The sequence below is a fragment of the Pseudoalteromonas sp. MMG005 genome, assembly GCF_018101015.1.
Lineage (GTDB): Bacteria > Pseudomonadota > Gammaproteobacteria > Enterobacterales > Alteromonadaceae > Pseudoalteromonas > Pseudoalteromonas aurantia.
The window spans coordinates 1-115,343 of the sequence record NZ_JAGJEK010000020.1 but is presented as its reverse complement, the minus strand read 5'-3'; the positions used below and the strand labels follow the sequence as shown (position 1 = coordinate 115,343).

The 115,343-nt window shown below is 41.1% G+C and carries 105 protein-coding genes and 1 other RNA gene (1 of these 106 running past the window's edge); 56 read left to right on the top strand and 50 right to left on the bottom strand.

The window, feature by feature from the left end:
• Positions 1 to 1,522, bottom strand: partial view of an excinuclease ABC subunit UvrA gene (uvrA, locus tag J8M01_RS16540; RefSeq protein ID WP_192506285.1) — the 5' portion only. 1,298 nt of this gene lie to the left of the window's left edge; the window shows 1,522 of its 2,820 coding nt (coding positions 1-1,522); the start codon lies at positions 1,520 to 1,522; its stop codon lies beyond the left edge, outside the window.
• 164 nt (positions 1,523 to 1,686) lie between these two features.
• Between uvrA and J8M01_RS16535 the strand changes: the two genes are divergently transcribed.
• The 3 genes from J8M01_RS16535 to ssb are packed head-to-tail and all read left to right on the top strand — an operon-like array spanning position 1,687 to position 4,542.
• A complete protein-coding gene (locus J8M01_RS16535; RefSeq protein ID WP_192506286.1) occupies positions 1,687 to 2,409 on the top strand; it encodes a transporter substrate-binding domain-containing protein in 723 nt (240 codons plus the stop codon).
• Between the two features lie 52 nt (positions 2,410 to 2,461).
• Positions 2,462 to 3,829, top strand: a complete 1,368-nt coding sequence (locus J8M01_RS16530; RefSeq protein ID WP_210995821.1) for an MFS transporter — start codon at positions 2,462 to 2,464, stop codon at positions 3,827 to 3,829.
• Between the two features lie 17 nt (positions 3,830 to 3,846).
• A complete protein-coding gene (ssb, locus tag J8M01_RS16525; RefSeq protein WP_210995822.1) occupies positions 3,847 to 4,542 on the top strand; it encodes a single-stranded DNA-binding protein in 696 nt (231 codons plus the stop codon).
• 229 nt (positions 4,543 to 4,771) lie between these two features.
• On the opposite strand, the gene J8M01_RS16520 is transcribed toward ssb, so the two are convergent.
• From J8M01_RS16520 to J8M01_RS16485, 8 genes are all read right to left on the bottom strand, one after another.
• On the bottom strand, positions 4,772 to 5,731 hold the full coding sequence (locus J8M01_RS16520; protein ID WP_192506289.1) for an FHA domain-containing protein: 960 nt from the start codon (positions 5,729 to 5,731) through the stop codon (positions 4,772 to 4,774).
• Between the two features lie 285 nt (positions 5,732 to 6,016).
• Positions 6,017 to 8,188: a YcaO-like family protein gene (locus J8M01_RS16515; protein ID WP_211058696.1), complete on the bottom strand. Its 2,172-nt coding sequence runs from the start codon at positions 8,186 to 8,188 to the stop codon at positions 6,017 to 6,019.
• Complete coding sequence (locus tag J8M01_RS16510; RefSeq protein WP_211058695.1) at positions 8,188 to 8,943, bottom strand: phytanoyl-CoA dioxygenase family protein; 756 nt, start codon at positions 8,941 to 8,943, stop codon at positions 8,188 to 8,190. The genes J8M01_RS16515 and J8M01_RS16510 overlap by 1 nt, the downstream gene beginning before the upstream one ends.
• 55 nt (positions 8,944 to 8,998) lie before the next feature.
• Complete coding sequence (locus J8M01_RS16505; RefSeq protein ID WP_211058694.1) at positions 8,999 to 11,182, bottom strand: TOMM precursor leader peptide-binding protein; 2,184 nt, start codon at positions 11,180 to 11,182, stop codon at positions 8,999 to 9,001.
• A 3-nt stretch (positions 11,183 to 11,185) separates the two neighbouring features.
• Complete coding sequence (locus J8M01_RS16500) at positions 11,186 to 12,412, bottom strand: amidohydrolase family protein (RefSeq protein WP_211058693.1); 1,227 nt, start codon at positions 12,410 to 12,412, stop codon at positions 11,186 to 11,188.
• A 63-nt stretch (positions 12,413 to 12,475) separates the two neighbouring features.
• Positions 12,476 to 13,255, bottom strand: coding sequence for a phytanoyl-CoA dioxygenase family protein (locus J8M01_RS16495; RefSeq protein ID WP_211058692.1), 780 nt, complete (start codon positions 13,253 to 13,255; stop codon positions 12,476 to 12,478).
• Between the two features lie 95 nt (positions 13,256 to 13,350).
• Positions 13,351 to 14,718 carry a hypothetical protein gene (locus tag J8M01_RS16490; protein WP_211058691.1) on the bottom strand — a complete coding sequence of 456 codons (1,368 nt, stop codon included), beginning with the start codon at positions 14,716 to 14,718 and terminating at the stop codon, positions 13,351 to 13,353.
• A 59-nt stretch (positions 14,719 to 14,777) separates the two neighbouring features.
• Positions 14,778 to 18,917, bottom strand: coding sequence for a TOMM system kinase/cyclase fusion protein (locus J8M01_RS16485; RefSeq protein WP_211058690.1), 4,140 nt, complete (start codon positions 18,915 to 18,917; stop codon positions 14,778 to 14,780).
• Between the two features lie 362 nt (positions 18,918 to 19,279).
• Between J8M01_RS16485 and J8M01_RS16480 the strand changes: the two genes are divergently transcribed.
• Entirely contained in the window at positions 19,280 to 20,920 is a 1,641-nt protein-coding gene (locus J8M01_RS16480) for an EAL domain-containing protein (protein ID WP_211058689.1), read from the top strand.
• Positions 20,921 to 20,973: 53 nt separating this feature from the next.
• Here J8M01_RS16480 and J8M01_RS16475 read toward each other — a convergent pair whose 3' ends face one another.
• The gene (locus J8M01_RS16475; RefSeq protein WP_211058688.1) at positions 20,974 to 21,882 is read right to left on the bottom strand and encodes a pyridoxal-phosphate dependent enzyme; all 909 of its coding nucleotides are present in this window, start codon (positions 21,880 to 21,882) and stop codon (positions 20,974 to 20,976) included.
• Between the two features lie 214 nt (positions 21,883 to 22,096).
• Between J8M01_RS16475 and J8M01_RS16470 the strand changes: the two genes are divergently transcribed.
• The 9 genes from J8M01_RS16470 (at position 22,097) to tldD (ending at position 34,770) form a co-directional block, all read left to right on the top strand.
• On the top strand, positions 22,097 to 24,124 hold the full coding sequence (locus J8M01_RS16470; protein WP_211058687.1) for a formylglycine-generating enzyme family protein: 2,028 nt from the start codon (positions 22,097 to 22,099) through the stop codon (positions 24,122 to 24,124).
• 73 nt (positions 24,125 to 24,197) lie between these two features.
• A complete protein-coding gene (locus tag J8M01_RS16465) occupies positions 24,198 to 25,241 on the top strand; it encodes a rod shape-determining protein (RefSeq protein WP_192506299.1) in 1,044 nt (347 codons plus the stop codon).
• Entirely contained in the window at positions 25,241 to 26,083 is an 843-nt protein-coding gene (gene mreC, locus J8M01_RS16460) for a rod shape-determining protein MreC (protein ID WP_192506300.1), read from the top strand. Before J8M01_RS16465 ends, mreC begins: the two co-directional genes overlap by 1 nt.
• The gene (gene mreD, locus J8M01_RS16455; RefSeq protein ID WP_192506301.1) at positions 26,076 to 26,555 is read left to right on the top strand and encodes a rod shape-determining protein MreD; all 480 of its coding nucleotides are present in this window, start codon (positions 26,076 to 26,078) and stop codon (positions 26,553 to 26,555) included. Before mreC ends, mreD begins: the two co-directional genes overlap by 8 nt.
• Positions 26,555 to 27,127 carry a nucleoside triphosphate pyrophosphatase gene (locus tag J8M01_RS16450; RefSeq protein ID WP_192506302.1) on the top strand — a complete coding sequence of 191 codons (573 nt, stop codon included), beginning with the start codon at positions 26,555 to 26,557 and terminating at the stop codon, positions 27,125 to 27,127. The genes mreD and J8M01_RS16450 overlap by 1 nt, the downstream gene beginning before the upstream one ends.
• Positions 27,124 to 28,596, top strand: coding sequence for a ribonuclease G (rng, locus tag J8M01_RS16445; RefSeq protein ID WP_192506303.1), 1,473 nt, complete (start codon positions 27,124 to 27,126; stop codon positions 28,594 to 28,596). The genes J8M01_RS16450 and rng overlap by 4 nt, the downstream gene beginning before the upstream one ends.
• Before the next feature lie 16 nt (positions 28,597 to 28,612).
• Positions 28,613 to 32,509 carry a YhdP family protein gene (locus J8M01_RS16440; RefSeq protein WP_211058686.1) on the top strand — a complete coding sequence of 1,299 codons (3,897 nt, stop codon included), beginning with the start codon at positions 28,613 to 28,615 and terminating at the stop codon, positions 32,507 to 32,509.
• Between the two features lies 1 nt (position 32,510).
• Entirely contained in the window at positions 32,511 to 33,338 is an 828-nt protein-coding gene (locus J8M01_RS16435) for a carbon-nitrogen hydrolase family protein (RefSeq protein ID WP_211058685.1), read from the top strand.
• A complete protein-coding gene (tldD, locus tag J8M01_RS16430) occupies positions 33,331 to 34,770 on the top strand; it encodes a metalloprotease TldD (protein WP_192506306.1) in 1,440 nt (479 codons plus the stop codon). The genes J8M01_RS16435 and tldD overlap by 8 nt, the downstream gene beginning before the upstream one ends.
• A 65-nt stretch (positions 34,771 to 34,835) precedes the next feature.
• Here the strand turns inward: tldD and yjgA are convergent, their stop codons facing one another.
• Positions 34,836 to 35,357, bottom strand: coding sequence for a ribosome biogenesis factor YjgA (gene yjgA, locus J8M01_RS16425; RefSeq protein ID WP_192506307.1), 522 nt, complete (start codon positions 35,355 to 35,357; stop codon positions 34,836 to 34,838).
• A gap of 133 nt (positions 35,358 to 35,490) precedes the next feature.
• Between yjgA and pmbA the strand changes: the two genes are divergently transcribed.
• Positions 35,491 to 36,840, top strand: a complete 1,350-nt coding sequence (pmbA, locus tag J8M01_RS16420; protein WP_211058684.1) for a metalloprotease PmbA — start codon at positions 35,491 to 35,493, stop codon at positions 36,838 to 36,840.
• 51 nt (positions 36,841 to 36,891) lie between these two features.
• Here the strand turns inward: pmbA and mgtE are convergent, their stop codons facing one another.
• The 12 genes from mgtE to J8M01_RS16360 form a co-directional block, all read right to left on the bottom strand.
• Positions 36,892 to 38,250 (bottom strand): magnesium transporter, encoded by a 1,359-nt coding sequence (gene mgtE / locus J8M01_RS16415; RefSeq protein WP_192506309.1) that lies wholly within the window; start codon positions 38,248 to 38,250, stop codon positions 36,892 to 36,894.
• A gap of 181 nt (positions 38,251 to 38,431) precedes the next feature.
• Positions 38,432 to 38,704, bottom strand: a complete 273-nt coding sequence (locus J8M01_RS16410) for an HPr family phosphocarrier protein (protein ID WP_192506543.1) — start codon at positions 38,702 to 38,704, stop codon at positions 38,432 to 38,434.
• 4 nt (positions 38,705 to 38,708) lie between these two features.
• Positions 38,709 to 39,554 (bottom strand): RNase adapter RapZ, encoded by an 846-nt coding sequence (gene rapZ, locus J8M01_RS16405; RefSeq protein ID WP_192506310.1) that lies wholly within the window; start codon positions 39,552 to 39,554, stop codon positions 38,709 to 38,711.
• Positions 39,555 to 39,570: 16 nt separating this feature from the next.
• Positions 39,571 to 40,023 carry a PTS sugar transporter subunit IIA gene (locus tag J8M01_RS16400; RefSeq protein WP_192506311.1) on the bottom strand — a complete coding sequence of 151 codons (453 nt, stop codon included), beginning with the start codon at positions 40,021 to 40,023 and terminating at the stop codon, positions 39,571 to 39,573.
• A 2-nt stretch (positions 40,024 to 40,025) separates the two neighbouring features.
• A complete protein-coding gene (hpf, locus tag J8M01_RS16395; RefSeq protein WP_010361359.1) occupies positions 40,026 to 40,313 on the bottom strand; it encodes a ribosome hibernation promoting factor in 288 nt (95 codons plus the stop codon).
• A 28-nt stretch (positions 40,314 to 40,341) separates the two neighbouring features.
• Positions 40,342 to 41,844, bottom strand: coding sequence for an RNA polymerase factor sigma-54 (locus tag J8M01_RS16390; protein ID WP_192506312.1), 1,503 nt, complete (start codon positions 41,842 to 41,844; stop codon positions 40,342 to 40,344).
• 56 nt (positions 41,845 to 41,900) lie between these two features.
• Positions 41,901 to 42,626: an LPS export ABC transporter ATP-binding protein gene (lptB, locus tag J8M01_RS16385; protein WP_192506313.1), complete on the bottom strand. Its 726-nt coding sequence runs from the start codon at positions 42,624 to 42,626 to the stop codon at positions 41,901 to 41,903.
• A gap of 3 nt (positions 42,627 to 42,629) precedes the next feature.
• Entirely contained in the window at positions 42,630 to 43,154 is a 525-nt protein-coding gene (gene lptA, locus J8M01_RS16380) for a lipopolysaccharide transport periplasmic protein LptA (protein ID WP_210995838.1), read from the bottom strand.
• Positions 43,144 to 43,698 (bottom strand): LPS export ABC transporter periplasmic protein LptC, encoded by a 555-nt coding sequence (gene lptC, locus J8M01_RS16375; RefSeq protein ID WP_192506315.1) that lies wholly within the window; start codon positions 43,696 to 43,698, stop codon positions 43,144 to 43,146. The genes lptA and lptC overlap by 11 nt, the downstream gene beginning before the upstream one ends.
• Entirely contained in the window at positions 43,695 to 44,246 is a 552-nt protein-coding gene (gene kdsC, locus J8M01_RS16370; RefSeq protein ID WP_211058683.1) for a 3-deoxy-manno-octulosonate-8-phosphatase KdsC, read from the bottom strand. Before kdsC ends, lptC begins: the two co-directional genes overlap by 4 nt.
• On the bottom strand, positions 44,246 to 45,217 hold the full coding sequence (locus tag J8M01_RS16365; protein ID WP_211058682.1) for a KpsF/GutQ family sugar-phosphate isomerase: 972 nt from the start codon (positions 45,215 to 45,217) through the stop codon (positions 44,246 to 44,248). The genes kdsC and J8M01_RS16365 overlap by 1 nt, the downstream gene beginning before the upstream one ends.
• A 10-nt stretch (positions 45,218 to 45,227) precedes the next feature.
• The gene (locus J8M01_RS16360) at positions 45,228 to 46,190 is read right to left on the bottom strand and encodes a calcium/sodium antiporter (RefSeq protein WP_192506318.1); all 963 of its coding nucleotides are present in this window, start codon (positions 46,188 to 46,190) and stop codon (positions 45,228 to 45,230) included.
• 218 nt (positions 46,191 to 46,408) lie between these two features.
• Between J8M01_RS16360 and J8M01_RS16355 the strand changes: the two genes are divergently transcribed.
• From J8M01_RS16355 to murA, 7 genes are read left to right on the top strand one after another with little or no spacing between them, the layout of a single operon-like run.
• A complete protein-coding gene (locus J8M01_RS16355) occupies positions 46,409 to 47,215 on the top strand; it encodes an ATP-binding cassette domain-containing protein (RefSeq protein WP_210995842.1) in 807 nt (268 codons plus the stop codon).
• Positions 47,212 to 47,991: a lipid asymmetry maintenance ABC transporter permease subunit MlaE gene (gene mlaE, locus J8M01_RS16350; protein WP_192506320.1), complete on the top strand. Its 780-nt coding sequence runs from the start codon at positions 47,212 to 47,214 to the stop codon at positions 47,989 to 47,991. Before J8M01_RS16355 ends, mlaE begins: the two co-directional genes overlap by 4 nt.
• 16 nt (positions 47,992 to 48,007) lie before the next feature.
• Positions 48,008 to 48,556 (top strand): outer membrane lipid asymmetry maintenance protein MlaD, encoded by a 549-nt coding sequence (gene mlaD / locus J8M01_RS16345; RefSeq protein WP_192506321.1) that lies wholly within the window; start codon positions 48,008 to 48,010, stop codon positions 48,554 to 48,556.
• A gap of 5 nt (positions 48,557 to 48,561) precedes the next feature.
• Complete coding sequence (locus J8M01_RS16340; protein ID WP_210995988.1) at positions 48,562 to 49,239, top strand: ABC transporter substrate-binding protein; 678 nt, start codon at positions 48,562 to 48,564, stop codon at positions 49,237 to 49,239.
• A complete protein-coding gene (locus tag J8M01_RS16335; protein ID WP_192506322.1) occupies positions 49,226 to 49,525 on the top strand; it encodes an STAS domain-containing protein in 300 nt (99 codons plus the stop codon). Before J8M01_RS16340 ends, J8M01_RS16335 begins: the two co-directional genes overlap by 14 nt.
• Positions 49,526 to 49,530: 5 nt before the next feature.
• A complete protein-coding gene (gene ibaG, locus J8M01_RS16330) occupies positions 49,531 to 49,788 on the top strand; it encodes a BolA family iron metabolism protein IbaG (protein ID WP_192506323.1) in 258 nt (85 codons plus the stop codon).
• Positions 49,789 to 49,797: 9 nt separating this feature from the next.
• Positions 49,798 to 51,057 carry a UDP-N-acetylglucosamine 1-carboxyvinyltransferase gene (gene murA, locus J8M01_RS16325; RefSeq protein ID WP_192506324.1) on the top strand — a complete coding sequence of 420 codons (1,260 nt, stop codon included), beginning with the start codon at positions 49,798 to 49,800 and terminating at the stop codon, positions 51,055 to 51,057.
• Positions 51,058 to 51,127: 70 nt separating this feature from the next.
• Here murA and J8M01_RS16320 read toward each other — a convergent pair whose 3' ends face one another.
• The 3 genes from J8M01_RS16320 to J8M01_RS16310 all read right to left on the bottom strand — a co-directional run bounded on the left by J8M01_RS16320 (position 51,128) and on the right by J8M01_RS16310 (position 54,255).
• Positions 51,128 to 52,213 (bottom strand): trypsin-like peptidase domain-containing protein, encoded by a 1,086-nt coding sequence (locus J8M01_RS16320; RefSeq protein ID WP_192506325.1) that lies wholly within the window; start codon positions 52,211 to 52,213, stop codon positions 51,128 to 51,130.
• A 93-nt stretch (positions 52,214 to 52,306) separates the two neighbouring features.
• Positions 52,307 to 53,659 (bottom strand): DegQ family serine endoprotease, encoded by a 1,353-nt coding sequence (locus J8M01_RS16315; RefSeq protein ID WP_192506326.1) that lies wholly within the window; start codon positions 53,657 to 53,659, stop codon positions 52,307 to 52,309.
• 137 nt (positions 53,660 to 53,796) lie between these two features.
• Positions 53,797 to 54,255 (bottom strand): YhcB family protein, encoded by a 459-nt coding sequence (locus J8M01_RS16310; RefSeq protein ID WP_192506327.1) that lies wholly within the window; start codon positions 54,253 to 54,255, stop codon positions 53,797 to 53,799.
• 154 nt (positions 54,256 to 54,409) lie between these two features.
• Between J8M01_RS16310 and zapE the strand changes: the two genes are divergently transcribed.
• The 8 genes from zapE to J8M01_RS16270 all read left to right on the top strand — a co-directional run bounded on the left by zapE (position 54,410) and on the right by J8M01_RS16270 (position 60,880).
• Positions 54,410 to 55,504 (top strand): cell division protein ZapE, encoded by a 1,095-nt coding sequence (zapE, locus tag J8M01_RS16305; RefSeq protein WP_192506545.1) that lies wholly within the window; start codon positions 54,410 to 54,412, stop codon positions 55,502 to 55,504.
• A gap of 259 nt (positions 55,505 to 55,763) precedes the next feature.
• A complete protein-coding gene (rplM, locus tag J8M01_RS16300; protein WP_010361380.1) occupies positions 55,764 to 56,192 on the top strand; it encodes a 50S ribosomal protein L13 in 429 nt (142 codons plus the stop codon).
• A gap of 7 nt (positions 56,193 to 56,199) precedes the next feature.
• Entirely contained in the window at positions 56,200 to 56,592 is a 393-nt protein-coding gene (gene rpsI / locus J8M01_RS16295) for a 30S ribosomal protein S9 (RefSeq protein WP_171041054.1), read from the top strand.
• A gap of 517 nt (positions 56,593 to 57,109) precedes the next feature.
• A complete protein-coding gene (petA, locus tag J8M01_RS16290) occupies positions 57,110 to 57,700 on the top strand; it encodes a ubiquinol-cytochrome c reductase iron-sulfur subunit (RefSeq protein ID WP_119860956.1) in 591 nt (196 codons plus the stop codon).
• The gene (locus J8M01_RS16285) at positions 57,700 to 58,995 is read left to right on the top strand and encodes a cytochrome b N-terminal domain-containing protein (RefSeq protein ID WP_192506328.1); all 1,296 of its coding nucleotides are present in this window, start codon (positions 57,700 to 57,702) and stop codon (positions 58,993 to 58,995) included. The genes petA and J8M01_RS16285 overlap by 1 nt, the downstream gene beginning before the upstream one ends.
• Complete coding sequence (locus J8M01_RS16280) at positions 58,992 to 59,729, top strand: cytochrome c1 (protein WP_192506329.1); 738 nt, start codon at positions 58,992 to 58,994, stop codon at positions 59,727 to 59,729. Before J8M01_RS16285 ends, J8M01_RS16280 begins: the two co-directional genes overlap by 4 nt.
• Positions 59,730 to 59,825: 96 nt before the next feature.
• Positions 59,826 to 60,452, top strand: coding sequence for a stringent starvation protein SspA (gene sspA, locus J8M01_RS16275; RefSeq protein WP_192506330.1), 627 nt, complete (start codon positions 59,826 to 59,828; stop codon positions 60,450 to 60,452).
• Positions 60,452 to 60,880, top strand: coding sequence for a ClpXP protease specificity-enhancing factor (locus J8M01_RS16270; protein WP_211058681.1), 429 nt, complete (start codon positions 60,452 to 60,454; stop codon positions 60,878 to 60,880). Before sspA ends, J8M01_RS16270 begins: the two co-directional genes overlap by 1 nt.
• An 89-nt stretch (positions 60,881 to 60,969) precedes the next feature.
• On the opposite strand, the gene dolP is transcribed toward J8M01_RS16270, so the two are convergent.
• From dolP to J8M01_RS16250, 4 genes are read right to left on the bottom strand one after another with little or no spacing between them, the layout of a single operon-like run.
• Complete coding sequence (gene dolP / locus J8M01_RS16265) at positions 60,970 to 61,536, bottom strand: division/outer membrane stress-associated lipid-binding lipoprotein (protein WP_192506332.1); 567 nt, start codon at positions 61,534 to 61,536, stop codon at positions 60,970 to 60,972.
• Positions 61,537 to 62,124, bottom strand: coding sequence for an SIS domain-containing protein (locus J8M01_RS16260; protein ID WP_211048171.1), 588 nt, complete (start codon positions 62,122 to 62,124; stop codon positions 61,537 to 61,539).
• A gap of 1 nt (position 62,125) precedes the next feature.
• Positions 62,126 to 62,491: a YraN family protein gene (locus J8M01_RS16255; protein ID WP_211058680.1), complete on the bottom strand. Its 366-nt coding sequence runs from the start codon at positions 62,489 to 62,491 to the stop codon at positions 62,126 to 62,128.
• Positions 62,492 to 62,512: 21 nt separating this feature from the next.
• A complete protein-coding gene (locus J8M01_RS16250; RefSeq protein ID WP_211058679.1) occupies positions 62,513 to 64,402 on the bottom strand; it encodes a penicillin-binding protein activator in 1,890 nt (629 codons plus the stop codon).
• 62 nt (positions 64,403 to 64,464) lie between these two features.
• Here J8M01_RS16250 and rsmI point away from each other — a divergent pair, with 62 nt between their 5' ends.
• A complete protein-coding gene (rsmI, locus tag J8M01_RS16245; protein ID WP_192506336.1) occupies positions 64,465 to 65,325 on the top strand; it encodes a 16S rRNA (cytidine(1402)-2'-O)-methyltransferase in 861 nt (286 codons plus the stop codon).
• A gap of 39 nt (positions 65,326 to 65,364) precedes the next feature.
• Positions 65,365 to 65,717, top strand: an RNA gene (rnpB, locus tag J8M01_RS16240) — RNase P RNA component class A.
• A 146-nt stretch (positions 65,718 to 65,863) separates the two neighbouring features.
• On the opposite strand, the gene J8M01_RS16235 is transcribed toward rnpB, so the two are convergent.
• From J8M01_RS16235 to J8M01_RS16205, 7 genes are all read right to left on the bottom strand, one after another.
• A complete protein-coding gene (locus J8M01_RS16235) occupies positions 65,864 to 67,690 on the bottom strand; it encodes a DUF885 domain-containing protein (RefSeq protein WP_192506546.1) in 1,827 nt (608 codons plus the stop codon).
• Positions 67,691 to 67,771: 81 nt separating this feature from the next.
• Positions 67,772 to 68,908, bottom strand: a complete 1,137-nt coding sequence (gene hemW / locus J8M01_RS16230) for a radical SAM family heme chaperone HemW (RefSeq protein ID WP_211058678.1) — start codon at positions 68,906 to 68,908, stop codon at positions 67,772 to 67,774.
• Positions 68,905 to 69,498, bottom strand: coding sequence for an XTP/dITP diphosphatase (locus J8M01_RS16225; protein ID WP_211058677.1), 594 nt, complete (start codon positions 69,496 to 69,498; stop codon positions 68,905 to 68,907). The genes hemW and J8M01_RS16225 overlap by 4 nt, the downstream gene beginning before the upstream one ends.
• A gap of 6 nt (positions 69,499 to 69,504) precedes the next feature.
• Positions 69,505 to 69,942: a DUF4426 domain-containing protein gene (locus J8M01_RS16220; protein ID WP_192506339.1), complete on the bottom strand. Its 438-nt coding sequence runs from the start codon at positions 69,940 to 69,942 to the stop codon at positions 69,505 to 69,507.
• Positions 69,943 to 69,981: 39 nt separating this feature from the next.
• Positions 69,982 to 70,515 (bottom strand): YggT family protein, encoded by a 534-nt coding sequence (locus tag J8M01_RS16215; protein ID WP_192506340.1) that lies wholly within the window; start codon positions 70,513 to 70,515, stop codon positions 69,982 to 69,984.
• Positions 70,516 to 70,524: 9 nt separating this feature from the next.
• The gene (proC, locus tag J8M01_RS16210; protein ID WP_211058676.1) at positions 70,525 to 71,346 is read right to left on the bottom strand and encodes a pyrroline-5-carboxylate reductase; all 822 of its coding nucleotides are present in this window, start codon (positions 71,344 to 71,346) and stop codon (positions 70,525 to 70,527) included.
• Positions 71,347 to 71,359: 13 nt separating this feature from the next.
• On the bottom strand, positions 71,360 to 72,043 hold the full coding sequence (locus tag J8M01_RS16205; RefSeq protein WP_192506342.1) for a YggS family pyridoxal phosphate-dependent enzyme: 684 nt from the start codon (positions 72,041 to 72,043) through the stop codon (positions 71,360 to 71,362).
• A gap of 30 nt (positions 72,044 to 72,073) precedes the next feature.
• Here J8M01_RS16205 and J8M01_RS16200 point away from each other — a divergent pair, with 30 nt between their 5' ends.
• Genes J8M01_RS16200 through J8M01_RS16190 form a run of 3 tightly spaced genes read left to right on the top strand, consistent with a single transcriptional unit; the run spans position 72,074 to position 75,115 of the window.
• Positions 72,074 to 73,120 (top strand): type IV pilus twitching motility protein PilT, encoded by a 1,047-nt coding sequence (locus J8M01_RS16200; protein ID WP_010362491.1) that lies wholly within the window; start codon positions 72,074 to 72,076, stop codon positions 73,118 to 73,120.
• Positions 73,121 to 73,134: 14 nt separating this feature from the next.
• Positions 73,135 to 74,253 (top strand): PilT/PilU family type 4a pilus ATPase, encoded by a 1,119-nt coding sequence (locus tag J8M01_RS16195; protein ID WP_192506343.1) that lies wholly within the window; start codon positions 73,135 to 73,137, stop codon positions 74,251 to 74,253.
• Positions 74,231 to 75,115 carry a hypothetical protein gene (locus J8M01_RS16190; RefSeq protein WP_211058675.1) on the top strand — a complete coding sequence of 295 codons (885 nt, stop codon included), beginning with the start codon at positions 74,231 to 74,233 and terminating at the stop codon, positions 75,113 to 75,115. The genes J8M01_RS16195 and J8M01_RS16190 overlap by 23 nt, the downstream gene beginning before the upstream one ends.
• Positions 75,116 to 75,144: 29 nt before the next feature.
• Here J8M01_RS16190 and ruvX read toward each other — a convergent pair whose 3' ends face one another.
• The 6 genes from ruvX to J8M01_RS16160 all read right to left on the bottom strand — a co-directional run bounded on the left by ruvX (position 75,145) and on the right by J8M01_RS16160 (position 79,376).
• Complete coding sequence (ruvX, locus tag J8M01_RS16185; RefSeq protein ID WP_211058674.1) at positions 75,145 to 75,591, bottom strand: Holliday junction resolvase RuvX; 447 nt, start codon at positions 75,589 to 75,591, stop codon at positions 75,145 to 75,147.
• A gap of 5 nt (positions 75,592 to 75,596) precedes the next feature.
• Positions 75,597 to 76,154, bottom strand: a complete 558-nt coding sequence (locus J8M01_RS16180) for a YqgE/AlgH family protein (protein ID WP_192506346.1) — start codon at positions 76,152 to 76,154, stop codon at positions 75,597 to 75,599.
• 20 nt (positions 76,155 to 76,174) lie between these two features.
• A complete protein-coding gene (gene gshB / locus J8M01_RS16175) occupies positions 76,175 to 77,131 on the bottom strand; it encodes a glutathione synthase (protein ID WP_192506347.1) in 957 nt (318 codons plus the stop codon).
• Between the two features lie 59 nt (positions 77,132 to 77,190).
• Positions 77,191 to 77,925 (bottom strand): 16S rRNA (uracil(1498)-N(3))-methyltransferase, encoded by a 735-nt coding sequence (gene rsmE / locus J8M01_RS16170; RefSeq protein ID WP_192506348.1) that lies wholly within the window; start codon positions 77,923 to 77,925, stop codon positions 77,191 to 77,193.
• Positions 77,926 to 78,016: 91 nt separating this feature from the next.
• A complete protein-coding gene (locus tag J8M01_RS16165; RefSeq protein ID WP_192506349.1) occupies positions 78,017 to 78,448 on the bottom strand; it encodes a hypothetical protein in 432 nt (143 codons plus the stop codon).
• 34 nt (positions 78,449 to 78,482) lie between these two features.
• Positions 78,483 to 79,376: a hypothetical protein gene (locus J8M01_RS16160; RefSeq protein ID WP_192506350.1), complete on the bottom strand. Its 894-nt coding sequence runs from the start codon at positions 79,374 to 79,376 to the stop codon at positions 78,483 to 78,485.
• A gap of 80 nt (positions 79,377 to 79,456) precedes the next feature.
• Between J8M01_RS16160 and glnE the strand changes: the two genes are divergently transcribed.
• Together glnE and J8M01_RS16150 are read left to right on the top strand one after the other, a co-directional pair.
• Complete coding sequence (glnE, locus tag J8M01_RS16155) at positions 79,457 to 82,255, top strand: bifunctional [glutamate--ammonia ligase]-adenylyl-L-tyrosine phosphorylase/[glutamate--ammonia-ligase] adenylyltransferase (RefSeq protein ID WP_211058673.1); 2,799 nt, start codon at positions 79,457 to 79,459, stop codon at positions 82,253 to 82,255.
• A gap of 784 nt (positions 82,256 to 83,039) precedes the next feature.
• Entirely contained in the window at positions 83,040 to 83,492 is a 453-nt protein-coding gene (locus J8M01_RS16150) for a hypothetical protein (RefSeq protein ID WP_192506352.1), read from the top strand.
• A gap of 53 nt (positions 83,493 to 83,545) precedes the next feature.
• Here the strand turns inward: J8M01_RS16150 and J8M01_RS16145 are convergent, their stop codons facing one another.
• The 3 genes from J8M01_RS16145 to tolC all read right to left on the bottom strand — a co-directional run bounded on the left by J8M01_RS16145 (position 83,546) and on the right by tolC (position 86,555).
• Positions 83,546 to 84,151 (bottom strand): TcpQ domain-containing protein, encoded by a 606-nt coding sequence (locus J8M01_RS16145; protein WP_192506353.1) that lies wholly within the window; start codon positions 84,149 to 84,151, stop codon positions 83,546 to 83,548.
• 19 nt (positions 84,152 to 84,170) lie between these two features.
• Positions 84,171 to 85,094: an LpxL/LpxP family Kdo(2)-lipid IV(A) lauroyl/palmitoleoyl acyltransferase gene (gene lpxL / locus J8M01_RS16140; protein ID WP_211058672.1), complete on the bottom strand. Its 924-nt coding sequence runs from the start codon at positions 85,092 to 85,094 to the stop codon at positions 84,171 to 84,173.
• 117 nt (positions 85,095 to 85,211) lie between these two features.
• Positions 85,212 to 86,555 carry an outer membrane channel protein TolC gene (gene tolC / locus J8M01_RS16135; protein WP_210995861.1) on the bottom strand — a complete coding sequence of 448 codons (1,344 nt, stop codon included), beginning with the start codon at positions 86,553 to 86,555 and terminating at the stop codon, positions 85,212 to 85,214.
• A 211-nt stretch (positions 86,556 to 86,766) separates the two neighbouring features.
• Between tolC and J8M01_RS16130 the strand changes: the two genes are divergently transcribed.
• From J8M01_RS16130 to J8M01_RS16090, 9 genes are all read left to right on the top strand, one after another.
• On the top strand, positions 86,767 to 87,393 hold the full coding sequence (locus J8M01_RS16130; protein WP_192506356.1) for an NUDIX domain-containing protein: 627 nt from the start codon (positions 86,767 to 86,769) through the stop codon (positions 87,391 to 87,393).
• Positions 87,394 to 87,402: 9 nt separating this feature from the next.
• On the top strand, positions 87,403 to 87,858 hold the full coding sequence (locus J8M01_RS16125; protein ID WP_192506357.1) for a DUF1249 domain-containing protein: 456 nt from the start codon (positions 87,403 to 87,405) through the stop codon (positions 87,856 to 87,858).
• The gene (locus J8M01_RS16120) at positions 87,845 to 88,618 is read left to right on the top strand and encodes a metallophosphoesterase (RefSeq protein WP_192506358.1); all 774 of its coding nucleotides are present in this window, start codon (positions 87,845 to 87,847) and stop codon (positions 88,616 to 88,618) included. The genes J8M01_RS16125 and J8M01_RS16120 overlap by 14 nt, the downstream gene beginning before the upstream one ends.
• Positions 88,603 to 89,169, top strand: coding sequence for a YqiA/YcfP family alpha/beta fold hydrolase (locus tag J8M01_RS16115; protein ID WP_192506359.1), 567 nt, complete (start codon positions 88,603 to 88,605; stop codon positions 89,167 to 89,169). Before J8M01_RS16120 ends, J8M01_RS16115 begins: the two co-directional genes overlap by 16 nt.
• 32 nt (positions 89,170 to 89,201) lie before the next feature.
• On the top strand, positions 89,202 to 91,097 hold the full coding sequence (parE, locus tag J8M01_RS16110; RefSeq protein ID WP_192506360.1) for a DNA topoisomerase IV subunit B: 1,896 nt from the start codon (positions 89,202 to 89,204) through the stop codon (positions 91,095 to 91,097).
• Between the two features lie 9 nt (positions 91,098 to 91,106).
• Positions 91,107 to 92,213 carry a PQQ-dependent sugar dehydrogenase gene (locus J8M01_RS16105; RefSeq protein ID WP_211058671.1) on the top strand — a complete coding sequence of 369 codons (1,107 nt, stop codon included), beginning with the start codon at positions 91,107 to 91,109 and terminating at the stop codon, positions 92,211 to 92,213.
• Between the two features lie 8 nt (positions 92,214 to 92,221).
• Positions 92,222 to 94,528, top strand: a complete 2,307-nt coding sequence (gene parC, locus J8M01_RS16100) for a DNA topoisomerase IV subunit A (RefSeq protein WP_211058670.1) — start codon at positions 92,222 to 92,224, stop codon at positions 94,526 to 94,528.
• Between the two features lie 304 nt (positions 94,529 to 94,832).
• Positions 94,833 to 96,740 carry an FAD-dependent oxidoreductase gene (locus J8M01_RS16095; RefSeq protein ID WP_192506363.1) on the top strand — a complete coding sequence of 636 codons (1,908 nt, stop codon included), beginning with the start codon at positions 94,833 to 94,835 and terminating at the stop codon, positions 96,738 to 96,740.
• A 248-nt stretch (positions 96,741 to 96,988) separates the two neighbouring features.
• Positions 96,989 to 97,549 carry a phosphoribosyltransferase family protein gene (locus J8M01_RS16090; protein ID WP_192506364.1) on the top strand — a complete coding sequence of 187 codons (561 nt, stop codon included), beginning with the start codon at positions 96,989 to 96,991 and terminating at the stop codon, positions 97,547 to 97,549.
• A 44-nt stretch (positions 97,550 to 97,593) separates the two neighbouring features.
• Here J8M01_RS16090 and J8M01_RS16085 read toward each other — a convergent pair whose 3' ends face one another.
• Positions 97,594 to 98,250, bottom strand: a complete 657-nt coding sequence (locus J8M01_RS16085) for a cyclic nucleotide-binding domain-containing protein (protein ID WP_192506365.1) — start codon at positions 98,248 to 98,250, stop codon at positions 97,594 to 97,596.
• Between the two features lie 247 nt (positions 98,251 to 98,497).
• On the opposite strand from J8M01_RS16085, the gene J8M01_RS16080 reads away from it, so the two are divergent.
• A complete protein-coding gene (locus tag J8M01_RS16080) occupies positions 98,498 to 98,713 on the top strand; it encodes a YgjV family protein (RefSeq protein ID WP_192506366.1) in 216 nt (71 codons plus the stop codon).
• A 290-nt stretch (positions 98,714 to 99,003) separates the two neighbouring features.
• Here the strand turns inward: J8M01_RS16080 and J8M01_RS16075 are convergent, their stop codons facing one another.
• Positions 99,004 to 100,650: an amidohydrolase gene (locus J8M01_RS16075; RefSeq protein WP_211058669.1), complete on the bottom strand. Its 1,647-nt coding sequence runs from the start codon at positions 100,648 to 100,650 to the stop codon at positions 99,004 to 99,006.
• A 168-nt stretch (positions 100,651 to 100,818) separates the two neighbouring features.
• Here J8M01_RS16075 and J8M01_RS16070 point away from each other — a divergent pair, with 168 nt between their 5' ends.
• Both J8M01_RS16070 and J8M01_RS16065 read left to right on the top strand, forming a co-directional pair.
• Positions 100,819 to 102,591 (top strand): hypothetical protein, encoded by a 1,773-nt coding sequence (locus tag J8M01_RS16070; RefSeq protein WP_211058668.1) that lies wholly within the window; start codon positions 100,819 to 100,821, stop codon positions 102,589 to 102,591.
• A 64-nt stretch (positions 102,592 to 102,655) separates the two neighbouring features.
• Complete coding sequence (locus tag J8M01_RS16065; protein ID WP_211058667.1) at positions 102,656 to 103,156, top strand: DUF1543 domain-containing protein; 501 nt, start codon at positions 102,656 to 102,658, stop codon at positions 103,154 to 103,156.
• A 1-nt stretch (position 103,157) separates the two neighbouring features.
• Here the strand turns inward: J8M01_RS16065 and J8M01_RS16060 are convergent, their stop codons facing one another.
• Entirely contained in the window at positions 103,158 to 103,370 is a 213-nt protein-coding gene (locus tag J8M01_RS16060; RefSeq protein WP_211058666.1) for a hypothetical protein, read from the bottom strand.
• Between the two features lie 334 nt (positions 103,371 to 103,704).
• Between J8M01_RS16060 and proB the strand changes: the two genes are divergently transcribed.
• The 7 genes from proB to J8M01_RS16025 all read left to right on the top strand — a co-directional run bounded on the left by proB (position 103,705) and on the right by J8M01_RS16025 (position 111,065).
• Complete coding sequence (gene proB / locus J8M01_RS16055; protein WP_211058665.1) at positions 103,705 to 104,814, top strand: glutamate 5-kinase; 1,110 nt, start codon at positions 103,705 to 103,707, stop codon at positions 104,812 to 104,814.
• A 63-nt stretch (positions 104,815 to 104,877) separates the two neighbouring features.
• Positions 104,878 to 105,855: a GGDEF domain-containing protein gene (locus tag J8M01_RS16050; RefSeq protein WP_211058664.1), complete on the top strand. Its 978-nt coding sequence runs from the start codon at positions 104,878 to 104,880 to the stop codon at positions 105,853 to 105,855.
• Between the two features lie 42 nt (positions 105,856 to 105,897).
• The gene (locus tag J8M01_RS16045; RefSeq protein WP_192506372.1) at positions 105,898 to 106,263 is read left to right on the top strand and encodes a glutathione S-transferase N-terminal domain-containing protein; all 366 of its coding nucleotides are present in this window, start codon (positions 105,898 to 105,900) and stop codon (positions 106,261 to 106,263) included.
• 97 nt (positions 106,264 to 106,360) lie between these two features.
• Entirely contained in the window at positions 106,361 to 107,845 is a 1,485-nt protein-coding gene (gene gltX, locus J8M01_RS16040) for a glutamate--tRNA ligase (protein WP_211058663.1), read from the top strand.
• 142 nt (positions 107,846 to 107,987) lie between these two features.
• The gene (locus J8M01_RS16035; RefSeq protein ID WP_211058662.1) at positions 107,988 to 108,680 is read left to right on the top strand and encodes a DUF3581 family protein; all 693 of its coding nucleotides are present in this window, start codon (positions 107,988 to 107,990) and stop codon (positions 108,678 to 108,680) included.
• Positions 108,681 to 108,765: 85 nt separating this feature from the next.
• Positions 108,766 to 109,998: a DEAD/DEAH box helicase gene (locus J8M01_RS16030; RefSeq protein ID WP_211058661.1), complete on the top strand. Its 1,233-nt coding sequence runs from the start codon at positions 108,766 to 108,768 to the stop codon at positions 109,996 to 109,998.
• A 101-nt stretch (positions 109,999 to 110,099) separates the two neighbouring features.
• A complete protein-coding gene (locus J8M01_RS16025) occupies positions 110,100 to 111,065 on the top strand; it encodes a sensor domain-containing diguanylate cyclase (RefSeq protein WP_211058660.1) in 966 nt (321 codons plus the stop codon).
• 28 nt (positions 111,066 to 111,093) lie between these two features.
• Here the strand turns inward: J8M01_RS16025 and J8M01_RS16020 are convergent, their stop codons facing one another.
• Positions 111,094 to 112,050 (bottom strand): hypothetical protein, encoded by a 957-nt coding sequence (locus J8M01_RS16020; protein WP_192506377.1) that lies wholly within the window; start codon positions 112,048 to 112,050, stop codon positions 111,094 to 111,096.
• Positions 112,051 to 112,308: 258 nt separating this feature from the next.
• Here J8M01_RS16020 and J8M01_RS16015 point away from each other — a divergent pair, with 258 nt between their 5' ends.
• Positions 112,309 to 115,179, top strand: a complete 2,871-nt coding sequence (locus J8M01_RS16015; protein ID WP_211058659.1) for a pitrilysin family protein — start codon at positions 112,309 to 112,311, stop codon at positions 115,177 to 115,179.
• Positions 115,180 to 115,343 lie beyond the last annotated feature (164 nt).

Genomic DNA, 115,343 nt, shown 5'->3' with positions numbered 1-115,343 from the left:
CACCAACAAGGCCAGCACCAATTTGACTGGCAAGGCGTATTCTTTGTGCTTCTCCGCCTGATAATGTATCAGCACTGCGATCAAGAGAAAGATAATTTAACCCAACATTGATCAAAAATGAGAGCCGATCGCGGATCTCTTTTAAGATTTTTTCAGCAATTTGTGCTCTTTGACCAGTTAATGTTAATGATTGGAAGAAATCCATGGACTCACCAATACTCATGTTGGTAATAACAGGGAGTGTGGTGTGGCCGATAAACACATTTCGTGCTTCTTCACGTAAGCGAGAACCATTACAGCTTGGGCAGGCTTGACTGGTTTGATATTTAGCAAGCTCTTCGCGGACCGAGCTAGATTCGGTTTCGCGATAGCGGCGGTTCATATTATTTAGAACCCCCTCGAACTCATGATTTCGAGTGATTAAATCACCGCGATCATTTCTATAGTTAAAAGAGATCTTAGTTTGACCAGATCCTTCAAGTACAATTTTTTGATGGTCTTTACTTAATTCGTTAAAAGGAACTTCTAAATCAAATTCATAATGTTCGGCAACGGATTGCAACATCTGGAAATAATAGAAACTGCGTTTATCCCAGCCTTTAATCGCCCCTCCACTGAGGCTTAGCTCTTTGTTTTGTACGACACGTTGAGGATCAAAGTATTGCCTTACACCTAAGCCATCACAGCTTTGGCAAGCACCTGCTGGATTATTAAATGAAAATAAGCGAGGCTCAAGTTCCATCATGGCATAACCACAGCTCGGGCACGCAAAGTTAGCCGAAAAAATCAGTTCTTGGAAGTCAGTGTCGTCCATACTGGTTACAACAGCGATGCCTCCAGATAATTCTAATGCAGTTTCAAACGATTCAGCTAAACGTTGTTGCAGGCCTTCTTTGACTTTGAAGCGATCTACAACCACCTCTATGGTATGTTTTTTGTGTAATTCAAGGGTGGGAGGATCAGATAAATCGCAGACTTCGCCATCGATTCTTGCTCTAATATAACCTTGGCTGGCCAATTGCTCTAATAACTTTACGTGTTCACCTTTGCGGTTTTTAACCACCGGAGCGAGCAACATCATTTTGCTGCCCTCAGGATGTTCGAGCGCGGTATCTACCATTTGGCTAATGGTTTGTGCTGCAAGTGGTTGATTGTGTGTAGGGCATCGGGGCTCCCCGACACGCGCAAATAAAAGTCTTAGGTAGTCATATATTTCGGTGATGGTTCCAACCGTTGAACGTGGGTTATGCGATGTTGATTTTTGTTCAATTGAAATAGCGGGTGATAGCCCTTCGATATGATCAACATCCGGTTTTTCCATCAAGGATAAAAACTGGCGAGCATAGGCAGATAAAGATTCAACGTATCGACGCTGACCTTCTGCATATAATGTATCAAATGCTAAAGATGATTTACCTGAACCTGACAGGCCGGTGATCACGATCAATTTATCGCGAGGAATGGTAAGGGAAATATCTTTTAAATTGTGCGTGCGAGCGCCTCTGACTTCTATTTTATCCATGCTGACCTAACTACAAAGTTTAATGGCGGTGGTGATAGCGAAACAGTATCGCATAATTTGCGTGAAATTAACGTATCTTTGCTAAACGAACTAAACTAATCACTGGGATCAATTATCGAGTCGTTATTTTGAATGTTGTTCGATATGGTGTGATAGGTCTGTTGATGATACTCACATTTGGCACAAGTGCGTGCGAATATGTAGTGCGTTTTGAAGATTATGGTGCACAATCAAAATTAGACAAGTCGTTAAATTGGCATGGGCTAGATGTCGACTTTGCCAAAGCTCTGTTAGATGAAGCTCATTGTACCTATCGGTTCGTCAGTGTGCCTTGGGGACGAGCATTGAAAATGCTTGAAATAGGAGAGATTGATATGATGCTCAGCGTATCTAAAACAGCGCTGAGAATGCAATACGCGTACTTTATTGGACCGCAGAGAATGGAAACCATTGTTTTTGCAATGAACACCAACAGAGTGTTTGACGTACCTACAGTTGAATCGTTGTTTACACTTCCTTCTCCGGTGGCAATACAACGAGATGCGTATTATGGAGAAGCATTCGATAAACGTATGGTGCAAGAGCTCGACGTGGATAGTCACTTTATCTATGTACCAGATAATCAACTTAAGCTGAATTTATTAAGACATGGGCGCATTTCTGGCTTTTTAGAAGAAAAATACAATATTTTGTATCAAAAAAGGAATAACCCTGACTTTGTGGCCATCACCATTAGTCCATTAGTGGTGAATGAAGACCCTGTTTATTATGCATTTAGCAAGCAAACGATTTCAAAGGAGCAGCGTGAGAAGTTACAAGCAGCCTTTATTGCTATCAAAAACTCTGGAAAATTAGCTCAGATCTTAAAAAAATATAAGTTAGACTGAGTTTTTTTGTTAGACTGTCGCGCGTTAAAGCTGGCTGACAAAAATGAGAAACATGTCCATTCACTCTTTAAATCGATTAGAAAAACGTGCTGCGGTCTCCTTGGCAAGCGTATTTGCATTTCGCATGCTGGGTTTATTTATGCTCATGCCAGTGCTGGCCATTTATGGGCAGTCGTTAGAACATGTGTCCCCCATGTGGATTGGGCTGGCTATCGGAGTGTATGGGTTAACGCAAGCATTGTTACAAATTCCGATGGGATGGCTTTCAGATAAGTTTGGTCGCAAGCCGATTATTATTATGGGGCTCATTGTATTTGCATTGGGCTCTGTTGTTGCCGCAACAGCTGATTCAATTTATTGGGTGACAGCAGGACGTGCTCTACAAGGTATGGGCGCAATTGCCAGTGCTCTGCTTGCCCTCGCTTCGGATTTAAGTCGCGATGAACAACGTCCTAAAGTCATGGCCGTGATAGGTATGTGCATTGGCTTGAGTTTTGCCGTGGCCATGCTATTAGGCCCAATGGTCGCCTCTGCATTTGGTATATCAGGGGTGTTTTGGCTCACTGCAATACTGGCCATTTTGGGGATATTGATTATTTTATTTTTGGTACCGAGTGCTGTTCAACGGGCGCCAAAGGGCGATACGGTAGCTACATTTGTCGATATTCGTCGTTTAATTAAACACCCACAATTATTACGTTTAGATCTCGGAGTTATGCTGCTGCACCTTACTTTAACGACGTTATTTGTGGTATTGCCGGGGCAATTAATTACAGGGGGACTGGCGGCTCCACAACATTGGCAATTGTATATTCCTGTTTTATTACTTGCTTTTATATTAATGGCGCCGGTGATGATCATTGCAATGAAAAAGCAAAAAGAGAAAGAAGCTTTTCTGGGTTGTATTGGATTACTAATCGCAAGCTCATTAACTTTAGTTTTGGTGATTGATTCTGTTATTGGTATTGCTGTATGTATGTTACTTTATTTTATTGCCTTTAATTTTTTAGAAGCGACAATGCCAGCACTCGTCGCAAGGCTGTCACCAGCGAATCAAAAAGGTTCAGCAATGGGAGTATTTTCGTCTGGACAATTTTTTGGTGCATTTCTTGGTGGAATATTAGGGGGTTATATTGCGCAGCAAGGTAATCCGCATGGAGTGTTTGCCGCGGTGGCCTGTGTTGGGGTAATATGGCTGGTAATTGCATGGCGAATGCAGATCCCACCAAAGAGTAAAATAATTAGTTTATTAGTCAGCTTGTCTGAAGGCGAAAAAGCGGAAGATATTGCAGATAAACTGATCACGTTACCTGGTGTTATTGAAGCAACGGTGGTACCAGAAGAAAGCCGTAGCTACTTGAAAATAGACGATAAAATTTTTGATTTAAATCAAGCTAAGCAAGTGCTTGGTTTGCAATAGAGTGAGGAGAAGGTGTCATGGCACGTGGTGTAAATAAAGTTATTTTGGTTGGTAATTTGGGTCAAGATCCTGAAGTACGTTATATGCCGAATGGCAATGGCGTTGCAAACATTACTTTAGCAACATCTGATAGTTACAAAGATAAAAACACGGGCCAAATGATCGATAAGACTGAATGGCATCGTGTAGTCTTTTTTGGAAAGTTAGCTGAAATTGTTGGCGAGTATTGCCGTAAAGGGTCTCAAATTTACGTAGAAGGTAAACTTCAAACACGTAAATGGACTGATCAAAGTGGTCAAGAAAAGTATACAACTGAAATTGTTGTTGATGGCTTTAGTGGTCAAATGCAAATGTTAGGTGGTCGTGGCGACCAGCAGGGCGGTGGTCAGTACCAAGGTGGAGGCCAACAACAAGGTGGTTATTCACAACCACAAGCTCCATCACAATATAATCAAGCACCACAACAGCAAGGGGGCTACTCTCAGCCAGCCCAGAACCAACAAGGTGGCTTTGCGCCTCAAAACCAGAGTGCGCCTCAACAGAGTAACACTCAACAAGCGGGTGGATTTGCACCGCAACAAGCTGCGCCAGCACAACCTCAACAAAGTGCACCACAGCAACAAGGCGGATTTGCACCTAAGCCAGCTCCTGCTGGTGGCGCATCAAATCCAATGGAACCGCCAATTGACTTTGACGACGATATTCCGTTCTAGACAAAGCCAAAATGTAAAAGTGTTAAATTAAGCACATCTTTTACAAATTATTATGACAAACCCAGCATCATTGCTGGGTTTTTGTTTATTATAGATTGCAAACGAATTTATATTGTTGGCTGCATTGTTAGTTTTTACTGATAAATACCTTAAATTAGCGTGATCATGTTACTCATCTTGCGTGCTGAGTAGGTGATAGGTGGCCTAATGTATTGACGAGAGAGTTGTTTCAATACTCTAGTGCACTGCCTTTAAAGATATTGAAATTATTAGAGGTAAAGCGTACATACCCAGTACGGCGTTCAATTAGTGACGGCGCGACAAGCCCAATACGTTTAAACTGTTCTATTAATTGCTTTCTAGCTCTGTGTATTTGAATATTAATGTGGCACTCACTGAGCCCTAAGTCTTTTGACAACTTTTTAATTGAGACCCACCCGTCATCAGCTTCTTGTTTTAGCATATCTGTTTTATATCGGGCGAGTAAGGCGGTTAAATAATGATGACAACGTACATCCATATCAATCATTGTTTTGTTATGTTTTACTTTTAACCCAGTGTGCTCTTCATCTTGACTGATACGAAATATATACTTTAGCTCAACCTCTTCTTGCTGATTAAGTGCCACCGTTGCGATATCATTTTCGTCAGATCCAGTGACAAGTTTCCACTGCGTGTTTGCAAAATAGATTTTTTCTCCTTCAGAAACTGGGTGGGATGTCATATCTTCAGCATTTTCACATACCCAGCGTTTTTCTTCAGTGTTATATGACAACACAATTTCAGGCGCTGTTTCATTGGGCAGTAAGTTTAACTCGTCAAGGAAAATGGCTTTGGGTAACTGATTACGGTGAACAGTTTGTTTTGTGTCAGGCACTAATGCATCGAGTGGTTTATCTAGGTTGGTAACGGTGAATGTATAATCGGCTGTTGCATTGAGAGATATCGTGTCGCCTATTGATAGAGGGTATTCAAGATCTACATCCAGCTGTTTGTTATTTAGCCAGACACCATTTCTACTCATATCTTTCACATGCCAACTATTATCACTCCACTCTATCAGCATATGTATACGAGATACATTGGGGTGATTAATATGAGTATTGACAGCATCTTCTTTACGACCTATTAAATGATATTTTGAAAGGTAAACTAGCTCTTGTGATGCATTAATTTTTAACTCTGCCATGCGTAATGTCCTTTTATTAAGTCCTTGCTATATATTCAACTTTAGACTAGCAAGGTGTATATGTATGTCTATTACATGAATATTACATCTAATTACCGCTATCAAATAAGTCATTATTATTGACTCGTCATAAAGCCCATATGCTTGCTACTTGCTACCAGAGGTATTGATGTGATGTTTAAGTTGTATTGTACTTGAATACATTTTAGAGATAGTACCTTCGAGAGAAAGCCTTTTGAATAAAGGAGTCTCGAAGATATCGTCATATTAAATATATTTAGCGCTTTAAACGTAGAGTCCTTGCTGATTAATGGTTGATTCATTTTTTGCCTGTTTCACCCAACCTAAATCGACAGGCACTTGATACAGGCGTTGATTAGCCAGTTGTGGCCATATATGACACAAACCAGGTGCAAAGACTTTTGCCGTGTTGATGGGTAACTCATCTCGGGTATAGTCCACAACTAACACTTCAATGTTCTGATCTTCAAGTGCTGCAACCACAGCCTGAATATTATTTTTAATATCTTGGTCAGTTACCAATTTAACACTTTCAACCGGTACATTTTGTGGATAGAGAAAAGGGCGCTTGGTTATGGCATCAAAATCAAATGGTGCATTCTTTTGGTCTCTAACCGGAATTAATTGACAGAGTTCCGTGAGTGCTCTTTGGGCAGCCATTTCAGGCTCTAAATGGCAACCAAAACCAAAAATGAGACCGCCATTATGCAGATGTTCTCCCACAGCCGCCATAACCGGAATACCAAAATCATGGGTTAAGTCGAGCACCCAAAAATTGTGGCTGACTTTGAGCGTGTCGTTCAAAGGAGCAAAGTAGTCTAAGGCAATACGAGAAAGCTCAAATGCAGGCCTGTGTATTTGGTTATACCACCAGATGGCCGTTGCATCACGCTCTATCAGTTCAAATAGCCCTTGCAGTATCGCTTCTTCCAATGAATTACCGGCAGCGGCACCATTTGAATGCCAGCGGCCAAAAGAGTCGTCTGTAAAAGGAATATTAGCAAAGCATATACTTAGAGGAAGGTACACTCTTTCGTTATTGGATAATGACCAACTCGCAAACCAATGTATGGAGTCACTGTGATACCGTCTGACAGCTTGGCTGCGCTGAGATTCTGGATTATTAATGTCACAAAACATTGCGTACTGCTTCTCACTAAAGGGGGCCAGCTGATGAAAGCTCATGTGTCGCTCGTTCAATGAGTGAGCCGTTGAAATGTGAAAGGGTTCATTCCCTTGGTACTGCGCATTACGCCTTTCTATTGCCTCACACAATGCACTTGCTTGCGATTGTGCGTGGCTAACCCCTTTGCCTAAACAACTTTGTACGAAACTATTATTATCTAAGCGGTTAATATGTTTTCCCAAAGGCGTTTTAAAAAAAGCTGTTTGATAAATTTTTATTGGCCCTTCATATTTTGTTTCAAGTGGTTTCAGGTGGCTGATAAAGCCCGTTACAGGGTCTACAAAGGGCATGATTTTTAATATGGTTTGTTCTGGTGTTAAAGTCCGAGAACCACCATCTGTATTGTATGTAATCGGGCTGCTTTGTAATAAAATAGGTTGGCCAAATAATGTCTTTTGTAGTGTAAGTACGCGCCTATCTTCTGGAATTAGGTGAGTTGATGTCTGATCCTTGCCTATATCGTATTGTAGTAGCTCACAATGATGACTCTCCATTTGCTGCTTTAGTAATCTTTGTATATCTTGCCATTGAGGCTCTAAAAATTCATGACGCAACTCGTATGGTGCAAACGCTACTCGCCCCTCGTTTTGACAGGTAATAAAGTGGTTTACGGGACGGTTTTGCCGAAGTAGATCTTGAAGATATCGCAAGCTGGCTTTTTTAGTGGTTAAACTTTGCGGTGACGTGTTACGTTTTTTGCTAAAAATAGGGGTGAATTGCAGTATATTTCCGGTAACTTTGATAACGCAGTATTTATCGAGTTTTTTGGTTAGAGGCAAGAGTTGTTTATCGAGTAAATCATCAACGAGTAATATATGTAACTTATCTGCACGGTTTTTTTCTTTTGACTTGAGTACGGTTTGAAGTTTCATGCTCCATAGCTTTAAGAAGTCAGAGGCTGCTGAGGATATACTTTTGATCTCAAAGTTATCGCTGATGTAAAGTTGTGAGCATAGTTGGGGAGATGGTTGGCGGTACTTAATTGTCATGGGGTCAGAGTTATTACATAAGATTTTATGTTTGACTAGCTGATTGGCGCGATATAAAAATGTGGCGCAGTGTAGCGTTGAGTGTGCAATTGTTGATGCGTTTTGAAGCGGTTGTGCAAGAGTATCATTAATCGTCGTTACAGCAGGGTAATCGCGTTCACTGAGCCAAAAAAACTCATGTTCAGCAATAAGTAACACGCCTATGCGTTCAAAGCGATAGGGGAGAAACTTAGGGTGCCAGATCAATTGATTAGTATTCATTATAAATAACTTTTATTATAAATTATTGGGTTACGAACATTGTCGGGCAAACAATAGCCAAAAGCGTCGGTTTGTATATGCAGTGAAATTGACAGGCTCAGCCTGAAAACATCGGAACTATTAGGTCCACTACAGTGCCAAGTATTACCGTTATGGATAGAGAATTCATTATTATTTGAGTACGCATAGACTTCTTGATAGCCCACATTTTCAGGTGTTATGTCAACGAGCTTCTGGGTTTGCAATTCAAGATCACATGGCGCGCCATCATTGAAATCATGTTCAGTATTGCCGGACCACAAATGTGAACCCTTTACAAACTTCATATTGCCGCTGTGTTTACTGATCGGGTTTAAAGGGATACATGCAACAATGATGTTTAATTTATTACATCGACTATTTTTATAGTCAGTGTGCCAGCCAACGTTGCCAGAGTTACCGCTATGGGCTGGTTTAAAAAATAAATGAGATGAGTTCAATTGAATTTTGTGAGCACCTGTGAGGTTGATAATATACTGAATAAGTGACGGTGAAAAAATTAATCGATATACAGAATGACTGAGCATATGCACTGTGTCGATTTTTTGAATTTTGTTCGGTTCTCCGATATTCCAACACAGCGCCGCAGGGATTTTATTGGCGGCTGAGTTTGTAAAGATCCGAGTAAACTGATAACAGATCTCATTTTTTAGTGCTTGCCAGTTTCTGTCTTGTTCTAACACAACAAACCCATCTTTTGTGTATTTGTCTTTCATTGGAATAGCCTTAATACAAGTAGCCGGTAAGTACATGGGTACTTATTGAGCTGGGTTAAATTAACAGTGCATGTTGGTTCAGTTGTGATTCTAGTTTTCTCTTGGCTTGTAGCTGCATAGATACAGGCACAGAATAAAGGCGCTCTGATGCAAAGTAAGGGAATAAGTGACATGTACCTGGGATGATTACTTTTACTGTATGTAAACACATATCTGGACGAGTGTAATTCAGTACGAGTACATCAAGTGTTAAGCTTTTTGCGCAATCTAGTAAGTGTTGTATATCGTCACAAATATCTGAGTTATAGGGCCGCCTAATTTCATTAGTACTCTCCGCGGAATATTGAAGAGGAAATAGAAAATCTTTGTTGGTTATCTCATCAAAATCAAAAGGGGCTGTATGATTGTGTCGTATTTCGAAAATTTGGCATAATTCAGTTAACGCTCTGTGTATCGCGATAGTGGGATCAATGTGGCAACCAAAACCTAAACTAAATTGTTCAGTGATTTTGTTATGTGCGACTGCTGCAAATACAGGGACGTTAAAATCGGTGGTAATATTCAAGACCCAATAATCGCAATGTTGCTCCAGCGTATTTGATAGCTGAAGTGATAACTCGTTATTGATCCCTTTTAAGCAAACGCTATTTCTAGGTACTTGGTTATACCACCAAATGGCAATAGCATCTCGCTCAATGATTTCAAGGAACCCCTGTAAAAGGGCTTCTTCTAAGGTATTTCCGGCTGCGCCCCCATTGTGGTAAAAACGACTGTATTTTTGATCTTCAAAAGGACAGTGATCATAACAGAAGCTGGTTGGCACAAAGCACTGTTTGTGAGTAACTAAAGACCAAACAGGGCTCCAGTGTAATGGCGTATCTCCATCGTATGGTTGTATAGAATACAAATTATGTTGGGCATTACTTTTGGATGAAAAATGTTGATACTGAGCGTCTGAAAAAGGGGATAACTGCTGTGGTAGTATGTATTTATCAGAGTTTTTAGGTGGAGTTGCTAAGTGTGTGGGTTCGTCGCCTTGATATTGAGATGCTAAACGTTCAATTCCTTCACTCAATGCGCTAACTTTAGATTGCATGGGAGTAATCCCTTTGCCCATAGAGCTATACCAAAAAACAGGCAACGGAGTTTTTGAGTCAAAAGAAAGCGGTCGACGTGGTACTTGAAAGAACCCACTGCGGTATATTTGATTGACCCCCTTTTCAGAGCTTGATTCGGTATGGCAGTGAGTCAGTAGACCACTAATGGGGCTGACTAATTTTTGAAGTTTATCATGGGTCTCACTTACTGGTACCGTTCTATAGCCACCATCGTGATGGGTTAACTTTTTGCTAGGGCTTAGCTTAATAGGCTTAGTATTGTGTTTGAATAAATGGGGATCTCCGCAGCTTTGGCATTGAGGGCGTTTAATGACCGGATGGATTGTCATCGTGGTGTCATTTATTTCATAAAGCGTATTGAGGTGGTGATCACTCATTAATTCAGGAATGACTCTTTCGGCCTGTGATTTAAACTGCTGCATACGATGTGTATCATAATGAATCGGAATTGGCGCTAAGGCTTGGACTGAAGGCTCTATGGAAGCATTGTCTTGACTATCAGTGAACCAACGTAAAGCACTATGAATTAGCATACGGTGCTGCAAGCATTGCCAGCATGCACTTTCAACTAAGGGGTTAAACAAAGGCCCGACAAACGCGCGCTCCCCCGTCACTTTAATGATTAACCATTGAACTTGATTGTCACGATATGCTTGATTAATCGCAGATAGTCGCGGATCTAAGTAATCGTCTACGATTACGAGGCTTGTTTGCTCCAATATAGAGTCAGGGAGGGAGACGCTTTCAAAATCAAAGGGTAAATCAGGTTTAGATAACCAGACGATTTCTTTCCAGCGACTATTATTGTTTATTTTGGGAGGCAAAGTATATTGGGGCACATAGTAATGACTGACTTGCGCAAGACTTTGGCGTGGTAAAATGAAGCCTGCTTGTACAAGTACTGGCAAAAGTGTTCTAAGGCTCACAATGATCTTACTAGAACAGAGCGAACTTATTTCAGTTAAACTTTTACCTTGCGTTAAAATCGAATGTAATGCGTCCATCTGCTCTATTTCAATCAGGTGGGTATCGCACTCTGCCAATAATCGGTAGTGGGTATCCCGGTAGGGAGCCACAAAGAATTTTGGGTGCCACTGATAGTGCTCATTAAATACTGCCACTGTTTAATCTGCCATCTCTAAGTGTGAAGCTGCTACGATATGATGTGATTCAGTAGGTAGATTGGTCGCACTGGACCCGTGTTCATCAATTTTTAACTCATAAAACTCTCGACCATTATTAATAGTGATATCAATGCATTCAGTCTCGCTTAACTCGCTCAACTGTTCAGTTATATTCTCAGTTGTGAAATGCAAATGGTCTGGGTGTGGAAAGTCTGTGCCATATAATAACTTTTTATGGCCAATAATATTGATGACTTCGCGTAAACAAGGTTCGCCCAACTCAATACCTACCCAGCATTGGCGTTTAAAATACTCGGAAGGTAGCATTTTTATATTACTCTCTACTAGGCTTGGAAATTCAGGGAAGCAAATGTTATCCAAGCGCCATAACCAAGAAGGTAACCAAGATGCCCCAGCTTCTAAAAAAGCGAATTTCAATTTTGGGTATCGTTCTAGTACGCCACTTTCTAGTAAAGCCACAAACGCCATTTGTGCTTCCATTGGATGAGAGCATGCGTGCAATGAGAATCTCGCACTAAAGCGTTGGTTTCCGGTGGTTGAGCCATGAAGGCAAGAGCCGCCATGAAATGCAACCGCGATATTGTTAAACTCACATGCTTGCCAAAAAGATTCGTAATCAGGGTGACCTAAGTCTCGATTTGCGATGACTTCTGGACGCAATACAATACTAGACCAACCATAGCTTATTATTTGTTCTAATTGTCTAAGTAAAGAGCTTGGGTTATGGCGACTGATCAGGCCCACTGCTTTTAACTGATTTGGTGCATGTTGGCAATAATTGTGAAGCCAACGATTATACGCATCAGCATAAGCAAGAGATACCTCAGCGGGTAGCTGTTGATGATTGACGATAAAAGTAGCGAAAGTAGGGAATAAACACGCTACATCAATATTACTTTGCCGCATGGAATCAAGTTGCTGCTCCCCCGCCATTGCTTGCTCACGTTGTTCAATACTGTCTGTATTCAAATAAGCGCTGGCAAGTTGCTCTGTGTCATGCCAATTATTGATGATAGGAATATCGCCAATTGTGAATATAGGGGGAAGGTCAATGCCACCCTGAGGTCCAAACTTTAAAATACGCTCACGCTTTTTGGCGGGCGTGTCGTATACACAGGTAAGTGGGTATTTTTGGAAAATAGTACTTTCAACATATTGCTGCCACATAGCGAAAGGCTCTACAACATGGCGGTCTGAGTCATACATCTGGGTTGTCCTTTATAATGATGTTACGGTGTCATTTCAATTTTATGAATGAGATTGCAGGCACTATTTTTCATAAATTATTGGGTATGTCGTGTTGTCTTTTAGCATTTCTCTAGCGCGTGTTTCATTGGTACTGAACGTCACTTTATCTGTTATTAAACACATACTAACGGCATATCTCCCTGTGTCAGTGGTGTTTTCGGCACTGCCATGCAAAGTTTTTGGGTGATGAAAGGCAATATCTCCTGCATTTGTTATCGAAGGCGTTTCGATCCAAGGATGGGGGAGAGAATCAATTTTTATCAGTTGTCGCTGTTGGTGAAGATTGTGTTGTGCTATGCCAGAGTAACGAGATTTTTTTGGCCAACAATGTGATTGGTTTACATAAGTGAGAGGCGCCATTGCTGCACACATATCAACCAGAGGCAACCAAGCATTTATTACGCCAGAGGTAAACGCTGAAATATAGTCGTTATCACGATGAAAACCAACTTCACCTCCTTGACCACTGTTTGGCGGTTTGTAATATAGTTGACTGAGTACAATTTGAACGCAACTTGCGCCAGTGATTTGTGCTGCGAGTTGACCAATTACAGGGGAAGTTAATAATGCTTTTATTGCGTAATTAGCAAGGTGAATTTGTTGAACTCTTTGCACTTGATTATCATTGCCTACATCAGGGGTGCTCCAAGGCGCAATACCAGTATCATAACGGCCTTCGAGTACTTGCTGAGTACCTGTTAATGCATCAGCAACCACGGCAGGGTTAATACTATGAGGATGCAGAGAGAATCCATCCAGTTCATAATTCGTATTATGTGCGTTATCTATTTTAGACTTCATGCAATTATCGTTCAAAATGGAATCGGTAGTAAGTACACTACAGAGTGATTTAGCAATGTAATGTACTCATATATCAGCTTTTTACAATATACTTATTAGCCTACAGTGAATGGCTGGCTGGCGCGTAATGCAGTAAAATCGGCTATTGCAGAAGCCCCAACATCGAGTATTTCTGGTGGTGACGGTAGTACGACTTCAAGTTCACTTGCGTACTCAGCTGGGTGCCACCTTTCGCCGCTTTTTGGCAACTCAGTGGCATAGTGTATGTAAATCTTCAATCCTGGAGGGATGGTATATCCTAGAGTTTCTAGCATTTCTGGGTAGCTAGATAACTGATCTCCACCAGTGATGGTGTTTTTAAAATTCTCATTAATAATTTTTTCTAAGCCAGCGGCCTTTAATGTGTCTGCTATATCGGTTTGTAGCTGAGGGAAATGATGCACAAATTCCCGGTAGATATGCTTTTTAGAAAAACCTTGTTTAAGTTCACTGCGGATCTTTTCTTGTGCCTCAACAATTGTTTTAGAGTCTTGTAATGTCGCTTTAATGGTTTTAAAAGTCTTTTCACCCGTTAAGCTATTTGAAAAACGAATCGTCGCTTTTTGCCATCGACTGTTCCAATTATAGGCAACCATCCTAGGTACAAAGTATTCCCAGTTGGCGTCTTCTGTGAAGGCGAAAGCCCCACCACGGTCGAATAATTGCCCAACACTATTGGGTTGCTCTCCCGCTTTTTTATGCTGTGCGCTAAGCAGGTTCAATAGTTCGGCTTTTAAACCTTTAATGAATGCCTCATTATTACTCGTGTCATATGTAAAGAGGTACCAGGAAATAATTGCGCAAGACAAGCTGTCGATGATGTTAGTGGTACAATTTTGAACGAGCTCGGGATCTGTCTTGCCTGCGTTTTCATTACAAAATGAGGGAGTAGCAGGGCGGTTTTTTGTATCATAGTCATCAAACAGCTGGCTTAGTGGGAAGTAAAAACCAAGTAATTGAAAGTTAGCAATAATATCAGCTTGGCTTTGGTTTTTATTTGCGGTGTTTTCAGCATTAAACATATGATAAAGCGAATTTACAGGGGGGATTTTGACGTGTAGCTTACCGAAAAGATGCTCATACCCATTGACAGGCTTAAATAAATCGCCGGTGTTGTATGTGATGTCGTTATCAATAGCTTGCAGTGTCACTAATACTTCTTCACCAACGGTACTGACAATATGTGCTGATGTTGGATCATACGTACCAGCAGGCGACGGAACTACATTACCTTGTTCATCGCGGTATACTTCTGTAACATTTTGGATGTTGAGGTCATATTTTAGGATGGTATATAGGCACCTTACACAATCTCCTTCATCACAACGTTGCCAGTATCTCGCGAGCACGTTCGGCCATATATGGTTCAGTACGAGTCTGTCAGTAACGACAATATTATTTATATTTGAAGACGTATTGCTCATTATTCGTTCCTTCTTGCTTTTAGGGTTATGCGATTGCACTTAACGCACTTAGGTACCGCTTAGTATATAAAATCAGGTTTATACGTGACGTTTTGTAGCCCACGTTCGTTCATGTACATGGTTAACTCTTTAAGCTTGTGATTGTAATCACTTGTCATCAGCTCAGGCGCAATTGCCTTTAAACAGTGCAGTGCTTCGAGGGCAGACCACCTAGAGTTTTTTTGCCACGCTAATTGTATTGAATCATGTAAGAGTTGCTTGATTTCATTACTCACAGGGTTGCTTACTCCTTCATGATAACCTTTTAAAAATAGGCATTTCGCTAACGTTGTTTTGATATATGGAAACCATATAAATGTGTTATTCCGCTGTGCAATGGCAAAGCTATCTCTAAAGCGTTTGATTGCTTCATCAAAGTGATGATGTTTCATGTACAGTTTGGCTAAAAAAGTACACCATCTAGCGGTGGAAATATTTTGCTCAGATTGCCTAATAATATTTGTTTTTAAGTTGCCTAATTCAAAATCGTCCGTTGCAAAGGCATAAAGCGCACTCAGATATACAGTATGATGTACCACGGAGGTTCCTTTACCATATTGACGATCATAAGCGTGCATACTGTCTTTGATTTGTTGGTTGTCATTTAAGTGAATTGCATTAATTGCCTGAAATAAGTAGACAAAGACTCTAGATATGTCATCTAAGTCATCAGTAATTAATGATTCGGCTTGGGCGAGCCTAATTGCTGCTGTGGAAATATCACCGCTATGCAAGTAGTACATCCCACCCATCGCGAGATTCTGTACATGAGGATGTATACCGTAATCGCGGTAACAATTTTTATCGCGCTCAGGATCCCAAAGTGATATCGCCTTTTCGTGCAAAGCCAACGCGTTGTCTATATCACTATCAAAAAAGTAGACTTCGGCTAACATCATTGCAACCATCATGTGTCTTTGGGTGTCATTATGCGCAATAGCATCGGCCATCATTTCTCGGCCTAAGACCCCCGCTTTTTCGCGTTGTGATTCGTAGAATAAATTCAGGAATAATACCCAGTCGCTTTTATCTTTGGTTAATTTTCGAAGGTGTGTATTACCTGTCGGCGCTAACTCATTTAGTTGTTTTACAAGTGCAGGGATCTGCTGGGTTATATGGGCTACCCTATCTCCTCCATATCCGTCTAGTGATAAAACAGGGGCTATTTGAGCACCGAGGATTTGTATTTCTAGCTCCATAGCAACTGTGGGAGTTTTAATATGTTGACACCAGTCTAAAACCTCTTTGGTAGCTTCAAGTGCCTCGACGTTTGCTGAATAAGTGACTTGTTGTTGAACACCTTTTAAACCGTATTCGGTTGCCTCGCGGTATTGTTTCGCTAAAAAGAAGTGCCTAGCAATTAAAGACATAGACAAATCGGCATTATATTCCAACGACTTCTCTAAAGACTTAGCTACTTGTAAGTGAATTTGTTCTTTTTGTTGAAGAGACATCGCTTCATAAGCGGCATCTCTTACTAAGGCATGTTTAAAAATATAATTATCGCCATCCACTTGCCGTTGTTGGAAAACAAGCTCCGTATTGATTAACGCTTGTAAATCATTTTGTATTTGTGCTTCATCTTTGTCAGAGGCAGAGACAAGTAGCGCGTAATCAAATTCACGACCAATTGCTGCCGCCAGTTGTGCAGTGTCTTTTCCTGATTGCAGCTGATCAAGCTTTTGCTGTAATGAATCTCGTAACGTCATGGGTACAAGGGCTTTTTTATCTTCACTCACGAAGTCAAATTGCCCGTTTATTTTATGGACCAGTTTTTGTTTTTGTAATGATGATGCCAGTTCTTCAATAAACAATGGAATACCATCAGTGCGCTCTTGAAGCACTTGAAGCAGACCTGATGCGAGAGGCTGGTGGTCAAACAAATAAGTGATAAAAGAAGTTGTATCTTCTTTGTTTAGCTTTGGCACACATAGCTGAGTGAATAAATGAGGGTCAACTGACGCAGGCTGAGACTCTCTTGAAGTTGTTAGCCAGCTGTGAGCACCTTCTCGAAATACACTGGTTGAAACAAAGTACCCAATGAATTCCTGGCTGGTTGGATCTGCCCAGTGCATATCTTCAAAAATAAACAAATGCCTGACAACGGCTGCTCCATTGTGGTAAAGCTCAGAGGGCTGGCATAACAGGTGCACTAAAATATCGAATAGTCTTTGTTTTTGTATTTCTGGAGATAAACTCGAGGCGTTATTATGCTCTGGCAATGGAAGATTTAACCACGCGGATAAAATTAACAGCCCTTGTTCTTGCTTTTCTTGAGTCAAAAATGTTCTTTGTATTGCCTGTTTGAGGACACCTAATGCTTGGGTATCAGTGAGGGCATCAAGCGAATATTTAAATTTTAACAACGTGATGATAGGGAACAGCGCATTGTTTCTATATTCCGGTAAACATTGTGCAACTAGGTGACGCAACGCTTTACTCTGAGTGCGCAGCTCAAAAACTAGACGTGATTTGCCAATACCTGCTTCACCTTGAATATGTACACACCTAGGTCGGTCGGGGTTTAATTGACTAGTAAGTAGGGTGTGTAATGTTCTCAGTTCAGGCTGGCGACCAACAAAAATGGAATTTTTTCTGGTGCCTCTAAGAAACCCAAAAGCCTCTAATTGACGCTCTCCATGTAAAATGAATATTGGGTCATTTTGACTATGAGTAAGATTTACTTGATTGCACATATCAAAATGTAAATAGCCATCTAGCAAATGTTTTACGTTTTCAGAGCAAAGAATTTGATTTGGCGGGGCTTGTCGACACAGGTTCATCGCTTCATGTGCGGTTTTTCCTTCCGGCATGTTATTCGCTAGGCTCACCATCATCCCTACTTGTATGCCCATATGGGCATAACATGTCACACCTTGTGTTTTTTTGAGTAACGCATTTTTTTTATGTAAATTGCTGGCAATTTCAAGAGCTGTGCGACTACATAAACGACTATCATTGTCGGTGACTTGCGGGTAGCCAAAATAGAACAGTAATGTATCGCCTAAGTTTCCAACATGGTAGGCACCATACCTCACAGCAATATCGATACATTGCTGCATTTGATCAGCATGGAGCGTGTCAAGAATGTCTTGTTCTTCATTGCCGATTGTAGCTTCTTGAACCGTGCTAATAATGACACAAAGCACAGAGACTTGTTTTCGCTCAGTTAATCGAGTATATGATAAGCGAGCATCGTAGTATTGCGTTTCATCGTCATCGTTAGATTGTACAATTCCTCTATTATCACGGTTGGTTTGAAAAGAAAGAGAGCCAACTAAATTAGAGAAATTCAGCTTTTTAAAATGGTGATAAAGTTCGGTTGTACTTGCTGGGCGTTCTTGGGATTTCTTGCTTAATACACGACGCAATAGATTTGCGGACTCATGGCCCGCTAAAAGCCCTAAAGGTACATTGGAGGGACTTAACTGTTGATGAAAAATAGCAGCTAAGCTACTACCTGAAATGGCAGGTTGGCCAGTAAGGCACTCTAAAAACACAAGTCCCCAAACATAAATGTCAGTTTGAGGTATTGGAGGTTCTCCTCTGAGCTGCTCTGGTGCGCTATAAGATGGAGTACCCAAGGTTTCTTGCGTCAATGTAATACTTTTGTAATCAAGCTGACGAGCTTCGTGTCTTAATGCCCCAATGCCAAAATCAAGTACTTTAACGTGTGTATTTGCACCTACACGGTAGAGCATTATGTTTGCTGGTTTTATGTCTCTATGAATAACACCTTTGTCATGTGCATGGGCAAGGGCATCTAATACACTCGCCATGATATGTGCAGCGTCTGAGGGTTCAAAAGGACCTGAGTTAATTAATTTGTCGCGAAGTGATTGCCCATCAATGTATTCATACACGGCGTAAAGTAGAGAATCTTGTTGTTGACCTTTATCGATTAATTGCACGATATTGGGGTGATTCAAGCGGCCAATTAAATCAACTTCCCGGTGAAAGCGCTCGATATAGCGACGCCTTTTATCTTGAACCAGTTCATGTGGCAGTGAGAGAAATTTTATTGCGACAATTTGCCCTGTACTTACTTGCTTTGCCTTATAAACGAGCCCAAATCCTCCTTCACCAATTTTATTAAGTAGTTTGTAATAGTCTGAACGAAAAGTTGTTTTGATATCTAGGTCCGTGGTTAACGTAGCCATGTGCGAACATATTCCATATGAGGTACAACTGTTAAAAGTTTGTGTTTATATTATATCCAATGTACACCCTTATCAATAATTACTGTGTAGTCGAGGGATTATGTTTAAGGAAATTGTTGTTATATGAGGGTTACTGATCCTGATGGTAAGTCGCAGATGTAAAACGTGTTCGTATTGGACATTGAACAAATATCAAAAGAGGCCTTCAATTCTTAGTTACGTTACATATATCATGTGGTGAATCGGGGTTTTCCTGTCATTAATTAGACATTATAGGGTTGTGCTTTTTATCGAGCCTAACCTTGAGTTTTATATACTTCTAGACAACACTTAAGCTACTGAAAGCGAAGTTAAGCGATGCAATGAAGCAATTTATAGAGCAGTTAAACTCCCGCGTTGTACGGCTGTATGTTGTCGCATTTTCGGTTGCAACTATTTTGATATTGAATGCTTTATTGGTTCATTTATTACACTTGAAAACACATCAAAAGGGGGTTGAGATTGTAAAAGAGGTACATCAATTAGCGACACAGCATAGAACAAATGAGCAAATTTCAGAAATTGCACAGCAATATGGTTTTGATTCGGTCTTATCAGAGGAAGTTGGCGGATCATTAGAACATGAAGTATTTGTATTTGACGGACTGAAATTAACCTTATCACACCCCACCATAATCGAGCAGTACGCAGCTGTGTTACTCTTTTTTAATGTGTTATTTATTGGTTTTTTAGTTTTCTGTTATCGTTGGTGGCTAGTTTATCGAGTGAGGCCAAAAACCTTCTATTCGCAAAATAGGCAAATGAGTACTTCGAGTAGTGTGGCACTGCCCGCTGCAATTGAGCCAAGAAAGTCGGACGACTCACTTTTTAATGTGTTTGCGTTAGTTAAATGGCGGTATGTCATTGATTCAAAAATAGACGCTCAGCAGCACTTTTCCGTTATTTTAGCAAAGCATTTTTCTAATTATACTAAGTGTTCGGTGAAGTACCTTAATTCGGGAGCGCTCGCTGTGACATTTGAGCGCATTCCTTTTGGTGATGTAAGCCAAATTGAGAAGCGATTACATGAAGTTGTTTTTCAGGCGCTTTTAATTATGCGTCCAGATTTGTCTCGTAAAACGGTTAAAATCGGTGCCTGTTATTATCAAGCAAGAGCAGATCAAACGCAGGTATACCAGTTAGCCCGTTCAGCGCTCGCTGTTGCTGTGAACAATGTGTGGCAGCATGTGCATATGGTACCGTTAAACAAAACACATGCAACGACCATGCAAAGTAGTGAAGATGATTTTATAGCGTATATCCATAAAGGGCAGTTTGTTTTATTTTTTCAGCCTTTGTTTTGTTTCAAGCAACAAGATATTAAACAAAGTGAAGCATTGCTTAGAGTAAGACACAGTCAACTGGGTTTAATTTCAGCTAAACAGTTTATTCCACAAATTCACAGTAGTGAGCATATTAACACCTTAGATAAGACTATCGTGACGCATACGTTGAAAGTGTTACAGAAAGAAGCCAATAAAACAAAGGTAAGTATTAACTTACACTATATCAACTGGTGTGATGAAACATTTGTTAGTTGGCTAGTAAAAAAAATCACAGACAGTGGCGTAGCTTCTCGAGTACAGTTCGAAGTGTCAGCTTATGACTATTATCATCATCACCGCGCGTTATTATCTGCTTTTAGCCAGTTATCAAAACTGGGAACAGGTGTGTTGCTGGATCATGTAACCGATGTTTTACCTGGTAAAACACTGCGTGCAATACCTGCGATGGAAGCCATAAAATTGTCTTTTGAAGTGGTGCACCATATTGATACAAATCAATTGCAGCAACGTAGTGTTCGTCAAATAGTACGACAAGCCGAAAGGGTTGGCATACCTGTTTATGCCGTGGGCGTTGAGACCCAAGCCGAGCTTAATTGCCTTCAGCAGCTAGGTGTACAAGGTGCTCAGGGGTATTATTTTGCTGAATTACTTCAACAAATTGAATTAGTCGGATACTAAAATGAGAGGTAACTCGTGATTTTTATTCTGTGAGTTAATGCTTTATTGTCAGTTTAGATCATATCTCGATACCTGAGCCCGTCTAGACCTTGTAGTCCGCCAGTGTGTATAAATGTGATATGACTATGGGCAGGGAAATATCCTTGTTCAATGAGGTTCCATAGTGCGTAAAATGCTTTTCCTGTGTAAATAGGCTCCAATGGAAGGTTATATACGTGTTTCATCTTTTTACAAAAGAACCATAGCGTTTTGGAGAACTTACCATAGCCACCATCGTGATGATCACATAATAATTGCCAATTATGTTGAATGGCAGCGTTGGGATTTAACTTAATGATGTCTTGTCGAAGGTATTCGGCGTTTTTTAAAACAGCGACTCCGATTAGGTGTGTGCTTTCAGGAGTACCACTAATGAGTCCGGCAAGAGTTCCACCACTGCCTGTAGCACAGACAATATAATCTGTATTATTGAGACTACCTGCGAGCTCTTTGACCCCCTCAAGTGCGGCATGATTACTCCCACCTTCTGGGATTAAGTGACAATGCGGGAATGTATTACGTAATTCGTTTTGATAGGCGGGTTCATTACGTTGCCGATACGTGAGTCTATTTACCGGATATAAATGCAATTTACAGGCTCGAGCCATTTTGATAGTTGGGTTTAATTCATCAATATTGGGTCCTCGGATAATAATATTCCCTTGAATGTTATATAGTCTAGCAGCCATTCCTGCGGCATATAGATGATTAGAAAATGGTCCTGAAAACGTTAAAAATGCGTTTTTATTGTTTTTTTGCATTTCTTTTAGGTTGTATTTAAGTTTGCGCCATTTGTTGCCACTAATTGTTGGGTGTAACAAGTCATCACGTTTAATGTTTAATGTGATCTGCTGTTTTTGTATGATGGGTGAGGTTACCTGCTGTATTGGTGACTCAGGCCAATCAAATTGAAGAGGGCGCATAGACATATCTCTGATTTTAAGTGTGATAAGTGTAACAAACCTCCTATATAGAATGAAAATCTCAATAGAATACTGGCAACGAACTAGGCAATAGGGGTAAACTGAGATATTAATTGCTCAAAGCTTGTGTTTTACCTTGTAAGTACATAGCATAAAGCCTTAATTATAAAAAATAACAACGACCAAATAATTGCCGCTTTTGGGAATGGAATATATGCGAATTGCTCCTTTATCTTTTTTTGTCACTGCCACTTTGATGGCTGCCGGTGTTTTTGCGCAGGATACAGCTACCGTTAATGCCGTTGAGTCAGAGTTAGCTGTAAAGCAAACTGAGTTAGATAACTATACGCAAATATTAGATAAGCATATTAGTGAAGAAGCTCGGTTACAGTCACAGTTAGCTTTGTTGCGTACACGTTCATCTGAGTTAGACAAAGAAAAAAACCAGGCGTTAGATGCAATGAATGAATTGTACAGACGCTTAATTGATGATCCTTCAATTGACATCACAGCCGCGCAAACTCGTTATCAACAAGCTGTGGCAACACATAAGCAGAATAAAGATGATATTTCGATGCAGTTGGCGGCGATTGCATCACATCGTAAAGATATCGAACAAATCAGAATTACTAAGCACACATTAGTCAATACACTCGAAAGCTTGAAAGACCAGTTAAGCACGGCGCGAGTTGAGCGGTTGCGAAATGAATTTACGCGTGAAGGTACACTAGAGGTAGAACATACCATTAATTGTAAGCGTACTGAGACATTGGCAGCGTGCGAGCAACGTGGGCAACAGCTCGGACTACAAAAAGCAACTAAGCGCTTTATTGATCAGGTGTTTGCTAATTTGACAGAACAACGCATTGTTGAACCAAAACGCAATATTGCGGGGGCACAGGTCCAAGTGGTAAATAGCCATGTGGTAGGTAGTGCCTTTAGTGGGCAGGGGAATTATAGTGTTAATCTAAGTGTGACCATGCGTGGAGACATGAATAATAGTCGTCTTTGTAGCCTGTTAAATTTAGATAATCGTTTTTGTTCTGAATATGGCACCCCATTGTCTATGGGATATCAAGCAAGCTATCCCACAACATTTAGTGACACGCAGTTAACGTTTAAAGATTCAACAGATAACATAGGGCAAGTTGAAGTTGCTAAGGTTCAACAACAGCCTATTATAGAGGTCAATACACCTCGAGTTGCAAATACGAAATCAACACCATCTCCTGAAGTTAACTCAGTTTCGGTTACGTTACGCTCAAATGTATATGACGATGAAGTTTTTATAAATGGTGTGAGCTATGGTTCAACAAAGTTAACCGTAAAAGTCCCTAAGGGCATTCACGATATTGAAGTCAGAAAGTTAGGATATCAGCCATATAAAGCGCAAGTTAATATTCGCAAAGCGCAAACGATAAATGCTCGGCTATCAAAAAAGCCTGAGTCGATTGCTGCACCGACACCGAAAAGTGAGCAAAATACCAAACCTATCAAATTAGCCACGTCGACAGTTACATCAGCAAGTAACAATGGAATTGTGATTATTCCAGCAGGTACTTTTAAGATGGGAGATTTGACTGGTAATGGTTTGGCAAATGAGAGACCTGTAGTTGAGAAGGTGCTGAGCAATTCATATGCTATGCAAAATACGGAAGTCACCGTTGCACAATTTAGGTCGTTCATCACCAGTACGGGTTACCAAACTGAAGCTGAAAAAGGCAAAGGTTGTGCTTATTATAAAAATGGTGAGCCAATATGGGAACTTGATTACAACTGGAATAACCCAGGCTTTAAACAAGCAGATAACTTCCCTGTGGTATGCGTTTCGTATGAAGATGCAAAAGCGTATGCGAATTGGTTATCGGGAGAAAAAGGACAACAGTTTCGCTTGCCCAATGAAGTTGAGTGGGAGTATGCAGCGAGAGCAAGTACAGCATCAGAATACCCATGGGGCAATGAAATTGGTAAAAATTTAGCAAATTGTGGTTGGTGTGGTAGTGAGTACTCGAATAAGAGTGCAGCCCCTGTTGGTGAGTTTCCACCAAACAACTATGGTTTGTATGACACTGTTGGGAATGTGTGGGAATGGACTCAAAAGCGCGCGTCACAAGATGATGTCACGGTCAGAGGTGGTGCTTGGAACTTTGCACCTAGCTTGGCTCGAGTGTCGACTCGGTTAGCACTTGCTGCTGACTTTAGAGCAAATTATATTGGTTTTCGATTAGTTCGAGAGCGATAAATAACAATTACGATGGGTGGCAGAATTGTTTGCCACTTGACTTAAAAGTATTTCTGTAAGGTTACCCAGCCTCATGTTTAAAAAATTACGTGGATTATTTTCTAATGACCTATCTATTGATTTAGGTACGGCCAATACTTTGATATATGTAAAAGAGGAAGGCATTGTATTGAATGAACCTTCCGTTGTCGCGATACGCCAAGAACGTGCTGGTGGTCCTAAAAGTGTTGCATCGGTAGGTACCGCCGCGAAACAAATGTTAGGTAGAACACCTGGTAATATTAAAGCAATTAGGCCTATGAAAGATGGTGTCATTGCTGATTTCTATGTTACTGAAAAAATGCTGCAGCACTTTATTAAACAGGTGCATAACAATAACTTTATGCGTCCGAGTCCGAGAGTATTGATTTGTGTTCCATGCGGAGCAACACAAGTGGAAAAACGTGCCATTCGTGAATCTGCAATGGGGGCTGGGGCACGTGAAGTTTATTTAATTGAAGAGCCAATGGCTGCGGCAATTGGTGCAGGTCTTCCCGTCTCAGAAGCAACAGGATCAATGGTTGTTGATATTGGTGGAGGTACGACCGAGGTTGCTATCATTTCTTTAAATGGTGTGGTTTATTCATCATCAGTTCGCATTGGTGGCGATAAGTTTGATGAAGGTATTATTAACTATGTTCGTCGTAACTTCGGGAGCTTAATTGGTGAAGCGACTGCTGAACATATAAAACATGAAATAGGATCTGCATTTAAAAGTGAAGAGCCGATTGAACTTGAAGTTCGGGGTCGTAATCTTGCTGAAGGAGTGCCACGCTCATTTACTTTAAATTCTCATGAAATATTAGAGGCTTTGCAAGAACCTTTAATGGGGATTGTGAGCGCTGTTATGGTTGCGCTTGAACAATCTCCACCAGAACTGGCGTCAGATATTTCTGCTCATGGAATGGTATTAACTGGAGGTGGTGCGTTACTTAAAGATCTTGATCGCCTACTTATGGAAGAAACAGGCATACCTGTTGTTGTTGCTGATGATCCTCTGACTTGTGTTGCTAGAGGGGGTGGTAAAGCACTAGAAATGATAGATATGCATGGTGGTGACGTATTTAGCTACGACTAATGAATTTACTCTTTGGGCGTACTATTTCATTACAACTGCGACTGTCTGTCGCAGTTGTGCTGAGTGTGCTATTAATCTTTGGGGATCGTTATACTCAAGGTGGCACACTCGTGAGAACGAGCTTACACACTTTAGTGAGTCCGTTATTGTATTTCGCAAATGTTCCCTATGAGATTTTTGATATTGGTGCTAAAAGCTTGCACACACGGGATCAACTCAGGCAAGAAAATAATCTCTTGAAAGAAAAGCAGCTGTTACAAAGCGAGCAACTTCAACAGCTGGCATTTCTGAAAAAAGAAAATCAAGAACTTCGAGCCTTATTGAATGCATCAGCTCGTCAGAGTAATACTCGGCTTATCGCTCAGGTTCTCTCAGTACATTCAAACCCTTATAGCCATCAAGTGGTGGTTAACAGGGGAACAATTGATGGTATTACGGAAGGCCAAGCTGTTATTGATGAGATGGGAGTGGTGGGTCAGCTTGCACAAGTTGGTACAACGACCTCTAGAGTACTGTTGATGACAGATATCACTCATGCAACCCCAGTGCGAATTTTGCGTAATGACGTGCGGACGGTGATTGAAGGTATTGGTAAAATAAATAGCCTCAAATTATCTCATGTACCACATAGTTTAGATGTACGTATCGGAGATGTATTGGTTACCTCGGGACTTGGAGGGGTTTTTCCTGAAGGGTACCCTGTTGCTGTGGTGACAAATATCAATAGAGATGAAGGTTTGCCGTTTGCACAAGTGTATGCGGAACCAGTGGCACAGCTAGATCGAATTCGTTTATTGGTTGTATTAGGAAAGTCAGCACAAGAGACATTAAGTAATGATTAAACGTAGTTATTTTTTAGTTGCTTTAAGTATCTTTTTTGCTTTGGTAATGGCATTAATGCCATTACCAATTTCGGCTGAACCGTTTCGACCTGATTGGGTATTATTAGTATTGATGTATTGGTCTCTTGCGGTGCCACATCGCGTCAATATAGGCTGGGCCTGGATAACGGGTTTAGTTATAGATTTGGCTATGGGTTCACCACTGGGCGTAAATTCTTTAACATATTCTGTATGTATTTATATTACCGTGAGTAATTTCCAAAAAATCCGCAATTTCTCAATTTGGCAACAAGCAGTTTTGATCGGGTTGTTTTTGACCTTATATCATTTATTGCAGTTTTGGCTAAATCACTTTCTGCTCGATATTTATTTCAGTCCACACTATTTATGGCCAGCCTTTACGGGCATGTTATGTTGGCCCTGGATTTTTTTACTGCTCCGTAAATATCGACGCCAATTTAGGATTCGTTAATGATCCCTTTATATTTAGCGTCAGCTTCAGCAAGACGAAAGCAATTACTTACTCAATTGGGCTATGAATTTGAACAGTTTAGTGTTGATGCAGATGAAACGCAGTTGCCATATGAATCAGCGTTAGAATATGTCGAACGACTGGCAATACTAAAAGCCCAATCGGGCGTCGCTATGGGGTATATTGATCGGCCAGTTTTAGGTAGTGACACGGTTGTTGTCATCGATGGTGATGCACTGGGCAAGCCTATTGATAAAGATAACTTTATGGCGACAATGCAGCGTTTATCTGGCCGTACACACCAAGTATTGACCGCTATTGCATTGGCAACAGAGGAGCGGGTGATTAGCTCAGTTGTGAGTACAGATGTAACCTTTAAAACACTAAGTGAATTGGAAATGAGTGATTATTGGTTAAGTAATGAGCCTCAAGATAAAGCGGGTGGTTATGGTATTCAAGGTCTAGGTGGGCGTTTTGTAACCAATATATCAGGTAGCTATTTTGCCGTTGTCGGCTTACCTTTATATGAGACCGAGGCATTAGTCCAACAATTTGTAGTGGAGATAACATGAGTAGTGAATTACTGATTAATGTTACGCCGAGTGAGAGTCGTGTTGCACTAATTGAAAATGGTGTTCTCCAAGAAGTTCAAGTTGAGCGTATAGGCAATTTAGGTATTGTTGGTAATATTTATTTTGGCAAAGTAAGCCGCGTTTTACCGGGTATGCAAGCTGCATTTGTGGATATTGGTTTGGAAAAAGCAGCATTTTTACATGCTTCAGATATCGTCAATAGTGCTTCTTTTGAAGAAGGGGTGGATGATCAGCCAGTAAAAAAAGTTCAAGATATACGAGAGTTGGTTAAGCAAGGCCAATTTATTATGGTACAAGTGGTGAAAGACCCACTCGGCACCAAAGGAGCGAGATTAACAACAGATATAACAATTCCTTCTCGTTATTTGGTCTTTATGCCAGATGCGACTCATGTAGGCGTGAGTCAGCGAATAGAAACAGAAGAAGAACGCAGTCGATTAAAAAAGATTGTCTCGCACTATAATGATGAAAATGGTGGTTTTATTGTTCGCACCGCGGCAGAAGGTGCTACTGAAGCGGAATTACAACATGATGCACAGTTTCTAAAAAAACTGTGGCAAAAAATAGTGAGTCGAAGAAAAAAAGCTAGTAAAGCCAGTATTCTACATGAAGATTTGACACTCGCTTTTCGAACGCTACGGGATTATGTTGGTGAAGACATGGAGCGTATTCGTGTTGATTCTAAGCTGACTTATCAAGAGCTAAAAGAATTTACCGAAGAATTTGTCCCACTGCTTGCACAAGTGCTTGAATATTATCCTGGTGAGCGGCCAATCTTTGATCTGTTTGATGTCGAAAGTGAGATTCAAAAGGCTTTGCATCGAAAAGTTGATTTGAAGTCAGGTGGTTATTTGATCATTGATCAAACTGAGGCAATGACGACGGTTGATGTGAATACCGGAGCCTTTGTAGGACATAGGAATTTAGAAGAAACCATTTTTAACACAAATGTTGAAGCTACCTCCGCGATCGCTCGTCAGCTTAGGTTAAGAAATCTGGGCGGCATTATTATTATCGACTTTATAGATATGATATCAGACGAGCATAAACGTCGAGTTTTGCATTCTTTGGAAACGGCACTCGCAAAAGATCGAGCAAAGGCAAATATAAATGGATTGTCAGCACTTGGCCTAGTTGAAATGACACGTAAACGTACGCGTGAAAGTTTAGAGCATATTCTGTGTGGGGTGTGTCCAGCATGCTCTGGTAGAGGATCATTAAAAACAGTTGAAACGGTTTGTTATGAGATCTTGCGTGAAATTGTTCGGGTAAATAGAGCATATGATTCAGATAAATTCATGGTATATGCTTCACCCGCTGTGAGTGAAGCACTGACAAACGATGAGTATCATAACTTGGCTGAATTGGAACTATTCATTGGAAAACCAGTCAGTATTCAAATAGAGAGTTTATACAGTCAAGAACAATTTGATGTTGTCATGATGTAAGGCGGCACGGGGTTAAATGCAAGCTAAAAAGATTTGCTTTTTTTGTTTCAGAAAAGTGTGGCAAATATTTGCTGTAGCACTGGTCGTTATGGCTGTGTTGGTATCGCTATTAAAATATACTTTACCGTACGCAAATGATTATAAACATGACATTGAAACACTCATTAATAAACAATTTGGTGTTGACTTAGCCATTGGTGCTATTAGCGCTAGCTGGCAAGGTACTGGCCCTGCACTGGTGCTCGAAAACCTTACGTTTGAAGATAATCAAAATGCACCGATTGCTTTAAGTATTGCAAAGACCAGTTTGCAACTGAATGTGGTCGAGTCACTTAAAAACTGGCAATTGCGTTCAGATTACTTCGTACTTAATGGCTTTGTTGCCGATGTGAACTTACAAGAGCTCAATAAGTTAAAATCAAATGACGATAGTGAGTTTGAACAACAATCATTAATTGAAAGTTTATTCTTAGGTGAAACTGGACACTTTTCAATTCAAAAAAGCCAATTGAATTTAGTCACTGACTTAGGGCTTAGGCACACATTATTGCTTGAAGATATTACGTGGCAAAATAGTCCCACAGCCCATCAAGGTGTGGGGGAAGTAAGTATTCCTGGTTTTTCACAAGGCCATTACTCAGCAAGGCTGTCTTTTACCGGTGAGAGACTGAGAGAATTAAGTGGACAAGTTTACTTGCGTGCTTCAAAAGTGGATGTAACTGATTGGCTTACGCAATATTTAAATAAAGCCAAGGTAGGGATCCATACAGAACTCAATGGTGAACTATGGCTCTCGATGAAAGAAGGTGAGCTTGACGATGTACATGTTAACTGGCTACCAAGTTACATCAAATGGTTAGATAACGGGCAAAGTGAACGGATTGAGTTAGCGTCAGGGCAAGTGTTGTTGGCACCCTCTAAGCAAGCATTGGCTTGGGAGCTAAATACCACGCCATTACAATTGCTTTATAATGATGAGCCGTACTTGAAGACTCAAATTCAAGGTGAATTTAACGCTAAGCAACAACAAGTTTGGTTTACTAACGTCAGCTTAGAGCTTTTATCTGATTTAGGTGCTCTCACTAATTTTGACTTCACTGAGCGAATTGCTAGGCATAAGCCTCATGGTATGGTTGAGGGAAGGTTTGAGTCAAATACAGAGCAAAATTTTGCATTATGGCTAGGTGGACGAGATATTGCTTGGCGGCAAGTTGGGGGGATTCCCGGTGCTGATAACATACGACTTGAGTTAACCGTTAACCAAGATAAAGGCGCCGTTTCGATATTTTCTGAAAATGCACAATTTCAGACCTCAGGTCTATTTGATAAGTCTTTGAGTTACAACCAACTCAATCTGGAGTTGCAGTTTTTTAAAGACAATAACAATTGGCATATACTGAGTGATTCATTATGGTTTGATAATGATGACTTAACCATTGCAGGAGAAATGCATTTAAATCTTACTGAGCAGCCTGAATTGGATTTATATGTTGAGGTGCTCGGCGGCAGTGCTGAAGTGGCTGGTCATTACTTTCCTCAGACGCTGATGAAGCAGAGTTTAATAAAGTACTTGAATGATGCTATTTTGGGTGGATTTCATCGTGAGTCTCAAGTGCTATTTTCTGGGCGATTAACGGATTTCCCTTTTAGTAATGGTCAAGGTCAATTTGATGTGGTTTCCAAGATTGATAATGCCGAATTTGCATTTGCGCCACAGTGGCCAGCAATAAAAAATGCAGATGTTACATTGCATTTTGCTAATGAGAGAATGGATATTTATGCCCATACGGGGCAGTTAATCAATCAGCAGATTGATAATTCGGTTGTGGTGAGTATTGCCAACTTAGATGAAGCAAATGAACTTATGGTTGATATCAACCATACGACAGCTGCGCAAACGTTACAGACTTTTTTTACTGCAACACCATTGAAAGATCCATTAGTTGAAGTATTGAATATCGTCCAAGGACACGGGGGGGTGACAGGTAATATTGGACTAAAAATTGATTTACATGATTTAAATGTACTGGCATCAGGGGAGGTCACGTTGCGTGATCTGCCAATTTATTTGTCAAAACCTGGGCTGCAACTTGAACACGTTAATACAGTTTTAAAGTTTTCTGATGATGTGATTTCTATTTCAGATGCGACAGCGACTTGGCTGGGTATGCCGTTAGAATTTAGTGTTAGTGGCGATGGTAATGAGACAAGATACCAAGTTGATATCTCGACCAGCTTGTTAGCGCAAAGCGACAAGTTGTTACCCTATAGTGAAGGTTTACTCGATGGTTATCTATTAGGTGAAACCGATTTAATGACAGATATTAGTTTAGTTTTTAATGAGCAATCATTTAACTACACGGCGGTGTTTTCATCAGATTTAGTCGGTATGACGAGTAACTTTCCGTTACCGTATCGAAAAGAAATAGGCAGCGTTAGGCCATTAAAAGGCATAGTTCAAGGCGATGATATATCAAATTTAATTACTGCAAATATTGATAATTCTTTATTTTTCAACGCAATTTTGGATAATGAAACAGGTGCCTTGAGTAATGCGCATATCATTTCAGGAGCGCATGATAAGGGACTGGCGCAGCAAGATTTTAGAGTATCAATAACTCAACCTGAATTATTGCTTAAACCTTGGATCCCGTTCATTGATCGTTTGATTGACTTAAGGGATAAGCCAGCGAGCCAAACTCCATTATTACCTCCATTAAGTGCAATTAGGGCTGAAATAGGCAAAGTTGATATGGAGGGCGTTTCGTTTAATGATTTCGAAATGCGCTTAGAGCCGAGTATCGATGGGATGACAATGCGTCTCAATGCAAAAGAATTACGTGCCCAAGTACTGTTGCCGTCAGGAGGTTCAAGTCGTCCAATTGCTATTGATACAGATTATCTTAGGTTGAACTTACCTAAAAATAAACAAACAGAAGATCAAACTGAGATTTTGCTATCTAACCCTCCCGAAGACCTGAGTTGGTTAGCGCGTTTACCAGCTATTGCTTTTAACTGTTCAGATTGCCGAATTGATAATTATCAACTGGATGCTGTTTCAATCTCGTTATTTGGTGACGGCAATAAACTAGTTGTACCAGAGTTGGTTATTGATAAAGGAGATCATGTATTACGAGGTCAAGGGCAATGGTTCGATGGCATTACCCGTGTTGATGGGATCATGAATAGTAAAGATATTGGTGAGCTATTTGATGAGTTTGACTTAACGTCAACCATAAAGGATTCAAAAGCGAATATCGGCTATCAACTGCATTGGTCGGGAGCACCGTTTGATTTACATACTGCTAGTTTAGGCGGAGAAATAAACTGGGAGCTCGGTGATGGACACTTGACTGAAATAAGTGATCAAGGTGCTCGGGTTTTTTCTTTATTGAGCTTAGACTCATTGGTACGTAAGTTAAAATTAGATTTTAGAGATGTATTTTCGAAAGGCTTTTTCTACAATAAAATGCAGGGAACAGTACAATTAGAACAAGGGATTGCATATACCAAAGATACCAGGATGGATGGTGTGCCTGCAGATTTGAGTATTCAAGGGTATGCAAACTTAAATACGCAAGAAATTAATTATGATCTCGCCGTAGCACCACAAGTTACATCAAGTTTGCCCGTCATAGTTGCTTGGATGGTGAACCCTGTCACAGGGTTGGCTGCGCTGGCACTAGATAAAGTGATTCATTCGGCACGGGTCATTTCTGAAATTAAATTTAAGGTAACAGGGACAATGGATGAGCCCGTGGTTACTGAGATTAATCGAAAAAGCCGAGAAGTGGAATTGCCCCAGGCAGCCCAAAATACGCCTCCTCAATCATCGCAAAGCGACGCAGCAGTATTGCAACGCAAAGAGGTTGATAAAGTGCTTTTTATCAACCGTTCAGAGAAAGGCGTATAAAATGCGAACGGTTCCGCAAGTTGTGGCAATACAAATGTGCTCGAGTGTCGATCCCGAAGTGAATTTTGCTTATCTATCAAAGCAATTAGAATTACTCGAAATATCTTCTCCAACATTGGTGTGTTTGCCTGAAAGTTGGCTGGCATTTAGTCATACAAGCAGTGATACTTTGGCATTGAGTGAGTCTAATTGGCAATGGATTGAAAAACTTAAATTGCTTTGCCAACATTACGGAATTTGGCTTGCAGCTGGCACAATCGCGTTACCTTATAAATATGGACAGTATTATGCTGCAAGTATATTGCTGAACGATAAGGGAAATATTGTAGCCCAGTACAATAAAATACATTTATTTGATGTAGACGTTGATGATGGTTCGACAGGGTATAGAGAATCAACACACACAGTGGCAGGTCGAGATGTTGTTGTGGTTGATAGCCCGTTTGGAAAAATAGGCTTAAGTGTATGTTATGATGTGCGCTTTGCCGGTCTTTACCATATGATGGTGGAGCAAGGAGCGCAGCTTTTATTGGTCCCAAGTGCATTCACAGTGGTAACAGGAGTTGCGCATTGGCAACCATTATTACAAGCTCGTGCAATTGAAACTCAGTGTTATGTTATTGCTGCTGCGCAAACAGGGGTACACGAAAATGGCCGCAAAACCTTCGGACATAGCCTAATATTATCACCATGGGGTACGGTACTTGCCGATGCAGGAAAAGCACCTAAAGTGATCCAATCTGATATTGATTTGGTAGAACTCATGCAAATCAGAACTAAAATGCCAGTATTGGCACATAATCGATTTAAGAGTGAATTTTATGAATAATGTTGAACAACATTTGTTAGCTGATAGTCAATTGACCAGAGAGCAGCTTGAACAAACGCTAAATTACATTCACCAACATCAAGTGGATTATGCAGACTTATATTTTCAATCGAGTTATAACGAAACTTGGGTCTTAGAAGATGGCATCGTTAAAGACGGTAGCTATAACATTGAGAGGGGCGTGGGAGTTAGGGCATTATCAGGAGAGAAAACGGGTTTCTCATATTCAGATGCGATTAACTTTGATGCTTTAAGTAAAGCTGCAATGGCCGCACGCAGCATTGCACAATCGGGTGAATCTAAAAAAGTTCAAGTATTTAGCGATATAGCCGTAAAGCAGCAATTTGCAGCTGTACAGCCAATCACTAAGATGGCGGATGCTGATAAAGTTGCACTGTTACGTGAAATTGAAGCACATATTAGAGATATAGCCCCTGATGCCCAGCAAGTTGTTAGTTCAATTTCAGCGGTATATGAAGAAGTACTTATAGCAGCGAGTGATGGAACTTTTGCAACCGACATTCGTCCATTGATTCGACTTAATTGTTCTGTATTACTGGAAAAAAATGGTCGTCGAGAACGTGGTGGTGCCGGTGGTGGAGCTCGATTAGACTACGGTTATTTTAAAGAGTTAGTGGACGGGAAGCCACGTTGGCTAGAGTATGCAGAAGAAGCGGTGCGTATGGCGCGTGTTAACTTGGAGGCTGTAGATGCACCAGCAGGTGCTATGCCAGTGGTATTGGGTGCTGGCTGGCCAGGAGTATTATTACATGAAGCCGTTGGGCATGGCTTAGAGGGCGACTTTAACCGAAAAGAGGCATCTGCATTTAGTGGCAAAGTAGGTCAACAGGTGGCTTCAGAACTGTGTACTGTTGTAGATGATGGTACCCTCGCAGACCGTCGAGGATCTTTAAATGTGGACGATGAGGGAACGCCTGCTGCATATAATGTTTTAATTGAAAAAGGTATCTTAAAGGGATACATGCAAGATAAGCTGAATGCACGTTTAATGGGCGTTGCGCCAACGGGCAATGGACGCAGGGAGTCTTATGCACATTTGCCAATGCCAAGAATGACCAACACGTATATGTTACCTGGTGAGGATACGCCAGCAGATATAATTAGTAGTGTTAAAAAGGGAATCTTTGCGTCTAATTTTGGCGGTGGGCAAGTTGATATTACATCTGGTAAATTTGTATTTTCTGCCTCTGAAGCGTATTTGATTGAGAATGGAAAAATAACGCGACCGATTAAAGGTGCAACCTTGATAGGTAACGGACCTGATGTGATGCACAAAGTTTCAATGGTTGGTAATGACTTACAACTCGATAGAGGTGTTGGGGTGTGTGGTAAAGATGGTCAAAGTGTCCCCGTGGGGGTTGGCCAGCCAAGTTTAAAAATTGATGAAATTACGGTGGGTGGAACGGCGTAATTTAGTTTGATATTAAGCATAAAAAAACCAGCATCGGTTGGTTTTTTTATGCTTAAAGATACGAACTAAGGCATCATGGTTTCTTTTAAGTATTGGAATAGTTCTTTAAATCCTTTTGCTGGCTTTTCAGCATCGGACTCTTTTTTGGCCTGACGAACGAGTTGGCGCATTTTCTGGCGTTCTAAACTGGGGAATTCGACGAGTAGCTCGTTAATTTTTGAGTCACCTTGTTGGATTAACTCGTCTCTCACAAGTTCAATCTTATTGAGAAGCACATCTGCTTGATTATTTTTATTCAGCATTAAATCAATCGCAGCTTCTATTTCTGCGATGTTTTCAGTCGTTCTTAGCGTTTTAGTGATGTAGTTCATATGTCTACGATAAGCTTCACTTTTCGCTCTAATCTTATCAGCGACAACCATTGCTTGCAGCAAGTCTTCTGTTAGGGGAAGTTTATCACGTTGCTTTTTTGCCATGCTGGCTAAGTCGAGAGCAAGTTGCTGATACTGTTGGGCATCACGTTTCAGTTCACTTTTGGAAACGTAAATAATTTCTTCTTCAATTTCGGGTTTCTTTTTCTTAGCCATGGTTCAAACTAGTCGGAATCTATTTGTGCTAAGTATACCAATTATAAGTTGGAAAAGCTTTGCTTGAATGGGGCGATAATCGTGATGTGTGTTAGCATTAATATAAAGCAATAACTTATCAGAGAAAATGCCCATGAGCAAAACCCAACAAGATCCCATTTATCAACAAATTGATGACGTAAAGCAGGCTGTGTCAGAAGCCCTTACACATGCGAAAAAGTTAGGTGCGACGGCTGCTGAAGCTGCAATGTCAAGTACCTCCGGTTTATCAGTAAGTACTCGCATGGGCGAAGTTGATACGATTGAATTTAATCAAGATGGAGGCTTGGGGATCAGTGTTTATGTTGGTAATCATAAAGGGAGTGCATCAACTGCCGATTTGAGTCCCAAAGCATTGCGTTCAGTAGTAGAAAAAGCGGTTGATATTGCCAAGTTTACCTCAGACGACCCTTGCAATGGTGTGGCAGACAAAGCGTTATTAGAAATGTCACCACCAGATCTTGATTTGTATCACCCGTGGGATGTATCCCCAGAAGAAGGTATAGAGTTTTGCTTAGACGCTGAAAAAGCAGCGTTAGAATTTGATAAGCGCATAGTCAATTCTGATGGTGCAAGTTTTGCTAGCCATCAAGGTTTACGAGTTTATGGTAACAGTCATGGGTTGGTGGCAGGTTTTCCTCGTACTCGTCACACATTAAGTACGATGGTTATCGGACAAGATGGTGAGCAGATGCAGCGGGATTCTGCATATACAATTTCTCGAGAGAAAAATGGGTTAAAAGTGGCAGAATCAGTGGGTATTGAAGCTGCTGAATCTACGCTTGCTAAATTAAATAGCCGAAAAATACAAACAATGAAAACGCCTGTCGTATTTCGCGCTGACATTGCTAATAGCTTATTTGGGCACTTAGTGTCAGCCATTGGCGGTGGCGCTTTATACCGAAAATCAACCTTCTTGCTCGACAGTTTGCATACTCAGATCTTTAATTCGTGTGTTTCAATTAAGGAACGCCCCCATTTATTAAAAGGGTTAGCATCAAGCCCTTTTGATAGCGAAGGGGTGATAACTCAAGATCGCGATATTATTCATGGTGGTGAATTACAGACCTATTTAATGGCTAGCTACGCGGCTCGTAAGTTAGGCATGACGGCGACAGGACATGCGGGGGGGATCCATAATTGGTTAGTACAACGGACACATGATGACTTATGTGCTGTGTTAAAAACAATGGGTACAGGTTTATTGGTAACAGAATTAATGGGTCAAGGAGTTAACACGGTGACTGGTGATTATTCACGTGGAGCAGCTGGTTTTTGGGTTGAAAATGGTCAAATTCAATATCCCGTAAGTGAAATCACCATCGCTGGTAATCTAAAAGATATGTTTAAAGGTGTTCAAGCAATAGGAGGCGATATAGAAGTGCGAGGGAGTGTGCAAACCGGCTCAGTGCTTATTGAATCGATACAGGTGGCAGGGGAGTAAGCCTGTTGGACAAGGTTTAAAGGCCGATTTAGTGCCTTTAAACCTTGAGTTTTAAGTTAAAAACCAAGTCGCTGTGCCTAGAAAAGCAAATATACCGACAATATCAGTTACGGTTGTAAGTACTACGCTCCCCGCTAAAGCAGGGTCTATTTTCATTCTTTTAAGAATTATTGGGATACTCGCACCAGCGATACCAGCGGCAAGTAAGTTCATAAACATCGCAAAGGCGATAACAGCACCGAGTGTGAAATCCCATTTCCATAGTGCAACAACACCAGCTATCAATAATGACCAAAGCAAACCATTTAAAGCGCCAATGGCTAACTCTTTTCCGAGAATAAACCGTTGATTAGTTTGATTAATATGGCCAAGAGCAATCCCTCGAATAACAAGTGTTAGAGTTTGGCTACCAGCCACTCCACCCATGCTAGGAACTATCCCGTTTAGGACCGCAAGAACGGGTAAAATATCGAGTGTATTCTCGAAAAAGCTTGCAACAAAAGCAGCTAGAAGCGCGGTTAATAGGTTGATCCCTAACCAAATCGAACGGCGGCGACTACTTTGTAAAACAGGCGCAAAGGTGTCTTCTTCGTCATCTAAACCAGCCATACTGAGAAGACTATGTTCCGCATCCTCTCGAATAACATCGACGATGTCATCAATTGTAATTCGCCCTAGTAGGTGGTTATTATCATCGACAACCGCCGCAGAAATCCAATTATGACGCTCAAATAGTTGTGCGACTTCGGTTTCATCCATTGAAATAGGGATCGATTCTTTATCTTCGTCCATGAGGTCATGAACCAGTTTATCCGGCGGGTTGGTTAACAGTGTACTCAATGGCATAGCACCGATAAAGCAGTTGTCTTTATCTACTACATATAAATCATCAGTGCCGTCTGGTAGCTCGCCTTTCAACCGCAAGTAGCGTAATACAACATCTAATGACACATCAGCTCGGATTGTGACTGTATCGCTGTTCATCAGTGCGCCAGCAGAGCGTTCTTGATACGATAGCGCTTGAGTGGCACGTTCACGATCTTGTGTGTCCATACTACCGACAACGTCGAGGTAGATGGTATCAGGTAAGCCCCGTAGTACTTCTCCTAAGTCATCATCACCCATATCTTCCGTAGCGGCGGCAATAAGCTCAGGGTCCATTTTTGCGATAATGCCAAGACGCACATCTTCAGACAGTTCTTCCAGTACGTCACCTTGTATATCAGGGTCGACCAGCTTCCAAAGCTGGGTACGGACTTTGTGCGGTGAAGACTCAAGTAATAGGGCCGTATCACATGGAGCTGTTTCTGCTAAAATTCGCCTGACTTGAACAAATTGTCCACTATTAAGCGCAAGCGTGACTTGCTGGAGTTGTTGTAGCGTATAATCTTGTTCAAGCGCTTCAGGCATAGGCGTCCTAATTATGTTGTTTTGTTAGTATCTTTACGCGTACCCAGGTGATTTTATACTATATAATAAGAAATTGAGTGGTGCAGAGGTACGCAGCCTTTGGCTTGAGAGTTTAACGTACTTTAGAGTGTGTTGCCATGTGAGAGAGAGGTAATAATATTAACTTCTTGTGCTTGGAAAGTTATTCTTGCTCGTGAAATTTTTGTTCTATCAAGGTACCAATCGCGTTTAAGGCAGATTGAGCATCAGGCCCTTCGCACTTGATCCTTACGTATTTCCCTTGGCTACTTTCTAACAAAAGTAATGCCAAAACACTGTCGCCAGCAGCTTCTCTATCATCTTGGTATAAGGTAATTTTTGCGTCGAACTTGATGGCCAGTTGTGCCAGTACTGTTGCGGCTCTGGCATGCAGACCACACTTATTCTGAATTAAGAAAGTATCCTCATAACACATTGTATTAATTGTTTTGCTCACGATGACGGATCTGAACATTTGGATGAGATCGTTGAAAACTTTCTCCAATTGTTTGCGCTAAATACACAGAGCGATGTTGCCCGCCTGTACAGCCGATAGCGATGGTAAGATAACTGCGGTTATTACGTTCAAGATGAGGTAACCACGTTTGTACAAAAGTTTGAATTTGCCAAGTGAATTTTTGTACGATGCTATGCCCAGCTAAATACTCTTGAACGGGTTGATCTAAGCCCGTTAGTGGTTTTAGTTCTGGTTCCCAATGAGGGTTAGGCAGGAAGCGTGCATCAAACACATAATCAGCATCTTTTGGCATGCCGTGTTTAAAGCCAAAAGATAAAAAGGTAATAATTAGTTGTTTATCTTTTTTACCTAAAATCCGCTCACGGATAGATTCAGCTAACTGGTGGACACTGAGGTCGGTTGTATCAATAAATACATCGGCACTGGTGATCAGTACATCCAATAGCTGCTTTTCTTCTTTAATGGCTAGATCTAACGGTAAGTTATTTATAGAGAGTGGGTGTAGCCTGCGAGTTTCAGAAAAGCGTTTGATCAATGTTTGATCATCACTGTCCAAGTAAAATAATATCGGATTAGCAAACCCTGGTAAATACTCAAGAATATCGTTGAACTCTTGCTGTTGTTTTGGCAAGTTACGCACATCAATACTGACTGCAATTTTGTCATAGCTCTCAGACACGCTTCTAACCAAAGACGGAAGTAAATTGACCGGAATATTGTCAACACAATAGTAGCCTAAATCTTCTAACACTCTTAATGCAACGGACTTCCCAGAACCAGAGCGACCACTAATAATGATTAATTCCACAATTATCCCCTATTTACTAATCTTGAGCCTTAATAATACTATAGAGCTCGGTATCATTGCTGGCATGTCTCAATTGCTTACAGAACTCTTTATCTTTTAAGCTTTCAGCAATTGCAGCGAGTGTTTTCAGATGCTGTTGATTATCACCTTCAGGTACAATGAGTGCAACAAAAATATCGACTGGACGATTGTCTATGGCATCGAATGGAACCGATTTTTTACTAACTAATATCATCGCAAAAACTTGTTCGATACCTTGCATTCTGCCATGTGGAATAGCGATGCCTTTACCAATTCCAGTACTGCCTAGCTTCTCTCGTGACATGAGCGCAGATAAAACATCATGCTGTTCTAGGTGGGGTAACTGTTCATGTGTAAGTTCGCTAACGTATTCGAGAATACGTTTTTTGCTATTAAAAAGGACCGCAGCTTTACTGCAGTCCTTGTTGATTATTGAGCTAAGTTTCATGGTTAATGTCGAGTAAGCTTTTCTTTGTGTTTGATTACTTGTCTGTCTAGCTTGTCAACCAAACCATCAATAGCAGCATACATATCTTGATGCTCGGTAGAGGCAAATACTTCTGCTCCGCTTAAGTGTAAGGTCGCTTCGGCTTTTTGTACGAGTTTTTCAACATCTAAAATCACATGCACATTATTGATATGATCAAAGTGCCTTTCTAGCTTCGCAAACTTGGTGTTGACATAGTCTCTTAGTGATTCAGTTACTTCTACGTGACGACCAGTTAAATTTAGTTGCATAAGCATTTTCCTTCTTTGGTATTACGTCTTATATCAAGCTTTTACGCTGATTCGACGGTGGAATGGCTAACGACTCCCGATATTTTGCTATCGTACGTCGGGCCACTTTGATTCCTTGCTCTGCCAATATATCCGCAATTTTGCTATCACTTAATGGCTTAGCAGTATTTTCGGCGGCAATGAGCTTTTTGATCAATGCTCTAATCGCTGTGGAAGAGCATTCACCTCCGTTTTCGGTACTCACATGGCTCGAGAAGAAATATTTCAACTCAAAAATGCCCCTAGGTGTGTGCATATATTTTTGTGTTGTGACACGTGAAATAGTGGATTCATGCATCTCTACCATTTCAGCCACATCATTTAGCACCATAGGTTTCATTGCTTCAGGGCCATGTTCAAAGAATGCCTGTTGTTGCTGCACAATGCAATTAGTTACTTTCATTAACGTATCATTGCGGCTTTCTAAGCTTTTAATAAACCATTTAGCTTCTTGTAAATGCGAGCGAATAAATTGACTATCAGTGCTTGATTTCATTGAACGAGACATCGCCGCATAGTGATCATTGACTCTAATTTTCGGCATTGAATCAGGGTTTAATTCAACTAACCATCGGCCTTTCACTTTTTTCACAGAGACATCAGGTATGACATATTCAGACTCTTCGCGGATGATACTGGCCGCAGGTTTTGGATTTAAGCTGTGTATTAGAGTCATAACTTCTTTTAAATCGGACTCTTTCAGCTTAGTCTTTTTCATGAGCGTTCGATAGTCTCGACTTGCAAGTAAGTCAATGTGTTCGGTGAGCACGTGTTTAGTATGCTCCAGCCAAGGTGTACTTTTATCAAACTGATTAAGCTGGATACATAAACATTCTTGCAAGCTACGAGCAGCAATGCCGACGGGGTCAAATAATTGAATGCGTTTCAGGACAGCCTCAATTTCATCAAGTTCAATGGCATCTTCTGAACTCTCGTCATTAAGGCTTTCTAAGATTTCATCGGTCGATAAGGTTAATAAACCACCATCATCCACGGCTTCCACAATGGCGACAGCGATCCCTCTATCAGTATCACTAAACGGGGTCAGTTCTAGTTGCCACATTAAGTATTCATGGAGCGATTCGGTGGTTGCGCCTTGGTACATGTTTTCGTCTTCAGGCATAGGGCCGCTGCTTGTTGCTGGTGCAGCACTCATGTATTCATCCCATGTGACATCCATCGCAAGTTCTTCGCTAACAGTGTCTTTACTCATAGCCGCGTCTGCATCAAGCTCATAGTCACTGACTGGAGCTTCTTCAATACTGTCTGAATTAGATTCTTCTTTCGAGAGCTCTTTATGTTCTTTTTCTATATTTTCGTTGTCGTTTTCATGCTCTGATTCTTCAACTTCCAGTAATGGGTTGCTGTCCAAGGCTTCTTGGATTTCTTGTTGGAGATCTAGCGTGCTCAATTGCAACAAGCGGATAGCCTGTTGTAATTGGGGTGTCATGGTTAATTGCTGACCCATGCGCAGCTGTAACGATTGCCTCATGTATCTCTAACAATCCTTTCTATTAATCAATTATTAAAATTACCTAGATACTATAACTATAGCCTGAATTGTTCACCTAGGTAGACATCTCGAACAGTTTGATCGGCTAGCACGTGTTCTGGAGTACCTGATGCAATTAATTCACCATGTGAAACTATGTATGCTTTTTCGCACACATCAAGTGTTTCTCGTACATTATGATCTGTGATCAGAACACCTATACCGCGTTTTTTTAAATGTTCGATAATTTTCTTTATATCTAACACCGAAATTGGGTCAACACCAGCAAAAGGCTCATCTAACAGGATAAATTTTGGGTTTGCGGCTAAAGCGCGAGCAATTTCGACTCTTCGACGTTCACCTCCTGACAATGCCATACCTTGACTTGTACGTATATGTTGGATGTTGAATTCATCTAATAATTCATTAAGAATTTGCTCTCGATCAGGTTTACTCAGTTCATTACGAGTTTCTAAAATAGCCATTAAGTTCTGGTAAACGGTTAACTTTCGAAAGATGGAAGATTCTTGCGGTAAATAACCTATGCCTAGCCTTGCTCGACTGTGCATCGGTAACAGGGTGATATCGTGGTCATCAATGGTTACGGTACCGTTATCGCTTGGCACTAATCCAACAATCATATAAAAACTGGTCGTTTTACCTGCCCCGTTGGGGCCTAGCAAGCCAACAATACTGCCTGCCTCGACGGCAAGGCTGACATTTTTTACGACTTGTCGTCCTTTGTAGCTTTTAGCCAAAGCGGTTGCAGTCAAAGTACTCATTTATTATTTGCCTTGTTCTTTATTCGATTTTTTTTCTGGGACTAGAATTGTGTGCACTCGGCCAGTATTTTCATTACCTTTTTCAGCATTTATTAATTGTTTATCCATATCGTAAATTATGGATTGTGCTTTTATGATTTGGCCTGCTTGGTTAATTTCTGCATCACCTTTGATTGTCAGCTTTTTATTCGCTACATCATATCGAACCTCACTCGCCGTGGCACTTAATACGGTGCCATCAGCTTGTGTCTCGGTAAAACGCGCTGGATTACCTGTAGCGACAAGCAGTTGTTTATTTTCTCCTAATTCAGCCCGTCTATGCACTTCTAGGCGATCAGCGTTAATTTGTCTATTACCATGTATAATTTCAACATTTTGTTCAAAAATACCAATGTTGGTTTTTAATTGTGCGGTTTGCTTGCCTGCTTTAATTGATACTTGTGATGCAAAGTCATTATTGTTGGCCGCAAGCGCGCTGCTGAATGTAAGCCCAATAAAGGCTACGGTGACTATTAATCTATTGGTCATAATAAATGGTTCTAGTATGGTTAATTAGCTCTATAACATCGGTATTTAAATCGGCGTGCAGACCTTTACCTGTGATGAGTAAGTCTGGACCTGTGATTTCTACCGGTTGCTCCGATTGCATTAGTTTATTGATAATTTCAACTCGAATATGGTCCGCGTTGATATGTGTAATCATGGCTTTATCTGTTAGATTTTGCGCCACAACATTACCTTCCAAAATGAGTATGTTATTTTCGTATAATGTGGCTTCAGTTGCTGTGATTTTCCAGTTTTTAGGCCCGTTATATAAAGTAAAAATAGGTGCTTCAAAATGGCTAAAGCCAAGCTCTTGATATAATTCCATTTTATCCGCAGTTACTGTATGGCTACGAATACCCGTTTCATCATAAATTGTTTGTTGTAATTGTGTTGCTATATAATCTGGCTTAGCAATGACATCACTGGTACCGTTTTCTGATGAGGGGGGGTGGGTGAAGTAAGGGTACCACAACCATCCCATAATCATTGAAAAGATAATCAATAATGCAATTCGATTTATGGTCATGTGCTTGTTCCAGTGGTACCTAACGAGTGACCTTGTGCTAACATAATCAAATCGGTTAATTCACGTACAGCACCAAACCCTCCAGGTAACATGGTTGTATAATGCGCAACGCGCTTTATAAGAGGGTGGGCATCGTTAACTGCAACTGAAAAGCCCACTAATTGCATGACGGGCAAATCAGGGCCATCATCTCCGATATAAGCGATGTCTTCATCTTGTAAATCTAATGCTTGCTTTAGTGTGTCATATGCCTGCAGTTTATTTTCTTGGCCTTGATAAATATGCTGTACGTTTAAGCTAGTCATTCTTTGCTGAACAATCTGTGAATGCCGGCCAGTAATAACGGCAACTTGCACGCCACTATTGATTAGAGCTTTGATGCCAAACCCATCTTTTGTATTAAATGCTTTTAATTCTTCACCGTTGTTGCCAAGGTAAATCCGACCGTCAGAAAAAACGCCATCAATATCACATATCAGTAGCTTAATATTAGCAGCCTTGCTGTACGCAACATTACTGATAGGTTGATATAAGTCTGAGAATTGCATTATAAAACTCCTGCTCGTAGTAAATCTTGCGTATTTAAAGCACCGACCGGGTAGTGGTTATCATCTATGACAATTAAACCATTAATTCGTTTCGTTTCCATTATATTCAATGCTTCAGCTGCAAGAATATTTGCATGTACGGTTGCACAGCTTTTAGTCATTACCTCGCTAATGAGTGCGTTATGTAAATCAATTCTTTGTTCAATGATTCGCCTTAAATCCCCATCTGTAAAAATACCACATAAGCGAGATTCAGAGTTAATTACGGCTGTCATTCCTAATCCTTTGGCTGACATCTCGAAAAGCGCAGCTTTTACCGTGTCTTGAACAGTCACTACGGGTACTTCGGCGCCTTTGTGCATGATGTCATCGATGGTCAGTAATAGTCTTTTCCCTAATGCACCACCAGGGTGAGAAAGTGCAAAATCATCGGCTGTAAAGCCTCTAGCCTCTAACAAAGCGACGGCGAGTGCATCACCCATTACCAATGTTGCTGTTGTACTAGCTGTTGGAGCAAGTCCTAATGGGCAGGCTTCTTTCGATACGGCAATACATAAATGTACATCGGCTAACTTAGCAATGGTTGAGTGCGAATTACCGGTCATCGCGATCGTTTTTGCGCCAATGCGCTTAATCACAGGTATGATACTCAATATTTCGCTCGTTTCACCTGAATTAGAGATCAGCAGGACAACATCTTCTTTGGTGATCATGCCTAAATCACCATGACTGGCTTCTCCAGGGTGAACAAAAAAAGCGGGGGTACCAGTACTGGCAAATGTGGCTGCAATCTTATTCCCAATGTGACCTGATTTTCCCATGCCAATGACTATCGTTCTACCGATACAATTAAAGATAGTTTCACAGCCAGCTTCAAAGCTCTCATCGATATACTGCGTGATTTCATCTATAGCTTGGCGCTCAATTTTGATCACTTGTCGTGCAGTCTTAGAAAAATTTATTTGGCTCATCAGTGACTTCCTAGAATGAAATAATGTAATACATATAGCTAATGAAAGCGGCTAATAATAGCCCTCCTTCTATACGATTTATTTGTCGAGACCCTGTGAAACTTAGGCTCATAAGAATAAGCGCGACAGTGGCTGCTAACATGATATAGATGTCTCGCTGTGCAATATTCAAATCTAGAGAAGCTGGGTTTAAAATGCCTGCAATGGATAAAACCGCGAGTATGTTAAAGATATTAGAGCCGATGATGTTACCAAGAGCGAGGTCATCTTCTTTTTTTAATACGCCAGCAATACATGCAGCAAGTTCAGGCAAACTGGTTCCGATCGCTATGATTGTTAGCCCAATTAATAAGTCGCTCATGCCAAAAAATTTTGCGATATCTACAGCTGAACCAACAAGGTAGTGTGAGCTGACGGGTAACAATACCATACCAACGACTAACCAAAATACTGCTTTCTTCGTAGGGATATTTTCAGGTACTTCGTCACAAGCTTCATTAACTAGGGGGTCGTTTTGATTGCCTGTTTGTTTTGTGATGATGATTAACGTCAGTAAAAATAGTACAAAGCCGACTAATAGTAGGGAACCTTCAATCAAACTGAAGTAATTATCGCTTACGATGAACCACGCTGCTAATGAGACAATGACAAGTAACGGCATTTCACGCTTGAGGATCCCTGAACTAACAGATAAAGGACGTAATAACGCAGTGATCCCTAATACGAGTAAAATGTTTGCGATATTTGAGCCTATCGCGTTGCCAACAGCTGTATCCGTTTTATTAGCCAAAGCCGCTTGACCTGCTACCATCATTTCAGGTGCTGATGAGCCCATTGCTACGACTGTTAAGCCGACTATCAATGTTGGTACTCCAAAGTTACGAGCGAGTGCAGCCGCGCCAAAAACAAAACGATCAGCACTCCAGACTAGAGCTGCAAAACCAAGAATGAGGACAATAAAAGATAGAACCATTAAAATTATGCCAAGTGATAAAGTGTCATTGATGCAAATAGTAACAAATGCGACAAAAAAAGTATAAATAAAAGGAGGTTGTTCATATTGATAGCAAGGGGGCTCGGTAACATTGAAAGAGACATGTTATATTACAAAATTTTACGAAATGTATTTTCCCTCGGGCGGCAAAAAATCGTATTATGACATAATTAGTCAAACTAGATGTGGAGAGCGACTTGTCGCAAGCAATAGTTGAGATCAAGGATGTGACATTTTCACGTGGTGAAAAGACCATCTATAAGAATATGAGTTTCTCGGTACCAAAAGGGAAGATTACGGCGATTATGGGCCCCAGTGGTATTGGTAAGACAACGATGCTACGTTTGATTGGCGGTCAACTCAAGCCTGATAGTGGGGATATTTTATTTGAAGGCAAGAGCATTCCCAGTATGACACGTGCTGCATTGTATGATGCACGCAAGAATATGAGTATGCTTTTTCAAAGTGGCGCACTTTTCACAGATATGTCTGTTTTTGATAATATCGCTTTTCCGTTGCGTGAACATACTACATTAAATGAAGAATTGATCCGCTTAGTTGTATTAATGAAATTGCAAGCCGTCGGATTACGTGGGGCTCGTGACTTAATGCCATCAGAGTTGTCCGGAGGGATGGCACGTCGTGTTGCACTCGCGAGAGCGATTGCATTGGACCCTGAATTAATTATGTATGATGAACCTTTTGCTGGACAAGATCCTATTTCAATGGGGGTCTTGGTCAAGTTAATTAAATCCTTAAACGAAGTGCTCGGATTGTCGTCACTTATCGTGACTCATGATGTAACTGAGGTATTAAGTATTGCCGAACACGTAATTATTATTGCGGAACAAGGGGTTATTGGAAGTGGTACAGCGCAAGAAATGCTTGCTCATCGTTCTCCGCTAGTTCAGCAATTCTTACAAGGTTTATCTGACGGACCGGTGCCATTTCACCAACCTGCAAACCCTTATGATCAAGAGCTATTGAACGGAGGTGCTGTGTGATTAACTTTTTTCAGAAGTTAGGTCATAAAACACTGAGTCGATTTGCATCGTTAGGACGCTCGACTAGCATGTTATTTGGCGCATTGGTTAACATGCCAAATATAAGAAAGGGCACCCCGCTGCTTATCCGCCAGCTTTATATGATTGGTCACCAGTCACTTTTAATTATCATGGTTTCAGGACTCTTCATTGGCATGGTTTTGGCGTTACAAGGCTATACTGTGTTGGTTGGCTATGGTGCGGAGGATAGCTTAGGACCTTTGGTCGCATTGAGTTTATTACGAGAACTGGGTCCGGTAGTAACGGCATTGCTTTTTGCCGGAAGAGCGGGCAGTGCTTTAACGGCTGAAATCGGTTTGATGAAAGCAACAGAGCAACTTTCTAGTTTAGAGATGATGGCTATTGACCCATTAAAGCGTGTTATCGCTCCTCGGTTTTGGGCTGGATTTATTAGTATGCCATTGCTTGCTTTGATATTTTCCGCAGTGGCCATTTTAGGTGCGCATTTGGTTGGTGTTGATTGGTTAGGCGTTGATTCTGGTAGTTTCTGGTCGATCATGCAAGCACAAGTGTCGTTCGAAAAAGATATTCTCAATGGTATTATTAAGAGTTTTGTTTTTGCATTGGTAGTGACTTGGATCGCACTTTATAAAGGCTATGACTGTATCCCCACATCAGAAGGGATCAGTAAAGCAACAACAGAAACGGTTGTACATTCTTCATTGGCAGTGCTTGGGTTTGATTTCTTACTCACTGCTGTCATGTTTTCAGGTTAAAAGGTTTTAAATCGTCATGAATACACGGAAAATAGAAATTTTAGTTGGATTGTTTGTTGCTTTAGGCGTGCTGGCATTTGCGGTACTTGCACTGAAAGTGGCGAATTCAGGTATTAGCGGTAGTGGTGAAACATACACATTAAACGCTAAATTTGAAAATATCGGCTCCTTAAAAGCCAGAGCACCAATTAAAGTCGGTGGGGTTGTTATTGGTCGAGTTGAAGGTATTAGCATTCACCCTCAAGAGTTTGTGCCTGTGGTCAATATGACGATAGATGCAAATTATGAGTGTCAGTTTTCAGACACAACCTCAGTGTCAATTTTAACATCGGGGATTTTAGGTGAGCAGTATTTAGGCATTTCTCCGGTGATTGCTTCAGAGTCGGCTCGTCAGTCTTGTTTTGGGTATGAGGTTGCGCATGATGATGCTTCTGATGAGCTAGAAGACTTATTTGGAGTTGAAAGTAAAGCTCTGAGAAACGGAGATTTAATCACAGATACAAAATCAGCACTGGTATTGGAAGAGTTAATCGGTCAATTCTTATTTAACCAAGGTAGTGAATAATGATGATGCTTCGTAAGTGGATTTGCGTATTTGCAGGGTTATTGGCAATGGTTAGTATGCAAAGCCTTGCTAAAGTTGATTTAAGTGACCCTTATAGCATGGTGCAACAAGTTGCTGATAACACATTTAAGCGCGTGGCGCGAGATCAAGAAAAGGTGCAAAAAAATAAAGAGCACCTACGGGTGATCGTGCAAGAGGAGCTGATGCCGTATATTGATTATAAATATGCCGCTTATCGAGTGTTGGGAAGCTACATACAAAAAATTCGTACAATGGAAAATAAAGAAGATAAAGCACAAGCAATTAAACATGTGCGTACTTTTATTGATGTTTTTCAACGTTACTTAGTCGCAACGTATGCTGGCGTATTTACTCAATACACAGATCAGAAAGTAGAATTTGGGGCCGTAAAAGACTTTTCAAAAGATGATGTCGCAATCGTTAAAACGAAGATAATTGAAGCAGGTAAACCTGATATTCGTATCGACTTTAAAGTGCGTAAAGGGAAAAATAATGAATGGCGAGCTTATGACATGATGGCGGAAGGTATTAGTTTGTTGGATGCTAAGCAAACAGAACTGCACGGTATTTTACGTCAGCAGGGTATTGAGCATGTGATTCAGTTGCTCGATAAGAAAAGTCGACTTCCGGTACAATTTAGGGGGGATGATGGCAGCAACTAACGTTCACTTTAAATCACAAAGTGATGGCATCATTTATGTCAATGGTGAATTGACAAGAAATAGCTTAACAGATGAACGACTTCTTAACCGACAGTTAGAAAGTGCCCAATCAACCCTCTATTTTGACCTTTCTAACGTATCAAGGGTTGACACAGCGGGCTTAGCTTGGTTAATTCACTCTTTAGGTAAATTGCAGCAACAAGATAAACGTCTTGAGCTTAAGAATATACCTGAACAATTGCGCAATTTGATGGCATTGGGTCAGGTTTCAACCTTATTTGAGTGAATATAATGGAAATAAACGAAGTCGAAACATTATTAAAAGAGGCGCTGTCGCTTGATGAAGTGGTAGTTAAAGCGAATGGAAGTCATTATGAAGTGATTGCCGTTGGAGCATGTTTTGATGGGCTTAGCCGCGTTAAAAAACAGCAGTTAGTATATGGACCACTGATGGATACGATTTCAGATGGGACGATTCATGCTGTAAGTATTAAAGCATTTACGCCAACGGAGTGGCAAAGAGAACGTAAGTTTATCCTTCCACAATAAGAGGCCTCGATGGATCAGTTTATTATCCAAGGTGGCACTACTTTAGCAGGTGAAGTCACAATATCAGGTGCAAAAAACGCTGCATTGCCCATTTTATTTGCTGCATTACTAGCAAATGGTAAAAGCCGTTTTAGCAATGTCCCTCAATTACGTGATATAGGCACAACGGAAGCGCTTCTGAAGACACTAGGTGCTGGTGTTGCTTGGCAAGGAAGTGTACTTGAAGTAGATGGTAGTCGTGTTGATAAAGTGCTTGCTCCCTATGAGCTTGTAAAGCAAATGCGTGCATCAGTACTTGCTTTGGGGCCTTTACTGGCTCGTTTCGGTGAAGCTCAGGTGTCTTTACCTGGAGGCTGTGCAATCGGTGCTAGGCCTGTTGATATTCATATTAAAGGCTTAGAGCGTATGGGGGCCGAAATAACTGTTGAAAATGGTTATATCAATGCTAAGTCGAGCGGGCGCTTACAGGGCGCTGAAATATATATGGAAATGGTGAGTGTTGGGGCGACAGAAAACCTGTTGATGGCGGCAACATTGGCTGACGGCGTAACGGTTTTAGAAAATGCAGCTCAAGAGCCTGAAATAGTCAATTTAGCTGAGTGCTTGATTGCTATGGGGGCGAATATCAAAGGGGCTGGTACTAGTCGCATTGAGGTGCAGGGTGTCGAGCAGCTCTTAGGGTGCGAACATAGAATCCTACCAGATCGAATTGAAACGGGGACTTTCTTAGTTGCCGCGGCGATGGCGAAGGGCGAAGTCTTGTGTAAGAGCACGGATCACACGAGTTTAGAGCCTGTGTTAGAAAAGCTTAGAGCTGCGAATGCATTGGTGGAAGTGACTGCAGACAGTATTTATGTTGATATGCGACAGCGTGCGTTGCAGGCTGTAAACATTAAGACAATGCCACACCCAGGGTTCCCGACGGATATGCAAGCACAATTTACCGCATTGAATGTTGTTGCGCAGGGTAGTGCAACTATCACTGAAACTATTTTTGAGAACCGTTTTATGCATGTGCCTGAGCTGCAAAGAATGGGCGCAAATATTCGTTTAGAGGGCAATACAGCGATCTGTGGTGAAACCGATAAACTAAGTGGTGCGCAAGTCATGGCAACAGACCTGCGAGCTTCTGCAAGCTTGATATTGACAGGGATAGTAGCTAGCGGTGAAACAGTGGTTGATCGCATCTATCATGTTGACCGCGGCTATCAAAGAATCGAAGATAAGCTAAGTAAGCTTGGTGCTAATATTAAAAGAAAGCACAATTAACACTTTCTGAGTGATTAAGAAAAAAGCGAGCTTAAGCTCGCTTTTTTCTTGGGTTATTATATATAAACCGCTACTGGGTTCTGCTTTCAAGTTTTGCAACTGTGACTTGAAAAGTTAATAGCTCGGTATTTCGGTATGCTTCGAACTCTAATATGGTGCCAGGGCGAGTGTTACCAATAAATTTAAGTGTTTGCTGCGGGTTGGTGACAGCATTACCTGCAACTTTGACAATGATGTCATTATCTTGCATACCTGATTGCCATGCAGGCCCTAAGGGGTCTATGTTATTAACTCTGAGCCCAACCACTTTGGTGTATAAGTCAGTAACGACTTTACCCGTGCTATCGACCGCATTTCCGGTGAATCCAAGGTATCCGCGAACCACTCTGCCATCACGTTTTAATTTCTCCATGACTTCTTTAGCAAGTGAGTAGGGAATCGCAAAGGAAATCCCTTGAATGTCGATATTATAGCGAGTTCTAAATTGGGCTGAAGTGAGCCCGACCAATGTGCCATTTGAATTTATTAATGCGCCGCCTGAGTTGCCGACATTCACGGCCGCATCCATTTGTAATAGGCTGCTATAAGAATTGTCCGGCGTCAGTTTCTTCCCCGTTGCGCTGATCACACCTTGAGTAATAGTTTGACCCAAATTTAGTGGATTACCAATCGCTAAGACAACATCACCAACTCGAGGATTGAAAGTGTCATCCATTGGAATAACGGGAAGGTGTTGCTCATCAATTTTTAATAAGGCTAAGTCAGTTACTGTATCAAAACCAATCACTTGAACTTCATTGAAAATACGTCCGTCAGTTAAAATGACCATGATTTGATCTGCATTATTGACCACGTGGTAGTTTGTTAATATGTAACCGTCGTTTGACATGATGACGCCAGATCCGAGCTCTTGTGTGGTATTTGCACGCTTAAACCTAGGGACAGAGGTGATCCCTTCAGAAAAAATAGTGACTACAGCGGGGGAGGCTTTTTCAACCGCATCTGCAAAGCTCATATGAGTATTACTATATCGGCTTGATACATCAATTTTAGGCAGCACTGCGCTGCGTAAGTTTGGCGTGAACCAAATGATTAAAAAAGCAATGCCGAGGCCTGCTAGCAATGGCGGCATAATAAAGCGAAGTAGTTTAAGCACAGTCGTAATCTATTTATATTTATTTATTGTTTATGATGGCACAAATAAAAACACAGCGGCAAGAACCACTGTGTTTTTTTATTGAAAAAGTGATTATTGAATTAAAAGAAATACCGAGTCGCGACCTCTTTTAATGCCGAGGACGATATTTCCTTGGATGTCCTCAATTAAGCTGCCCATTTCTCGGATGCTGTCAATCCGTTGTCGATTCACTTGCATAATTACATCGCCTTCTTCTAATCCAACGCGTGCAGCGGGAGAGCGAGCTTCCACTGATGAAACTATCACGCCTTTATTCCCCTCACGTTCTCCGCTTTCAAGCACTGCGCCGCGCAACATAGGATGGACTTTATCGGCTTGGGCTTGTAGTTCACCTTGTCCTTTGAGCGTGACGTTAATCGAACGGGTTTTCCCATCGCGGTAGACTCCCACTTTGACGGTACGTCCCTCTCCGATGGTTGCAATTTTACTTGCCAATTCGGCGAAACTTTGAATATCGTCACCATTGACTGACACAATAACGTCATTTGCTAATATCCCAGCTTCACTGGCTGCAGAATCATTGACAACTTGTGCAACATAAGCCCCTTGTTTTACATCAAAGCCTTGTGCTTTAGCAATACCTGCATCTAATGTCCTACCTTGAATACCGAGAGAGCCACGCCTAACCTGACCAAACTCCACTATTTGGTCAACTAAGTTCTTCATCATATTGGAAGGGATAGCAAAACCAATGCCCACATTGCCACCAGATGCTCCTAAAATCGCAGTATTAATACCAATTAGTTCGCCTTTTAAGTTAACTAAAGCACCACCAGAGTTTCCTTGGTTAATTGCTGCATCGGTTTGTATAAAGTCTTCATACCCTTCAATGTTTAAACCACTTCGACCAAGCGCACTTACAATCCCTGATGTAACCGTATGGCTCAATCCGAATGGGTTGCCGATAGCGACAGCAAAGTCCCCAACCCGCAGTACATCGGAGTTCGCGAGTTTTACTTCTGTAAGTTCTTCTGATTCAATCTCTAATAATGCAATGTCAGACTCTTTGTCAGTGCCAACTAATTTAGCATCAAATTCTCTACCATCTTCTAAAGTAACAATGATTTTTTCAGCATCAGCAATCACATGGTTATTGGTGACGACATAACCTTCACTTGCATCAATGATGACACCTGAACCTAATCCACTGAATTGACGCTTTTGGCTGCGAGGTTGAGGTTGGCCAAAAAAATAATCAAATGGGTCAACGCGGCGACGCACTTCTTTTGCGCCAGAAACTTGGATGCTAACGACCCCTGGGGTAACACGCTCTAGCATAGGGGCTAGGGTCGGTAAGGTTTGGCCATCAACAGCAACAGGCAATTTAGCGAAAGAGACACTGGGATTTAATAAGAAAGTTGAAGATAAAAGTGCCGCTGATAATAACGAGAATTTCAATTTCATAGTCAATAAGTACTCCGAAAAAAGCAGTTAGTTATTGAAAAGACATTGGAACATAATTACCACATAATTATCGGACCAACGTCAATTCGCTATTTGGTTATCTGTACTTACTGACTATGGGGCCAAAAAAAAGTTCATCAAGATACTTTTGTTTGCTCATTTTCTAAACTTTCACCAGAAAAAATACCCGATTCGCCTTCTACATAGTCAACGGGTTGTGCAGAGTCATCAGAGCGATTATTTGCTCTTCTGCGTTCAGGCCGGCTTTTTAGAGAGGCATGAAGCTGCTCTGTTGTTTCTTTGGAAAAGAATGGCTCACTTGGGTGAGTTGGCTTTTCAGTTAATAGCACTTGATCTGTTTGTTCTACATGGCTAAATAGTTGCGTGTAGCTTTCTTGCATCTTGCTCATCAGTTTTTTTGTACTGGCTAAGTGATCAGAGACATCTTGACGATATTGTTCTAATTCACTTTTTGCTTGAATAGCTTGCTGTTCTAATTCCGTTTGTTTCAATTGTTTTCTAGTGACTTGAGCACCAATAAAAAAACTAACAACACCTGTAATAATCAAAAGTCCTAACCAAACGATGGTTGTCATATTTCTCTCCTATGAATTATCGCAGTCTCAGTTAAAAAATTAGAACCGTATATTTGCGATAAGAATAAAATCTACCTAGTTGTTCAATATACGCGTAGATTGGTTGCGTGTTAATATAGAGAACAAATAAAAACGGTTAACAGTGTAAAAAATGATGACTCCTTGGCAAAAATATCAACAAGACCTACAAACGGAAGATTTCCAGTATGACAGTGCACAAGAAAATGCGGTTAAGCATTTGCAACGTTTGTATGATGATTTATGCGCCCAACCAGTCGCCCCTTCGGGCAGTTTTCTATCTCGTATTTTTGCTAAGAAACCAGAGCCAAAAAAAATTAAAGGATTGTATTTTTGGGGAGGTGTTGGCCGAGGGAAAACATATTTAGTTGATACGTTTTTTGAAGCATTGCCCAGCGAGAGAAAAATGCGCGTGCATTTTCACCGTTTTATGCATCGTGTTCACGATGAATTAAAAAAACTTCAAGATGTTAAAAATCCACTTGAAGTCGTTGCTGATATTTTTAAAAAAGAAACTGATATTATATGTTTTGATGAATTTTTTGTGCAAGATATCACCGATGCGATGTTACTAGGAGGCTTGATGCAGGCGCTTTTTGCTCGTGATATAGTTTTGGTGGCTACCTCAAATATTGTACCTGATGATTTATATCGAAATGGCCTGCAACGCGCGCGATTTTTACCTGCAATAGAGCTTGTCAACGCCAATACTGAAGTCGTGAATGTGGACTCAGGTATTGATTACCGATTACGTACACTTGAACAAGCTGAAATATTTCATAGTCCCTTAGACAAAAAAGCGGATGATAATTTGTTTGCTTATTTTGATAAGTTATCTCCAGAGCCTGGGCGAGTGGATGAGGCCATTGAAATTGAAGGACGCTTAATTAACACGCGCAAAGTGTCAGACTGTATTGTCATGTTTGATTTTACACAGTTGTGTGAAACTGCGCGCTCACAAGTGGATTATATGGAAATTAGTCGTCTATATAACACCGTGATTTTATCCAATGTAAAGCAATTGAGCCAACAGAATGACGATGCCGCTCGGCGTTTTATTGCGTTAGTAGATGAGTTTTATGAGCGAAATGTGACGCTTATCATATCGGCACAAGCACCTATCACAGAGTTGTATTCTACGGGCACACTCGAGTTTGAGTTCAAACGGTGTATCAGTCGTTTACAAGAAATGCAATCGCTTGATTATTTGGCGCGTGAACATCTCGCCTAGTTCAATGATCAAGCCATCGTAACGGGTGAAACCAACGAAAAGCAATTTTTTTGTGGAAAAAACAATCGCGCGCTAGTCAATCTCCTTATGAGTTGCTATAATCCGCGGCCTGCCACGTTGCGTTCTATTGCCCTCGTCGGCTTAGCCACTGACTTGAGCGGCAAAAAGTCTTCAACTCGAAGGGGTTAAAGCACTATATAGTAAAGCGATAACCATTTTGGTTATCTGTGGTTTTAATTGAAAACATTGGATTTTTTAGATGAAAACGTTTGTTGCTAAACCAGATACAGTAAAACGTGACTGGTACGTAGTTGACGCTGAAGGTAAAACTTTAGGTCGTATCGCTACTGAAATCGCTAGTCGCCTACGCGGAAAGCATAAAGCTGAATACACTCCACACGTAGATACTGGTGATTATATCATCGTTATCAACGCTGAAAAAGTTACTGTAACTGGTAACAAATTCAAAAATAAAGTGTACTACGCACACTCTGGTTTCCCAGGTGGACTTAAGTCTGTAACTTTCGATAAGCTTCAAGCTGCTAAGCCTGAAATGATTATTGAGAAAGCGGTTAAAGGCATGTTACCTCGCGGCCCTCTAGGTCGTGAAATGTACCGTAAGCTTAAAGTTTACGTTGGTAATGAGCACAACCACGCGGCACAACAGCCGCAGGTTCTAGACATTTAAGGAGCACATCATGGCAAATCAATACTACGGTACAGGTCGTCGTAAAAGTTCAAGTGCTCGCGTATTCTTACGCCCAGGCACTGGCAACATCGTAATCAATAAGCGCTCACTAGATGAGTACTTTGGTCGTGAAACAGCTCGTATGGTTGTTCGTCAAGCTCTTGAGCTTGTAGACATGACTGAAAAGTTTGACCTTTACATCACTGTTGAAGGTGGTGGTACAACAGGTCAAGCTGGCGCAATCCGTCACGGTATTACTCGTGCACTTATGGAGTTTGACGAGTCACTACGTCCTACACTTCGTAAAGCTGGCTTTGTTACTCGCGATGCTCGTAAAGTTGAGCGTAAGAAAGTGGGTCTACACAAAGCGCGTAAGCGTCCTCAGTTCTCAAAGCGTTAATTTTTTACGTTTCAAGAATTCAAAAACCCAGCTTGTGCTGGGTTTTTTGTTTTTATTGATTAACCCTGCTCACCTAAAGTTGCCTTTTTATACGACGGTCTGTCGTTTAAATTATCCTCAATATACTAATATCCCGTTTTTATTGACAAAAAAAGTTCAATATTTATTACATTTAGTGCAAATCTGTCGATAACTCAGCGCTTTTTTTTGCTACAATTGCAGGGCAAGTAAAGTGAGTGAGTTTCAACGGGAATTCTGTAGAGGGCATTTTTTCATACAGAGGTTGATCTTGGTCAGTAAATTGTTGTTATTGAAGCGATATCATAAGAGATTAGCTTTTTGCTCTGGTTAACTTAGACTGTGTTGTTTGGTTTATCGGATCATTAGGTTTGAATAACCTTGTTTTAATCAAGGGATTTATTTATGATCGCGTCTATTTTGTAGTTTCTTAAAATTAACCTGCTGTAACGATGTTCTCAATATAGCAAGTGTTGAGATTCATAGTGGAGATAAGTGGATGAGCAATGCGCCTGTAGACAATGGCCGACGTCGCTTTTTAACCATAGCTACCTCTGTTGTAGGTGGTGTTGGTGCGGCTGGGGCTGCTGTTCCCTTTATTGCGTCTTGGAATCCAAGTGAGCGAGCTAAATCTGCAGGTGCGCCTGTAGAAGTGGATATCAGCAAACTTGAGCCTGGACAATTAATTCGTGTTGAGTGGCGAGGTAAGCCTGTTTGGGTTATTTCTCGTACCCCAAAAATGTTAGAAGAGATGAAAGCTCATGAAGGGCAACTTCGTGATCCTGCTTCTGAAGAACCTCAACAACTCGATTCAGCTAAAAATCCATATCGCTCTAAGCGTCCGGAGATTTTTGTTGCGGTCGGTATTTGTACACACCTAGGCTGTTCACCTAGCTTCCTACAAGGTGGCTTTGGTGAAAAAGTTGAAGGTACAGAGGATGGTTTCTTCTGCCCATGTCATGGTTCTAAATTTGATATGGCTGGTCGAGTATTCCAAGCGGTTCCTGCACCGTTAAACCTTGAGATCCCTCCATACACCTTTATTGATGACACCACGATTATCGTTGGTGAAGAAGAAGGGGTAGCGTAATGGCTGAAAACTCTAAAGCAGCTTCAGGCGTTGTAGGTAACGTCATTAACTGGATCGATGACCGTATTCCAATGACTCGCGTCTGGAATATGCACATTGCTCAATATCCTGCACCAAAGAATTTTAACTTTTGGTACTTATTCGGTTCATTAGCGATTCTTGTGCTAGTAAACCAAATCCTAACGGGTATTTGGTTAACCATGAACTATGTTCCATCTGCTGAGGGCGCATTTGCTTCAGTGGAGTACATCATGCGTGATGTAGAGTATGGTTGGTTACTGCGATATCTGCACTCAACAGGCGCATCTGCGTTTTTTGTTGTTGTGTACTTACACATGTTCCGTGGCATGATTTACGGTTCTTATCAAAAGCCACGAGAGTTGTTGTGGTTATTTGGTATGTTTATTTTCTTAGCGCTAATGGCTGAAGCATTCATGGGTTACTTACTACCTTGGGGACAAATGTCTTTTTGGGGAGCTCAGGTAATTATCTCGCTATTTGGTGCAATTCCAGTGATTGGTGAAGACTTAACTCAGTGGATCCGTGGTGATTATGTTATTTCTGGTGCAACGCTTAACCGCTTCTTTGCATTACATGTTATTGCATTGCCTTTAGTCTTGGTTATTTTAGTATTCCTTCACATCGTAGCATTACATGAAGTTGGTTCAAATAACCCAGATGGTATTGAAATTAAACATAAAAAAGGCACTATTTCAGAAGATGAAAAGCCTAAGTTTAAGTTTCACGAGTATTATACTGATAAGAAAGATATTGTTGACGCAATTCCTTTCCACCCTTACTACACAGTGAAAGACATTTTAGGTGTAGCAGGTTTCTTAATTTTATTTTGTTGGGTTGTCTTTTTCTCTCCAGAGATGGGGGGGTTCTTCTTAGAAGCGCCAAACTTTGAAGCTGCAAATCCACTAAAAACACCAGAGCATATTTTCCCTGTTTGGTATTTCACACCATTTTATGCGATATTACGTGCCATCCCTGATAAATTAATGGGTGTTGCGGCAATGGGTGCCTCAATCGTGGTACTGGCATTGTTACCTTGGCTTGACCGTGGTTCAGTGCGCTCCATTCGTTATCGTTGTGCACTACACAAGTGGAATATAGCTCAATTTGTTGTAACGTTTGTTATTCTTGGCTGGGTTGGTGCTACACCACAAACAGACTTTAAGACAATCTTATCGCAAATTACGACTGTGACTTACTTCATGTTCTTCGTGTTACTATTTGTGTATTCAAAGAACGAGACGACTAAGCCATTGCCTACGAGGGTAACCAAATGATGAAAAAACTAGTTATCGGTTTGTTCGCATTGTTGCCAACATTTGTTATGGCAGCAGGACCATCAGTACCTTTGATGGAAGCTAATAATGATTTAACTGACAAGGCGTCACTACAACGTGGTGCTCAGTTATTCATGAATTACTGCCTTGGTTGTCACCAAATGCAGTACCAACGTTATGAACGTACGTTCCGTGACATTGGTATTCCAACAGACATTGGCCAGGAGCAGCTAATTTTTGATGGTTCAAAAGTGGGTAGCCACATTTTGAATGCAATGGATCAAGATGATGCCGCTAAATGGTTTGGTGCAGCGCCACCAGATTTAACTTTGATTTCACGTGTTAAATCACCAGACTACATCTATACGTATTTAAAGTCGTTTTACAAAGATGAGTCGCGTCCATTTGGTGTGAATAATATTGTATTCCCATTAGTGGGTATGCCACATGTACTACAAGAATTGCAAGGTTTACCATTGCCTATTACTGAAGAAGTAGAAGAGCATGGTAAAACAGTTACGAAAGTAGTTGGTTTAAAAACAGATGGCTCAGGTGAAATGAGCACTGATGAATATGACCATGCTGCACGTGACATTACTAATTTCTTAGCTTATGTTGGTGAGCCATCTCGCCTAGAGTCTGAGTCAATTGGTATTAAGGTATTAGGGTTTTTATTAATTCTATTTATCCTTGCATTCTTCTTGAAGAAAGAATACTGGAGAGATGTTCACTAAAGCGAACAAATCTAAGGTGATTTTGTAATAGGGGCAGTAGCCCCTATTGCTGTTTAAAGTGATTTATTACTTTTGTAATTATTAATGGAGGTAGGCATGGCCGTTGCTGCCAATAAGCGCCCTGTAATGACTCTTTTCTCTGGTGCGAACTGTATGTACAGTCACCAAGTACGTATTGTACTTGCAGAGAAAGGCGTAAGTGTTGATATCCACCTAGCAGAAAAGGACAATCTGCCAGAAGCTCTTCATGAGATAAACCCTTATGGCACTGTACCAACTTTAATTGATCGTGAGCTTGGTCTTTACCGTGCAGACATCATCATGGAATATCTTGATGAGCGTTTTCCACACCCTCCACTAATGCCTGTATATCCAGTTATGCGTGGTCGCAGTCGTTTAATGATGCACCGTATTGAAAATGATTGGTATAGCCTTGCAGAAAAAATCTCAGAAGGTGGTTCTGATGCTGCTCTTGCACGTAGGGATTTAACCGAGGCCTTGTTAGCGGTTGCAGCTATCTTTACTGAAGCACCTTACTTTATGAGTGAAGAGTTTAGCTTAGTTGATTGTTATTTAGCTCCGTTATTATGGCGTTTGCCAGAACTTGGTATTGAGCTTAATGGCGCAGGTGCAAAAGAGATGAAAGATTACATGCTACGTTTATTCGAGCGTGATTCGTTCCAGGCATCATTAACTGAAGCAGAACGCGAGATCAGATCATAATGACGCCAAATCGCCCATACTTATTGAGAGCATTTTTCGACTGGATTGTTGATAATGAATGCACCCCTCATTTAGTGGTTAATGCTGATTATCCTGAGGTACAAGTACCAACGCAATTTGTTCAGGATGGGCAAATAGTTTTGAATATCAGTCCTTCAGCAGTTACTGCATTTTCTTTGGATAATGAGCAGCTTAGCTTTAATGCGCGATTTGGTGGTCAACCTATGCAGGTCTATGTGCCTTTAGGTGCAGTATTGGCTATCTACGCTCGAGAAAATGGTGAAGGTACTGTCTTTACTCAAGAAGCATTTGATGATGCTGAGCTTGAAGATACGCTAGAGCCCGTAGAAAGTGAAGAAACAGTATCGCCTGATCCTGTTGAAAAACCTGAGAAAAAGAAAGGTTCTCATCTACGAGTGGTCAAATAGCGATTATTTAGTTAGTAAAAAACCCGCATTCAGCGGGTTTTTTTATGCGTACTTTGGTCGTTATTGAATTGGGAAAATTAGGTTCACTATTAGAGGTATTCGAATGCCTTAATAACGCGCTCCACACCACTGATATTTCTGGCAATCTCAACAGCTTGTTCAGCTTCAGCTGGCGCAACTAAGCCCATTAAGAAAACCTCTGAGTTCTCGGTCACAACTTTTATATTGTTACCACTGACGTTTTCGTCGGCTAAGAGTCTGGTTTTTACTTTAGAGGTAAGCCATGTATCGTGTGTTTGTGTTGTTAGCCCGATGTTTGTTCCAATTCGTAGTTGATTATGAACGCTACGTATTGCTGGTATCGTTTTTAATGCATTCTCAGCTTCAGCCTGCATTTCAATATTACTCACTTGCCCAACCATAAGTACAATACCATTAACACTGACCAGGCTAATATTGGCATGTTTAGATAGGCGGTCAATGCTTTTTATGGCAAGCGTTCCTTTTATTTCGATATTGTTGTCATCAATTTGTGTACCAATGGTACGACGATCATTCGCAGCCGACATTGCGCTGGCTGTACCTGCGACAACGGCTGCGGCACAGCCTTGTAAGAGAGTAAGGCTGAGTAATAACGCAATCGGTTTTATACGCATTTATTGTTCTTCCTGTGGGAATAAGGTGTCATCAATGAGCTGAGTTAAGCAGTGTATAGAAAATAAATGGGACTCAACAATACGACTTGGACGCTTACTCGGTACTCTGATTTCAACATCGGTTGGGCCAAGTAGCCCGGTCAGTTCGCCACCATCATCACCAATTAATGCAATGACTTTCATATCTTTAGTTAATGCAGCTTCCGCTGCGCTCACCACACTTTTCTCATTCCCATTTACACCGATGACGAGCAGTAAATCACCTTGTTGGCCAAAGGCTCTTACTTGACGGGCATAATGCTCCATATCATCGTCGGAGCCCATACTGCCAAGGTGTATGCTGTTCTGCGTTAAGGCAACCGCAGGTAAGCAAGGTCTTTCGGTTTCGTAGAAGTTGACTAATAACCCAGCCATATGAGTGGCCAACATATGGCAACTGGGCACGCCACAACACACCACTTTATTACCATTAATTAAACTTTGCACAATTGTCAGTGCTGCAGCTTCTAGGGAACTGGGGAGTACTTCACCAGCTGCAATTTGTGCTTGAATACTTTCTGTAAAAATCGTTTTAATAGATTCTTGCATATCAAAAAACGCTCTTAATCCATTGTATATTAGGAGGATTCTCACCCTCGATTGCTACAAAGTCTACGCGTACTTGAGTATTATGCAACTGTTGCTCTGTCAAATACTGATAAATACTGCGCTTTAACCTTTGTTGTTTTTTATATGATAAAGCCGATAAAGCTCCACCAAATTGTGTATGTTTGCGATATTTTACTTCAATAAAAACCAAAGTATTGTTATCTCGCATAATTAAATCAATTTCACCATATCGACAATAATAATTGTTTGTTTCTGGAATCAACCCACGTTGCTGTAAGTATGATTCGGCGAGACGTTCGTAATATGAACCTTTATCTCGTGAGTTGCTAAATAGTCCTTTTAGCATATGTCTTCCTTAACGGTATAATTATTTCTTCAAGATCCTATTTTCAGCTGCGGCACTTTGCATAAATAAAGGCAACGGTGCTTGCTCGTTTAAATTGATTGTGCGGATCTGTTGTTTGTAATACTGAGCCCATTTCAACCTTCTGTGAATAGTATTATCGGATTTAATACTCAATTGCCCAGTTAGACCAATAAACTCTTTACCTGGTATTTTTGCCAGTTGCTTTATTTCACCTATAAGTGCAACGGCATCAAATGCCATTGCAAATAAACGTTGTTCTATATCAGCTTGTTCCGGCCACAGTTGCATATATTTATTTCTCAGCGCGCGGTTATCTGTTGTATTGGGCAACATCCACGGCTGTTCCGTAAAGTATAAGCCTTCTAGATCGCTTTTATCGGTGGTATCGATACGTCGGCTATAGCTACGCGAGCTTGCATATAAAGGGATCTTAGGAGCGAATGTACTGACATTGACGTCTAAATAGGGTTTCAACAGACGTGTCTCTGAAGCGTTCCCAAGTATATAAATCACATCAATGTCTCTACGAGAACGTGTCTCACTTTCTATATCCGTTTTACGATATAAACTTTCAATCGTTTTTATGCGTTGTTTAGAGTTCTCTACTTCTAATAAGTTGGCGATAACTTTGGCCATGTTCTTACTGTCGGTATATAAGCCAACTTCAGGCGCTGCTTCACTGTACAACCGCCATTGCTCGCTAAAGTGTTCCACGAGTCTTTTTCCAGAGCTAGAGTCAGGCGCGAGTAACATGGGTTTTTGGTATTTCTTTGCCAAAAAGTGAACTAAAGCCTGCTCTACTTCATGCTCAGGGTTTAGTGCAAAGTAGTAATGATTTGGGTTTTTCTGGCTCTGTGAACTTTTTGTATTGAGGTGAATTGTGGGCAATACATGCAGTGTGCTGCTATCACTGAGTTTTTCAATATTGTTTTTTAATAGTGGACCAATAACAAAGTCAGCCTGGTTTTGCGCTAACTGTGCTTCTATTTCTATATTCGTTTGCATTTCATCAATAAAAAAAATTTCGCTATCAGGCCAATTATCACTGGCGGCTAAAAAGCCATTCTTTAATGCTGCACCTAGTCGCTCGCTTGGCCCTGACTGAGGTAAAAGTATCGCCAGCTTTTTAGTTTCATACGGTGACAATAATACCGCTTGTGTAACCTCTTTGGGCAGAATATAGCTAGCAGGGTGGTTGATAAAGCGGCGTTGCCAATTGTTCATCGCTTGGTGAAGTTCAACACCAGTACCGAGGTAAATCTGTTGGTACTTGGCTAATTTTGTCCAGCCTTGTTGCACAACAGAGCCAGTATCAAAGCGTTCTAACGCGTAGGAAGAAAGCTGTTGCAATGCCCGCCAAGTTTCGTCGTTTAAGCTCGCAAAGGTTAAGTTGTTTTGAAATGCAATATCCGAAGCTTTGAAGTAATGAACCAGTGCTTTTTTGGGCAATTGCTGAGAGGCATATATGCTGCCCATTAAATACTGATGCCAGCCTTGATGCTCGGGAAGTTTGAGTTGCTCTGAAAGGGTTCTTAAAATGGATAATGCATCAGTGTAATTCGCCATTTCTTTACGAGCGAGTGCGATGTATAGCTTATTTTGGACATGGTCGACACTGTTTTTACTTTCCAGCGCTAAACAGGCTTGTTCTAGTGTCTGCCAATCTTGTTCGATGATAGCGGCTTCTCGCGCACTATAGAGTAACTGAATTTTATGAATGCCTTGTTTAGAAATCGCTTTATTGAAAAGGCCAGATGCATTTAGTACATCAGGTATACGTTGTTGTTGATTATCTTCCGTAACTGTCACGTTTGTTGCTTTTTCGGTTGTGCTACAGGCGGATAAGCCTGACAATATACCAATTACAAGACTAATTACTTTCAGTCGCACTATGGACCCTTGATGAAGTTCTCTATTAAGGCCTATCTTACTGATTGAAACTGGAGAGCTCAATGATTAAAGCACACAACACAGATAAAATAGGCACCCTCTACGTGGTTGCAACGCCAATTGGTAACTTAGGCGACATCAGCGAACGCGCCTTAGCAACACTATCTGACGTTGACTTAATCGCGGCTGAAGATACACGCCATACAGGTAAATTACTTAGTCACTTTAATATTAAAGCAAAAACATTTGCGCTACATGACCATAATGAAAAACAAAAAGCACAGCAGGTGCTTGATTGGCTAAATGAAGGCTTGGATATTGCGTTAGTATCAGATGCAGGCACGCCTCTGATTAGTGACCCTGGTTATTCGGTTGTAAACTTATGTCGAGCACAAGGTGCGAATGTCACACCCGTGCCGGGAGCATGTGCGGCGATAACGGCAGTCAGTTGTTCAGGGCTACCGACAGACAGGTTTCAGTTCGTGGGATTCACACCTGCGAAAAGCCAAGCACGCCAGCAGTTTTTTATCGATGCTTACGAGAGCCACATTACCAGCATCATGTACGAAAGTACGCACCGGATCATGGCCAGTTTAGATGACTTGAAAGCGGCATTGGGTTCGCAGCAACAGGTGGTTTTTGCCAAAGAGCTGACGAAAACCTATGAAACATTTTTCAGTGGCACGGTCACAGACTTGATTGAGTTTTTAACCGAAGAGCCGGAAAAGCAACGGGGTGAATTAGTCTTGATGTTACCTGGTAAGCCAAAGCAGCAAGAAGAAATTCCAGCCGATGCAAAGCGGATGCTATCGCTACTAGAACCTGAAATGCCATTGAAAAAAGCATGTGGTGTGGTGGCTGAGTACTTTGGTTTAAAAAAGAATGCACTATATAAAGCGGCAATTGCAGAAAAAGAGCAGTAAAAGCGTGAGCTTTGCCTCGGTTTACCGTATAATCCGCCGCGAGTCAGCCGGATAATCGCTGCCTGTGACGAAAATGATCAGGGGGAGGAAAGTCCGGGCTCCACAGGGCAGGGTGCCAGCTAACGGCTGGGAGGTGAAAGCCTACGACAAGTGCAGCAGAGAGAAGACCGCCAACTTTCGAGTTGGTAAGGGTGAAAGGGTGCGGTAAGAGCGCACCGGGCCACTGGTAACAGTTGGTTGCAAGGTAAACTCCACCCGGAGCAAGACCAAATAGGGTTCCTTATGGCGTGGCCCACGTTGGAACCGGGTAGGTTGCTTGAGCCTAGGAGCGATCCTAGGCCTAGACGAATGATTATCTATTACAGAACCCGGCTTATAGGCTGACTCACTCATTAAGAAAAAAGCTCATACATTAGTGTGAGCTTTTTTTTATGCCATTTTCAAGCCGGACCAAATAATTTGTACTTTAAAAAATAAAAAGGCTCATTCTAATAATGAGCCTTTATTTAAACTGTTTGTTGAATATGGATGAGTGTGCTTACGCTTTTTTACTCGCAACCCATTCATCAACGAACTTTTCTAATACGTTCAGTGGTAATGGACCACTCTTAAGAACAACATCATGAAATTGGCGGATATCAAACTTATCACCTAGTTCTTTCTTAGCCGCTTCGCGAAGCTCTACTATCTTTAACATACCAATTTTATATGCCGTTGCTTGCGAAGGCATAACAACATGACGCTCTACCATTTTAACCGCATCAGATTTTGCATTCGGTGTATTGTTTACATAATAATCAATACCTTCTTGGCGAGTCCATTTCATCGCATGAATACCAGTATCAACAACGAGACGACATGCACGCCATAATTCCATTGCTAGACGACCAAAATCAGAATAAGGGTCTTCATATAATCCCATTTCTTTTGGAACTAACTCTGAATATAGTCCCCAACCTTCAGTGTACGCTGTATAGCGACCGAACTTACGGAACTTAGGCACACCCTCAAGTTCTTGTGCGATGGCAATTTGCATGTGGTGGCCAGGAATACCTTCATGGTAAGCCAATGCTTCCATTTGGTAAGTGGGCATTGCTTCCATGTCATACAGGTTTGCGTAATAAACACCTGGACGAGAGCCATCTGGCGCAGGTTGCTGATAGAAGGCTTTACCCGCTGCTTTTTCTCTAAATGCTTCAACACGTTTAACAGTCATGTCTGCTTTTGGTTTGATAATAAACAGTTCATCAAGACGAGACTTCATGTTATCTATCATCGCAGTTGCATCTTTAAGGTACTTCTCTTTACCTTCTTCGGTGTTCGGTAAGTAAAACTGCTTGTCAGTTTTCATGAACTCCATAAATGCCGCTAAGTCGCCTTTAAAGCCTACTTTTTCTTTTATTTCACGCATTTCGTCATGAATACGTGCAACTTCCGAAAGCCCTATAGTGTGGATTTCTTTGGCTGTTAAATCAGTGGTCGTAGTACGAGCTAGTGCGTTGTTAAAGAATTGCTCACCATTAGGAAATTTCCATGCACCATCACGGCTATCTGCTTTTTTCTCTAGTTTGGCTAAGTAGTTAATTAGTTTGCTGTAAGCAGGCTTAACCGCCACCTTTAATGCTTGAGTTGCGTCATCGATAAGTGCAGACTTTTCACTCTCCGTAATTTCTAGCTTGGCAACTTTACGTTTAAAGTCAGCTAGCAGAGTTGAATCATCACCTTTTTCAAAAGGTGCACCAACAATGATGTTTTTACTTGATTCAATGACGTGTGGGAACACAAACTTTGGCGCAATAATGCCTTTATTCATTCGAGTTTCTAAACCATCAATCAATTGGTCAAAAACCACTGGCACACCATTTAATCGAGCAATGTAATCTTTTGCTTCTTTTACATTACCAATTTGGTGCTGATTGATTAAAAATGCCGGTATCATCGAATGTGTACCAAACATCTGGTTTACTGGGTAGTTATGATGACGCCATTTAAAGTCGGCAATGTCATTTTCTAAACTTTGTTGCATTAAGTCGTAACTAACCTGAGTCGCTTCATCGAGTTTGTTACGGTCAATACTGTTAAGTGTGACTAGATTCTTTTTCGTGATCGCAAGTTCTTTAAGCGTATTTTCTTCAGTATCATCATCCCACTTATCGTAGTCTTGTTTGATCCCCATATATGTTTGGTATATGGGGCTGCGCATTACACTGCTTGTGAATACTTCTTCGAAAAACTCATTGGCTTTGGTGATTTCACTCTGTTCAACTTGAACTTGTGGTGCAGGAGCAGGTTTATCAGCTGTTTGCTGACAACCACCTAATAAAGCTACGCTAATTGCAGCAGCAATAAAGGTCAGTTTACGCATCATTATACCCTTTTTTATTTATGTGCCATATGGCGGTAATTTGTCATTTAGTATTGGTTCATTGGCGGGTAAGTCGCCAACCTAGACAAATAATTCTAGCAGGTCATTTAAATATCTGTGGCCCTTATTTGTAACCAACCATGACAAACCGTTATCTGAAAGTAGTCCTTGGGCCAATGCTTGCTCTATCGGAGCATGTACATCAGCGAATGAAAGCCCAGTAAAATCAATAAATGCTTGTTTATCACAAGGGGCTTGTAATCGAAAGCAATTCATAAAAAATTCAAATGCTCGATCGGATTTATCGACTTGCCAACTTTTATATACGTAGGGTTTAGATAAGTCCATATACCCGCGAGGGTGTTTTACTTTTTCAGTTCGTAAAATATGATTTTTTTCAGGCTGTGTAATTTTGCCATGAGCACCACAACCAATACCAAGATAATCGCCGAACTGCCAATAATTGAGGTTATGGCGACACTGAAACTGGGGTTTAGCATATCCCGATATTTCGTAGTGTTGATACCCAGCCTCAGCTAACATAGCTTGGCCTTGCTCTTGTATATCCCAAAGCGTTTCATCTTCAGGAAGGGTTGGGGGTTTTGAGGCAAATTGCGTGTTGGGCTCAATCGTTAATTGATACCAAGATATATGAGGTGGCTCAAGCTCTATTACACGCTTTAAATCGCTGAGTGCGTCATCAATGTTTTGCCCTGGTAGGCCATGCATCAAGTCCATATTAAATGATCGGAGGCCGGCAGATTGAGCTTCATAAGCTGCGTTAATGGCTTCTTGTTCCCCGTGGATCCTACCAAGCGCTTTTAGTTTATCTGTTTGTAAGCTTTGTACGCCAATAGATATACGATTAATGCCTGCGTCGGCATACCGCTTAAAGCGGTCGGTTTCTACCGTTCCGGGGTTAGCCTCTAGAGTAATTTCAATACCATCCTCAAACCCAATTAAGCGCTCCACTTCAGAAAGTAGTCGGACATAGGCGTCTGCTGACAATAAACTCGGTGTGCCGCCACCAATAAATATACTGTGGAGCTTTCTACCTTGCACGAGTGACAAATCCGCTTTTAGGTCGTCAATAAGGTGTTGGACATACTCTTTTTCGGGAATGGTGCCTTTTTTACTATGGCTGTTGAAGTCGCAATAAGGACACTTTTGCACGCACCAAGGTACGTGCACATATAAACTTAACGGAGGTAACTTCACATAATCGCCTTAAACTGCGCAAGTAGCATCTGCAATGCTTGACCACGATGGCTAATTGCATTTTTTTGCTCCTTCGTTAATTGCGCTGATGTACATCCTTCACTTGGTACATAAAATACGGGATCGTATCCAAACCCTTCACGGCCTTGTTGTGTTAGGGTAATTTCCCCTTCCCAACTGGCTTGGCAGATGATTGGCGTTGGGTCGTGTTCGTGGCGCATGTAAACCAGTACACACCAAAAACGTGCGGTTCTTTGCTCTATATTGGTTAATTCTAGCAGTAATTTATCGATATTGTCTTGATCGCTTGCATCGGGTCCTGCAAAGCGTGCTGAGTAAACGCCAGGCGCGCCTTTTAGCGCATCGACTTCAATGCCTGAGTCATCGGCTATTGCCGGTAGACCAGTTATTTTTGCAGCATGACGCGCTTTAATTATGGCATTCTCTACGAAAGTGGTCCCTGTTTCGGCAATTTCACCGACGTTAAATTGACTTTGGGGTAACACGTCAATATGGAGTGAGGCGAGCATTGCAGCGAGTTCTTTTACTTTGCCTTGATTACCCGTTGCGAGAACAACTTGTTGACTCATATTTAATTAATCCACATAAAATTTTTGTTGGAAGCTTAATACTTGATGGTTATTCCCTTGCGAAATATTGACTTTAAAGCGATAAACCTCTTCATTTCGAAAATCGACTTGGGCAAGGTAGTATATAGCATCGCCGTCTACTACCTCCTTAAATTCCAAGGTTTGTTTACTGCCAAGCAAGTTGCGAGCTTCGCCTGTTAAATTTGCTTTTAACGCGGGGTTGCCCTGTTTCTTTGCTAATACTGAAATATTAATTATGCCTTTGTAATTACTGCGTTCAAGGCCATAGGCTTTGGCAATATTGGGCTGAATAAACGTTGATGGAAATGCGATGTAATGCACTTGCCATGGGCCTAAGTTTTTAAATTGCCCCCCTTGTGTTGAATTTGCATAACAAGATAAGCTAAAAGCTAAGGTAACGAGTAATAGAAATAATTTTTTCACTGGTCTTCCTGAAGGGCACTAATCAGTGCCCAAATTAAATTAGCGCAACAAATCGGTTACTAAAATTTGTAAAAACTGCATACCAATAATAAGAACTAGAATCGATAAGTCTAAGCCACCTAGCGGGGGAATGACTTTACGGATAGGGCGCAACATAGGTTCTGTAAGTTGTTCAAAAACAGCGGCAGTTGGATTATAACCTTGTGAAACCCAACTCAAAACAGCACGAATTATCAGGATCCAAAATACCAAGCTGAAAGCTTCTTTAAACACTGTCATAACGCCCGATATGGCCGCGCCTATGCCATTCCAACCGCCATAAAATAGCACCATTAATAGGGATACTTTGGCAAAGCCAATTAAAAAAGCTAAGACTAAAGATGCTAAATCTAACCCGCCAGCGCCAGGAATTATCTTACGCAGGGGATTAACCGCAAACGAGGTTGCTTTTACAACGGTTTGACTTAATGGATTATAAAAATCAGCCTTCGCTAGTTGTAGCCAAAATCTCAACAAAACCACCATGAGAAAAAGATCAAAAATGATCCCGATTAAAAATTGCATTGCGTTCATAGTAAACCCTTATAATTCTTGTTCCATTTGTTGAGCACGTGTGATGCATGAGTCCATAGCATCAGCAACAGTTGTATGTAAGTTACATGATTTTAAGTGTTCAACTGCAGCATGAGTGGTTCCCCCTTTTGATGTGACATTCGCACGCAACTGGGAAATACTTATCTCTGGCTGAGACACCGCCATTTGTGCAGCCCCAAGAGCTGTTTGTTGCACAAGAGCACGCGCTTGCTCAGCACTGAACCCCAATGCTCGCGCTTTTTCTTCTATCGCTTCCATAAACAGGAAAAAATAAGCGGGAGAAGATCCCGTCACCGCAATAATATCATTTATTTGTGATTCTGTTTCTACCCAGGTTGCAATACCGGTGCTTGAAAATACTTGCTCTATAAATGTGTGCTCCTCACTGGTGAGTCCTTGGGCGAATAACCCAGATACGCCTAAGCCGAGTAAACTTGGTGTATTTGGCATACAGCGAACCATTTTAACCGGCTGGCCGAGCATCTCTTGCAATCTAGCAACGGTGATACCAGCAGCAACGGATACAAATAGTTTAGTGCTTAAATCGATGTCTGCAGTTTGCAGCGTTTCGCAAAGCTGCGCCATCATCTGAGGTTTGACTGACAATACAATGACGTCAGCATCTTGTAGTGCTGCTATATTGTCTGTTGTTGTTTTTACCTTAAAATCTGCAGCGACTTTGGCTAGCTTCTCTTCATTACGGTTGGTCGCGATAATACTTTGCGGTGCAAAGCCGCTCTGAATCATGCCGCCAATTATCGCGTAGCTCATGTTACCAGTACCGATAAATGCAATTGTTTTGTTGGACATTGCCTTGCTTACCTTATTGTCTTTTTCCAAATATGTCAGTGCCAATGCGTACCATGGTGGTACCAGCAGTGATTGCCGATTCCAAGTCGCCACTCATACCCATTGATAAAGTATCTACTTGAGGATATTGGTCCTTTAGTCTATCAAAGCAAGCACGCATTTGCTGAAAATATTCTAATTGTTTGGCTTTATCTGGGGTATTTTTGGTAATCGTCATTAATCCGCGTAAGTTTAACTGCCTGCTGTTATCGATAAGCGCTGCTAAGGGCTCTATTTCGTTGATAGTACAGCCGGATTTATTGTCATCATGACTGATATTCACTTGGATCAGAATGTTAAGCGGCATTAGGTTATTGGGTCGTTGCTCATTGAGTCGCTTTGCAAGTTTCTCTCGGTCAACACTTTGCACCCAACTAAAATTCTCTGCCACTAAGCGAGATTTATTTGATTGAATCGGACCGATAAAGTGCCACTCAATGTCACGATGATGCTTCAATGCATGAACTTTTTCTACGGCTTCTTGCACGTATGATTCGCCAAACTGACGATGACCTGCAAAATACGCATTTTCGATCATTTCTAAGGGTTTGGTCTTAGATACTGCTAATATTGTCACAGGGTGATCAAGTTGACAGTTTTGCTGGGCTATTTCGACCCGAGAATAGGCGGACGTTAGTCGTTCTGCTATTGTAACCATATTAATTATCAGCTCGTTGTGGAGTCATACATGGATATTACGGAATTATTGGCCTTTAGTGTTCAACATAAAGCCTCGGATTTACATTTATCATCAGGCGTTTCGCCAATGATAAGAGTTGATGGCGATGTTCGCCGAGTCAACATTCCTACCTTAGAGGCCAAAGATGTTAACTCGTTAGTTTATGATATTATGAATGATAATCAACGCAAAGACTATGAGCAAAATCTTGAAGTTGACTTTTCTTTTGAGGTTCCTAATTTAGCACGTTTTCGTGTGAATGCGTTTAACACCAGTCGTGGTCCTGCAGCGGTATTTCGTACCATCCCAGCAAAAGTGCTAACACTTGATGAGTTAGGCGCGCCTGATATTTTTAGAGATATAGCTGAAAATCCAAGGGGGTTAGTATTGGTTACAGGACCTACAGGGTCAGGTAAATCTACGACGTTGGCCGCCATGGTTGATTACATAAATGCGAATAAACACCATCATATTTTAACGATTGAAGATCCAATCGAATTTGTTCACCAAAATCAATTGAGTTTGATCAATCAACGAGAAGTTCATAGAGATACGCACAGTTTCAATGCGGCACTGCGCAGCGCTTTACGCGAGGATCCGGATGTGATCTTAGTGGGTGAGTTGAGAGATTTAGAAACGATTCGTTTAGCCATGACTGCAGCTGAAACTGGCCACTTGGTTTTTGGTACACTCCACACCACTTCAGCGCCAAAAACCATTGACCGTATCGTCGATGTATTTCCTGGTGAAGAAAAAGATATGGTGCGATCTATGCTGTCTGAATCATTACAAGCGGTGATATCACAAACTCTGGTTAAAAAAGTGGGCGGAGGGCGTGTAGCCGCTCATGAGATCATGTTAGGTATTCCTGCAATTCGTAACTTGATCCGTGAGGACAAAATTGCGCAGATGTATTCGGCGATTCAAACCGGTGCAGTTCATGGTATGCAAACAATGGATCAATGCTTAACGAATTTGATTAATCGGGGCCTAATCACGCAACAAGATGCGCAGCAAAAAGCACAAGATAAAAAACAATTTGGGACAGGATATTAAGAGGCTAATCCATAATGTTAAGTAACTATTTGCAAATGATGGTAGAGCAACAAGCCTCTGACTTATTTGTGTCCAGCGGGTTGGCTGTGAGTGCTAAAGTAGACGGAGAACTCAGGGCATTTGATGATCAAGTACTAGATGCAGAAACATCACTTTCGCTAGTTGAATCAGCAATGAGTGAGAAGCAAAAAGTACAATTTCATACTGAAAAAGAATGCAACTTTGCAATTGCAACTGAACAAGGGCGCTTTCGTGTTTCTGCATTTTGGCAACGAGATTGTGCGGGCATGGTATTACGGCGCATTGTCACACAAATTCCAGATGTAAATGACTTAGGCTTACCTTCAACACTGACCGATGTGATCATGGCAAAGCGAGGATTATTACTGTTTGTTGGTGGAACTGGCACAGGTAAATCAACGTCATTAGCGGCATTAATAGGGTATCGAAATCGTAATCAGCGTGGACATATTCTAACCATTGAAGATCCAATTGAGTTTGTTCATGAACACGCTAAGAGCATTATAACGCAAAGAGAAGTTGGTCTAGATACTGAAAGCTTTGAGGCGGCGCTAAAAAGCTCTTTGCGCCAAGCTCCAGACGTTATTTTGATAGGAGAAATTCGCTCACAGGAAACCATGGAGTATGCGTTAAGCTTTGCTGAAACTGGGCATTTATGTGTCGCTACCTTGCATGCGAATAATGCAAACCAAGCAATAGATCGAATCATGCACTTGGTTCCAAAAGAGAAGCACGACAAGTTAAAGTATGATTTAGCTCTGAATTTACGTGCGATTGTGGCGCAGCAATTGGTACCTTCGTCAAAAGGGGATGGGCGAGAAGCAGCTATTGAAGTGTTACTTAATTCGCCTTTGGTGGCTGAATTGATCAAAAAGGGGGATATTGGCGGCATTAAAGAAGCAATGAGTAAATCGCGTGATATTGGTATGCAAACCTTTGACCAGGCTTTGTTTGAGCTGTACAAGCAGCAACGCGTTAATTACGCTGATGCGCTTCATCATGCGGATTCACCGAATGATTTACGCTTGATGATTAAGTTACAAAATAATGAACAGCAAGGTGCAGGATTTTTGCAAGGTGTGACAGTAGATGGCTTGGATACAAAAAGCTAGCTATACGTTTATACTCGTTCTATTGTCACTATTTCCTAATGCATATGGTAATAGTGACAAGCATGTGCAAATGTATATTCGAGACGATGTATATAATGACTATGTGCGTTTTTTAGATGGTCGATCCCCTTTAGAAATTACCGATTTTCGAGGGGGGTATATTCGCCGAGATGTGGTTGACATGATTTTGGTTCAACAGGCACTACTACTCGGTGGTTTCAATAAATCATTTATATACCAGACCGGCAATGTAAATTTCAGAAATACTTCTTTGCTACGTCAAGGTAAATTATTACTGAGTTTTGATAGTTATTGGTTGGCGGATGCACAGGCCGAAAAAAAAGATGTGTTTATAAGCGATGCGGTCATTGAAGAAGGGGAGTATTTTGCAGGGATTTATTATGCGCCTAATAATGCATCAGTAGAGAAAATAGAACAAATTAACGATCTAAAAGACCTTTCGGCTGTCAGTACACCACGTTGGCGCACGGATTGGCAAACATTGAGCTTATTACCACTTCAGCGCTTAGCTGTCGAACATGAGTGGGTAGCACAGGCGCATATGGTCAGCAGAAAATGGGTAGACTTCATGCTGATGCCGTTGATGCCGAGTAAGGGCAATGAATATAAGTTAGAGGATATCCATTTAATTGCACATAAAAAATGGATTGTACTGTTACTAGGAAGCCGTCACTTTGTGGTCTCTCGCCATCATGTTGACGGAGAGCGGGCATTTAAGGCATTACAAATAGGACTTGCACTTTTAAGGCAGCAAGGAGCAATAAAAAAAGCCTACTTACAGGCAGGTTTTACTCCTGATCTGACGAAATTTAAAGTTTTAAACGCTTCAGAAGTTCAATGAATGAGGCGCGTTTACGGTTACCGCTTTATTTACTGCCATACACTTTCAAAGTAACTCTCTAAAATAATAACAGCAGACATACCATCGACATTACCTTTACCAAGGTTTTTATAACCACCTTGTTCAAATAATCGGGCTTTGGCATCTGCGGTGGTTAATCGCTCATCTTGAGTTTCGACGGCAATTTTGAAATGATTGTTTAAGCGATTCCCAAATTTTTTCGCTGCAAACGTCACATGTTGGTTGGTACCGTCCATATTGAGAGGTAGACCTACGACTAATAAATCAGGTCTCCATTGTTCTATATGTTTGGCAATGTCATCCCAATTAGGGATCCCATCACGCGCTTTTACAGCGCCAATACTGCTAGCAGTCCCCGTTACTTCTTGTCCAATAGCAAGGCCAATACTGGTCGTGCCAAAGTCAAAACCCATAATTGTACGCTGACCTTGCGGTGTTGATTCTTTTTTTGTCATGTTTATTAAGCATGCCCGGCTTGCGAACTGAGTTGCGCAATATCAATACCAAGCATTTGAACTGCTTTTTCCCATCTTTTTTCTGGTGGTGTGTTAAAAATAATGCCCGATTCGGCCTCAATCACTAACCAAGAGTTTTCGAGTAATTCAAGCTCCAGCTGCCCCCTTTCCCAACCTGCATAGCCTAAAGTAATTAAAAAAGAATCAGGACAGTTATGTGATGTGAGAGAGGCAAGTACATCTTTCGATGTGGTGATCATGATATCTGAACTAAGCTCTTGGCTAGACGCGTATCCAGGGGTGGGTGTATGCAACACAAAACCTCTGTCAGTATGGACGGGCCCGCCAGCAAACACTTGTTGATCTGCTGCTGAATTAGATTTGTCATTATCAATTTCAATTTTATCAAGCAACTCGCCAACGGTAACATCAATAGGGTGATTGACGACTAAGCCCATCGCCCCCTCTTCATTGTGTTCACAAATATAAGTGACGGTTTGTTTGAAAAAAGGGTCTTGTAAGTTTGGCATTGCGATTAAAAAATGATTTTCTAATGATTGCATAAGCTGACCCTCTAAATATTTTAATGAGTATGGTTTAGTTTTCGTTCAATCGCATCAAAAAGCTTGTCCATAATTGATATATCGTATGCAGCTTCAATTTCTTTAACACAGGTAGGTGCTGTGACGTTAATTTCTGTCAACTTGTCGCCGATAATATCTAACCCTACAAAAATAAGCCCTTTTTCTTTAAGGATTGGTGCAACAGCCTCGGCAATTTTTTTATCATCATCGCTAATTGGGCGAGCTTCTCCACGGCCTCCTGCGGCTAAATTACCACGAGTCTCACCGCCTTGTGGGATACGAGCTAGGCAATATGGCATGACCTCGCCATCAACCACGAGGACGCGTTTATCACCTTGTTTGATGGCTGGAATATATTGTTGAGCCATGGCGAAGCGGCTACCATGCTCCGTTAATGTTTCACAAATAACACCAATGTTAGGGTCGTCATGCTTAACTCTAAAAATAGACGCCCCACCCATACCGTCAAGTGGTTTTAGAATGATATCTTGATGTTTGTCTAAAAACGTTCTAATTTGCGCTTGTGATCGCGTCACAAGCGTATCCGGCGTGTGCTCGCTAAACCAAGCTGTGAATAGCTTTTCATTAGCATCGCGCAGACTTTGTGGTTTATTGACAATTAATGTACCCGCTTCTTCAGCACGTTCGAGCATGTAAGTAGCGTATATATATTCAGTATCAAATGGCGGATCTTTACGCATAAGAATAACGTCTAAATCACTGAGTGAAATATCTTGTTTCTCTTCTAGTTGGTACCAGTTTTTTGCGTCATCAAATACAGTGGCTTTAGCTGCGGTAGCCATAGCATTACCTTGATATAAATAAAGATCATCCATTTCCATATAAAAGAGCTCGTAACCACGAGATTGCGCCGCCATCATCATGGCAAAACCAGTGTCTTTTTTAATGTTGAAACCATTAATTGGATCCGAGATGATCCCTAATTTTTTTGCCATGTTGATACCTATATTAGCTTAGAATTATTTTATTCTGATATGGGGGTCGTTAGTCAGAATTAAAGAGCTAAATCACCAAATTGTAATTGCAGTGCACTAAGCACAGTAAGTGCCGCAGTTTCAGTGCGTAGTACTCTTGGTCCTAAACGTACATCAATAAACCCTTGTTCAGACGTAGTTGTCATTTCTTGATCAGTGAACCCGCCTTCTGGACCGACAATAAAGCGGATCCCAGAGCGGGGTTCTGGCAATGTTTTTATACTGTGTTGTGCTCTTGGGTGTAAGGTTAATTTAAGAGCATCGCATGGTTGAGATAACCAGTCATTGATATCAACAGGTGGATGGATGGTGGTAATGGTGTTTCGACCTGATTGTTCCGCAGCGGCAATGGCTATTTTTTGCCATTGAAGGTGTTTTTTTTGTAATCGTTCACCAGACAACTTGACCCCACAACGGGAAGTAAACAAAGGGGTAATTTCTGTTATACCCAGTTCCACCGCTTTTTGAATGGTAAAATCCATTTTATCACCGCGGGAGATCCCTTGGCCCAAGTGAATTTTTACTGGTGACTCACAGTCACGATCATTGAACTCAATTGGCGTCACAATCACTTTCTTTTTACTAATTTCTGTTATTTCAGATAAATATTCACCACCAAGGTTATTAAACAAAGACACATGCTCACCAACTTGCATACGCAGCACTCTCGCGATATGACCTGCTGCGTCATCATCAAGTGAAATAGGGGTGTTTAATTCAAAATTAGAGGGTTGAAAGATGTGTGGAACGCGCATAGTAGTCCTGTAATAACGGGGGAATAGAGCAATACTAAGCGTTAGTGACGCGATCGTCTAGTTATTCTCTGTTAGGAATAAGCGGCATTGGTTAAGTAATGTCTTCACTCTCGCTAAATTGACAAGATAAGTGATTATTGTGGCTATTTGATGATATTAACTGGTATTGATATCCATCAGTAAGCTGTTCAACTAAATATCGTTTAGGATGCAACGAATCTAGGATAAAAAGCTGTGCTTCATTGGCAAGCTTATAATCTAAAGATGAAATGAGCACACCTTGGATTTTATGGTGGTCATGTAAATAGGTCGCCAGTTCAGAGACGCTAATTTCGTTGGCAAAGTCGCAATAGCAATAATCGCTTATCAAGTTATCAAACATCATTTTAACTAAGTGGCGAGTATTATCGCCCGCAACAATGAGGTTCTCAGCTTGGTCGTTTGCTTTGAGATGCTCTGCAAGCTCTCGGCTAAATTCTGAATTACTATCTACCAACAAAAAATTGTCGAGGTTAATGGGCATAAATCCACCTTGTGAAGTCTTATCCAGTTGCAGACTACACAGAAAACATATTTATAAGTAAATAGCCTATTGCGGCGAAAACAGCAAACTCTAAACAAGCAACACCGATATTATCTTGGTGGTCAACTTCAAGTCCAATGTCAACTTTTGGCAACGAAAGTTGGAGCAAAATCGTGCTTGCTACATAAAGTAGCACCCACATTGCACCACAGTGTAAAACGACGGAAAAGAGGTTTTCAACCACAGTAGCGCCATGGTAAGGCGCACTGTGTAGGCCTGCATATATGGCTAATGCGAGCCCAATAGTTTTGCCAGCGTAGCGTATTCCAATGGAAGTATTTGCTAAATTAAAGTTTTGTTGTAAAGACGCCCCTTGGTTAACTTTCGCAAATCGACTTTCGCGTAACTTACTGTCTAAAGCAAAAATACCTTGCAGTAAAATAAAACCAAGTGTGACTACCAGTAAATCACTGATGCCACGCGGGTGCACCCAGTGATATAACGCCAAAACCAAAATACAATTAGCGATCAGCATGCCTGAGTCTACTAAAGCGGCACAAATATTTTGCTTTAAAATGGCTTGTTCTTCGTTGAATTTATATAAAATCCATTTCCGGTGGATATATTGACCCGCAGAAATGTACGCCAAAATAAGTATCAATAATACTGCAGCCCGCAGTGGTTGCTTTTGCGCAGCGGCCATACTGATATCATCAAATAGATAGGCAATACTAATGCAGATAACTGCAATTTGGCAGGCGTAATTAATACCTAGCGCAAAATTGTCTCTTTTTGCCACTTCTTCATGCAGTATTTGCTTTGCTTTATATTGAATGATTAAACGCAGTGCAGTAACCACCAAGCAAATAATTAAAAAACTACTAATAATCGCAAAAAAATTGATATTGGCGAGAGACAAATAACTCATGGGCAGTGTACTTTTGGTTACGAATATTATTACTATAACGACTCCCAACTTATTGAGCCACCAAGCAATGGAGTTTTTTCATGTCGGATATTGAATTGCCACCTATTTTACAGTCATTAGCTTTAGCGCGTTGGCATGGTTTATATCCAGAGCATACAGTGGTAAAGCCTTTGGCCAATTTGTTGGCATTGAGTGATTTTGCATTTCGAGTGCTGCAAAAGCAGCCTGAATTAGCTTGGTGGTTGTTAGATACCGCGCAAATGAACACACGCGAAGTCCTTGAGCCTTTACCAGCGGATTTACTCAGCGTCACTGAGTCGGAGTGTTTTCAACTGCTAAGACAATATCGACAGAGGTATTGGTTAAAAGTTATGTGGCTAGATTTGGTCAAAGAGAACGATATATCAGACAGCATTGCGTACATTTCAAATTTATCTGAATGCTTGATTGATGCCGCGAATCGTTGGGCATTTGCACATACGGTAAAACAGTGTGGTACTCCACTGGATGAGGCGGGGCAGGCACTTCCTATGTTAGTTCTCGGTATGGGAAAGCTCGGGGGGGCGGAGCTTAATTTTTCTTCTGATATTGATTTGATTTTCACTTATCCAAAAAATGTCTCTACAACTGGTGGGCGAAAACCTTTTGAAGCTCAAGTGTTTTATACCAAGGTGGCGCAAAAGCTGATTGCGGCATTAAACCAAGTTACTGTTGATGGGCAAGTTTTTCGAGTGGATATGCGATTGCGTCCTTTTGGGGAAAGTGGACCTTTGGTAATGAGTTTTGCTGCCATGGAAGACTATTACCAAGATCAAGGGCGTGAGTGGGAGCGATATGCAATGCTTAAAGCGCGACTGCTTGGCCATCACAGCAAATATAATGAAGAGTTTAAGCAACTATTAAGACCGTTTGTGTACCGTCGTTATATCGACTTTTCAGTGATCGAGTCATTAAGAAAAATGAAGTATATGATTGCACAAGAGGTGAGACGTAAAGGGCTTATCAATAATATTAAACTGGGTGCTGGGGGGATTCGTGAGGTGGAGTTTATTATTCAAGCCTTGCAAATGGTCAGAGGTGGGCGTGATGTTACATTGCAAACCCCATCACTACTTATTGCGCTTGAAGAATTAAAAAAGCTGGATGTGCTGCCTCCTGATACCGCGCAATTATTGATTGATAGTTATTTGTTTTTAAGAAGAGTTGAGCAGTATTTACAAGCATTTGATGATCAGCAAACGCAAACATTACCTGAGAATAACGTTGATATTGCACGCTTAAATACCTTATTAAAAACGGCAGACTTTGATGCAAGCTTGGCTGCTATTAGTCATAGAATGACTTCCGTGAGAGAAGAGTTTGCGCAAGTTATTGGTGAGGAACCACAAGAACAAAATCCCTGTGAGGAAGTGTATGGTTTTGCTTGGCTGGAAAGCGATTTTTCAGGCTTTTCGCAACAACTAATAGACACCCAAGCGCAAAAATGGAAGTTGAGACTGGATGATTTTAAAGTGAGTTTGCTTAAGCGTCAAATGGGCGCGCGAGGCCGCGATATACTCGATAAATTGATGCCTCACTTGCTGGAGCAATTAATCACACAACACGTTTCTTTTGAGGTATTTAGTGATGTACTGAAGGTGGTGATCACTGTCGTCTCGCGAACAACTTATTTAGAGCTGCTTTACGAAAATCAAGGGGCTTTAAAGCAATTAGTAAAGTTGTGTGCCCACAGCCGCTGGATTGCTGAGCATATTGCAAAATATCCTATCTTATTGGATGAGTTACTTGACCCTGCGGCGCTTTATAAGCCGTTACCATTATCAGCTTATAAAGATGAGATTAGGCATCAGTTTTTACGTATCGAACCTGAAGATTTAGAGTTACAAATGGAGGCGCTACGTCAATTTAAGCAGACCCAGCAACTACGAATTGCTGCGGCAGATGCGACTGGCGTGATTAGTGTAACGAAAGTGAGTGATCATCTTACTGCGCTGGCTGAGTCGATAATAACACAAGCCGTTGAGTTGGCATGGCAGCAAATGAAAGTACGCTATGGTATACCCTGTGGTGCATCGGAGGGAGAAAAAGGATTCGCAGTAATCGCCTACGGTAAAGCGGGCGGGTACGAGCTGGGATATGATTCAGATTTAGATTTAGTATTTGTACATAACCGAGATGGAGACAGTCATACGGATGGTATAAAGTCCATTTCAGCACGGCAATTTTACTTAAAATTGGCACAGCGATTAATGCATTTATTTAATACTAAAACAGCATCAGGTATTTTGTATGAGTTAGACACACGTCTTCGCCCAGAAGGGAATTCAGGGTTACTGGCTATCAACTTAGAGAGTTATTTTAATTACCAACAAACGCAGGCGTGGACGTGGGAGCATCAGGCGCTTGTACGTGCAAGAATGGTACTCGCAGAGGCAAGCATGCTACAGCGCTTTAATGAAATAAGAAATAGTATTTTGAGGCAACGTCGTGATAAGGAAAAATTACAACAAGATGTGTCGCAAATGCGAGAGAAAATGCGTCAGCATTTGTCTCAAGATTCAGAGTCTCAATTTGACTTAAAGCAAGGTCATGGAGGTATGACTGATATTGAGTTTGTTGCGCAATACTTAGTGCTAAATTATGCTCATCAGTCACCTGAACTAACACGTTACACTGATAATATTCGTATTTTTGAATGTGCAGAACGAGACGGTATTCTCTGCCAAGAGGAAAAGCAGCTATTAATAGATGCGTATTGTTTATATCGAGACAGTTATCATCAGCAAAGTTTAGACCAGCAAGGACGATGTATTGAAATGAATAATACCTTCAAGCTGCTTGCAAATGGTGTGCGCGGCATATTTGAAAAGTGTTTATAAAATAAGATGCAAGGTATTGTCATTGATCGTTGAAACTGTACTAAAAGCTTATCTGGGTTCTTATATCGGCATAGCATAGGAGTTTTTACAGCACCTATGTTACCTTTCTTGCAGTGATTGGAAGTTCAAACACACTTGGCTGAAAGCGCAGTTGGGTATTCACTATGGATACCTCTTAAGCTGAGTTGCCCAATGATAAAAAACAACAGTCCCTAGATGTCCTGTTGCATTGTACTTTTACCACAGTATACCGCTCATACTAAATCCAGCCTGTTACGCTGCATATATTGGTGAATGATATTCTTGAATATCTATTGTTTTTATAACAATAAAAAGTTAAACGAGTTTGGCTGAAAATTGAGATATTTCGTATAAATCAGCTTGTAGAGAGTGATTGTTTTTTGTTGTTTTCATAATAAATTATTTTAAAACAGCAGTTTACCCTTTTTTGTTATGAATAATTTATAAGTATTCATAAGTTGTTTGATTCCCCCTCTATCCCTTAAAGTTCACTTAAGCCCAGACTGATATGGTCATGGACGAATTAACGAATCTTAAAGGAATATAAATAAAGCATGTGGTGAAACAGTAACGGTGTCAGTAAACATACTGATACTTTACAACATACAGTGACCGTGGTGAGTTCATGTAAATAATGATGAGGTGAAAAAGGTACATATCACTCAAACTTTTGTTTATAGAGAACGGGCATAGATGCAAACCACTTCATTTTATGTGGTAAATGGTTCAAATTAATTTCATAAAAATAATTAAGGGAAATACAATGATAAAAAAAGCAGCGTTAGTATTAGGGGTTGCGTTGGGTATTATGAGTACAGCGGCAGAGGCCCGAGGGTACTGGGAATATAAAACTGTTTGTGATTACGAAACAGTGTACAAAGATGTAGACTTTACATCTTGTAGTTACGGGGGCTGGGAGAGTCAGAAGTACTTTAGAAGTTCTAGCATTCTCAATGGTCATGTTTCTTGTAGTAGTAGTATAAATAGCTCTCAGTGGGTCGATAAAGAGACATGTAATTGGGAATATCAAGGTGTTTATCCAAACCAAAAGTATGTGAGAGTATGTAAAATGACCCCAACATTTACATCAGTGTGGCTTAATTTAGAATCTCAATCACATCAGACTCGTCAAGATGCAGTGCGTCAAAAAGTACCAGGTTCTTGTCGTGAAGAGCGCGTATGGATCCCACTCTGTTCCAACTGTCAGATCCCTTAATTGATGGTTGAAATGGTACTCAGCCCATAAGTTAGTTTATGGGCTTTTTAAGATTAATTGGTGAGTTTTCGGCAGTTCTCTCTCACAAATTGAGAGGGTTTTTTAGTGATCACTGCAGCTCGTTGACGGTGGCAAAAAAAAGTATACACTTCGTATTCAAAGTCATCATTAATGGCTCGTCCAACCTGGTAGAGTGTTGATACAAAGTTTGTATCGACTCTAAAATTCTGCTTTACTACATAGTCACGTTCGAGATACCAAAATAATTCAATGTCTTCTTTTTTTGCATAGGCAGCAAGTGCACCTTTGAGTGTGTTTCCCATCTCAAATCGACGTGGTGCAACTTCGCCAGTCCAACGTTGGTTTGAAGGCTTTACGACTAAACCACGCTGAGCCAGTGCGTCATCAAGTGGAAAAGTAGGTTTACCAATTTCGATCACAAACTGCTCTCGTTCAGTATCTCGCTCATTAACCCGATTCTTAAAGCTCTCATAAAATTGTGATAACCCTTGAGCAGCGGCATTGGTGGATTGCCTCATGTCCATTTTTGGTAATGCACCGTATAAAAAATAATATGCAGCCCAAATCAAGATAATGGCAAGCGATAGGTGCTTTACCCAAAAAAGAACGGATGAAAGTGTTTTATTTTTTTTTGCCATGATTTCAAATGCTCAACATTTAGTAATATGATGGTGCGTCTTTGTCAGCACGCGTTTTAAAACGTCGGTGTAACCACATGTATTGTTCTGGGGCATGCATAATCGCTTTTTCCATTCGAGTGTTAACCCTGATGATATCGTCATTAGCGTTATCACTTGGGAAGTGCTCAAGCGCTGGGAGAATGGTTAAATGATATTTTCCTTTAGCATCCCTAGTGCCACTTAAACTGAGCGTTTCACAATGTTTACTGCTAGCAAAAAGCAAGGTTCCTGTGGTGTTTGCTGCATCAGCAACCTTAAAAAAAGGGGCAAATTCGCAGCGGTTGCGTCCATAGTCTTGATCAGGTAAGTAATAACAGAGCTTTTTGTTTTTCAAAGCTTGCAGCAGGCCCTTTACATCTCGCTTGCCAATTAAAAACTCATTTGACCGTAATCGCCCTTTGGTCATAAAGAACTCCATGAGCGCGTTATTATGAGGGCGATAAAATCCAACACCTTGTTGTTTTACACCTAAGATGCGCCCAAGCATTTCAAGGTGAAGCATATGAGGCACAAGTAATAACACCCCTTTTCCGCTGTGCTGTACTGCTTCAATGTGTTCTATACCAGATATAGAGCCAATGACGCGATTTATACGCCACTGTGGCCACCACCAAGCCATACCTGTTTCCAAAGTAGCCAATCCGGTATTTTCCATGTTGGTACGGACCATGGCTGCTTGCTGAGCAGCAGACAAATTAGGAAAGCATAACTTTACATTCACTTCGGCGATATGACGACGCTTTTTAAGAAATCGATGTACTAGTCGGCCTAACCCTTTACCAAGTAAAAATTGCGTTGATTGTGGCAACCAAGAAATGACATACATAAAACATACGCCTAACCATGTTAACCAGTATCTAGGCGCAAAGAATGCCAATTTTAAAGCGGGGTTTTTGACCACAAATATGTTCTCTTGCTGATATGATGAGGGTAGTTTATCTATATGTGCCGGAAAATACAAAAGCCGGCTAGGCCGGCTTAATAAATATACGATTTATGTATTAGAAACTATTGCAAATTAACCTTGCTTCAAACCTTTGTTAATTGCTTCTAAATCTGTACGAGAAAGCGTGCCGGCAGCTTGCTTTAATTTCAGTGATGAAAGTACATATTGATAACGTAAATTAGCCAGATTCTTTTTCGCGTTATATAAATTCTGCGTGCTCACTAAAACATCAACAATAGTACGAGTTCCCACTTCAAAGCCAGCTTCTGTTGCCTGTAATGCGCTTTCGGCTGAAACGACGGCTTGCTCTAGCGCGCGATATGTTGCCACGTTAGACATCACTTGGTTGTATGATGTGATCACAGAACGGGTAACTTCTCTCATGCTGGCTTCTAGATCTTCACTTGCGCCGACATACAGCGCTCGAGCTTGATCAGTTGCAGCTTGAGTACGACCACCAGAGTAAATAGGTACATTAAATGTTACACCAACCGTGGTTTGATCTTCACGAGGTTTATGTAATGCGCCATTGCTGTCAGCCAGAGAATCACCGTAACTCGCATTGAGTGAGAGTGTCGGGTAGTGTCCTGCTTGAGCTTGTTTAATTTGATCTTCAGCTATTTCCAAACTTGCTTTAGATATCGCAAGAGATAAGTTTTTATCTTTTGCTATATTAACAAAGTCAGTTGCTTTTCTACTCGGAGATACAGTTGAAAATGTGTCGGTATTGAGGGAATCAAGTTTACTGTGGTATTTACCTGTAATGGTACGCAGTGATTCTCGGGCAGTTTCAACATCATTTTTTGCGACAATTTCATTTGCGACAGCTCTGTCAAACTGTGCTTGTGCCTCGTGCACGTCGGTAATTGCTGTTAAACCAACTTCATAACGTTGCTTTGTTTGCTCTAATTGACGCTCAATAGCCCGCTTTTCGGCTTGTACAAACTCCAAATTATCGAGTGCACTTAAAACATCAAAATAACCTTGTGCTATGCGGACAACTAAATCTTGTTGAGCTAGTTCGTATTGGGTACTCGCTTGCATAGCTTGTTTTTCAGCGATGCTTAGAGATTCCCAGATGGACATATCAAAAATTGTTTGTTGTAGTGATAGAGTTCTGCTAAAAGTATCAGTAAAGCCACTACCTAGAGTATATCCGCTCAGATCATTTTGCTGACCGTACCCATCAGAGTCGACTTGCTGATATCCAGCTTCAAAACCTAGTTGTGGTAACAAAGCACCTAATGCACTGTCTTGTGCAAACTTTTGTGCATCAGCTTGTGCTTTAGCTTTAAGTACGATTGGATCATTTGCAGTCGCAATGTCGTATACTTGCAATAAATCTTCTGCGTACGTTAGGTTGCTGGTTAATGCACAAGATAAACCAACAAAAAGAGATAGTAAGCTTTTTTTCATTTTCGCTCAGTCCTTAGACAATTTTTTATACTGGAAGCATGTTACCCTGTTTTTTTTAGAAACGATAAACTTAATACGTAAATCAAAGCCAACAAGTGTAACAGAATATATAAGGCTCAAATTGGTTTACTAAGCCTCGCACGATAGTTTTAGCATATTGGGCCTTATGGTTAATTTTTAAACCCCAAATTTGAATTAAACAGGAAATAAAATGAACTCTATTAATGAATTTGATAACCAGCATGTAGAAGTGGAGTCAATCCATAGTGTTTATGAAGGTTTTTTTAAAATTCAGGCGTATTATTTTAAACATGCCTTATTTGTTGGTGGGGTTTCAAAGACCGTTCGGCGCGAGATTTTAGAGCGGGGACATGCGGTTGCGGTTCTGCCTTATGATCCAAAAACTGACACTGTGCTTTTAATTGAGCAAATACGTATTGGCGCAATGGCCACGAAGTCTTCACCTTGGTTATTGGAATGCATTGCTGGTATGGCTGAGGGGTCAACAGATTACAAACATGTTGCGCGTAAGGAGGCCCAAGAAGAAGCGGGGTTAACGTTAGACAAGTTGCACTTTATGACTTCTTATTTATCAAGCCCAGGGGGCACGACAGAACGGATTTATTTATATCTAGCTGAAACGGATTTATCACAAGCTGGTGGTATCTATGGATTAGAAAGTGAAGGTGAAGACATTAAAACTCATGTACTTCCTTATGACGATGCACTTGCCAGATTAAATACTGGCGAAATTGATAACGCTGCAACAGTGATTAGTCTACAATGGTTAGCATTAAATAGGGCGAAAGTCTTAAGTGAAGTAGCTGTAAAAAGTTGAGGTTTGACTTTGAGTGAAGTAGCAACTAGGCAAGGGTATATTCAATCCTTACCTAAATATATTACATTATGTGAGCGTAATTACTTGCGTGTTTTGAAAGTACTACCACCGGAGGAACCCGGTGCTCAACGTACGATTGAACTTGCAAATGCGCACTATGACATAGTTGTGGACGGGTGCGCCAAATACACCACAGACATTACTATTCGACAAACGGTTAGTATCAGTGACTTCTTGCCTGAGTTTCAGTTATCAGTGCGTTTGTATCATGATGCGAAGGTTGCTGAAGTTATTCATCATGATTTTCATCAACGTATTAAACCATCATATGGTTACCCTAACCCGAGCATGCATCAAAAAGATGAGAAGTATCAACTGAATGCTTTTTTGGCTGATTGGTTGATGGCTTGTTTGGAAAGTGGCAGAGTGCCATTAAACTGGGATGTAAACAATGGCATGGTTTAGGCACCCGTATCACTTTGATAAATCGAGTATAAAGTTGGCACATATCACAGATAGTCATTTGTTCTGTGATGAAATGGGGACGTATTTTACGGTTAATACTGCCGATAATTTTAAGCGTACGTTGTCATATATGGCCACATGCCACCTTGATGCCGTGATTTTTGGTGGTGATTTGACCCAAGATCATAGTGTTGAATCTTACCAATTGTTTGCTGAGCTAGTGCGAGTCTCTGAATTAGATTGCCCCGTATTCTGGCTTCCAGGCAATCATGATGAATTAACTGAGTTAGAGCAAATTAGCCTTGGTCAAATTCATTCAAATAAACACCTCAGGTTAAATGGTGCGGATATTTTTTTAATTAACTCAAAAGGTGAGACACCGGCTGGATGGTGTGAACAGCAGCATCTATTTGAGTTGCATCAGATGTTATTGTGCAGTTCAGAACAAGTTTTAGCATTTAGTCATCATCACCCCGTGCCTATTAATGGCTATTTAGATAAGCATATTTTGGAAAATGGTCCAGCGTTACTTAATTGTCTAGTCAATAGTAATAAAGCGGTAAGACTTGTGCATGGACATGTTCATAATGATTACCAAAGCACCTATCGAACAATGCATGTTTTAGCAACCCCTGCGACGTCAATACAGTTTAACAAAGGCACATCTCAGTGGCAGCAGCAAGACCGTGGCCCTGCGTTACGTATTATTAATTTTGGTATCAATGGGTTTGATTCTGAGGTGATATGGCTCGACGAGTAATCTACATTCATGGCTTTAATAGTTCAGAATTATCATTTAAAGCCCTGCAATTTGGTGAGTGGTTTGCGTCGCAAGGGTATTCGTGTGAGTATTTAACACCTAGGTTGAGCTTTGACCCACGTATAGCCATATCACAGCTAGTTGCATTAATTGAACCAGATACGGTACTAATAGGCAGTTCTTTAGGTGGATATTATGCGACATATTTATCACAATTGTATGGTTTAAAAGCAGTTGTGATTAATCCAGCGGTTAAACCTTTTGATTTATTAGCGGATTATTTAGGAGCACAGTATAATCCCTACCAAAAGGTACATTATGAATTAACGTTAGATCATGTAGAGGCTTTAAAGCAACTACATTACGCAACGTTAGTGCACCCTCAGTTGGTGATGTTGTTGCAGCAAATGGGAGATGAAGTATTACCTTATCAGCAAGCTGTGCGGTATTTTATGGCATGTGAACAACGTATCGAGTTTGCTGGAGATCATAGCTTTATGGCTTTTCAGCGCTATTTTGACACCATAGTCAATTTTTTAGAAATCACATAAAACTGAACGAATTTAATAAAAAGAATCCATTTATGAGCGAGCAAAACTATAACGCAGAAGCGATTGAGGTTTTAAATGGTTTAGAGCCAGTTAAACGCCGACCTGGGATGTATACGGATACCACTCGACCAAACCATTTGGGACAGGAGGTTATCGATAACAGTGTTGATGAAGCTCTTGCGGGTCATGCGACAAAAATAGATGTTATTTTACATGAAGATAACTCTTTAGAAGTGTGTGATGATGGTCGTGGTATGCCGGTTGATATTCATCCAGAAGAAGGCTTACCTGGGGTTGAGTTAATTTTAACCAAATTGCATGCTGGTGGTAAATTTTCAAATAAAAACTACCAGTTTTCAGGCGGTCTACATGGCGTGGGTATTTCCGTTGTGAATGCTTTATCGACGCGTGTACAAATCACCGTAAAAAGAGAAGGTCAAGTACATGAAATGGCATTCGAAAGTGGTGACAAAGTACAAGATTTAGAAGTGACAGGTACTGTCGGGAAACGTAATACTGGTACCTCGGTGCACTTTTGGCCCGACGCCAGTTATTTCGATTCAGCAAATTTCTCGTTATCCAAGCTTAATCATATCCTCAAAGCAAAAGCGGTATTGTGTCCAGGTTTAAAAATTCGTTTTATTAATAAACAAACCAAAGAGACACAAGAGTGGCACTATGAAGCAGGCCTAGAAGATTACTTAAAAGACAGTGCCGCAGGCTTTGAAGTTTTACCGAAAAGCCCTTTTATAGGGAATTTTAGTGGTTCAACAGAAGGGGTCGAATGGGCATTGCATTGGTTACCTGAGGGGGGGGAATCGATCACAGAGAGTTATGTTAACTTGATCCCTACTGCTCAAGGTGGCACACATGTCAATGGTTTGCGTCAAGGGTTACTTGAAGCAATGCGCGAGTTTTGTGAGTTTCGAAACTTGTTGCCAAGAGGGGTTAAATTAACACCTGATGATATTTGGGATAGGTGTAGCTATGTGTTGTCTGCAAAAATGCAAGATCCACAATTTGCGGGGCAAACAAAAGAAAAACTGTCGTCACGTTCTTGCGCCACATTCATTTCGGGTATTGTGAAAGACGCGTTTAGCTTATGGCTAAATGAACATACTGATACGGCCGAATTGCTTGCTGAATTGTGTATTAGCAACGCGCAAAAGCGTATGCGTGCCGCGAAAAAGGTGGTTCGTAAAAAAGTTACGTCAGGGCCTGCCCTACCAGGTAAGTTGACGGATTGTTCAGGAACAGAAACAGAGCGTTCAGAATTATTTTTAGTGGAAGGTGACTCTGCAGGTGGTTCAGCAAAGCAAGCCAGAGATCGTGAGTTTCAAGCGATAATGCCACTTCGAGGTAAAATTTTAAATACATGGGAAGTGGAGTCAGGCCAAATATTGGCATCTCAAGAAGTACACGATATTTCGGTTGCTTTGGGCATAGACCCTGACTCAGATGATTTATCTGGTCTGCGATATGGCAAAATATGTATTCTCGCGGATGCTGACTCTGATGGATTACACATCGCGACTTTGTTATGTGCATTGTTTGTACGTCATTTTCAAAACCTAGTTAATAAAGGGCATGTATACGTTGCTATGCCGCCATTATTTCGAATTGATGTCGGTAAAGATGTATTTTATGCATTAGATGAAGATGAGAAAAAAGGCGTATTAGCGCGGATTGAGGCAGAGAAAAAACGTGGCAAAGTGAATGTTCAGCGATTTAAAGGATTGGGGGAAATGAACCCGCTTCAACTACGAGAAACCACCATGGATCCTAATACCCGTCGTTTGGTGCAATTGACACTGGATGAACCAGAGCACACGATGGAAATGATGGATATGTTGTTGGCTAAAAAGCGTTCAGGGGATCGTAAAGTTTGGTTAGAAAATCATGGCGATAAAGCCGAGTTTGACGCTTAAGGTGGTTATATGAAACATATATTGATACTGCTAAGCTGTCTTTTAGCACCTTTAAGTTCTGCACAAATATTAGATAATTTGTCACTGCCGAGTGGTTATGAAATTAGTTACTTCGCACAAGATGTTGATAATGCTAGGCAAATGGCTGTGTCAGCCAATGGTATCGTGTATGTCGGCTCGAGAAAAGCGGGCAAAGTGCACGCATTGATTGATGATAATAAAGATGGCATAGCAGATCGTAAAATTGTTCTAGCTGAAAAGCTAAATATGCCATCTGGATTGGCAATGAAAAATGGCAATTTATTTGTGGCTGAGGTTAGTCGAGTTATTCGCTTCTCTGATATTGATCTGCAATTAAAGCGCCAAGCGAAGTCGTTTGATTATGATGTGGTGTTTGACGATTTGCCAGACAAACGGCACCATGGCTGGAAGTTTATTCGTTTTGCCAATAATGGTGAATTGCTTATTCCGGTTGGTGTGGCGTGTAATGTTTGTGAGGAAAACCCCAAATTTGGTCGAATTTTTTCTCTGAATTTAACCACCAAGAAACTGACCACTGTTGCCCAAGGTGTTCGAAATTCAGTGGGTTTTGATACAAATCCAAAAACGGGCAATTTGTGGTTTAGCGACAATGGCCGAGACATGATGGGAGATGATATACCCCCCGATGAAATCAATCGAGTGAGTAAGCCACAAGAGCATTTTGGTTTTCCATTCGTTCATGGTGGCAGTGTACTTGATCCTGAGTATGCAAAAAACAAAACTTTAATGGATTTTCAGCACTTTAGCGCGCCAAAACTAGCATTGCAAGCACATGTAGCGCCGTTAGGGTTGCACTTTTATCGCGGTACACATTTTCCAGAAAAGCGGCATAACACTTTGCTTGTTGCAGAACATGGCTCGTGGAATCGTAGTAAAAAAGTTGGCTATCGTGTGATGATGGCGACAATTAAAGGCGGTGAAGTCACCGCTTATGAGCCGCTGGTAAGTGGTTTTTTATCTAAAGAGCAAACCTTAGGTCGTCCGGTTGCATTTGCTGAATTGGCAGATGGTACTTTGTTGGTATCGGATGATTATGCGAATGCGATTTACCGTATTCGCTATAACAATAAATAGGGTGTTACATGACTGATCCTCAAGCCTTGTCGTTACAAGGCATTGAACAACAGACTATGGGGCGTTTTACTGAAGACGCTTACCTTAACTACTCCATGTACGTGATCATGGACCGCGCATTGCCACATATTGGCGATGGATTGAAACCTGTACAGCGACGTATTATTTATGCAATGAGCGAGCTTGGCCTTTCGGCGTCGGCGAAATATAAAAAGTCTGCGCGTACGGTTGGTGACGTATTGGGTAAGTATCACCCTCACGGGGATAGTGCATGTTATGAAGCCATGGTTTTAATGGCGCAACCTTTTTCTTATCGTTACCCGCTCGTAGATGGGCAAGGTAACTGGGGGGCTGCTGACGATCCTAAATCATTTGCGGCAATGCGTTACACCGAAGCTAAACTCTCTAAATTTGCAGAAGTTTTATTAAAAGAGCTGGGGCAGGGGACTGTTGATTGGACACCAAACTTTGACGGTACAATGGATGAGCCTAAGGTACTACCAGCACGGTTACCGCATATTTTGTTAAATGGGGTGACGGGTATCGCAGTTGGTATGGCAACAGATATTCCACCACATAATGTAACAGAACTCGCAGCTGCAAGTTGTTTATTGTTAGATAAACCTAAAACGACGTTAGATGAATTATTGGATGTGGTACACGCGCCCGATTATCCAACAGATGCAGAAATTATTACACCGAAAGCCGATATCAAAAAGATTTATACAACGGGCCGTGGCTCGATAAAAATGCGTGCAGTGTACACTGAAGAGCAAGGTGAAATCGTCATTACTGCATTACCTCACCAATGTTCGGGTGGTAAAGTTTTAGAGCAAATTGCAGCGCAAATGACGGCGAAAAAACTGCCTATGGTGGCTGATTTACGTGATGAATCTGATCATGAAAATCCAACACGCATCGTCATTGTACCCCGTTCAAACAGGATCAAATTTGAACCCTTAATGGCACACTTGTTTGCGACTACGGATCTTGAGAAAAGTTACCGTGTTAACTTGAATATGATTGGACTTGACGGTCGCCCACAGGTAAAGGACTTACGTCAGATTTTATCTGAGTGGTTGATTTTCCGTCGTGATACGGTAAGGCGCCGTTTACAGCACCGATTAGATAAGGTTTTAGCTCGACTACATATTTTAGAAGGCTTAATGACCGCCTTTTTGAATATCGATGAAGTAATTGAAATCATTCGTACCGAGGAAAAACCAAAAGTAGAACTGATGTCGCGATTTGCGTTATCCGATCGTCAAGCTGAGGCTATACTCGACCTTAAATTACGTCATTTGGCTAAGCTAGAAGAAGTAAAGATTCGTGGTGAGCAAGATGAGTTATCTATAGAGCGAGATAAACTTGAATTGACGCTAGGCTCTGAGCGCCGTATGTCAACTTTAATGAAAAAGGAAATTCAAGAGGCTGCTGAATTGTATGGAGATGAGCGTCGTTCTCCTGTCATTGAACGTGGAGAATCTAAAGCGCTCAGTGAAAAGGATTTAATTCCATCAGAAGCCGTGACAGTGGTTTTATCTGAAAAAGGGTGGGCACGAGTTGCCAAAGGTCATGATATTGATGCGCAAGGGCTAAATTACCGCTCTGGGGATGCGTATAAAGGCGCTGCGAAAGGAAAAAGCAATCAACCAGCCGTTTTTTTAGATACATCAGGTCGCGCATTTGCGACAGATGCTCACAGTTTACCCTCTGCGCGTAGCCAAGGTGAGCCGATGACAGGTCGTTTTAATCTGGCATCAGGATGTAATTTTGAACATGTTCTCATGGGCGAAGAAAATACCTTGCTCTTGATGGCAACGGATGGTGGTTATGGCTTTATTACTGAATTTAGTGATTTGATCAGTAAAAATAAAAACGGCAAAGCCCTTGTGAGCGTGCCAAAAGGTGCTGAGTTAATTGCCCCAATTGAAGTGCATGATGTTGCTTCTGATATGTGTATGGCCATTTCAAATGAAGGTCGAATGTTGTTGTTCCCACTACGTGACTTACCTAAGTTGGCCAAAGGAAAAGGAAATAAGATCATTTCAATACCAAGTGCAAAAGTACAGGCCCGAGAAGAGTTTGTGAAGGTTTTAGCATGTGTACCTGAAGGTTGTGCAGTCACTTTACATGCAGGAAAGCGCAAATTGACATTGAAGCCGAGTGATTTAGAGCATTATTACGGTGAACGTGGAAGACGTGGAAATAAGTTACCTCGAGGGTTGCAGCGAGTGGATGAATTTGAAATAGAAATCCCTAGCTTAGAAAGTAAGGGAGGCTTAGAGGAAGAAAATGACGGGACAGCCTCATAGTACTTAATTTATTTGACTATAAAAACGGCCCATTGTGATGGGCCGTTTTTAGTTAAATAACCTAAACTTTGGGCAATGGATACGCAAAAATAATTGCTTGTGAGTTCAGCGCGGCAATATCCAGAAGAAACCGCATTGAAACATTTTACTCAGGGCAAGTAGACTGTAATTCTCTGTAATACGCATTGTCGACATTGTGAACTATCTTGTAAGACGATTTGATTCGTTTTTATAGCTAGGATGCACAATGTTACAACCGCAGCATTGGTGCATCTCGCCACATTGTTTTTAAAGGAGCAAACCAATGGCAGAACATCAATCTAGAGCACAATTTCATCAAAACAACCCCCAAGCTAAAGCGCATGCTGCGTTAGATGACGCTACTAACCTGCAATTAAAATTAACGCCTGGCCCTGTAAAACTCTCGGCACATAAGTATCAAGGCAAAACTGCTGTGATAATAGGCGCTGGGGTATCGGGGCTAACGACGGCATATGAGTTATTAGCGCAAAAAACAGGGATGGATGTGGTGGTGCTCGAAGCACAAAATCGCACTGGTGGACGCTGTTTAAGTTTACGTACTGGCGATACGTTGACAGAAGATGTAAATAGCGACTTGTTTAATTCCACCCCAGGTCAAACACAAATGGTCCATTTTGAACAACCAAAAGGCGACAGTCGCCCGTATTTAAATGCAGGTCCAGGCCGTATTCCATCGGGCCATAAACGTTTACTTTCGTATTTGAAAGAGTTTGGCGTCGATGTTGAAGTGTATGTAATGAATAGTGAATCAAATTTAGTACAGATGAAAGATAGTTTTGCAGGTTTGCCATTAGTATATAGGCGCTTAGATCATAATACACGCGGCTGGTTGGCCCAGATGGTTTATGAAAATGCTCATAGTTTAATTAAAGCGACAGAATGTGGTGTTGCCGCCGAAAAAGTGGATGAACGTGCTGGGCAGTTACAAGATCTGATGATTTCGTTTGGGGAGTTGGTGCCATCTGGTGAGTATAAAGGCAAATATCAAGTAACGGCAGGAGAGAATGGCATGGAAAATGGGCGTTCTCGAGCCGGTTATACAGTATTGCCGGGCGTCGAGGCCGGTCGAACCGCAGAGCCGTTAAGTTTTGACTCGCTGCTTGAATCAAACTTTTGGGCAGAAACTAAATTTTATCAACCGGCTGACTTTTTATGGCAAAACACGCTATTTCAGCCTGTTGGAGGTATGGATCAAGTGCAACATGCTTTTGCACGAGAAGTGAGCCGTTTAGGGGGCAATATTCAGTTAAATAGTCCTGTAAAATGTATTCAATGGGATGAGAGCCGGCAACAGTTTGATATATCAGTAAGTAAAATGGGCACTGAAGCGGTTGAGCACATTTATGCTGATTATTGTTTTAGCAACATGGCCATGCCATTTTTGAGCAAGATACTGGATGACGACTTACAAAGTTTAGATACTGAGACTGGATTAGATAAAAGCTTCAAACAGGCATTGCATGCGGTTTATCAATCACAATTCAATGTGCCAACCCAAGGGTACGCCGCGAAGTTTTTGGCCTGCACAACCAAAGTAGGGTGGCAAGCAGATAGGTCGCTATGGCAAGGATCGAGTGTTGAAGTTCGTCACGATAATATCAGTAATGAAGATATATTGACGGTACCCGACTCTGAAGTCGGTGTGGTCCCTATTTTTGGCGGGATTTCATGGACAAACGATGAAATAACACAAATTTGGTATCCATCAACTGCCTATCATGATCAAAAAGGGGTATTGACTGGTGCCTACAACTTTTCAAAGGTTGCATTTGATTGGGGTTGTTTGTCGGTTCAAGAGCGCTTGGACAAAGCAAAGGCTGGTGCGACGCTATTCGGAGATGCCTTTGGGCATGGCTTGGAGCACGGTGTAGCCATTGCGTGGCAAAATATGCCATATATCAAAGGGGGCTGGGCACAATGGCATGTGGTGGGTGACCAGGCTGTTACGCATTTCAATGCATTGACGCAAGGGAGTGGAATTAATTCAGCTGCAGGTAAAAGTGCACCAAACTTCTTCGTTATTGGTGATCAGCTGTCATCACTGCCTGGTTGGCAAGAGGGGGCAATTGCGGCTGCATTGAATGCTGTGAGTCGTATGGAACGCCCTGATTTGGCTATTCCTCATCTATCATATTTGCCAGATACACGTTTAATGGTAGAAGGCATCTAACGAATACCTTTTGAAATATCAAGACTTCGGTGTTCAATGAAGTCTTGATATTTCCCCCATTATTTTTCTATATTCTTGATGTAGTTCAACCGATTATCAGAAGCTAAAGCATTTTTTATTTATCTGCGCTAAAATTACCGGTTATAACTTATGCCAGTTTTCTCAGCGAAGTGATCATTTAACTTCAATGTTGTAAAACTAGCTTATCTAAATTGGCGATTAATTCGCATAGTTCCACGGGGTTTGGTATGTCAGATAAGTGCTATATTACCGCACAACAATTGTTAGAAGATTCTTTTCGTGTTGCAGCACAAGTGTATGAAGATGGGTTTCGCCCAGATTTCATCATTGGTATTTGGCGTGGCGGCGCTCCAATTGGTATTGCTGTGCAAGAGTATTATGATTATAAAGGTATTGAAACAGATCATATCGCTGTGCGTACATCGTCATATTATGGAATAGGTAAGCAGTCAAAAGAAATCAAAGTGCACGGCTTACACTATATAATAGAAAATGCGGATGCCGGAGATTCATTGCTGATTGTTGACGATGTATTTGACTCAGGTCGCAGTATATTTGCGTTAAAAGAGAAACTCAGCGAGCTGATGCGCTTAAACTTACCAAGAGATATCCGAGTTGCGTGCCCGTACTATAAGCCGAAAAATACCAAAGTGCCCATGAAGCCAGACTATTACATTCATGAGTCAGATGAATGGCTGGTGTTCCCGCATGAATTATCTGGATTAACCCCAGATGAGATTATTGCGGGCAAATCTGATTTAGCTAAAATTCAGGACCTTTTTAAATAAAGCATGATAAAGGTGTACAAAACATACCGTTTTGTACACTGAGCTTAAATTTGGGAGAAGCTATCAACAAACTCTTCAAGTAAAGTGATATCCACAGGCTTTAAGCCATCACTGGTACGTACTATTAATCCTTTTTCAACCAGTTCAGACACCACGCGTCGATAAGCTCGCTCCGTTGTCGCAAAACGTTCGGCTTCAGCATTGACCGTTGGGTAAGCTCGCAGCATGGTTGGATGGTTGTTTTCGGCACGCAATAAACAATCATTAGCAATGTTATAGCTGAGTGGGAGCAGCAATTTATCTAGGTTGATTTTTTGGTTTTCGGTGAATTTTGCGGCAATAGACTGTGCTGTGTATAAGCTCAATTGGGGTTGATCTAACAAAAGCTGGCGCCAATGCTTTAACTCAATCAGGTTGTACTTCACCTCGCTAAGGCAAGTGACTGTATAAATACAAGGGTGTTGATTGAGTGCTTCAATTTCACCAATGAGGGTGTTATTACAATCTAATTGTCCGAGTAGGAGACGACGACCGTTACCCACATCATAGCTGAATGATACAGTACCACTGCGTACTAAGATTAACTTGCTTAGTGGCTCATCTTGATGAATTAATACGTCTTTTTTACTATGTAAAAATCCGTTACCCGCGAACTTTAATAATTGTTCTACAAGATCGGTGGAAAAATGATATTGAAACATCTAGATGGCTCTTCGGACAATTGTCCTATTTATTGGTGATAAATAACGATAGCATGAAGTCCTTGATTTCTCGCTAACTCACACCAGCGGTTTGCTAAAATGCAAATGCCCCCGTTCCCGTGTTAGAGCTTACTTAGTCCTAATTCTATAAGGGGTTTGTGAGTTAGTTTTTTTATTCTAGGCTTAATCACACCAGCAATAATTTTGTACAGCTGACTATGCTAACTCAACTAATGGGAGAGAACAAATGACTTGGGAATATTTAGGCTATATTGCCTCAGTTTTTTTGGTAATTTCACTGATGATGAGCAATGTCGTTAAATTACGGTGGTTTAATTTAACAGGGTGTATATGTTTTGCTATCTATGGAGTCATGATAGAAGCTTGGCCTGTGGCGTTTACTAACGCACTATTAGCGCTTGTAAACAGTTACCATTTAATAAAACTGCACCGTACTGACTAGGGATTGTTGATCTTTGCTGTTCTATTTTTGTTCGCTTTGAGCGTGCTTTTATCGAGGCGCTTAATGTGTGGCTTAGTGATCTAAGCGAATATTAAGCAACAAAGAGAAAAGGGCGCTCAAAAGAACCAGTAGGCAGCGTTTGATTGGCTTTTCTACTATGTTATCGGCTGACTCACATGGAGTAACTATGCTACGCAGCCTCTGCCTTATATAAAATCCAATCAAACTGCTGCAAAAATGAACCTGACAGATCAACAGCCCCTAGTACCGTGCAGTTAATAATATAACAATTAACCTTGGTATTTTAACTTTCCTGCGATCCAAGTTTGTTCAACTTGAATATCATCTATTTCATGCTGGTCAATATTCATAAAGTCTTTATCAATTAAAATGAAATCAGCCCATTTTCCTTGTTCTAAACTACCGGTTTTATATTCTCTAAATTCACTATAAGCCGCATCAAGTGTAAAAGCGCGCAAGGCCTGTGCTCTGGTTACTGCCTCATTGACTCGCCAGCCACCTTTAGGTTTTTGCGCCCGAGACATTCTTGTTATAGCCGCATATAAGCCATGGAAGGGGTTGGCTAGCTCAACGGGGAAGTCTGATCCAAATGCTACTTTACTGCCTTGTTTGATAAATGTTTGCCACGCATACGCCCCTTGCAGCTGTGCATCGCTTAAACGCAATTGCGCCATATTCATATCCGATGTGGCATGAACGGGCTGCATAGATGGAATAATGGCCAACGATTTAAAGCGTGGTATATCTTGCGGGTGAACAACTTGGGCGTGCTCAATGCGGTTTCTAAGCAGCTTTCCCCCAACTGATTTGAAGGTGTTTTCATACGCATCTAGTACAATACGGTTTGCTCTATCACCAATTGCATGGGTGTGAGCACTGAACCCATGTTTGAAGCTCTGTGTAAGTAAAGCTTCTAATTTGGGTTGAGTTTCGAGCATTAAACCTTGATAGTTTTTACGGTCATGGTAATCCTTGATAAGTGCTGCACCTCGACTACCCAAAGCGCCATCCGCATATATTTTAACACTACGAATAGACAAAAAGTCTTGCGTGTCTTTTATAACGCCGTGTTTTAACATGCTTTCTAACTTGTCATCATTTGCGCCAAGCATTGCATAAATACGCAGAGGCAGTTTTTTTTGTTTCGCATAGTCTTGGTATAACAACCATGTATTGTAGTCGATACCGGCGTCATGAGTTGAAGTGATCCCTAAGCTGAGCAAATGTTTACCAGCCACTTCTAAGGCGCGCTTTCTTTGCGTAGGCAAAGTCGCGGGAATGTGCTGATTAACCAAGCTCTCTGCTTTATCGATAAATACCCCCGTTGGTAACCCGTCGGCACCTCTGATTATCTCGCCACCTTTTGGCGCTTGGGTATGAGCTTCTATTTTAGCCAGTTTCATCGCTTGTGAATTGGCCCAAATTGCATGCCCGTCAACTCGGGTTAACACCACAGGTCTGTTTGATATATATTTATCTAACTGCGCAGCGGTAGGAAACTTACCACCAGGCCATAAAGTTTGATCCCAGCCGCGACCAATAAGCCAACCTTCTGGGTTTTTATTGGCATAGCTTACGAGCTTTTCTCCGACTTCTTTAATCGAGCGACTTCCCCTAATATCTAATCGAAGTAAGTTGTTACCAAGCCCTATAATATGACCATGGGCATCGATTAATCCAGGCAGAAGGGTTTTGCCGAGGCCATCAATTCGGGTCGCTTGAGGGAATTGTTTTAACGTAAGATCATTGCCTGTTTTAACGACTTTCCCATCTTTAAATACCAGTACGCTAAATTGTGCGAGGGCACCCGCATTGGTTGGCGTATAGCCTTGTATGTTGTGAATAAGGGTTGTTTGCGCAAATGCAAAGGATGAAGCGCCAAGTATACTTATGCTTAGAAATAAACTTTTTATCATTCACTTGCCTATGAGTGATTTATTATTTTATCCACCTTAACGTAATTTTTCTTATGGCTCAATTGATTGCATTCTTGCAAGTTTTTAGACGTCGCTGATCACTTGCATAAATCGACCAATATGTAGTAGATATAGGAACCGGTAATACAATAAATAAGGACAGTTAAAATGGAAAAATATAAAAAGTATGCCCGTACAAGTTTAGCGTTGGCAATTATGTCAATTATAACGCCCAGTGTTTCAGCAAATCATCTGTTGCAAAATGAGCAAGGTTATGAAGAGATTGTTCCTGAATTACGTGCTTTTTCAGAATTAGCACAACAAGTTAGGTATTTCTATCCGAGTAACGCTGTCGCAAATTCTGACTGGGATAGTTTTTTACGTGATAGCTTCAAAGTCTTGCGTGACACGCCAAGCGAGCAGCGAGTAGATAAAGGGATAGAGTTGATCCAAGCAATTGCACCTTATGTTCAGCGCAATGTGATACACCTTCCGAGCGTTGAGAATGATGAGAGTGTGAATGTTTGGATTCAAAGTGGGGCGAGTACTAATCATATTTATTTTAGAGATTTAACAACCGGCACTTTTCAAGAGCTTACTCAATTCCCTTATTTCACACAGCAAACATACTTTGCTTCAACCTACCAAGGTCGAGATATTTATATCCCTTTATATTTACCCATTGATAGCGCGTTATTAGGGACGGCATATCAAGCAGGAAATCCTTATAACTTAGTAACGAATATGACGGGTACTGAAACATGTATGGCTGCAGTGAGCTCTATGTGGGCAGAAATTCAACATTTTTGGCCGTACTTTGGGCATGTTGATGTAAATTGGTCACAAACTCATTTACCTCTGTTTAATGCATGTATTGGTGCTAGAAATGAGTTTGAGTATAAAGTGAATGAGCAGTTTTCTTTATTAGGCGACAATCATGTATGGATAAATTATCCCGAAGAAATAGTGCCCTTTAAACACTATAAGTTACCATTTACCTTGTCTTACATTGATGAAAAGGCGTTGGTGGTTAATCGGACTGATTTCCTATCCTTACAAGTTGAGCTAGGTGATGAACTGATCAGTATAGACGGTCAAACAATTGACTATTGGTTAGATTATTACAAAGGCCGTACATTAAAAGCGGGACTGACAGAAAAAGAGCAATCGCTGAATCTACTCACTCGGTACACAGATTCACGTTTAGTGAATATGGTGTTTAGAAAATCATCTGGTGAAGAGTACGGTGTAACCAGTGCGACCGTTCACTATAAAGTGACCGGTCCATATAAAGGACAAGGTGTCGTGCCGCATTACAGTGAGTTGGTAAGATATCATGAGAATGGTGTTGCACAGTTAATGGCATACAATGTGACGGTAAATAATTTACCTGATGTGAAGCGCCTTCTTGAAAAGGCTTCGGCCATTGTGATTGACTTCCGCCATTATCCAACAAGTTTTCAAGGTTGGAAGCAGCTATTCGCTTGGTTACTCTCTACCGAGGCAAAATCGGGGACTCTTGATTTTAGATATCAAATGATGCCAGATCAGACCGAGAAGTTTGATTATACTTTTCGCCAGACAATTACGCCTGAAGGTGCAGGTGTCAATATCCCTTTGGTCGCGTTATCATCACGTTCAAGTATCAGTCAGAATGAGCATGCACTGATGTTTTTACAAGATGCCAATATACCAATTTTAGGTGTGCCTACAGCCGGAATTAATGGTGATATTGTTTATTCTCATAAGTTTGGTGGGTATCAACAAGGTGGTATTTCATATATTTATACGGGAATGTCGGCTAGGCAAACAAATGGCGAAGCATTAATTGGTGTCGGTGTTTTACCTGATATGTACGCACCACGAACGGCCAAATCTATCGAAAATCAAGAGGACAATCAGCTTATTCAAGGTATTAGTTACTTGAAAAAGCAGCTATAACGCAGTCATGTATTATCGACAAAATGCAGTGTAAAATCACACTGCATTTTTTTGGAGGCGTAGTATGAAGTTGTTTATGGTGTATTTAGGAGGGCGAGTTACCGGGTGCCATATTGAAATGCATGATGTACGGTTTGTTATCGGTGAAAACATTGAACAATGTTACCCGAAACTGAAAGCGCAATGGGTTGGGGATAAAAATGCGGTGCATATTGATAGCTATACTGAAATTACGCACATCAATGGCTATGAAGTGAATTTGGTAACCGAGCATACCTCGCAGTCTGAAAAGCTATACTTTGTTAATATGGGAGGGTATCACCCCACGGATCTTGCTGAGCAGCATGATTTTGCTTTATTTATTGCGAGGAGTGTTCAAGAGGCAAAAAATCAAGCTTATGCACAATTATTAGTGGGAGCAAGTCACCTCCATAAAGATAACTTACATGATGTGGACGATTGTTTTGCAATAGATTTATTAGATGAAAAATATTTCATTAAATTAACACCCAGCGGTAAAAGTAAGCCGCTGACACCAGATTGGTTTGGGTATCATATTTTGTAATTTACGGGTCTTTTTGCTCAGCTTTAATTGCTATTTTGATTGCAATAATAACAATAGAAAACAGGATGAAAGGGAGTGCTGCTAAGCTATATTCAGCGATAGAACTGTCCTGATAGCTTGGTTGCAGAATAAAATGACCGCCAATGCAAAGTAAAATAGCGACGAACAATAATGGGAGCATAATTAGCTCCTTACGTTTTGAGTGTTTCTTCATTAAAAAACCTCCGAGACTTGGGGCATACTATGACGTACCTTTTTGTTACAAGGCTTGATATGGATCATTTGATAAATCATTTTCACCGACTCGCAAGCATAAAATATTTTAGTATAAAATATAACTAAATAAATCACTGTTCTAGAAACAAATATACCATTTTAGCGAGGTTAGCGCGACTATATTGGTGATTGTATACAATCTGCGTGTAATCGCACGAAAAATGGTGGTTTTATGCAATTATTAACAACTGCTCAAAAGTAACATGAGCAAAATTTACTTGTACAGTTTTTCCTCTTTGTTATAAATGATGGCTTGTTGAGCAGGAGGAAGCATGAAAAGTGAAATAGTTGTAATTAAATTGGGCACAAGTGTACTGACGGCAGGTGAGAAAACCTTAAATAAGCCGCGTATGGTCGAACTTGTGCGGCAGTGTGTACAACTTAAACGCCAAGGCTATCAAGTGATCCTCGTATCGAGCGGGGCGGTAGCGGCGGGTCGTGCTCAGTTACCAAAACCTTGTGGCAGCTCATTAAAAGAGAAACAAATGTTAGCTGCCATCGGGCAAGGCCAGCTCATTTACACTTGGCAAACGCTTTTTTCTTTATACAACATACCTGTTGCACAAATGTTACTTACTCGGGCGGACGTAGAGCATAGAGCACGCTATTTAACGGCTCGAGATACCTTGAATGAATTATTACATCATAATGTCGTGCCAATCATTAATGAAAATGATGCGGTTTCTACGCGGGAAATAACGGTGGGAGATAACGACAATTTGTCGGCGATGGTAGCGATACTGGCCAATGCAAATAAATTAATGTTACTAACCGATCAAGTGGGGCTGTTTACCGCAGACCCGAGGAATGATCCAGATGCAAAGTTAATTGCAGAAGTGCGCAAAGTGGACGATAAGTTGCGCGCTTTGGCTGGAGGTGGGGGGAGCAATCAAGGCACTGGTGGTATGGCGACGAAACTTCAAGCTGCGGATATTGCACAAAGAGCTGGGATTGAAACAGTGATAGCGAAAGGTAGCGAAGTCGATATTATTACTAAAGTAATGAAGAATGATGCACCAAGCACGACTTTTGTGCGTTTCGATGCGCCGGTCGAAGGCAGAAAGAAATGGCTCTTATCGGCACCAAAGTCAAGCGGTGCATTGATTATTGACCTAGGTGCATGCGAGGCTTTAATTGACAGTGGAGCGAGTTTGTTAGCTAAAGGGATCATTTCGACACAAGGTGAGTTTAAGCGAGGTGATTTGGTGATGGTTAAGAATCAGCATGGTCACGTCATTGCAAAAGGACTGTGCAGTTTTTCAGACAGCGAGTTGGGTATCATTAAGGGGTGTCACAGCTCAGAAATAGAGGATGAGCTGGGCTGTAAATCATCACATGTAGTGCTTCATAGGGACGATATGGTGCTACTTGAATGTGTATAGTCACTGCATAAAATGTGTAGGGTAGACTAAGCTATAATCTCAAGGGTATTTGAGAGGCTTAAAATGACGATAGCGACTCAGTGTGGCCATGAGTTAACCGCTCGCTTATTGGATCAAAAAAGCGAATGGGCACTTGATGCGTGTTTTGACAAAATTCTTGAGCACCTTACTCAAGGTAATCACGCTTACGCATTGCTTTTTTGTAAGCAATTTACACCACAACAAATACCAAATACAGTTTTTACTTATTTAGAAGAAACGCTTACTGAGGTTGATATTGAATCTCAGGTAAAGCGGTTAGAGAAGCTAAAACCCAGTGTAGAAGTACATTATTACCATAGGAAGTGTATTTTTCCGGCTAAATTCGAAAATAATATACTGGGTTTTTTGGTTATTGAACTGATAGAAGATGAATTAATCCCTCCCCTCGAGCCTTTAATAGCGCACTTACTTAATGTATTTGTAAAACAATTGTCTACGCTGCATTATGCGTGTATTGACCCTCTATCTCAGTTATTGAATAGACAGACTTTTGAAGAAAAGGTTTTAAGTGTTGTCGCTCGTGATAACCATGCTGCAATGCGTCAAGGTTATGCTGAACGTCGCTGGTACTTAGCGATGCTTGATATTGATAACTTTAAAGGCGTTAATGATACATTTGGTCATGTTATTGGCGATGAAGTTATTTTGCTGGTGGCGCAATTATTAAAAAGTAGTTTTAGAGCTGAAGATTATGTATTTCGTTATGGTGGGGAAGAATTCGCTGTCTTGTTTCCGAGCCAATGTCCTACCACTGCATTTAACGGGCTAGAGCGGATTCGGATGTTGATTGAAGCAGCTCGTTTCCCACAAGTGGGTTCGATTACGGTCAGTGGCGGTTTTGTTGCTTTGGTTAATATTGGACAAACATCAGAGGCAGTCCACCAAGCTGATCAGGCGTTGTATTACTCTAAACAACATGGTCGTAATAAAATGACCTTTTTTGATGATTTAAACATAGCGCCCTTAGAACCAATCCATAGCGATATTGAATTGTTTTAGCTTGTGATATGATTGCCCTATAATTTAGACATGGGAATAAACATGAAATTTGTACGTTGGTTACTCGGGCGCATAATCTTATTACTTGACTTTATTTTTACACCTAGCAGTAAAAAGCGCCCGTCAGAACAGCAACTGGCACTGGATACGCAAACTGCACAGTTTAAACTGTATGAGTTTAAAGCGTGCCCGTTTTGCGTAAAAGTGCGTCGAGCGATTAAACGAGAAGGGCTAAAAATAGAAACTCGTGATGCCAAAGGTAATGCACAATATCGCCAAGAACTAGCAGAGCAAGGCGGCAAAGTTAAAGTGCCTTGTCTACGTATTGAACAAGATAACAAAGTAACTTGGTTATATGAATCAAGTGATATTGTCAGCTATCTACAAAAGCTCGATAACGCTGCATAATTTGCCGTTCAATGAACAATGAGAAAATTTGAGAATATGGGTTGATATGCTAGCATATCAACCCATATTTTATCGTCTGATATTTAAGAGAATCCACATGACTATCCGTACTCGTGTAGCCCCGTCACCGACAGGTGATCCGCATTTAGGCACCGCTTATATTGCACTGTTTAATTACTGTTTTGCTAAACAGCAAGGTGGTGAGTTTGTATTACGTATTGAAGACACAGACCAGGTGCGAAGCACTTCAGAGTCAGAACTCGCAATTATGGATAGCTTACGTTGGTTGGGCCTTGAGTGGGATCATGGTCCTGATGTTGGTGGTGAGTTTGGCCCTTACCGTCAGTCAGAACGTAGTGACATATATAAAAAATATGCACACCAGCTAGTTGAAGCGGGGAAAGCTTTCTATTGTTTTGCAACGGCTGAAGAGCTAGACCAAATGCGAGAAGAGCAAATGGCTGAGGGCTTACGTCCAAAATACGATGGACGTGGTTTACTCTTAAGCGAAGAGCAAATTAAAGCAAACTTAGAAGCCGGTATACCTTACGTTATTCGTATGAAGATCCCAGCAGAAGGCACGTTTAAGTTTAATGACTACTTGCGCGATGAAATAGAGATCCCGTGGGAAAATGTCGACATGCAAGTGCTATTAAAAGCGGATGGTTTCCCAACTTATTTCTTGGCGAACGTGGTCGATGACCATCATATGCAGATCAGTCATATTTTCCGTGGTGAAGAATGGATTAACTCCGCTCCTAAATTGCTAAAGCTTTATGAAGACTTTGGTTGGGAAGCGCCGGTATTAGGCCACCTACCACTACTACGTAACCCAGATAAATCGAAGCTTTCCAAACGAAAGAACCCAACCTCTATCAATTATTATAAAGAGATGGGCTTTTTACCTGAGGCTGTACTGAACTATCTTGGTCGAATGGGGTGGTCTATGCCTGATGAGCGTGAAAAGTTCACGTTAGCAGAAATGATAGAGCACTTTGATATGAAGCGAGTCTCATTGGGCGGTCCGGTATTTGATGTCGATAAGCTAAGCTGGCTAAATGGCCTGTGGATCCGTGAAAATTTGACTGACGAACAGCTTATCCAGCGCTTTGTTGACTGGAAGTTTAATAGTCAAACACTCGCGCGTATTTTGCCTGAAGCAAAAGCACGTATAAATACGTTATCAGACCTGGTTGATTTAGCGGGTCACTTTGTTGGCGGTATTCCTGAGTATGACCCTGCATTATTGACCGCAGGTAAAGCAGAGGAAGAGACTGTACGTCAAGCTCTACAATTTTTTATCTGGGAACTAGAAGGGTTACGTAGCTGGGAAAAAAGTGAAATCTTTGCCATTGCTAAATCAGTATCAACTTTCCATGAACTCAAAATTAAAGAGTTTTTAGAACCAATTTTTGTTGCTGTGACGGGGAAAGCGTCGTCTACGTCGGTGTTAGATGCAATGGAAATCTTAGGTTCCGATTTATCCCGCGCACGTTTGCGTGTGGCGCTTGCACATATTGGTGTCTCGAAAAAGCAAGCTAAAAAGCTAGAAAAAGCTTATAGGGATTACCCCAACTCATGATCTAATTCTTTGAATTACATCTATAAAAAGCCACATTTACCGTTTGTGGCTTTTTTTATGTTTAAATTTCAACAGATTCGACCTCTTTTTGTAAATATTCTGATAACATAGCGCGGTTTTATAGCTGATAAAGAAAGAATATATGTTAAGTCGTTTTTACCAAGAACAAGGCGAGCACGTGGTGATCACCCGTGAGCAAGGTAGTCAATTTGCAAAACAAATCGCAGATGATTTTAATCCACTTCATGATGTTGATGCTAAAAAGTTTTGCGTACCTGGTGATTTACTCTTTGCGTTAGTATTGCAGCGTTATGGTATCAGCGACAATATGCACTTTTCATTTTTAGGTATGGTTGATGAAACATCTCAATTGAATTTTCCGCAAGGAAATGAAGAATTTGATATCACCTCAAATGACAAAGTCATGATGTCAGTTAAACGTGATGGGGATGCTAATCTTTGTCCGAGTCTTATTGAGAGTTTAACGAAAAAGTATGTCGAGTTTTCTGGAACAGCCTTTCCGCATGTAATTATCCCGCTCATGGCACAGCAAAATGTCATGATCAATCCAGCTCGACCCATGGTGATTTACGAATCAATGGCGATTCATTTGGATGATACAAATTTAGAAGCGATTGAACTGGAGTCTGATACGCCTGAGTTTAGCTATGAAGGCAAGCGCGGTAAGATTATTTTGCGCTTCAAGCTACTTAATGATGGAAAGCTTGTAGGCCGAGGTGAAAAGCATATGTTGGTATCTGGGATTAGGGCATACTGTCAAGAGACTGTTGATGACTTAATTGCCTATTACAACAATAGAAAAGCAACATTGTAACTAAGCGAAAGCAATGTTAGATGCGCGCATCTATGGCGCGCATTTGTTATACTTCGGCCACTTTATTTGTCTGTGAGTAGCCACCATGTCATTTCAATCTCTGCAATTAGCCCCTGAACTTAATCAGGCGTTAAACACGCTTAATTTTTCCGCTCCGACGCCGATACAACAACAAAGTATTCCTGAGATTTTAGCTGGACGAGATCTTTTGGCGACGGCTCAGACAGGCACGGGGAAAACGGCCGCTTTTATATTGCCAATTTTACATCAGTTATTGCAAGTACCTGAGCATAGTGGACAAGTTCGTGCTTTGGTACTTGCACCTACCCGAGAGTTAGCACAGCAAGTTGCGAATAATACTCAAGCGTATGCCCAACATACGGGCATAAAAGTTGCGTGTATTTATGGGGGGGCGAATATCAGCCCTCAAGAAAAAGCGCTAAGGGCAGGAGTTGATATTGTGGTGGCCACACCAGGGCGTCTCCTTGATCATTTATTAAAAGGGACATTGAAGTTAGCATGTGTTTCTCACTTAGTATTTGATGAAGCTGATCGCATGCTCGATATGGGATTTATTGGTGAAATAAAACGTATCATGCGTCATTTATCAGGAGATAGGCAAACTTTACTTTTCTCAGCGACGTTAGATGATCAAGTACAAAAGCTGGCGGCTCAATGGCTGACAAAGCCGCAACGAGTTGGAGTTGACCCTGATAATAGCGCAGCGGAAAAAGTAGAGCAGTTGTTTTATGCTGTGGATGATGATCGCAAGCGAGAATTGATGTCGCATTTGATAGGGAAAAATAACTGGCAACAAGTGCTTATTTTTACCAGAACGAAAAATATGGCTGATGAATATGCGAAAGAACTCAATAAAGATGGGTTAGCAACATTGGCAATTCATGGTGATAAATCGCAAGGCGCGCGAGACAAAGCACTCGCGCAGTTTAAATCTGGAAAAACACGTGTGTTGGTTGCAACGGATGTTGCGGCTCGTGGTATTGATATCATTGATTTAAATTATGTTATTAATGCGCAATTACCATTTGTAGCCGAAGATTATATTCATCGTATAGGGCGCACGGGCCGTGCGGGGAAAGCAGGTACCGCTTTGTCTTTAGTGAGTATTGATGAACAATGGCTATTAGAAGAGTTGGAAGTACTGCTTGGTGAGCGTTTAACGCCGCAATGGTTGCAAGGCTATGAACCTGATTTAACAAAAGAGCCTAAAGATAATCGAAAGAACTCAGCCAAATCACGAAAGCAAAGAGATAAAAAGCATATTTTAGGAAAGAGCGCGCACCGCCGTCGCCGATAATTATTGAGATAATGTTATTTTTGGTGCGACAGTATATGGGTTTTATTATTATGCTTAATTGGTGCTAGAGTAAATCATATAGACAGTTAAGAGGTTGTCGAATGACCACAGATCCTGAGCTATTACAGCAAACAAAATCTCAAGAAACATTGGCAAAATGGCAAAAAACCATTGATTTAATGGCCAGAGTTTTTAATGCACCGGCTGGTTTTATTGTACAGGCACAGGAAGCGGGCTTTTCGGTGCTGGTTGCAAATAAGAACAGCGAAAACCCTTATTCTGTTGGTGGGTTAATCCCCCTTGAAACCAATATTTTTTGTAAAAAAGTGGTGGCGGAAAATGCGGCACTGTACGAGCGTAATGCGAGTATTAACCCAGAGTGGGATTCTAACCCTGAAGTGAGTGAGGATGGTTTTGAGTCATACTTAGGGGTTCCTATTCATTGGCCTGACGGTAGCGCCTTCGGTACGCTGTGTGTGATGGACTTTAAAATCACATCATATGATATCAGTATGGTTGAGTTAATTGAGCATCTGCGAGATATGCTCGAAGATGATCTCATATTGATGCACCGCTTTAGTAAAATGCGCACGATTGCGATGCTAGATCCACTTACCAATATTTATAATCGTCGTGCAGTTGTTACTTTGGCTGAACATAAACGTGATATTGCGCTAAAAATGGCATTGTATTTTTATTGTATTTTTATTGACTTAGATGATTTTAAAGCAGTAAATGATCAATACGGACATACCACAGGCGATAAAGTACTGAGTAGTATTGCACAAGCGATAACCAGCGTCAGTCGAGATGATGATCTTGCTGGTAGGCTAGGTGGTGATGAGTTTTTGATGTTTGTGCAAGGACCAAATGGTGAATGGATTTCTGAATTAATGAAACGGCTAGAAGAACAGTTTGAATTACTATTGACGCGTAATGCATTGCCCAAAGTAACGTTTAGTTATGGTAGTGCCGTAACCGATGAAAAGTTCATTGATTTAGAGCAATTAATTGCCCAAGCTGATAAGTCGATGTATCAAGCAAAAACGGCACGGCGTAAGGTCTAATAACGACTCTATATTTGAATTTTTATGATTATGCAATTTGCTTTTCAGCTAAGTTTAATTCCATGGTCGCTTTGAGTAATCGGTATAAGTTTATAGATGCATCGATTTCTTCTTTACGGTTAGTTAAACTTTCAATATTTAACCCTAGCGGAATATCTAAGTGTGCACAGCTTTGCAAGATTAAATCGAGATTTTCTCGGCAAATACGTATGGATTCACTCAAAGGACTTGCTGAGTCTAACATGCGCCATTTTGTCGCCTCTGGCACAGAGATCCCTAACCACTCCATAAACTCTAGCGTTTTTTGTCCACCACAGGGAGTGAATGTTAAAATAATACGTTGTGGTGTGATCCCTTGCTGCTTACATGTACGGACATAGCTGGTGATTAAGTCGATTGTGGCTTGAGCATTATATACGGCTTGAGATATGAAAAATTTACACCCTTGAGCCGTTTTCTCGATTAATCGCTGTTGCTCATTTTTTTTATTTGCATGGCGTTCAGCGATGGTTACACCACCTAAGAAGAATGACTCTTGATGCTCTGAAAGTGCTTTATAAGCATCCGGTAAGCTTAACTTGATGTTGCCAGTAGAGGATGGACTGCCAACAAGTACGAGGTTATTGAGATCAAATTTATCTTTGCTGTTGGTTAACCAGTTTTTAAATTCGGATGCATCACGCTGTGCAACACTTTTATATGTGATCACATCAAGATGAGAAAGTGTTTTAATTAATTGACTATATTCACATGGATCTACGGTATTTTTAAATGGGAATGGTCTAGGCGCTTGAGTACGGCTGCTTTCATCTTGAATATCGTAGATGACAACGCCATCATATTCGATTTCGTGTAATCGACCGAGTAATTTACTGGCGATGGTTTCCAATTGCGCTCTATCAGTCCCAATTTTTGGTGGTGTTGTACCTATAAGGTATACACCTTGTTTAGGGTCTTGTATTTTCTCTTGCAGTGATAAAGCCATAATCCTCATTCCAGCCTAGGTCATTTTGATAGTGTAAATATAGCAGCCATTTAGACGTCTAGATAGATTTATTTGTTGAAACTTATTCAATAAACATGAATTATTTTCATGAACTAAGCCATGCTGCTGTAATTTATCGACATATTTTTTTACATTTATCTGTCGAGTTCCGGTAAAAGTCGGGAGAATTTACGGCATAATTGCTCTGTTGAGTTAGCTAATAGCGCTAATTATAAAAATTGAGAGCAAGGAACACATATGAAATTTAAATTATTGGCAACGAGTTTGGCGGTTACACTCGCACTAACTGGGTGTATAAGTAATAACAGTAAACAAAATGTCGTTACAACAGAGAGTGCAGCGGTAAGTAACAAAGTATTTTCGCAAGAATATGTCATTGAAGAATTAGATAATGGCTTGCGGGTGATGATTGTGAAAACGGATTATCCAGACGTTGTTTCATTGCAGATCCCCGTATCAGTGGGATCTCGTGATGAAGTAGAAGCGGGTAAAACCGGTTTTGCCCACTTCTTTGAGCATATGATGTTTAAAGGATCTGAAAAATATCCGCAAGATGTGTATTCAGATATATTGAAAAATTCGGGTGTAGACAATCGAGCATATACAACCAATGATTATACGAACTATTATCTCAGCTTTTCAAAAGAGCACTTGAATAAAGTACTTGAAATTGAAGCAGATATTTTCCAAAATTTATCCTATACAGAAGAGCAATTTCGTACTGAAGCATTGACTGTAAAAGGTGAATACTTAAAGAACAATGCAAATCCGGTTCGCAAGTTATTGTCGGCAGTACGTAAAGAAGCCTTTGATACACATACCTATAAACACACGACTATGGGGTTTTTCGAAGACATTGAAGCGATGCCTGATCAAATGGCCTACGGACAGACATTCTTTGAGCGCTTTTATAAACCTGAATATGTGTCAATGATCATTGTGGGCGACGTTGACCCACAAGAAACAATGAATGCAGTGAAGCAACATTGGGGGAACTGGAAAAAAGGTGACTTCAAGGCTGAGGTACCGGTTGAACCAAAGCAAACTGAAGCAAAGTACGTGCATGAGCAGTTCGAAGGTATGCCTGGACATTGGTTATTGGTTTCTTATAAAGGCGCGCCATGGTTACCAGAAAAGAAAGACCGAGCGGCATTGGATTTGATCTCTGAGCTGTATTTTGGTGAGAACTCAGCACTTTATCAAGAGCTCGTGGTTGATAAACAAATCGCCAGTCAAATGTTTCCGTATAACCCTGAGACTAAAGATCCAGGATTATTGCATGTGTTTGTTAAAGTTGAGAAAGAGCAAGACTTAGCACGAGTGAGAGATGCCGTTAATCGTACGTACGCCGAAGCGCGCACTGAGCTAGTGGACGAAGATAAACTAGCCGCACTAAAATCAAACCGTAAATATAGCTTTATTAATGGCCTTGATTCATCGCAGGCGATTGCTTCAACGCTTGCCAGATATATGCATTTTAAGCGAGACCCTGAAGTGATAAATCAACTTTACTCATCAGCAGATTCGGTCACCTCGACAGATATTAGGGCCGTTGCGAATAAGTATTTTGTAGACACTAACCGTACAACGGTGACAATGTCAGATTTAGATAAAGTATCAGGCTTCGAAGAAGAGAAACCACTTTCAGTGCTTGTTAATCAAGCTAAACAGCCAGTGGAGCAGCACTTCAAGGTGTTGGATAAAACCAATAGCTCTCCGCTTGTTGATGTGAATTTACTGTTTTATACCGGTGCAGCTGCGGATCCTGCCGGTAAAAAAGGTGTTGCAGCACTAACGGCTGCCATGATCGCCAATGGGGGTTCACAAACTAAATCTTACAAAGAAATTCAAGCTGCGTTATATCCAATCGCAGGTAGCTTTGGGTATCAAATTGATAAAGAAATGATTTCATTGCATGGCCGTGTTCATAAAGACAATGCGCAGCAATGGTATGATTTAGTTAGCGCACAGTTGTTAGAGCCTGGTTTTCGAGAGGATGATTTTAAACGTCTAAAGAAAGAGCTTATCGATGGGATTAAATCTGGGTTAAAATCGTCTAATGATGAAGAGCTTGGTAAAGAAGTGCTTTATCACAAACTGTATCAAGGTCATCCATATGAAAGTTACAACTTCGGTGATTTGTCAGATTTAGAGGCATTAACACTTGCAGATGTGAAAGCGTTCTATCAGAGAGAGTTTACCCAAGCAAAACTCAATGTTGGGGTTACTGGTGCGCTTTCAAATACAGTTAAAGCACAGATGTTACAAGATTTAGCAAAATTACCTAAAGGGGAAGAAGCGCGTCTAATGGTGCCAGATGCGCCAGTATTAAGCGGCCGTCATGCAACAATTGTAGAAAAAAGTGCAAAGTCAACGGCGGTGTCTTTTGGCTTTCCAATAGATACAATTCGTAGCTCTAAAGATTGGACTGCGCTGTGGTTAGTCCGCTCATACTTTGGTGAGCACCGTAGTTCAAACAGTTTCTTGTATAAGCGTATTCGCCAAACCCGTGGCATGAACTATGGGGATTACTCTTATATTGAGTATTTCCCACGCGGCATGTTCCAGACAAAACCTGATGCGAACTTAGGGCGTTCGGAGCAAATATTTCAAATCTGGTTACGTCCATTACGCTCAAATAATGATGCACACTTCGCAACACGCGTTGCACAATTTGAGTTAGATAAACTGATTGCCAATGGTATGAGTGACAAAGACTTTAATGCGACGCGTAACTTTTTGAGTAATTTTGTACCGCAACTTGTTGCGAGCCAAAGTCGCCAATTAGGGTATGCCCTAGACGGGGAGTATTATAATACTGGGAACTTCGTTGAATATGTGCGCAAGCAATTGGCCACTTTAACAGTAGATGACGTAAACCGGGTGATTAAAGAGACATTACAAACAGAGAATATGCATTACGTATTCATCACTGGGGATGGTAAAGACATGCAACAACGTTTGGCGTCTGAGCAAGTATCTCCTATGAAGTATAATTCAGATAAACCTGATACTTTAATTAATGAAGATAAGCACATTGAGAGCTATCAGTTATCAATTCCAGCAGCAAATATTGATGTGCAAGATGTGAAACGACTCTTTGAGTAAACGACTTTATCATTATTGAAGTAAGTAATAAGGCCGCGAGTATATCGCGGCTTTTCTGATTAATAACTAACCTCAGCTCTGGATAAGCGAATTTGCCTGATAAAGCTATTTCTTTCACTCTCGGCGTTGCTTTCATTTGTAATAGCCCGCTATTACTGCATAAA

Excerpts from the sequence above, each read along its gene's own strand:
- J8M01_RS16535 (WP_192506286.1), top strand. The coding sequence starts at position 1,687 with ATGATACTCACATTTGGCACAAGTGCGTGCGAATATGTAGTGCGTTTT.
- J8M01_RS16530 (WP_210995821.1), top strand. The coding sequence starts at position 2,462 with ATGTCCATTCACTCTTTAAATCGATTAGAAAAACGTGCTGCGGTCTCC.
- ssb (WP_210995822.1), top strand. The coding sequence starts at position 3,847 with ATGGCACGTGGTGTAAATAAAGTTATTTTGGTTGGTAATTTGGGTCAA.
- J8M01_RS16520 (WP_192506289.1), bottom strand. The coding sequence starts at position 5,731 with ATGGCAGAGTTAAAAATTAATGCATCACAAGAGCTAGTTTACCTTTCA.
- J8M01_RS16515 (WP_211058696.1), bottom strand. The coding sequence starts at position 8,188 with ATGAATACTAATCAATTGATCTGGCACCCTAAGTTTCTCCCCTATCGC.
- J8M01_RS16510 (WP_211058695.1), bottom strand. The coding sequence starts at position 8,943 with ATGAAAGACAAATACACAAAAGATGGGTTTGTTGTGTTAGAACAAGAC.
- J8M01_RS16500 (WP_211058693.1), bottom strand. The coding sequence starts at position 12,412 with ATGTATGACTCAGACCGCCATGTTGTAGAGCCTTTCGCTATGTGGCAG.
- J8M01_RS16495 (WP_211058692.1), bottom strand. The coding sequence starts at position 13,255 with ATGAAGTCTAAAATAGATAACGCACATAATACGAATTATGAACTGGAT.
- J8M01_RS16490 (WP_211058691.1), bottom strand. The coding sequence starts at position 14,718 with ATGAGCAATACGTCTTCAAATATAAATAATATTGTCGTTACTGACAGA.
- J8M01_RS16485 (WP_211058690.1), bottom strand. The coding sequence starts at position 18,917 with ATGGCTACGTTAACCACGGACCTAGATATCAAAACAACTTTTCGTTCA.
- J8M01_RS16480 (WP_211058689.1), top strand. The coding sequence starts at position 19,280 with ATGAAGCAATTTATAGAGCAGTTAAACTCCCGCGTTGTACGGCTGTAT.
- J8M01_RS16475 (WP_211058688.1), bottom strand. The coding sequence starts at position 21,882 with ATGCGCCCTCTTCAATTTGATTGGCCTGAGTCACCAATACAGCAGGTA.
- J8M01_RS16470 (WP_211058687.1), top strand. The coding sequence starts at position 22,097 with ATGCGAATTGCTCCTTTATCTTTTTTTGTCACTGCCACTTTGATGGCT.
- J8M01_RS16465 (WP_192506299.1), top strand. The coding sequence starts at position 24,198 with ATGTTTAAAAAATTACGTGGATTATTTTCTAATGACCTATCTATTGAT.
- mreC (WP_192506300.1), top strand. The coding sequence starts at position 25,241 with ATGAATTTACTCTTTGGGCGTACTATTTCATTACAACTGCGACTGTCT.
- mreD (WP_192506301.1), top strand. The coding sequence starts at position 26,076 with ATGATTAAACGTAGTTATTTTTTAGTTGCTTTAAGTATCTTTTTTGCT.
- J8M01_RS16450 (WP_192506302.1), top strand. The coding sequence starts at position 26,555 with ATGATCCCTTTATATTTAGCGTCAGCTTCAGCAAGACGAAAGCAATTA.
- rng (WP_192506303.1), top strand. The coding sequence starts at position 27,124 with ATGAGTAGTGAATTACTGATTAATGTTACGCCGAGTGAGAGTCGTGTT.
- J8M01_RS16440 (WP_211058686.1), top strand. The coding sequence starts at position 28,613 with ATGCAAGCTAAAAAGATTTGCTTTTTTTGTTTCAGAAAAGTGTGGCAA.
- J8M01_RS16435 (WP_211058685.1), top strand. The coding sequence starts at position 32,511 with ATGCGAACGGTTCCGCAAGTTGTGGCAATACAAATGTGCTCGAGTGTC.
- tldD (WP_192506306.1), top strand. The coding sequence starts at position 33,331 with ATGAATAATGTTGAACAACATTTGTTAGCTGATAGTCAATTGACCAGA.
- yjgA (WP_192506307.1), bottom strand. The coding sequence starts at position 35,357 with ATGGCTAAGAAAAAGAAACCCGAAATTGAAGAAGAAATTATTTACGTT.
- pmbA (WP_211058684.1), top strand. The coding sequence starts at position 35,491 with ATGAGCAAAACCCAACAAGATCCCATTTATCAACAAATTGATGACGTA.
- mgtE (WP_192506309.1), bottom strand. The coding sequence starts at position 38,250 with ATGCCTGAAGCGCTTGAACAAGATTATACGCTACAACAACTCCAGCAA.
- J8M01_RS16410 (WP_192506543.1), bottom strand. The coding sequence starts at position 38,704 with ATGTGTTATGAGGATACTTTCTTAATTCAGAATAAGTGTGGTCTGCAT.
- J8M01_RS16400 (WP_192506311.1), bottom strand. The coding sequence starts at position 40,023 with ATGAAACTTAGCTCAATAATCAACAAGGACTGCAGTAAAGCTGCGGTC.
- hpf (WP_010361359.1), bottom strand. The coding sequence starts at position 40,313 with ATGCAACTAAATTTAACTGGTCGTCACGTAGAAGTAACTGAATCACTA.
- J8M01_RS16390 (WP_192506312.1), bottom strand. The coding sequence starts at position 41,844 with ATGAGGCAATCGTTACAGCTGCGCATGGGTCAGCAATTAACCATGACA.
- lptB (WP_192506313.1), bottom strand. The coding sequence starts at position 42,626 with ATGAGTACTTTGACTGCAACCGCTTTGGCTAAAAGCTACAAAGGACGA.
- lptA (WP_210995838.1), bottom strand. The coding sequence starts at position 43,154 with ATGACCAATAGATTAATAGTCACCGTAGCCTTTATTGGGCTTACATTC.
- lptC (WP_192506315.1), bottom strand. The coding sequence starts at position 43,698 with ATGACCATAAATCGAATTGCATTATTGATTATCTTTTCAATGATTATG.
- kdsC (WP_211058683.1), bottom strand. The coding sequence starts at position 44,246 with ATGCAATTCTCAGACTTATATCAACCTATCAGTAATGTTGCGTACAGC.
- J8M01_RS16365 (WP_211058682.1), bottom strand. The coding sequence starts at position 45,217 with ATGAGCCAAATAAATTTTTCTAAGACTGCACGACAAGTGATCAAAATT.
- J8M01_RS16360 (WP_192506318.1), bottom strand. The coding sequence starts at position 46,190 with ATGGTTCTATCTTTTATTGTCCTCATTCTTGGTTTTGCAGCTCTAGTC.
- mlaD (WP_192506321.1), top strand. The coding sequence starts at position 48,008 with ATGAATACACGGAAAATAGAAATTTTAGTTGGATTGTTTGTTGCTTTA.
- J8M01_RS16340 (WP_210995988.1), top strand. The coding sequence starts at position 48,562 with ATGCTTCGTAAGTGGATTTGCGTATTTGCAGGGTTATTGGCAATGGTT.
- J8M01_RS16335 (WP_192506322.1), top strand. The coding sequence starts at position 49,226 with ATGGCAGCAACTAACGTTCACTTTAAATCACAAAGTGATGGCATCATT.
- ibaG (WP_192506323.1), top strand. The coding sequence starts at position 49,531 with ATGGAAATAAACGAAGTCGAAACATTATTAAAAGAGGCGCTGTCGCTT.
- murA (WP_192506324.1), top strand. The coding sequence starts at position 49,798 with ATGGATCAGTTTATTATCCAAGGTGGCACTACTTTAGCAGGTGAAGTC.
- J8M01_RS16315 (WP_192506326.1), bottom strand. The coding sequence starts at position 53,659 with ATGAAATTGAAATTCTCGTTATTATCAGCGGCACTTTTATCTTCAACT.
- J8M01_RS16310 (WP_192506327.1), bottom strand. The coding sequence starts at position 54,255 with ATGACAACCATCGTTTGGTTAGGACTTTTGATTATTACAGGTGTTGTT.
- zapE (WP_192506545.1), top strand. The coding sequence starts at position 54,410 with ATGACTCCTTGGCAAAAATATCAACAAGACCTACAAACGGAAGATTTC.
- rplM (WP_010361380.1), top strand. The coding sequence starts at position 55,764 with ATGAAAACGTTTGTTGCTAAACCAGATACAGTAAAACGTGACTGGTAC.
- petA (WP_119860956.1), top strand. The coding sequence starts at position 57,110 with ATGAGCAATGCGCCTGTAGACAATGGCCGACGTCGCTTTTTAACCATA.
- J8M01_RS16285 (WP_192506328.1), top strand. The coding sequence starts at position 57,700 with ATGGCTGAAAACTCTAAAGCAGCTTCAGGCGTTGTAGGTAACGTCATT.
- J8M01_RS16280 (WP_192506329.1), top strand. The coding sequence starts at position 58,992 with ATGATGAAAAAACTAGTTATCGGTTTGTTCGCATTGTTGCCAACATTT.
- sspA (WP_192506330.1), top strand. The coding sequence starts at position 59,826 with ATGGCCGTTGCTGCCAATAAGCGCCCTGTAATGACTCTTTTCTCTGGT.
- J8M01_RS16270 (WP_211058681.1), top strand. The coding sequence starts at position 60,452 with ATGACGCCAAATCGCCCATACTTATTGAGAGCATTTTTCGACTGGATT.
- dolP (WP_192506332.1), bottom strand. The coding sequence starts at position 61,536 with ATGCGTATAAAACCGATTGCGTTATTACTCAGCCTTACTCTCTTACAA.
- J8M01_RS16260 (WP_211048171.1), bottom strand. The coding sequence starts at position 62,124 with ATGCAAGAATCTATTAAAACGATTTTTACAGAAAGTATTCAAGCACAA.
- J8M01_RS16255 (WP_211058680.1), bottom strand. The coding sequence starts at position 62,491 with ATGCTAAAAGGACTATTTAGCAACTCACGAGATAAAGGTTCATATTAC.
- rsmI (WP_192506336.1), top strand. The coding sequence starts at position 64,465 with ATGATTAAAGCACACAACACAGATAAAATAGGCACCCTCTACGTGGTT.
- J8M01_RS16235 (WP_192506546.1), bottom strand. The coding sequence starts at position 67,690 with ATGCGTAAACTGACCTTTATTGCTGCTGCAATTAGCGTAGCTTTATTA.
- J8M01_RS16225 (WP_211058677.1), bottom strand. The coding sequence starts at position 69,498 with ATGAGTCAACAAGTTGTTCTCGCAACGGGTAATCAAGGCAAAGTAAAA.
- J8M01_RS16215 (WP_192506340.1), bottom strand. The coding sequence starts at position 70,515 with ATGAACGCAATGCAATTTTTAATCGGGATCATTTTTGATCTTTTTCTC.
- proC (WP_211058676.1), bottom strand. The coding sequence starts at position 71,346 with ATGTCCAACAAAACAATTGCATTTATCGGTACTGGTAACATGAGCTAC.
- J8M01_RS16205 (WP_192506342.1), bottom strand. The coding sequence starts at position 72,043 with ATGGTTACAATAGCAGAACGACTAACGTCCGCCTATTCTCGGGTCGAA.
- J8M01_RS16200 (WP_010362491.1), top strand. The coding sequence starts at position 72,074 with ATGGATATTACGGAATTATTGGCCTTTAGTGTTCAACATAAAGCCTCG.
- J8M01_RS16195 (WP_192506343.1), top strand. The coding sequence starts at position 73,135 with ATGTTAAGTAACTATTTGCAAATGATGGTAGAGCAACAAGCCTCTGAC.
- J8M01_RS16190 (WP_211058675.1), top strand. The coding sequence starts at position 74,231 with ATGGCTTGGATACAAAAAGCTAGCTATACGTTTATACTCGTTCTATTG.
- ruvX (WP_211058674.1), bottom strand. The coding sequence starts at position 75,591 with ATGACAAAAAAAGAATCAACACCGCAAGGTCAGCGTACAATTATGGGT.
- J8M01_RS16180 (WP_192506346.1), bottom strand. The coding sequence starts at position 76,154 with ATGCAATCATTAGAAAATCATTTTTTAATCGCAATGCCAAACTTACAA.
- gshB (WP_192506347.1), bottom strand. The coding sequence starts at position 77,131 with ATGGCAAAAAAATTAGGGATCATCTCGGATCCAATTAATGGTTTCAAC.
- rsmE (WP_192506348.1), bottom strand. The coding sequence starts at position 77,925 with ATGCGCGTTCCACACATCTTTCAACCCTCTAATTTTGAATTAAACACC.
- J8M01_RS16165 (WP_192506349.1), bottom strand. The coding sequence starts at position 78,448 with ATGCCCATTAACCTCGACAATTTTTTGTTGGTAGATAGTAATTCAGAA.
- J8M01_RS16160 (WP_192506350.1), bottom strand. The coding sequence starts at position 79,376 with ATGAGTTATTTGTCTCTCGCCAATATCAATTTTTTTGCGATTATTAGT.
- glnE (WP_211058673.1), top strand. The coding sequence starts at position 79,457 with ATGTCGGATATTGAATTGCCACCTATTTTACAGTCATTAGCTTTAGCG.
- J8M01_RS16150 (WP_192506352.1), top strand. The coding sequence starts at position 83,040 with ATGATAAAAAAAGCAGCGTTAGTATTAGGGGTTGCGTTGGGTATTATG.
- J8M01_RS16145 (WP_192506353.1), bottom strand. The coding sequence starts at position 84,151 with ATGGCAAAAAAAAATAAAACACTTTCATCCGTTCTTTTTTGGGTAAAG.
- tolC (WP_210995861.1), bottom strand. The coding sequence starts at position 86,555 with ATGAAAAAAAGCTTACTATCTCTTTTTGTTGGTTTATCTTGTGCATTA.
- J8M01_RS16130 (WP_192506356.1), top strand. The coding sequence starts at position 86,767 with ATGAACTCTATTAATGAATTTGATAACCAGCATGTAGAAGTGGAGTCA.
- J8M01_RS16120 (WP_192506358.1), top strand. The coding sequence starts at position 87,845 with ATGGCATGGTTTAGGCACCCGTATCACTTTGATAAATCGAGTATAAAG.
- J8M01_RS16115 (WP_192506359.1), top strand. The coding sequence starts at position 88,603 with ATGGCTCGACGAGTAATCTACATTCATGGCTTTAATAGTTCAGAATTA.
- parE (WP_192506360.1), top strand. The coding sequence starts at position 89,202 with ATGAGCGAGCAAAACTATAACGCAGAAGCGATTGAGGTTTTAAATGGT.
- J8M01_RS16105 (WP_211058671.1), top strand. The coding sequence starts at position 91,107 with ATGAAACATATATTGATACTGCTAAGCTGTCTTTTAGCACCTTTAAGT.
- parC (WP_211058670.1), top strand. The coding sequence starts at position 92,222 with ATGACTGATCCTCAAGCCTTGTCGTTACAAGGCATTGAACAACAGACT.
- J8M01_RS16095 (WP_192506363.1), top strand. The coding sequence starts at position 94,833 with ATGGCAGAACATCAATCTAGAGCACAATTTCATCAAAACAACCCCCAA.
- J8M01_RS16090 (WP_192506364.1), top strand. The coding sequence starts at position 96,989 with ATGTCAGATAAGTGCTATATTACCGCACAACAATTGTTAGAAGATTCT.
- J8M01_RS16085 (WP_192506365.1), bottom strand. The coding sequence starts at position 98,250 with ATGTTTCAATATCATTTTTCCACCGATCTTGTAGAACAATTATTAAAG.
- J8M01_RS16080 (WP_192506366.1), top strand. The coding sequence starts at position 98,498 with ATGACTTGGGAATATTTAGGCTATATTGCCTCAGTTTTTTTGGTAATT.
- J8M01_RS16075 (WP_211058669.1), bottom strand. The coding sequence starts at position 100,650 with ATGATAAAAAGTTTATTTCTAAGCATAAGTATACTTGGCGCTTCATCC.
- J8M01_RS16070 (WP_211058668.1), top strand. The coding sequence starts at position 100,819 with ATGGAAAAATATAAAAAGTATGCCCGTACAAGTTTAGCGTTGGCAATT.
- J8M01_RS16065 (WP_211058667.1), top strand. The coding sequence starts at position 102,656 with ATGAAGTTGTTTATGGTGTATTTAGGAGGGCGAGTTACCGGGTGCCAT.
- J8M01_RS16060 (WP_211058666.1), bottom strand. The coding sequence starts at position 103,370 with ATGAAGAAACACTCAAAACGTAAGGAGCTAATTATGCTCCCATTATTG.
- proB (WP_211058665.1), top strand. The coding sequence starts at position 103,705 with ATGAAAAGTGAAATAGTTGTAATTAAATTGGGCACAAGTGTACTGACG.
- J8M01_RS16050 (WP_211058664.1), top strand. The coding sequence starts at position 104,878 with ATGACGATAGCGACTCAGTGTGGCCATGAGTTAACCGCTCGCTTATTG.
- J8M01_RS16045 (WP_192506372.1), top strand. The coding sequence starts at position 105,898 with ATGAAATTTGTACGTTGGTTACTCGGGCGCATAATCTTATTACTTGAC.
- gltX (WP_211058663.1), top strand. The coding sequence starts at position 106,361 with ATGACTATCCGTACTCGTGTAGCCCCGTCACCGACAGGTGATCCGCAT.
- J8M01_RS16035 (WP_211058662.1), top strand. The coding sequence starts at position 107,988 with ATGTTAAGTCGTTTTTACCAAGAACAAGGCGAGCACGTGGTGATCACC.
- J8M01_RS16030 (WP_211058661.1), top strand. The coding sequence starts at position 108,766 with ATGTCATTTCAATCTCTGCAATTAGCCCCTGAACTTAATCAGGCGTTA.
- J8M01_RS16025 (WP_211058660.1), top strand. The coding sequence starts at position 110,100 with ATGACCACAGATCCTGAGCTATTACAGCAAACAAAATCTCAAGAAACA.
- J8M01_RS16020 (WP_192506377.1), bottom strand. The coding sequence starts at position 112,050 with ATGGCTTTATCACTGCAAGAGAAAATACAAGACCCTAAACAAGGTGTA.
- J8M01_RS16015 (WP_211058659.1), top strand. The coding sequence starts at position 112,309 with ATGAAATTTAAATTATTGGCAACGAGTTTGGCGGTTACACTCGCACTA.